The sequence below is a fragment of the Paludisphaera sp. genome (assembly GCF_037189885.1).
Lineage (GTDB): Bacteria > Planctomycetota > Planctomycetia > Isosphaerales > Isosphaeraceae > Paludisphaera.
The window spans coordinates 55,254-170,596 of record NZ_JBBCIR010000010.1 but is presented as its reverse complement, the minus strand read 5'-3'; the positions used below and the strand labels follow the sequence as shown (position 1 = coordinate 170,596).

The 115,343-nt window shown below is 70.2% G+C and carries 77 protein-coding genes, 2 tRNA genes and 1 pseudogene (2 of these 80 cut by a window edge); 29 read left to right on the top strand and 51 right to left on the bottom strand.

The features are described from left to right. Positions 1 to 262 carry the 5' portion of a ribonuclease HI gene (rnhA, locus tag WG209_RS04785; protein ID WP_337173867.1) on the bottom strand. Its footprint begins 227 nt before the window's first position, so 262 of the gene's 489 nt are visible here — the first part of the coding sequence; the start codon lies at positions 260 to 262; the stop codon falls past the left edge of the window. Between the two features lie 118 nt (positions 263 to 380). Further along, positions 381 to 989: a transcriptional repressor LexA gene (gene lexA, locus WG209_RS04780; RefSeq protein ID WP_337173866.1), complete on the bottom strand. Its 609-nt coding sequence runs from the start codon at positions 987 to 989 to the stop codon at positions 381 to 383. A 292-nt stretch (positions 990 to 1,281) separates the two neighbouring features. Between lexA and WG209_RS04775 the strand changes: the two genes are divergently transcribed. After that, positions 1,282 to 2,067 (top strand): PIG-L family deacetylase, encoded by a 786-nt coding sequence (locus WG209_RS04775; protein WP_337173865.1) that lies wholly within the window; start codon positions 1,282 to 1,284, stop codon positions 2,065 to 2,067. Positions 2,068 to 2,077: 10 nt separating this feature from the next. On the opposite strand, the gene accD is transcribed toward WG209_RS04775, so the two are convergent. Both accD and WG209_RS04765 read right to left on the bottom strand, forming a co-directional pair. After that, a complete protein-coding gene (gene accD, locus WG209_RS04770) occupies positions 2,078 to 2,923 on the bottom strand; it encodes an acetyl-CoA carboxylase, carboxyltransferase subunit beta (protein WP_337173864.1) in 846 nt (281 codons plus the stop codon). A 97-nt stretch (positions 2,924 to 3,020) separates the two neighbouring features. Beyond that, positions 3,021 to 3,644 carry a histidine phosphatase family protein gene (locus WG209_RS04765; RefSeq protein ID WP_337173863.1) on the bottom strand — a complete coding sequence of 208 codons (624 nt, stop codon included), beginning with the start codon at positions 3,642 to 3,644 and terminating at the stop codon, positions 3,021 to 3,023. 266 nt (positions 3,645 to 3,910) lie between these two features. Here WG209_RS04765 and WG209_RS04760 point away from each other — a divergent pair, with 266 nt between their 5' ends. Continuing rightward, positions 3,911 to 5,686, top strand: a complete 1,776-nt coding sequence (locus tag WG209_RS04760) for a DUF885 domain-containing protein (protein WP_337173862.1) — start codon at positions 3,911 to 3,913, stop codon at positions 5,684 to 5,686. A 209-nt stretch (positions 5,687 to 5,895) separates the two neighbouring features. Here the strand turns inward: WG209_RS04760 and WG209_RS04755 are convergent, their stop codons facing one another. From WG209_RS04755 to WG209_RS04740, 4 genes are all read right to left on the bottom strand, one after another. Beyond that, the gene (locus WG209_RS04755; RefSeq protein WP_337173861.1) at positions 5,896 to 7,071 is read right to left on the bottom strand and encodes a hypothetical protein; all 1,176 of its coding nucleotides are present in this window, start codon (positions 7,069 to 7,071) and stop codon (positions 5,896 to 5,898) included. A 250-nt stretch (positions 7,072 to 7,321) separates the two neighbouring features. After that, positions 7,322 to 7,687, bottom strand: a complete 366-nt coding sequence (locus WG209_RS04750; RefSeq protein ID WP_337173860.1) for an FHA domain-containing protein — start codon at positions 7,685 to 7,687, stop codon at positions 7,322 to 7,324. Then, positions 7,684 to 8,286 (bottom strand): FHA domain-containing protein, encoded by a 603-nt coding sequence (locus WG209_RS04745; RefSeq protein ID WP_337173859.1) that lies wholly within the window; start codon positions 8,284 to 8,286, stop codon positions 7,684 to 7,686. The genes WG209_RS04750 and WG209_RS04745 overlap by 4 nt, the downstream gene beginning before the upstream one ends. A 424-nt stretch (positions 8,287 to 8,710) precedes the next feature. Then, positions 8,711 to 9,715, bottom strand: a complete 1,005-nt coding sequence (locus WG209_RS04740) for an NAD-dependent epimerase/dehydratase family protein (protein WP_337173858.1) — start codon at positions 9,713 to 9,715, stop codon at positions 8,711 to 8,713. A gap of 91 nt (positions 9,716 to 9,806) precedes the next feature. Here WG209_RS04740 and WG209_RS04735 point away from each other — a divergent pair, with 91 nt between their 5' ends. Continuing rightward, positions 9,807 to 11,111: a hypothetical protein gene (locus WG209_RS04735; protein WP_337173857.1), complete on the top strand. Its 1,305-nt coding sequence runs from the start codon at positions 9,807 to 9,809 to the stop codon at positions 11,109 to 11,111. 54 nt (positions 11,112 to 11,165) lie between these two features. Here the strand turns inward: WG209_RS04735 and WG209_RS04730 are convergent, their stop codons facing one another. The 3 genes from WG209_RS04730 to WG209_RS04720 form a co-directional block, all read right to left on the bottom strand. Continuing rightward, positions 11,166 to 12,998, bottom strand: coding sequence for a DUF1570 domain-containing protein (locus WG209_RS04730; protein WP_337173856.1), 1,833 nt, complete (start codon positions 12,996 to 12,998; stop codon positions 11,166 to 11,168). A 143-nt stretch (positions 12,999 to 13,141) separates the two neighbouring features. Beyond that, positions 13,142 to 14,566 (bottom strand): DUF1501 domain-containing protein, encoded by a 1,425-nt coding sequence (locus WG209_RS04725; RefSeq protein WP_337173925.1) that lies wholly within the window; start codon positions 14,564 to 14,566, stop codon positions 13,142 to 13,144. 47 nt (positions 14,567 to 14,613) lie between these two features. Further along, positions 14,614 to 17,742, bottom strand: a complete 3,129-nt coding sequence (locus tag WG209_RS04720) for a DUF1553 domain-containing protein (RefSeq protein ID WP_337173855.1) — start codon at positions 17,740 to 17,742, stop codon at positions 14,614 to 14,616. 57 nt (positions 17,743 to 17,799) lie between these two features. On the opposite strand from WG209_RS04720, the gene WG209_RS04715 reads away from it, so the two are divergent. Together WG209_RS04715 and WG209_RS04710 are read left to right on the top strand one after the other, a co-directional pair. Then, positions 17,800 to 18,336 carry a gamma carbonic anhydrase family protein gene (locus tag WG209_RS04715; RefSeq protein WP_337173854.1) on the top strand — a complete coding sequence of 179 codons (537 nt, stop codon included), beginning with the start codon at positions 17,800 to 17,802 and terminating at the stop codon, positions 18,334 to 18,336. Positions 18,337 to 18,665: 329 nt separating this feature from the next. Further along, entirely contained in the window at positions 18,666 to 19,673 is a 1,008-nt protein-coding gene (locus tag WG209_RS04710; protein ID WP_337173853.1) for an aromatic alcohol reductase, read from the top strand. A 355-nt stretch (positions 19,674 to 20,028) separates the two neighbouring features. On the opposite strand, the gene WG209_RS04705 is transcribed toward WG209_RS04710, so the two are convergent. The 8 genes from WG209_RS04705 to WG209_RS04670 all read right to left on the bottom strand — a co-directional run bounded on the left by WG209_RS04705 (position 20,029) and on the right by WG209_RS04670 (position 31,110). Beyond that, positions 20,029 to 20,700, bottom strand: a complete 672-nt coding sequence (locus WG209_RS04705; protein ID WP_337173852.1) for a 4Fe-4S binding protein — start codon at positions 20,698 to 20,700, stop codon at positions 20,029 to 20,031. 31 nt (positions 20,701 to 20,731) lie between these two features. Then, positions 20,732 to 23,287, bottom strand: a complete 2,556-nt coding sequence (nuoB, locus tag WG209_RS04700; RefSeq protein WP_337173851.1) for an NADH-quinone oxidoreductase subunit NuoB — start codon at positions 23,285 to 23,287, stop codon at positions 20,732 to 20,734. Positions 23,288 to 23,393: 106 nt separating this feature from the next. Then, positions 23,394 to 23,466 (bottom strand) — tRNA-Ala (locus WG209_RS04695). A gap of 83 nt (positions 23,467 to 23,549) precedes the next feature. Then, positions 23,550 to 24,686: an SGNH/GDSL hydrolase family protein gene (locus tag WG209_RS04690; protein ID WP_337173850.1), complete on the bottom strand. Its 1,137-nt coding sequence runs from the start codon at positions 24,684 to 24,686 to the stop codon at positions 23,550 to 23,552. A gap of 25 nt (positions 24,687 to 24,711) precedes the next feature. Further along, entirely contained in the window at positions 24,712 to 25,794 is a 1,083-nt protein-coding gene (locus WG209_RS04685) for a Gfo/Idh/MocA family oxidoreductase (RefSeq protein ID WP_337173849.1), read from the bottom strand. Continuing rightward, positions 25,791 to 26,675 carry a homocysteine S-methyltransferase family protein gene (locus tag WG209_RS04680; protein WP_337173848.1) on the bottom strand — a complete coding sequence of 295 codons (885 nt, stop codon included), beginning with the start codon at positions 26,673 to 26,675 and terminating at the stop codon, positions 25,791 to 25,793. The genes WG209_RS04685 and WG209_RS04680 overlap by 4 nt, the downstream gene beginning before the upstream one ends. Further along, positions 26,672 to 27,055, bottom strand: coding sequence for a hypothetical protein (locus tag WG209_RS04675; RefSeq protein ID WP_337173847.1), 384 nt, complete (start codon positions 27,053 to 27,055; stop codon positions 26,672 to 26,674). The genes WG209_RS04680 and WG209_RS04675 overlap by 4 nt, the downstream gene beginning before the upstream one ends. After that, positions 27,052 to 31,110: a PVC-type heme-binding CxxCH protein gene (locus WG209_RS04670; RefSeq protein WP_337173846.1), complete on the bottom strand. Its 4,059-nt coding sequence runs from the start codon at positions 31,108 to 31,110 to the stop codon at positions 27,052 to 27,054. Before WG209_RS04670 ends, WG209_RS04675 begins: the two co-directional genes overlap by 4 nt. A 226-nt stretch (positions 31,111 to 31,336) precedes the next feature. Between WG209_RS04670 and WG209_RS04665 the strand changes: the two genes are divergently transcribed. After that, the gene (locus WG209_RS04665; RefSeq protein ID WP_337173845.1) at positions 31,337 to 32,134 is read left to right on the top strand and encodes a hypothetical protein; all 798 of its coding nucleotides are present in this window, start codon (positions 31,337 to 31,339) and stop codon (positions 32,132 to 32,134) included. Positions 32,135 to 32,155: 21 nt separating this feature from the next. Here WG209_RS04665 and WG209_RS04660 read toward each other — a convergent pair whose 3' ends face one another. Beyond that, positions 32,156 to 32,902, bottom strand: a complete 747-nt coding sequence (locus WG209_RS04660; protein WP_337173844.1) for an amino acid ABC transporter ATP-binding protein — start codon at positions 32,900 to 32,902, stop codon at positions 32,156 to 32,158. Beyond that, on the bottom strand, positions 32,899 to 34,467 hold the full coding sequence (locus WG209_RS04655; RefSeq protein WP_337173843.1) for an ABC transporter permease subunit: 1,569 nt from the start codon (positions 34,465 to 34,467) through the stop codon (positions 32,899 to 32,901). Before WG209_RS04655 ends, WG209_RS04660 begins: the two co-directional genes overlap by 4 nt. 442 nt (positions 34,468 to 34,909) lie before the next feature. Between WG209_RS04655 and WG209_RS04650 the strand changes: the two genes are divergently transcribed. Together WG209_RS04650 and WG209_RS04645 are read left to right on the top strand one after the other, a co-directional pair. Beyond that, complete coding sequence (locus WG209_RS04650) at positions 34,910 to 35,110, top strand: hypothetical protein (RefSeq protein WP_337173842.1); 201 nt, start codon at positions 34,910 to 34,912, stop codon at positions 35,108 to 35,110. Positions 35,111 to 35,182: 72 nt separating this feature from the next. Then, on the top strand, positions 35,183 to 36,247 hold the full coding sequence (locus WG209_RS04645) for a DUF1559 domain-containing protein (RefSeq protein WP_337173841.1): 1,065 nt from the start codon (positions 35,183 to 35,185) through the stop codon (positions 36,245 to 36,247). Here WG209_RS04645 and WG209_RS04640 read toward each other — a convergent pair. Continuing rightward, complete coding sequence (locus WG209_RS04640; RefSeq protein ID WP_337173840.1) at positions 36,241 to 37,488, bottom strand: glycosyltransferase; 1,248 nt, start codon at positions 37,486 to 37,488, stop codon at positions 36,241 to 36,243. The genes WG209_RS04645 and WG209_RS04640 overlap by 7 nt on opposite strands. 600 nt (positions 37,489 to 38,088) lie before the next feature. On the opposite strand from WG209_RS04640, the gene WG209_RS04635 reads away from it, so the two are divergent. Both WG209_RS04635 and WG209_RS04630 read left to right on the top strand, forming a co-directional pair. Beyond that, positions 38,089 to 38,853, top strand: coding sequence for a protein-L-isoaspartate(D-aspartate) O-methyltransferase (locus tag WG209_RS04635; protein WP_337173839.1), 765 nt, complete (start codon positions 38,089 to 38,091; stop codon positions 38,851 to 38,853). Between the two features lie 22 nt (positions 38,854 to 38,875). Then, positions 38,876 to 41,782: a hypothetical protein gene (locus WG209_RS04630; RefSeq protein WP_337173838.1), complete on the top strand. Its 2,907-nt coding sequence runs from the start codon at positions 38,876 to 38,878 to the stop codon at positions 41,780 to 41,782. Between the two features lie 142 nt (positions 41,783 to 41,924). Here WG209_RS04630 and WG209_RS04625 read toward each other — a convergent pair whose 3' ends face one another. The 14 genes from WG209_RS04625 to WG209_RS04560 all read right to left on the bottom strand — a co-directional run bounded on the left by WG209_RS04625 (position 41,925) and on the right by WG209_RS04560 (position 66,842). Beyond that, positions 41,925 to 42,338, bottom strand: a complete 414-nt coding sequence (locus WG209_RS04625; RefSeq protein WP_337173837.1) for an HU family DNA-binding protein — start codon at positions 42,336 to 42,338, stop codon at positions 41,925 to 41,927. Positions 42,339 to 42,574: 236 nt separating this feature from the next. Further along, positions 42,575 to 42,784, bottom strand: a complete 210-nt coding sequence (locus WG209_RS04620) for a hypothetical protein (RefSeq protein ID WP_337173836.1) — start codon at positions 42,782 to 42,784, stop codon at positions 42,575 to 42,577. 866 nt (positions 42,785 to 43,650) lie between these two features. Beyond that, positions 43,651 to 43,724 (bottom strand) — tRNA-Ile (locus tag WG209_RS04615). A gap of 204 nt (positions 43,725 to 43,928) precedes the next feature. Further along, positions 43,929 to 45,179, bottom strand: coding sequence for a DUF1559 domain-containing protein (locus WG209_RS04610; protein ID WP_337173835.1), 1,251 nt, complete (start codon positions 45,177 to 45,179; stop codon positions 43,929 to 43,931). A gap of 116 nt (positions 45,180 to 45,295) precedes the next feature. Beyond that, positions 45,296 to 51,373: a hypothetical protein gene (locus WG209_RS04605; protein ID WP_337173834.1), complete on the bottom strand. Its 6,078-nt coding sequence runs from the start codon at positions 51,371 to 51,373 to the stop codon at positions 45,296 to 45,298. Between the two features lie 143 nt (positions 51,374 to 51,516). After that, positions 51,517 to 53,868: a prepilin-type N-terminal cleavage/methylation domain-containing protein gene (locus WG209_RS04600; protein ID WP_337173833.1), complete on the bottom strand. Its 2,352-nt coding sequence runs from the start codon at positions 53,866 to 53,868 to the stop codon at positions 51,517 to 51,519. Positions 53,869 to 54,241: 373 nt separating this feature from the next. Beyond that, positions 54,242 to 55,669: a hypothetical protein gene (locus WG209_RS04595; protein ID WP_337173832.1), complete on the bottom strand. Its 1,428-nt coding sequence runs from the start codon at positions 55,667 to 55,669 to the stop codon at positions 54,242 to 54,244. Further along, on the bottom strand, positions 55,666 to 57,162 hold the full coding sequence (locus WG209_RS04590) for a prepilin-type N-terminal cleavage/methylation domain-containing protein (protein WP_337173831.1): 1,497 nt from the start codon (positions 57,160 to 57,162) through the stop codon (positions 55,666 to 55,668). Before WG209_RS04590 ends, WG209_RS04595 begins: the two co-directional genes overlap by 4 nt. Positions 57,163 to 57,166: 4 nt before the next feature. Next, positions 57,167 to 58,822 (bottom strand): prepilin-type N-terminal cleavage/methylation domain-containing protein, encoded by a 1,656-nt coding sequence (locus tag WG209_RS04585; protein ID WP_337173830.1) that lies wholly within the window; start codon positions 58,820 to 58,822, stop codon positions 57,167 to 57,169. An 88-nt stretch (positions 58,823 to 58,910) separates the two neighbouring features. Continuing rightward, on the bottom strand, positions 58,911 to 60,101 hold the full coding sequence (locus tag WG209_RS04580; RefSeq protein WP_337173829.1) for a hypothetical protein: 1,191 nt from the start codon (positions 60,099 to 60,101) through the stop codon (positions 58,911 to 58,913). Between the two features lie 161 nt (positions 60,102 to 60,262). Then, positions 60,263 to 61,507, bottom strand: coding sequence for a type II secretion system F family protein (locus tag WG209_RS04575; protein WP_337173828.1), 1,245 nt, complete (start codon positions 61,505 to 61,507; stop codon positions 60,263 to 60,265). Positions 61,508 to 61,613: 106 nt separating this feature from the next. After that, positions 61,614 to 63,329 (bottom strand): ATPase, T2SS/T4P/T4SS family, encoded by a 1,716-nt coding sequence (locus WG209_RS04570; protein ID WP_337173827.1) that lies wholly within the window; start codon positions 63,327 to 63,329, stop codon positions 61,614 to 61,616. Positions 63,330 to 63,666: 337 nt separating this feature from the next. Beyond that, positions 63,667 to 64,776 carry a PilT/PilU family type 4a pilus ATPase gene (locus WG209_RS04565; protein ID WP_337173826.1) on the bottom strand — a complete coding sequence of 370 codons (1,110 nt, stop codon included), beginning with the start codon at positions 64,774 to 64,776 and terminating at the stop codon, positions 63,667 to 63,669. A 302-nt stretch (positions 64,777 to 65,078) separates the two neighbouring features. Beyond that, a complete protein-coding gene (locus tag WG209_RS04560; protein WP_337173825.1) occupies positions 65,079 to 66,842 on the bottom strand; it encodes a GspE/PulE family protein in 1,764 nt (587 codons plus the stop codon). Positions 66,843 to 67,288: 446 nt separating this feature from the next. On the opposite strand from WG209_RS04560, the gene WG209_RS04555 reads away from it, so the two are divergent. The 3 genes from WG209_RS04555 (at position 67,289) to WG209_RS04545 (ending at position 72,528) form a co-directional block, all read left to right on the top strand. Then, entirely contained in the window at positions 67,289 to 68,530 is a 1,242-nt protein-coding gene (locus WG209_RS04555) for a PQQ-dependent sugar dehydrogenase (RefSeq protein WP_337173824.1), read from the top strand. 39 nt (positions 68,531 to 68,569) lie between these two features. After that, positions 68,570 to 70,129: an altronate dehydratase family protein gene (locus tag WG209_RS04550; protein WP_337173823.1), complete on the top strand. Its 1,560-nt coding sequence runs from the start codon at positions 68,570 to 68,572 to the stop codon at positions 70,127 to 70,129. Between the two features lie 287 nt (positions 70,130 to 70,416). Continuing rightward, entirely contained in the window at positions 70,417 to 72,528 is a 2,112-nt protein-coding gene (locus tag WG209_RS04545; RefSeq protein ID WP_337173822.1) for a glycosyltransferase family 39 protein, read from the top strand. 13 nt (positions 72,529 to 72,541) lie between these two features. On the opposite strand, the gene WG209_RS04540 is transcribed toward WG209_RS04545, so the two are convergent. Further along, positions 72,542 to 75,046: a carboxypeptidase-like regulatory domain-containing protein gene (locus tag WG209_RS04540; protein ID WP_337173821.1), complete on the bottom strand. Its 2,505-nt coding sequence runs from the start codon at positions 75,044 to 75,046 to the stop codon at positions 72,542 to 72,544. Positions 75,047 to 75,258: 212 nt separating this feature from the next. On the opposite strand from WG209_RS04540, the gene WG209_RS04535 reads away from it, so the two are divergent. Beyond that, a complete protein-coding gene (locus WG209_RS04535; protein WP_337173820.1) occupies positions 75,259 to 76,236 on the top strand; it encodes a DUF72 domain-containing protein in 978 nt (325 codons plus the stop codon). 30 nt (positions 76,237 to 76,266) lie between these two features. On the opposite strand, the gene WG209_RS04530 is transcribed toward WG209_RS04535, so the two are convergent. Further along, positions 76,267 to 76,908, bottom strand: coding sequence for a hypothetical protein (locus WG209_RS04530; RefSeq protein ID WP_337173819.1), 642 nt, complete (start codon positions 76,906 to 76,908; stop codon positions 76,267 to 76,269). A gap of 335 nt (positions 76,909 to 77,243) precedes the next feature. After that, positions 77,244 to 77,510 carry a hypothetical protein gene (locus WG209_RS04525; protein ID WP_337173818.1) on the bottom strand — a complete coding sequence of 89 codons (267 nt, stop codon included), beginning with the start codon at positions 77,508 to 77,510 and terminating at the stop codon, positions 77,244 to 77,246. Between the two features lie 954 nt (positions 77,511 to 78,464). On the opposite strand from WG209_RS04525, the gene WG209_RS04520 reads away from it, so the two are divergent. From WG209_RS04520 to WG209_RS04500, 5 genes are all read left to right on the top strand, one after another. After that, complete coding sequence (locus tag WG209_RS04520) at positions 78,465 to 80,507, top strand: YgiQ family radical SAM protein (protein ID WP_337173817.1); 2,043 nt, start codon at positions 78,465 to 78,467, stop codon at positions 80,505 to 80,507. A 59-nt stretch (positions 80,508 to 80,566) separates the two neighbouring features. Then, entirely contained in the window at positions 80,567 to 80,746 is a 180-nt protein-coding gene (locus WG209_RS04515) for a hypothetical protein (RefSeq protein ID WP_337173816.1), read from the top strand. 35 nt (positions 80,747 to 80,781) lie between these two features. After that, positions 80,782 to 81,345 (top strand): hypothetical protein, encoded by a 564-nt coding sequence (locus WG209_RS04510; protein ID WP_337173815.1) that lies wholly within the window; start codon positions 80,782 to 80,784, stop codon positions 81,343 to 81,345. A gap of 90 nt (positions 81,346 to 81,435) precedes the next feature. Then, the gene (locus tag WG209_RS04505) at positions 81,436 to 82,194 is read left to right on the top strand and encodes a hypothetical protein (protein WP_337173814.1); all 759 of its coding nucleotides are present in this window, start codon (positions 81,436 to 81,438) and stop codon (positions 82,192 to 82,194) included. 57 nt (positions 82,195 to 82,251) lie between these two features. Next, positions 82,252 to 83,697, top strand: a complete 1,446-nt coding sequence (locus WG209_RS04500; RefSeq protein ID WP_337173813.1) for an RsmB/NOP family class I SAM-dependent RNA methyltransferase — start codon at positions 82,252 to 82,254, stop codon at positions 83,695 to 83,697. A gap of 1,519 nt (positions 83,698 to 85,216) precedes the next feature. Here the strand turns inward: WG209_RS04500 and WG209_RS04495 are convergent. From WG209_RS04495 to WG209_RS04485, 3 genes are all read right to left on the bottom strand, one after another. Next, positions 85,217 to 88,291: a bifunctional DNA primase/polymerase gene (locus WG209_RS04495; protein WP_337173812.1), complete on the bottom strand. Its 3,075-nt coding sequence runs from the start codon at positions 88,289 to 88,291 to the stop codon at positions 85,217 to 85,219. A gap of 94 nt (positions 88,292 to 88,385) precedes the next feature. Further along, complete coding sequence (locus WG209_RS04490) at positions 88,386 to 88,751, bottom strand: hypothetical protein (RefSeq protein ID WP_337173811.1); 366 nt, start codon at positions 88,749 to 88,751, stop codon at positions 88,386 to 88,388. Positions 88,752 to 89,305: 554 nt separating this feature from the next. Further along, the gene (locus WG209_RS04485; RefSeq protein WP_337173810.1) at positions 89,306 to 90,436 is read right to left on the bottom strand and encodes a tyrosine-type recombinase/integrase; all 1,131 of its coding nucleotides are present in this window, start codon (positions 90,434 to 90,436) and stop codon (positions 89,306 to 89,308) included. Between the two features lie 478 nt (positions 90,437 to 90,914). Between WG209_RS04485 and WG209_RS04480 the strand changes: the two genes are divergently transcribed. Further along, a complete protein-coding gene (locus WG209_RS04480; protein WP_337173809.1) occupies positions 90,915 to 91,295 on the top strand; it encodes a hypothetical protein in 381 nt (126 codons plus the stop codon). A gap of 35 nt (positions 91,296 to 91,330) precedes the next feature. Here the strand turns inward: WG209_RS04480 and WG209_RS04475 are convergent, their stop codons facing one another. From WG209_RS04475 to pabB, 3 genes are read right to left on the bottom strand one after another with little or no spacing between them, the layout of a single operon-like run. After that, positions 91,331 to 92,449 carry a Nif3-like dinuclear metal center hexameric protein gene (locus WG209_RS04475; protein WP_337173808.1) on the bottom strand — a complete coding sequence of 373 codons (1,119 nt, stop codon included), beginning with the start codon at positions 92,447 to 92,449 and terminating at the stop codon, positions 91,331 to 91,333. Continuing rightward, the gene (locus WG209_RS04470) at positions 92,446 to 93,264 is read right to left on the bottom strand and encodes an aminotransferase class IV (protein WP_337173807.1); all 819 of its coding nucleotides are present in this window, start codon (positions 93,262 to 93,264) and stop codon (positions 92,446 to 92,448) included. The genes WG209_RS04475 and WG209_RS04470 overlap by 4 nt, the downstream gene beginning before the upstream one ends. Beyond that, positions 93,261 to 94,682, bottom strand: coding sequence for an aminodeoxychorismate synthase component I (gene pabB, locus WG209_RS04465; RefSeq protein WP_337173806.1), 1,422 nt, complete (start codon positions 94,680 to 94,682; stop codon positions 93,261 to 93,263). Before pabB ends, WG209_RS04470 begins: the two co-directional genes overlap by 4 nt. A 112-nt stretch (positions 94,683 to 94,794) precedes the next feature. Here pabB and WG209_RS04460 point away from each other — a divergent pair, with 112 nt between their 5' ends. The 3 genes from WG209_RS04460 to WG209_RS04450 all read left to right on the top strand — a co-directional run bounded on the left by WG209_RS04460 (position 94,795) and on the right by WG209_RS04450 (position 99,367). Further along, on the top strand, positions 94,795 to 95,580 hold the full coding sequence (locus WG209_RS04460; RefSeq protein WP_337173805.1) for a TIM barrel protein: 786 nt from the start codon (positions 94,795 to 94,797) through the stop codon (positions 95,578 to 95,580). Between the two features lie 87 nt (positions 95,581 to 95,667). Next, positions 95,668 to 96,405, top strand: coding sequence for a DUF480 domain-containing protein (locus tag WG209_RS04455; protein WP_337173804.1), 738 nt, complete (start codon positions 95,668 to 95,670; stop codon positions 96,403 to 96,405). 4 nt (positions 96,406 to 96,409) lie between these two features. Continuing rightward, entirely contained in the window at positions 96,410 to 99,367 is a 2,958-nt protein-coding gene (locus WG209_RS04450) for a glycosyl hydrolase family 38 (RefSeq protein ID WP_337173803.1), read from the top strand. A 58-nt stretch (positions 99,368 to 99,425) separates the two neighbouring features. Here WG209_RS04450 and WG209_RS04445 read toward each other — a convergent pair whose 3' ends face one another. Continuing rightward, entirely contained in the window at positions 99,426 to 99,992 is a 567-nt protein-coding gene (locus WG209_RS04445; RefSeq protein ID WP_337173802.1) for a hypothetical protein, read from the bottom strand. Positions 99,993 to 100,110: 118 nt separating this feature from the next. On the opposite strand from WG209_RS04445, the gene WG209_RS04440 reads away from it, so the two are divergent. The 3 genes from WG209_RS04440 to WG209_RS04430 all read left to right on the top strand — a co-directional run bounded on the left by WG209_RS04440 (position 100,111) and on the right by WG209_RS04430 (position 102,929). Further along, positions 100,111 to 100,902, top strand: coding sequence for a ThuA domain-containing protein (locus WG209_RS04440; RefSeq protein WP_337173801.1), 792 nt, complete (start codon positions 100,111 to 100,113; stop codon positions 100,900 to 100,902). A 124-nt stretch (positions 100,903 to 101,026) separates the two neighbouring features. Next, entirely contained in the window at positions 101,027 to 101,689 is a 663-nt protein-coding gene (locus WG209_RS04435; RefSeq protein WP_337173800.1) for a hypothetical protein, read from the top strand. Positions 101,690 to 101,945: 256 nt separating this feature from the next. Next, positions 101,946 to 102,929, top strand: a complete 984-nt coding sequence (locus tag WG209_RS04430) for an aldo/keto reductase (RefSeq protein WP_337173799.1) — start codon at positions 101,946 to 101,948, stop codon at positions 102,927 to 102,929. Between the two features lie 714 nt (positions 102,930 to 103,643). On the opposite strand, the pseudogene WG209_RS04425 reads toward WG209_RS04430, so the two are convergent. Both WG209_RS04425 and WG209_RS04420 read right to left on the bottom strand, forming a co-directional pair. Further along, positions 103,644 to 104,261: pseudogene (locus tag WG209_RS04425) on the bottom strand (FMN-binding negative transcriptional regulator). Between the two features lie 65 nt (positions 104,262 to 104,326). Then, positions 104,327 to 110,533, bottom strand: coding sequence for an MG2 domain-containing protein (locus WG209_RS04420; RefSeq protein WP_337173798.1), 6,207 nt, complete (start codon positions 110,531 to 110,533; stop codon positions 104,327 to 104,329). Between the two features lie 281 nt (positions 110,534 to 110,814). On the opposite strand from WG209_RS04420, the gene WG209_RS04415 reads away from it, so the two are divergent. After that, the gene (locus tag WG209_RS04415; RefSeq protein WP_337173797.1) at positions 110,815 to 111,339 is read left to right on the top strand and encodes an RNA polymerase sigma factor; all 525 of its coding nucleotides are present in this window, start codon (positions 110,815 to 110,817) and stop codon (positions 111,337 to 111,339) included. Beyond that, positions 111,329 to 111,955, top strand: coding sequence for a hypothetical protein (locus tag WG209_RS04410; RefSeq protein ID WP_337173796.1), 627 nt, complete (start codon positions 111,329 to 111,331; stop codon positions 111,953 to 111,955). The genes WG209_RS04415 and WG209_RS04410 overlap by 11 nt, the downstream gene beginning before the upstream one ends. Positions 111,956 to 112,001: 46 nt before the next feature. On the opposite strand, the gene WG209_RS04405 is transcribed toward WG209_RS04410, so the two are convergent. Further along, positions 112,002 to 112,565 carry a DUF488 domain-containing protein gene (locus tag WG209_RS04405; RefSeq protein WP_337173795.1) on the bottom strand — a complete coding sequence of 188 codons (564 nt, stop codon included), beginning with the start codon at positions 112,563 to 112,565 and terminating at the stop codon, positions 112,002 to 112,004. A gap of 345 nt (positions 112,566 to 112,910) precedes the next feature. Between WG209_RS04405 and WG209_RS04400 the strand changes: the two genes are divergently transcribed. After that, positions 112,911 to 114,014 carry an alpha/beta fold hydrolase gene (locus tag WG209_RS04400; protein ID WP_337173794.1) on the top strand — a complete coding sequence of 368 codons (1,104 nt, stop codon included), beginning with the start codon at positions 112,911 to 112,913 and terminating at the stop codon, positions 114,012 to 114,014. Between the two features lie 64 nt (positions 114,015 to 114,078). Here the strand turns inward: WG209_RS04400 and WG209_RS04395 are convergent, their stop codons facing one another. Further along, positions 114,079 to 114,552 carry a hypothetical protein gene (locus WG209_RS04395; RefSeq protein ID WP_337173793.1) on the bottom strand — a complete coding sequence of 158 codons (474 nt, stop codon included), beginning with the start codon at positions 114,550 to 114,552 and terminating at the stop codon, positions 114,079 to 114,081. A 29-nt stretch (positions 114,553 to 114,581) separates the two neighbouring features. Beyond that, a protein-coding gene (locus tag WG209_RS04390; RefSeq protein ID WP_337173792.1) for a DUF1559 domain-containing protein crosses the window boundary here: on the bottom strand, positions 114,582 to 115,343 show its 3' portion. It continues 312 nt past the right edge of the window; 762 of the gene's 1,074 nt are visible here — the last part of the coding sequence; its start codon lies beyond the right edge, outside the window; its stop codon occupies positions 114,582 to 114,584.

The following is a 115,343-nucleotide window of genomic DNA, read 5'->3' as shown; positions in this document are numbered from 1 at the left end:
TGATGCCCTTGGCGACGTACTGGCTGTCGGTGACGATCTCGACGGTGCACCGTCGCTTCAGCGAGGCGAGGCCCTCGATGGGGCCGGTCAGCTCCATCCGGTTGTTGGTGGTGTCCCACTCCGCTCCCGACTCGCTGCGCTCCTGGCCGCTGGCCGGGTGGCGGAGGATGTAGGCCCAGCCGCCGGGGCCCGGGTTGCCGGAGCAGGCGCCGTCGGTGAAGAGCATGACGAGGTCGGCCGGGGCCGAGGCGTCCGGTTCCATGTTCGTGATTCGATCCTTCGGTGGCGGTCGCGACTCGACGAAGCCGGCGCGGGGGAAGTCCACCGGCCGGGCCTCGATGATCGGGATGGGGCCGGACTCCGTCAAGCCCGCGCGCCGCTCAGTACTTCCGGACGACGCCGACGAGGACGCCCAGGATGTCGACCTTGTCGCGGAAGATCGGCTTCATCGTCTTGTTGGCGGGCTCCAGGCGGACGCGGCCCCGGTCGCGATAGATCCGCTTGAGGGTCGCCTCGCCGTCGTCGTCGCGCACGGCGACGATCTGGCCGTCGCGGGCCTGGTCCTGCTGCTTGATGACGACGTAGTCGCCGTCGGCGATGTGCTCCTCGATCATCGACTCACCGGCGACGCGGAGGGCGAACTTGCCGCCGTCCTCGACCCAGTCGGAGAACGTCAGCTCCTCGTCCTGCTCGATCGCCTCGATCGGCTGGCCGGCGGCGATCCGCCCCACCAGCTTCAGGCTCGCGGCCGCCGGCGCCGTCGCCGGGTCGTCCAGGAGCTGGATCGCGCGCGACATGTTCGGCTCGCGGTGGATCAGGCCCTTCTTCTGGAGCGCCTTGAGGTGGCACATCACCCCGTTGGGGCTCTTGATCTCGAAGTGCTGCCCGATCTCCCGCACCGTCGGCCCGTAGCCTCGTCCCTGAATCTTGCTCCGGATGAAGCTGTAAATCTCGCGCTGCCGCGAGGTCAGCGAGTCGAGGTCGGCCATGGGATGCTCCAGTCGTCTCGGGTTGGGGTCGGATCGATGGTCGCGGCGCGCGTCGCGCGCGGTCGATCGGCCGCGCGGCACACGGACGATCAGTATGGTGGCTGTTTGTGGCTAATGTACAGTGGTCGTCTAGCGCACGCCAGAACATTTTTCCGTTTCGACCCCGCCCCGCCCCGGACGGCCCGCCGATTCGACCCACAAGTCTCGCATGGCACTTGACTTAGATAACGTCGCGGGGCTATCGTGGGGCGGACGTTCCCGCACGCCGCCGACGGATTCGGAGCCATGACCGATGCAAGCGCCAAAGCGCGTCCTCGCCATCCACGCCCACCCCGACGACGTCGAGTTCCAGTGCGCCGGGACGCTCGCCCTGCTGCGCGCGGCGGGCCATCACGTCACGATCGCGACGATGACCCCGGGCGACTGCGGCAGCGCCGAGCACGACAGCGAGGCGATCGCGGCCATCCGCCGCGGCGAGGCGAAGGCGGCGGCCGACCTGATCGGCGCCGAGTACCTGTGCCTGGAGTTCCGCGACCTGGCGATCTTCAACGACGACGAGTCCCGCCGCCGCGTCACCGAGGCCCTCCGCCGCGTCCGCCCGGACGTGGTCCTGACGGCCCCGCCGGTCGACTACCTCTGCGACCACGAGATGACGAGCCTGCTGGTCCGCGACGCCTGCTTCGCGGCCGGCTGCCCGAACTACGCCACCCGCCAGTGGGAGCCGGCGAAGGCGCTCGACTACATCCCCCACCTGTATTACGTCGACGCCCTGGAGGGGAACGACCGCGACGGCCGGCCGCTGCCGGTGGCCTTTCATGTCGACGTGACGGACGTCTTCGAGACGAAGAAGGCGATGCTCGCCCGCCACGCCAGCCAGCGGGAATGGCTGCTCCGCCAGCACGGCATCGACGAGTACCTGGAGAGCCAGGCCCGCTGGGGGGAGATCCGCGGCAAGGAGATCGGCGTGGCGAAGGCGGAAGGCTTCCGCCAGTACCTCGGCCACCCCTACCCGCACGACAACCTGCTGCTCGAGCTGGTCGGCCAGGACGGGAAGGGGAAGCGGGCGTCGACGCCCTGAGCCGGAGGGCTCAGGGCGTGGTGTAGTCGATCAGCTGGGCGATGAGGCTCTTGAGGTCGCGGCGGTGGGCGATGCGGTCCACGAAGCCGTGCTGGAGGTGGAACTCGCTGGTCTGGAACCCCTCGGGGAGCTGGACGCGGACGGTCTGCTCGATGACGCGGGGGCCGGCGAAGCCGATCAGGGCCTTGGGCTCGGCGATGATGATGTCGCCGAGCGAGGCGAAGCTGGCGGCGACGCCCCCCATCGTCGGGTGGGTCAGCACGCTGATGAACAGGCCGCCGGCGGAGCGGTAGCGCTTCAGCGCGGTGGAGACCTTGGCCATCTGCATCAGGGAGAAGATCCCCTCGTGCATCCGGGCGCCGCCGCCGGAGCCCGAGACGATCACCAGCGGCAGCTTTTGCCGGGTGGCCTCCTCCACGGCCCGGGTGAGCTTCTCGCCGACGACCGAGCCCATGCTCCCCATGATGAATCCGCTGTCGGTGATGCCGAAGACGATGCGGCGGCCCTTGATGAAGCCCTGGCCCACCAGCGCGGCCTCGTTCAGCCCGGTGCGCTTCTGCTCGGCCTTCACGCGGTCGGGATAGGGGCGGCGGTCGTCGAAGCCCAGGGGATCGGCGGGGCGGAGGTCGGCGAACCAGTCCTCGAAGGTGTCGGTGTCCAGGAGCTGTCGGATGCGCTCCTGGGCCGTCAGCGGCATGTGGTGGTTGCACTCGGGGCAGACGCTGAGGTTCTGCTCGACCTGCTTGCGGAAGAGGGTCGCCCCGCAGCCGTCGCAGCGCATCCACACCCCCTCGGGGACGCGCTTCGCTTCGAAATGCCCGTGCCAGGCGTGCAAGGGTCCTCCTTTGGCGGCCATGGGCGGTCGTACTCCTTTGGGCGAGCGAGGATGGGCGCGGGGGCGGGGGCGCGAGCAAGCCGGCGAGGTTCCAGGGTTTCCGCCCGGGGCGATCTTGTCAAGGGGAGCCGTTGCGATGGCCGTTGCCGTTGCCGTTCCCGTTGAGCAGCTCGGCCTGGACGTCGATCTGCTCGTAGCCGCAGCAGGGGAGGAATTCGTCGAGTTGGAGCCGGGGCAGGCGCTTGAGGTATCCGGCGATGAGCCGGCCGATGGGCTCGCCGGCGATCAGGCCGAAGGCCTCGCCGTGGTGGCGGCGGATGAGGGGCCGGAACGCGGCGCGGATGCGATCCATGGCCTCCTCGATGGTCTCGCCCTGGGGGGGCCTGATGGTCCGGGGGTCGTCGATCCACTGGCGGAAGAGCCGGGCGTTGCGGCGGCGGATCTCCTCGACCTGGAGCCCCTGCCAGAGGCCCTGGTCGAGGTTGCGGAACTCGTCGATCCGCTTGGGGCGCAGGCCCAGGGCCTTGCCGACGACCTCGGCGGTGCGGACGACGCTCTCCCCCGGCCCGCAGTAGAGGGCCGACAGGGGCGACTGCCGCTCTCGCGCGACGAGGCGGCCCGCCAGGAGGTCGACGTCGACCTCGCCCTGGTCGCTCAGGGGGATGTCCAGGACGCCCTGGACCCGGTTCTGCTCGTCGTAGAGCGTCGTGCCGGGGCGAATGAGTAGGACCTGCGATGACATCGACGCGGCCATCGTTTCTCGTCTGGACCAGCGGGGCGGCGCGGACTTAGGCCCGGCGGCGAAGGGCCAGCCGGGCCGAGGGCGCTCGGGTCGGAATCTCAACCTGCGACCGAAGTCGGGGCCGGCGTGCCGCGGGCCCTCCCCTTGGTTGACGGGTGAACCCCGCCCGTCGTATCGTCTGGTTCTACCATCCCGCCCCTTGTTTGACAAGATTCCCGCCCGGGGCCCCCGCCCTCCCCGCCCCGAGCCGCCCGGAGGACCGCCCGATGGACCATCGACCGCTGGCCAGGGCCGCCGCCCTCGCCGCCTGCCTCGCCGCCGCCGCGCCGGCCCTCGGCGACGAGCCCGCCGAGGACGCCCGCCTGGCCGCGACGTTCGACGCCTACCTCAAGGAATGGTTCCGTCGCGAGCCGACCACGGCCACGACCCTGGGCGACCACTCCCACGACGATCGCCTGGACGACCTCTCCCCCGAGGCCCGGCGGTCCAACCTCGACTTCCAGAAGGGGACGCTCGACCGGCTCGCCCGCGAGTTCGACCCGGCCAGGCTGACCCCCGCCGGCCGGGTGGATCTGGACATATTCCGGCGCAACCTGGAGGCGTCGATCTGGCTCCGCGAGAACTTCGACCCCTTCCGCGACGACCCGCGCGTCTACGGCGACTACGTCACCAACTCCGTCTACCTCCTGCTGACGCAATCGACGCTGCCGATGGAGGTCAACCGCCGCAACGCCCTGAAGCGCGTCCAGGAGGCTCCCCGCATCCTGGAGACGGCGCGGCGGACGATCGGCCGGTCCCCGCGCGTGAAGGTGGAGACCGCCATCCGGCAGGCCGAGGGGGCCGTCTCCTTCTACAAGCGGGAGCTGTTCGCGCTGCTGGGCGACGAGCCGGGCCAGGGCGAGTTCGCCGAGCCCGCCGCCAGGCTGGCCGCGGAGCTGGAGTCGTACGTCGAGTTCCTCAAGGCCGACGTCCTCCCGGACGCCACCGACGACTGGCGGATCGGCCGCGAGAAGTTCGCCACGAAGCTCGACTTCGAGCTGGACGCCGGCCTGACGGCCGACGAGGTGCTGGCCGAGGCCGCGGCCGAGGCGACGCGGGTCGAGGCCGAGATGGCCGCCTTCGCGCGTCACCTCTGGGCCGGCTACTTCCCCGGCGAGGTCGTCCCCCCCGACGACGAGGCGGGCCGTCGCGAGATGACGCGCCGGGTGCTGGAGAAGATCGGCGAGGACCACGGCACGGCCGAGACGCTGGTCGACGACGCCCGCGCGACCGTCGCCCGGATCAAGGATTTCATCCGCGACCGCAAGATCCTGGCCCTCCCCGAGCCCGACCAGTGCCGGATCATCGAGATGCCGGAGTTCATGCGGGGGAATTCGGTGGCCTACCTGAACCCCGCGCCGCCGCTGGACGTCCGCGGCGGCAGCGAGTACGCCATCAGCCCGCCGCCGTCGGACTGGTCCCCCGAGCGCGCCGAGAGCTTCCTCCGCGAGTACAACCGGGCGATGCTCCAGATCCTCACGATCCACGAGGCCTACCCCGGCCACTACGTCCAGCTCGAGTACGGCAACCGCTCCCCCAGCCTGATCCGCAAGGTGCTGTGGTCGGGCACCTTCGCCGAGGGCTGGGCCGTCTACACCGAGCGGATGATGCTCGACCAGGGCTTCGGCGACGGCGACCCGGCGCTGCGGCTCCAGCAGCTCAAGTTCTACCTGCGGGCCGTCGTCAACGCGATCCTGGACTTCAAGATGCACTGCGACGGCATGACCGACGACGAGGCCCGCGAGCTGCTCGTCGGCCGCGCCTTCCAGACCGACGGCGAGGCGACCGGGAAGATCATCCGGGCCAAGCAGTCGTCGTGTCAGCTCTCCACCTACTTCGTCGGCCGGACGGCCTTCTCCCGCCTGCGCGTGGCGGTCCAGCGCGAGATGGGCGAGTCCTTCGACCTGGCCCGCTTTCACGAGGCCGTGCTGGGCGAGGGGACGATCCCGGTGAAGCACCTGCCGAAGCTGGTCCGGGCGAAGCTGGGCCTCGGGGACGACTGATCGCCGCGAGGAGGACGCGGCGAGGACGGATCTCCTGCCTTCGTTCGCGGCAAGGGCCGGCCGAGGGCCGAAAGCGTCAGCTTGTCTCGCGGGCCGGGCCGAGACCCGGCCCGCGGGGAGCATCGGGCGAGCCCATCAAACAGCAAGGCCCCGCCGCGAGGGGATCGCGGCGGGGCCTTTTTGGATTCCGTCGGCTCGGGCCGTCCGTCTCAGCGCTGAGGCGGAGGCGGGGGGGGCGTCGCGTCCGGGAAGGGAGCCTGCCCGCCGCGGGGGGCGCCCTGCGCGGGGGGCTGGCCGCTGGTGCCCCGGAGCTGCTCGTCGCTCATGGCGGAGAAGAAGTCGTGGGGCTGGGCCCTGTAGGTCGGCGGGTTCTCCGGGAGCTTCAGCTCGGAGAGGAGCTTGTCGCGGGCGCCGTCCATCGTGGGGTAGAGCTCGGCGTAGGCGTTGCGCTGCTCGGGGGTGGTGGCGGGGCCGAAGCGCAGGTTGAAGGTGCGCATGAAGCCCAGGAGGTTGCCGAGGTCGGTCTTCTCGACGTTCCGCAGCTCGTTGAGGACCTCCTCGATCTTGGGCTCCTCCAGCATCCGGGTCAGGGCGAGGATGGTGCGGGCGAAGTTGAGGGCGTCGCGGTCCTCGCGCTGGTTCGTCAGGGGGGTCTCGGTCAGCTTGTCGTTGATGCGATGCGCGACGCCGCGGAGCTGTTCGAGGGTCTCGCTCGCGATCTGGCCGTCCTGCAACTCCTTGCGGGCCTGGGCGACGAGCTTGTCGAAGTCCTTGCGCTCGGGCTCAAGCCTGGGGTCGCGGAGGCGGGCGGGCCACTTGGAGGCGTCGCGGAGGCCCTCAAGGCTGAGGGTGATGGCCGCGACGGCGTTGCGGAAGGGGATCTGGCGGACCGTCGCGGCGTCGATCGGGGCGTCGACGGTCCGCAGGGTCGAGGGGGGGATTCGCGGGTCGGAGAGCTGGTCGAGGATCGCGTTGAGGGCGTCTCCCTGCTCGATGTCCCGCGGCGAGGGGTTGTTGTGGATGCGTTCCAGGTTGGCGTTGTACGCGTCGCGGTTGCGGGCGAGGTTGGCGTCGCGCCGGCCGTAGTACTGGCGCGTCGCCTCCTTCTGGGCCTCGTAGACGTACTGGTTCCACCGCATGACGGTGTCGGTGTTGATCGAGTTGGCGACGGCGGTCTTCTCGTTGTAGACGCCGGCGCCCATGGCGAACATCCCGAGCCCCTGGGCGAGGCTCCCCTGGGGGGTGGAGCCGGCGCCCCAGCCGCCCCAGCCGTAGCCGCCGTAGCCGCCGTACCGGCCGTATCCCCACTGGGCGTGGCACTGGGCCGCCGGGAAGCTCAGCGCGGCCGCCAGCCCCAGGGCGGCCAGGATCGTTCGTTTCCGCATGGTCGTGTCCCTCGGGTGTGGTCGTTCCCAATTCCCGCGTCCCCGCCCTCGCGGCGCGAGCGCGGGAGGCGTCGTCCGAATCGGCCAGGTGCCGGGAGCGCCGTCGGCGCCGAGGAAAGCGGCCGCGGGTCGACGTCCCGATCGGGTCTCGTTCATGAACTATAGCACCGGGCGGGGACCGAAATCCACAACGCCCCGCCTCGCGTCGGGCGTGGAACGCGCGGGAAGCGCCGCGCGGAGGCGTGCCGGCTCAGATGTCGTCCAGGGGGACCAGGTCGACCTCGGGCGCGTCCTCGGACGGCCGCGGCTCGGGGCGGGCCCCGGCGGCCTCGTCGCGCTCGACGCGGAAGATGAGCGGGCCGATGGCGACCTCGTCGCCGCGGAAGAGCTGGGTCTCGACGATCTCGCGGCCGTTCACCCGGACGCCGTTGCGGCTCCCGAGGTCGCGCACGATCAGGCGGTCGTAGGCCAGGGCGAAGCAGCAGTGCCGGCGGGAGATCTTCGGGGAGTCCAGCTGGAGGTCGCACTCCGGGTGCCGGCCGACGAGGTAGACCGGGCGTTGCAAGAGGACGACGGGCCCGCTCCCCCGCGCCAGGGGCGTCAGCCGCAGCGTCATCCCGTCACCTCGTCCGGGTCCGGTTCCGGGCGCGGCTCCGGTCGAGACGCGTTGGAGAACTCCACGGGCGTCGGCGGGGGCGCGTCGTCGGGCTCGTCGCCGTCCACTCGGACGATCACCTCGATCTTGCAGCGATGGGCGACCGACGAGGGGAGGGCCTTCCGCACCGCCGCGGCCAGGTCGCTATCCCCCGCCAGGCAATGGGTCTCGACCCCGTCGAGGAGCGCCACGCCCGGGGGCCGATCGGGGCCCGACGCGCGGCCGATCGCCAGGGCCGACGCCGATGACAGGGGATCGGCCAGGGTCCGGTCGTGGCCCAGCCCGGCGTCGAGGCGATAACGCAAGTGCGCGATGGACAGCTCGTCGCCGAGCCGGAGCCGGCCGATCTCCACCCGCTCGCCGTTGATCCGGATGCCGTTGGTGCTCCCCAGATCCCGGACCAGCAGCTCGCCGCCGTCGGGGGTCATGCAGCAGTGGTGCCGCGAGACGCGAAGCGAGTCGAGCCGCACGTCGCACGCGGGATGGCGTCCCACCACGACCATGGCGCGATCGAGATTGATGTCCTGACCTTCGTCGAGGGCCACGAGGCGGGCATTCATGAGACTTGATCCTCGGACGAGGCCGCCGACGGACCGGTCATGCTCCGCCGCGGTAGGACAGGGTGGCGACTATAATCGAATTCGATCGTACCGGTCTACGGCAAAGCGGTCGGCCGTGCCCCATTCGCAACGTCCGCGGGCCCGCCGGGCCAACCTCCGCGACGCGAGGCCTCCTCGGTGGGAACCGTCGAGAACACGCGAAGGCGACGAAAAACCCGCGAACTTTCGGCGAATCAGGCCCGCCTTATCCGTCCATCCCCCCCATCCCGCGTCGCGGCCGAGCATTGCCGACCCCTCCGCGACGTGTCGCGGGCCGTGCCGCAAGTCGACACGCGCCGCACGCATGGAGTTTACGGGAAACAATCAAGAACTTAACGGCGAAATATCGGGATGGGCGAAAATCTTCGGATTACACGAAGCTTCGTCACCGGGCGGCCGGTCCTGTCGCGCCGCTCGCCCGCAGCCAGTCCACGGCGTCAGCGAGCGACTCCCGGACGGGCCGGGGTTCCAGGTCGAGTTCCCGGAGGCTGCGGCTGGCGTCGAAGTGCATGAGCCGGCGGGCGAGCTTCAGCCCGGTGACGGTCGCCTGGGGGGATCGTCCCGAGACGCGGTCGGCCCACAGTTCGCTGGCATGAGCAAACGCCAGGCCAATGGCGTAGGGGACGCGCCATCGCGGGGCCGGCCGTCCCGTCAGCTCGGAGAGGATGCCGAACAGCTCCAGGAGGGTGAGGTTGGCCCCCCCCAGCAGGTAACGCCTCCCGGGGCGGCCGACCTCCAGGACGCGCGCCAGCCCGAGGGCCACGTCGCGGACGTCGATGAGGTTGAGGGTGCAGTCGAGGACGGCCGGCAGGGCGCCGCGGGTGAAGTCGCGGATCAGCCGGGTCGGGGGGGAGCCGCCGCGGTCGCCGGGGCCCACCGGCATCGTCGGGTTGGCGACCACGATCGGCTTGCCCTCGGCGGCGAGCTTCATGGCGTGGTTCTCGGCCCGGAGCTTCGACAGGCAATAGGGGCCCACGGCGTCGGATTCCTCGATCCGCACGTCCTCGTCGATCGGGCCGGCGGCGCCGGACTTCGTCAGGATGCTCTCGGTGCTGGTGTGGAGGATCCGCTCGGCGCCGGCGGCGAGCGCGGCGTCGAGGACGTGGACGGTCCCGCGATGGTTGACGGCTTCGAACTCTCCGCGGTCGGGTGCCCAGAGGTTGGGGTTCGCGGCCAGGTGGTAGACGAACCGGCTGCCGCGGAGGGCCTCGTCCAGCCCCTCTCGGCGTCGGACGTCGGCGAAGACGATCTCGACGCCGCTCGGCAGGTGGGAGACGTCGGCCCCCGGCCGCTCGACGACGCGGACGGCCTCGCCGCGCGCGGCCAGCAGCTCGACCAGGTGGCCGCCGATGAACCCCGCGCCCCCGGTGACGGTCGTCAGTCCGCTCATCGCTCCCCCGTTTCGCCCCGGTGGACCCGCCTGTACCATAACGCGCCAGCCACGTCGACGAGACCGACGCCCCCCGAGGGAGGACGCCTTGATGCCCATCGCCCGCGCACGCCTCCGGACCGCCGGCCTGACGGCGCTCGTCGTCGGCCTGGCCGCCCTGCCCGCCGCGACCGCGCGGGCCGAGATTCTAGCAGGGGCCGCCGTCCGGATCATCACGCCCGATCCGCTCCTGCCCGTTTCCGGCGGGATGGGCCCCACCCGACCCGCCACCGAGAAGCGCGGCGAGCTGACGGCGCGGGCCCTGGTGCTCCGCAAGGGAGACGTCACGGTCGGCGTCGTGGCGCTGGACCTGCTCGGCTTCCCCGCCGTCCTGGCCGAGCGCGTCCGGGCGCTCGTCCCGCGCATCCCCTCGGACAACATCCAGATCGGCTCCACGCACACCCACAGCGCCCCGGACTGCTACGCCCTGCCCGACGGCAAGGGGGGCCATTCCGGCGACCTCGCATACATGGACATGGTCTGCCGCCGCGCGGCGGAGGCGCTGAACGAGGCGATCGACCGCCTGGAGCCGGCCCGGATCCGGACGGCGGTGGGCGAGGCGAGGGGCAAGATCGCCTACAACTACTACGCGCCCGACCTGTACGACCGCCGCATGGGGGTGATCCAGGCCACGCGCGGCGACGGGACGGCGATCGCGACCCTGGTCAACTACGCGATCCATCCCGAGGTGCTTGGGAACCAACTCGGCATCGTCAGCCCGGACCTGGTCGGCCCGCTGTGCGAGGAGCTGGAGGCGAAGGCCGGCGGCGTCGCGCTCTTCATGAACGGCGCGCAAGGGGGGATGGTCACGGCCGACAACCGACTGCTGGACCGGCCTTCCGACCCGGCCCGAGCCTCCTGGGAGGACGCCCGGACCTGGGAGGAGTGCGATCGCATCGGCCGGCTGATGGCCTCCGAGGCCCTCCGGATCGCGGCCGACGCCCCCGCCCAGGACGACCCCGCGCTCACCTGCCGCGCGAGGGTCGTCAAGCTGCCGGTCGAGTCCGACCTGATGTGGGCCGTCGTGGTCCACTCGCCGCTGAAGTACCCCCACGGCGACGACCGGACGGTCTCGACCCGGATCAACCTGGTCGAGCTGGGCGACGCCCGCGTCCTGACGATCCCCGGGGAAGCCTTGCCGAACATCGGCTTCTACCTCAAGCGGAAGATGGGGGACGGCCCCGCCTTCCTGTTCGGCCTGACGAACGACGCCTTCGGCTACATCCTGACCCGCGTCGACTTCCAGAGCTTCCCGCGCTACGACTACGTCTCCCGGACGTCGCTCGGCGAGGAGACGGGGGAGATCCTGATCACGGAGTCGCTGAAGCTGATCGAGGAGGCCGGGCGGGAGCGATGAGGGCCCCCGCCCAGCGACGGGGAGCGATCCCTCCCGGGGAGGCGCCGCCGGCGTTCAGTTCGACTGCATCCACCCCTGGACGGCGAGCTGGGCGCGGGCGCGGCTGGGGAAAGGGGTGGCCTGCCAGGACGGGACGCCGACGGCGGGGTTGGACATCTCGTCGATCCACTGGCGGATCAGCTGCGGGGACTGGCTGACCATCGCCGCGCGGCGGACCATGCCGTTGGCGAGCGGCTGTTCGAACTGGACCGCGTAATAGGGCATCGGGTCGTACCCCTTGCGCTTGGTCAGCCGGTTGAGGTAGGCGTGGACCGTCCTGTCGAGCTTGCCGAGGTCGTCGCCGAACGTGGCGCGGAAGGTCCGGACGTGGTCGTCGGGCGAGCGGGGCTCCAGCGGCGGGGCGTCGGCCATGACGCGGAGGAAGCGGGTGAAGTCGTCGCTCCGCTCCATGGCGAGGTAGTGCGTGATCGCCCAGGCCAGGGCGTACTCGGTGGGGGTCAGCTCCGTCCGGCGGATCATGGCCTCCACCAGCGGCTGGCCCGGCTCGCGGAACAGGGACCGCGTCTGGGCGTCCTGGCCGCGCATCGAGAGCGACACCGGGTCCTCGATCTCCCGCAGCGTCGCCATGTGCAGGTTGTTGATCTGCCCCAGGCCGTCCCAGGCCGGCTGGCCCTTGCGCGAGGCCGGCGCGGAGCAATATTCGGCCAGGCCCTCGACCAGCCAGAGGGGCCACTCCGCCAGGCGGGGCTGGACGCCGATGTTCTGGAGGATCTGGTGCGTCCCCTCGTGGGCGGTCATCTGGGGCCTGAGGAGGGCGTCGACCTCGGGCCCGCCGCGGCGGCCCGACGGCTGCTCATACAGGAAGATGCGGTTGGAGTAGATCTCGTAATAGGCCTGCACGTCCGGCGCGACGGGCCGATGGTTCCGGAAGTCCTCCTCGGACTTGAAGATCACCGCGACGAGCGGGAACTCGGCCTCGTGGACGGTCACGTCGTGCTTGCGGAAGGCGGCGAGCAGGCGGCCGTGGAGGTCCTCCAGCAGTACCCCGTTGGTCCGGGCGAACGAGTCGTCCTCCCCCTGGTGGAGGATCAGGTAGTGGTCCGTCCGATGGACGTTGAAGCCCTCGAACGGGCCGCGGGCCAGGTCCTCGGCCACCTCGTCGGCCGTGGCGGCGCGGAACGGCTCGTCGGTCGGCACGAGCATCGACGGCAGGCCGAGGCGGCCGTCGGGGAGCATCAGCACGGCCTTGCCCTCGTGGCAGCCGTGGAGCCTGGCGACGACCTGGCGGCCGGAATCGTCGCGGATCAGGAACCGACGCTCGGCCTCGATCGGCGACGAGGCGGCGAACTCGCGGGCCGACGGCGCGCCGAAGTCGGGCGGGACCAGCACCGGCGGCGTCGGGCCCGGCGCGACGACGGGGGCGTCCGCGATCTCATCGCCCCGCGCCGGGGTCGCGAGCCCTTGCCGGACGGCCGACACGACCCGCATGGCCCGACGCGCCGGCTCCAGCGCCTTCAGCGCGAGTTCGCGCGCCGAGGCCAGGTCGCGAGTCGCCTCTACGGGCGCGACGTGGAGGGCCGTCGGCTGCAGGCGGATCTCGCCCGCCCAGGGGGGGGAGGCCGTCGCGACGGTGGACCACGCCACGGCGCACCAGGCGGCCAGCGGGGCCGCCGCCATCAGCAGCAGCGTCAGCTCCGCGAGCCCGGCCGCCCCGAGCATCGCCCGGCGACGGGGCTCGCCGCGAGGGGCCGCGTCCGGGCCCCGATCGGGCCGGGGCACGCTCACCGCCGCGCCGCAGGCGGGGCACTCGCGCCGACGCTCGACATCCGGTCGGCGGATGCGGATGGCCTTGCCGCAGCCGCCGCAGCTCGTCACCACGGGTTCCATGGCCGTCGTCTCGCGGGTCATGGGGGCGGATACGAAGGAATTCAGCGAAAGGTGAAAGTCAAGTCTAGCAAGCCCCGCCGGGGCCCGCCAGGGCTGGGCCGGGTTTCCGGGATTCGCGCCCGCCCCGCCGAGGCGAGGGGCCGTCACGCCAGGATCGGCTTGACCACCCTGCCGTGGACGTCGGTGAGGCGGAAGTCTCGGCCCTGGAACCTGTAGGTCAGGCGCTCGTGGTCGATCCCCAGCAGGTGGAGCATCGTGGCGTTCAGGTCGTGCACGTCGACCGGGTCGCGGACGATGTTGTAGCTGAAATCGTCGGTCTCGCCGTGGACGACGCCCGGCTTGATCCCGCCGCCGGCCAGCCAGACGGTGAAGCAGCGGGGGTGGTGGTCGCGGCCGTAATCGGTCGCGGTCAGCGCCCCCTGGCTGTACACGGTGCGGCCGAACTCGCCCCCCCAGACGATCAGGGTGTCGTCCAGCAGCCCACGCTGCTTCAGGTCGATGAGCAGCGCGGCCGACGCCTGGTCGGTGTCTCGGCACTGGGCGCGGATCTGGTTGGGGAGGTCGCCGTGCTGGTCCCAGCCCATGTGGTAGAGCTGGATGAACCGAACCCCGCGCTCGGCCAGGCGACGGGCCAGCAGGCAGTTCGCCGCATAACTGCCGGGCCGGGCGACGTCGGGGCCGTAGAGGTCCAGGATGGACTTAGGCTCGCCGCCGAGGTCGGTCAGCTCCGGGACCGAGGATTGCATCCGGAAGGCCAGCTCGTACTGGGCGATCCGGGTGAGGATCTCCGGGTCGCCGACTTCCTGGTGCCGCATCTCGTTCAGCTCGCCGAGGTCGTCGAGCTGGCGGCGGCGGATCTCGGGCGAGCAGCCGGAGGGGTTGGCGAGGTACAGCACGGGCTCCTTGCCGCCGCGGAGCTTCACCCCCTGATACCGCGTGGGGAGGAAGCCGCTCCCCCAGAGGCGGTCGTACAGGGGCTGGTCGGTCCGGCCGCGCGAGAGCAGGACCACGAACGACGGCAGGTCGCGGTTCATGCTCCCCAGGCCGTAGGCCACCCACGACCCCATGCTCGGCCGCCCGGCGAGCTGCGAGCCGGTCTGCACGAAGGTCACGGCGGGGTCGTGGTTGATCGCCTCGGTCTGCATCGATCGGATGATGCAAATATCGTCCACCACCTTCGCGGTGTGGGGGAGCAGCTCGCTGATCCAGGCCCCGCTCTCGCCGTGCTGGGCGAACTTGAAGATCGACGGCGCGACCGGGAACGACGACTGGCCCGACGTCATCGTCGTGATCCGCTGGCCCATGCGGATCGAGTCGGGCAGCTCGATCCCCCGCCGCTCCTGGATGGCCGGCTTGTAGTCGAGCAGGTCGAGCTGCGACGGCGCGCCCGACTGGAACAGGTAGATGACCCGCTTCGCCTTGGGGGCGAAGTGGGGGAGCCCCGGCGGGAGCCCGTCGGCGTCCGGGCCGGCCTCCGGGCCCGCGAGGGCGGCGGGGCCCATCAGCGATCCCAGGGCCATCGACCCGAGCCCCAGGCCGGAACGCCGCAGGAAGAGGCGGCGGTTCATGTCTTGCGCGATCGCGAGCTGTTCCACGTCTCGGCCTCCGGCCCGGATCATTCCAGGGTGATCGTCTCGTCCAGGTTGAGGATGACGCCGGCGGTCGCGGCGTGGGCGGCCAGCTCGGCCGGGTCGACCCCCTCGGGCGCGGGGGATTCGCCCTGCCGGATCAAGGCGCCGGCGGCGTCCGGGTCGGCCCGGAACGCCTCGAGATAGCTCGCCAGCCCGGCGACCAGCACGCGGCGCTCGTCCGAGTTCGGCTCGCGCCCCGTGGCCAGCCGGAACGCGAACGCCACGCGGCCCTCGGGGGCGGGGCCCCCCTCGGCGATCATCCGCGCCGCCAGGTTCCGCGCGGCCTCGACGTAGGCCACGTCATTCAGGAGTTCGAGCGCCTGGAGCGGGGTGTTCGTCCGGGCCCGCTTGACCTGGCAGATCTCGCGGCTGGGGGCGTCGAAGGTCGCCATCACGGGATGCGGCACCGTCCGCTTGCGGTAGACGTAGAGGCTGCGTCGGTACAGCTTCTCCCCCTTGTCCTGGACGTAGGGCCCCTCCCCCGCCCCGCCCGCCAGCTCCTCCCACAGCCCCTCGGGCTGGTAGGGCTTCACGGAGGGGCCGCCGGCATGGGGCGAGAGCAGGCCGGCGATCGCCAGCGCGTTGTCGCGGACGGCCTCGGCGCCCAGGCGGAAGCGAGGCCCGCGCGCCAGCAGGCGGTTCTCCGGGTCGCGTGCGACCAGGTCGGCCGTGACCCGCGACGACTGGCGGTACGTCGCGCTCAGGACGATCCGCCGGTGCAGCCCCTTGAGGTCCCAGCCGTCGCGGACGAACTCCGTCGCGAGCCAGTCGAGCAGATCCGGGTGCGAGGGCGGCTCCCCTTGCACTCCGAAGTTCTCGGCCGTCTTCACCAGGCCCTCGCCGAAGTGGTGCTCCCAGACGCGGTTGACCGTCACGCGGGCCGTCAGCGGGTTCTCCGGCGCGACGAGCCAGCGGGCCAGCGCCAGCCGATCCGGCTCGGCCCCGGAGGGCAGCGGCGGCAGGCAATCCGGGACGCCCGCCGTCAGCGAGACCGACTCGTCCGGCAGGTCGTACTGCCCGCGCTTCAGGGGGTGGAGCGGGCGTTTCGTCGGCGCGTCTTCCATGATCATGACGGTCGGGATGGCCGGCTCGAAGTCGGCCTTCTCCTTCTTCAGGGCCTCCAGCCGCGCGACGAGCGGGGGCGACGCGCCGTCGATCCGATCGCGGAAGTGGCCGGCGAGGGCGACCCTGGCGACGGCGGTCCGCTCGGCCTCGGGCGTCCTGGCGACCGCCAGCATCGCCCGATCGCGCAGGGCGGCGACCTCCTCGGGAGCAAAGGCGCGGGGGGCGATCCGGACTTCGGCCAGCTCGCCGCGGAGGGCCAGGCCGGTCGAGCGGCTGCCGATCCGCAGCGGCTGGTCGGTGGCCGTGGTGCTCCGCAGGGTGTCGGCCTCGACGTCGACCTCGGCCGGCTTGCCGTCGACGTACAGCCCCACGCCGGCCGCCTTGCCCGAGCCGTCGTAGGTGACGGCGACGTGCGCCCAGGGGTTGCGAGGGAGGGGGGCCTTCGTCTTGACCTTGATCGCGTCGGCGGGCCAGGCGTGGATGAGATGGAGGGTGAGCTTCCCCCCCTCGGTGATGGTGACGTCGTAGCCGCGGATGCCGTTGGCGTCGTCCATCTTGCTGACGCACGCCCCGTCGTCGAGCGGCCGGACCCACAGGGCGACGGTGAAGGGCCGGTCGCGGTCCAGGTCGGGGCCGGCGTCGACCGCGACGAACGACCCGGGCTTGCCGTCGAGCGCCAGCGCCCGGCCGACGGGGCCGTCGACCCACGTCGGCTCGCCCTCGCCGCGATACGAGGCGCCGGCGGGGATGGTCCCGGCCAGGTCGACGCGATGCGTCCAGTCGGCGGGCTCGGGCGGGAGGTCTCGCGACCGGGCCTCGGCTTCCCACTCCGCCTGTCGGGCTTCGAGGCCGGCCTCGGCGTCCTGGACTTCCCTCGCGGCGGCGGCGATGGCGGCGTCGAGGGCCTCCATCCGCTCGCGCTGATCGTCCGTGGGGACGGCGATCAGCGGCGGGACGTTGCCGCGGGTCTCGGTGTAGACGCCCTTCTCGTTGACGTCGTTGAAGAAGCCGAGGAACTGGTAGAACTCGTCCTGGGAGACCGGGTCGTACTTGTGGTCGTGGCAGCGGGCGCATCCCATCGTCAGGCCGAGGAAGGCGGTGGCGGTGGTCTCGACGCGGTCGACGGCGTTCTCGATCCGGTATTCCTCGTCGATCGAGCCGGCCTCGGTGACGGTGCGGTTGTTGCGATTGAAGCCGGTGGCGATCTTCTGGGAGAGGGTGGCGTCGGGGAGGAGGTCGCCGGCGACCTGCTCGACGGTGAACTGGTCGAAGGGCATGTTGCGATTGAAGGCCGCGACGACCCAGTCGCGCCAGGGCCACATGGTCCGGGCGAAGTCGTTCTGATAGCCGTTGGTGTCGGCGTAGCGGGCGACGTCGAGCCATCCGGTGGCCATCGCCTCGCCGTATCGCGGGGAGGCGAGCAGGCGGTCGACGAGCCGCTCGTAGGCCTCCGGGGCCTGGTCGGCGAGGAAGGCGTCGATCTCGGCGACCGTGGGGGGGAGGCCGGTGAGGGCCAGGGTGACGCGACGGATCAGGGTCGTCCTGTCGGCCTCAAGCGCGGGCTCCAGGCCCTCGCGTTCCAGGCGGGCGAGGACGAAGCGGTCGATCGGGCCGCGGGCGCGATCGGCGAGGCGGACGGCCGGCGGCTCGGGGCGCTTCGGCGTTTCGAAGGCCCAGTGCTTGCCCCAGGGCGCGCCCTCGTCGACCCACCGCGCGAGAGTGGCGACCTGCTCGGGCGTGAGCGCCTTGCCGAACTTGGTCGGCGGCATCCTGTCGTCGGCATCGTCGGTGACGAGCCGGCGGATCAGCTCGCTCTCCTCGGCGTTGCCGGGCACGACGATCGGGTCTTCCTCGCGAAGCGTGCTCTCGCGGGCGTCGAGCCGGAGGTCGGCCTTGCGCGCCGCGGCGTCGGGGCCGTGGCAGACGAGGCAGTTTTCGGAGAGGATGGGGAGGACGTCGCGACTGAAGTCGACGGGGGGCTCGGCCCCGAGGGCGGGCGCGGCCAGGGCCGCGACCATCCCGAGCGCGACGAGGCATCGATACGGCATGCGGTCACGCTCCTCGGCGGGGTCTCGCTCCACTCAACATTCGAGGCCAGTGCGATTATGCCCGATTCATCGTCTGTAAAACAGCCTCGACTCGACCCCACCGTCTTCGTGGCGACCGGCGCGATCGTGCTTGGGGACGTGACGATCGGCGCGGATTCGAGCGTCTGGTATCAGGCCGTCATCCGCGGCGACACCGAGGCGATCCGCATAGGCTCGGCGACGAACATCCAGGATTTGACGATGATCCACGCCGACCCGGGCATCCCCTGCACCATCGGCGACCGGGTTACCGTCGGCCACCGGGCCATCCTCCACGGCTGCGCGGTCGAGGACGGCTGCCTCATCGGGATGGGCGCCATCCTCCTGAACGGCGCGAGGGTCGGCGCCGGCTCGGTGGTCGGCGCCGGGGCGCTGTTGCTGGAAGGGATGGAAGTGCCGCCCGGCTCCCTGGCCGTCGGCGCCCCCGCGCGGGTCGTCCGGCTCGTCGGCGAATCGGCCCGCGAGGGCCTCGAACGCTCCTGGCGACACTATTGCGACCTGGCCCGTCGCCACCGCGCCGGCGACTTCCCGCCCGCCGCGACCGCCCCGATCTAGCCCCTCGTCCGTTGGCTTCGTTCGCGCGCCGGGCGCGGCTCTCGGACGCCCGAAACATCCAATCAGAGAATGACTTGCGACACAATCTCATTGGGTTCGTTCGTCGTTTTCGAAGTGGTTTCTTGAGACCCCTCGCCGACCTCCACCCGTTTCTCGCGCGGCTCGCCGTGATCGTTGGCCTGAACAGGTCGCGTCTCGCGGCCCCTATTCGATCCTCGGGATCGAACTCCGCGGTCCTCGACGGCGTCCAATCGCCAACCAGGGCGAAGGCCACGGGCAGGCCGGCGGTCGGTCGGTGGTAGGCAGCGGCGGACGGGCATTTTGCCGCGTTGCTCTCGGATCCCCCGGTTGCCCACGCCCGATACACTTTCGGCGCATGGCGATCCTCGATTTCCATTCCGCCGGAGGCTGACTTCATGCCGGATAGCACGACGATCCTCGTCCTGGGCGCCGGCGAACTCGGCATGGCCGTTCTACGCAGTTTGGCCGGTCGCGCGAAACACTCTCCCGGGACGACCGTTAGCGTCCTTCTTCGCCCGTCGTCGATCGATTCGGCCGACCCTCACAAGAGGCGGGACATCGACGAACTCCGCTCCCTCGGGATCGGTCTCCTGCCGGCCGATCTCGCCATCGCCTCGACCGCCGACCTGTCCGCGCTCTTCGAACGCTTTCACACGGTCGTCGGCTGCACCGGCTTCGTCACCGGGGGTGGCTTCCAACTCAAGGTCGCCCGCGCGGTACTCGACGCGGGCGTGAGGCGATACGTCCCCTGGCAATTCGGCGTGGATTACGACGTCATCGGGAGGGGCAGCGCCCAGGAGCTGTTCGACGAGCAATTGGAGGTTCGCGACCTCCTTCGATCTCAGGATCGGACGGGATGGATCATCATCTCGACGGGCATGTTCACGAGCTTCCTGTTCGAGCCGTCGTTCGGCGTGGTTGACCTCGCGCTAGACACGGTTCACGCCCTGGGCGGCTGGGACAATGCCGTCACCGTCACGACGCCCGAGGACATCGGCGCCCTGACGGCGGAGATCCTCTTCGAGGAGCCGCCGATCATCAACCAGGTCATCTACACGGCTGGAGACGTGATCACCTATGGACGCCTGGCCGAGGTCGTGGAATTGGTCTTGGGGCGGAAGGTGCCGCGGAAGCCATGGAGCGTGTCCGAGTTGAGGGAGGAGCTGGCGAAGGACCCCGGCAATCCCATCAAGAAGTATCGGGTCGTCTTCGCGGAGGGACGAGGGGTCTCGTGGGACATGAGCAAAACGTTCAACGCGCGGCGGGGGATCGAGGTCGTGGATGTGGAACGGTGGGCGCGCGGGAATCTGAAATAGGTGATTTCATACCGTATTCGGGGCACAAAGCTATCTTTGGGGCGCGGCGGACGGGTATGACGATCGGAGTGGGCACTCCGGCGTCCATGGCTCGTGTCTCCAGCGGTGAGGCTCGTGTTCAACCTCATTGGGCAAGGCACAACCCCTATGCTTCAGAAGAAAAAGGCTTATCGCCGGCCGCGGACGAGGTGGAGATCGGCGAGCATGAGCGAGAGATGGGGACGACGCCGCGTCTTCTGAACCGAATCCGGGATGTCAAGGAGCGCAAGCATCGGTCATCCGTATGCTCCGCCCCTCGACTCGCGAGATTTCAGGTTTCCGGATTTTTATCCCGGATCGACGACGCCATCTCGCCTCACGCCCCGGTCCTGGCGCCGAGGGCCTTGCGGAGGCGCTGGTCCTTCTTCCTGGCGACCTTGGCGCGTTCGGTCGTCTCCTCGGGGCTGGCCCAGGCCTCGGGGTGGGTTTGCGCGTAGTAGGCGCTGGAGACCAGGAGGTCGCGCTGATCGAAGACGTGGGTCTGGTGCCGCTCGGCGTTGGCCAGCTCGAAGTTGTGGTCCATCTTGATGGCGTCGAACGGGCAATACTCGGCGCACAGGCCGCAGTTCATGCAGACGTCCATGTCGATGAAGAACTCCTCGGAGAGCGGGACCACGGTCCCCTTCGGGCTCTTCGCCTGGACCATCCAGATGCATTGCGGCGGGCAGACCTTCGCGCAGATGTTGCAGGAGGTGCAGCGGACGTTGCCGTCCTCGTCGTCGTAGATGAGCACCGGCAGCATGCGGAACCGCTCGTAGACCGGGAGCCGCTCGTCGGGGTACTCGACCGTGAACAGGCCGTCGGTCCGCTCGTCCTGGACGACGACGCGCTCCTGGCCGGGGGCGGGGCCGCGGAAGAGGTCGACGGGCAGCGGGCCGCCGCCGCGACGGCGCAGGGCGAGGCCGTCGCGGACGTCGCGCGCGAACGTGAGCAGGAACCGCCTGAGCGTGATCCAGTGGCCCCGGAACACGCCTCGCCCGATGGACATGACTGACACCCTTCCTTCGCGTCCGCCGACCTCAGCGATCGACCTCGCCCAGCACGATGTCGAGGCTCCCCAGGATGCCGACCACGTCGGCGATGGTCCCCCCCAGGCACATCTCCTCGAGCGCCGTCAGGTTGATGAAGCTGGGGCTCCGGACGTGGTAGCGGTAGGCCGTCGCCGAGCCGTCCGACACCAGGTAATAGCCCAGCTCCCCCTTGGGGTTCTCCACCCTCCCGTACGCCTCGCCGGCCGGGACCTTGATCTGATACGTCTTCTTGCCCGCCAGGATCGGGCCCTCGGGGATCTCTCGGACGGCCTGCTTGAGGATCCGGACGCTCTCGCGCATCTCCTGGAGCCGGACCCAGTAGCGATCATACACGTCCCCCGCCGCGCCCGTCGGGATCTCGAAGGCGAAGCGGTCGTAGATGCCGTAGGGGGCGGCGACGCGGAGGTCATACGCCACGCCCGAGGCCCGCAGCACGGGGCCGCCGGTCGAATAATTGATCGCGTCCGCGGCCGAAAGCACGCCGACCCCCTTGGTCCGGTCGAGCATGATCTCGTTGCCGGAGAGGTAGGCGTCCAGCTCGTCGATCTTGCGATCGAGCCGCGTCTCCACGATCGCCCGGCAGCGGTCGAGCCAGCCCGGCGGCAGGTCGGCCGCGACCCCGCCGAATCGGAAGTAGTTGCACATCATCCGGCTGCCCGACGCCCACTCGAACAGGTCGAGGATCAGCTCTCGCTCCTCGATCGCGTAGAGCGCCGGGGTGAAGAACGCCCCCAGGTCGTTGAGCAGGAAGCCGATCGACCACATGTGGCTGGCGACCCGCGTCAGCTCCGCCATGATCACGCGGATGTACTCGGCGCGCTCGGGGGGCCTCGCCTCGTCCCCCATCAGTTGCTCGACGGCCAGGGCGTAGCCGAAGTTGTTCCCCATGCTCGTCAGGTAGTCGAGACGGTCGGTGAACGGCATGTTCATCAGGAACGTGTTGCGCTCGCCGATCTTCTCGTGGTTGCGATGCAGGTACCCCATCACGGGCTTCAGGCCGACGACGGTCTCGCCGTCGACCCGGACGTTCATCCGGAATACGCCGTGGGTGCTGGGGTGCTGCGGGCCCATGCTGACCATGAACTGGTCGGAGTCGATCGCCTCGACCTGGACCCCCTCCGGGATCGCGTCGGCCCCCTTGGGGTCGTCCATGCCGGAGAGGTCGGCCCAGTTGTGGAACGCCTTCGGGATCTTGAGGTTCGTCCCGTGGGGGTTCAGCTCCTCGGACCGGAAGTGGAGCCCCCGCCCCTCCACGATGCGGCTGGGGAAGACCTTGGCGGGCACCTCGTAGTAAGGCTCCAGGTAGTCCTTGCGGAGCGGGTGGTAGGCGAAACCGTCCCACATCAGGATGCGAGTGAGTCCCGGGTGCCCGTCGAAGCGGACCCCCATCATGTCGAAGACCTCGCGCTCCTGGAGGTCGGCGCCGCGATAGACGTGGTAGAGCGACGGCACGACGCCCCGCCCCTCGGCCTCGTCGGTCCGCGCGCGCAGGAGGATCATCGAGCCCGGCCGCGTGGTGCTTTCGAGGTGGTAGTTCACCTCGATGCAGTCGGAGTAATGGACGCTCTGGAGGCTGGCGAGGTAGTCGAAGCGGATCTCGTCGCGGTCGCGGAGGTAGAGCGCCGCGGCGACGAGCCGGTCGGTCGGGATCAAGAGCCCGGCGTGGACGATCTCGGCCGTCCCGGCGCCGAGCGCGGCGTCGAGTCGGCCGGCCAGCGCGGCGAGGCCCTCGTCGCCGAGCCAGACGGCGCTGGGGCGGGCGACGGCCCGCCTCGGCCTCCGCGCGGGCTTCTTACCGGGCTCGACGGCGGACGGCGCGTCGTCGCCGGGCCGTGGGGCGGGGATCAGCGCGGGCTTCTCCAGCGATTCCTCGCGCCTCTCGACCAGGCCGGCGGCGGTGCGCTCCGCGGCCAGCTCGACGGTGCGGAGGTCGACGAGGTCGGGCCCGAGCGCCGGCACGGGGACGTCACGCTCCACATCGTCGCGGTACCAGGGGGCGACGGCCAGGGACTCGCCGTCGATCTTCTTCTGGAGGGCGATGATGCCGTTGATGAGGGCCTGGGGGGTGGGCGGGCATCCGGGGACGTAGATGTCGACGGGGAGGAACTTATCGATCCCCGAGACGACGTTGTACCCCTCCTTGAACGGCCCGCCGCCCGAGGCGCACGCCCCCATGGCCATGACGTACTTCGGCTCCGGCATCTGGTCGTAGAGCCGGACGATCTGGGGGATCATCGTCTTGGTGACGGTCCCGGAGACGATCATCAGGTCGGCCTGGCGGGGGGAGCCGCGGAAGACCTCGGCGCCGAATCGGGCGAGGTCGAACCGGCTGGAGGCCGTGCAGATCATCTCGATGGCGCAGCAGGCCAGGCCGAAGCCCAGCGGCCAGATGCTGGACCGCCGCCCCCAGTTGTAGACGACGTCCACCATCCCCAGCAGCTTGTCCCAGGACGTGACCAGGACGCATCGCTCCAGCTCGCGCTGGAGTTCGGGGTCGATGGGCGTGATCCACTCGGGCCGGATGATCGGCGGGGTGCTGCTCATGGCGGGCCTGCTGGGGGACGGCGGGCGAGTCGCCCTCGCGACGCCGCGACCGGCCGCCGCCTCGGTGGCGATCGCGCGGGCGTCGACTCGACGCCCGCGCGAGAAGTGGAGACGACCGGGATCGAACCGGCAACCCCCTGCTTGCAAAGCAGGTGCTCTCCCAATTGAGCTACGTCCCCGGGGCGGCGCCTGGGCCGACGCCGAGAGACCATTGTAGCGTCGGCCGGGCCATTTGGAAGCGGTACGATGCCGCCGGCCGGGATCAGCGGGGGGGCGACAGGGCCGCGGCGATCGTCTGGGCGTAGACTCGGTGGCCGAAGTCGTTGGGGTGATTGACGCCGTTGCCCGTCAGCTCGCGGTCGCGCTTGAGCGCCAGGAACCGCGACCAGATCGACGTCAGGTCGGCCAGCGCCACGCCGGGGGCCCGCAGCCCGGCCAGGGCGTCGCGGTAGGCGGGGAACAGCTCCTGCCGGAGCGCGACCCAGTCGGGATTGCCGATCATCGTGGCGACCAGGATGAATTCCGCGTCGGGCCGTCCCTCGCGGACGCCGGACATGACCCGCGCGATGTTGTCGCGGTACTCGGCGGCCGGGCGGCCGGCGGAGTCGTTCATGCCGAACGCCACGATCACAATGTCGGGCTCGGCCTCGACGACCTTGTCGATCATCGTCAGCGCCCAGGCCGTGTCCATGCCGCCGACCGACAGGTTCGCGAGCCGGACGTCCGACCCGAACCGCTCCCGGAGATGGAGGCGCAAAAGGTCGTGGTAGGCCGGCTGGAACGGGGCGCCGTCGGCCCAGCCCGAGGCGTTGCAGCCGGTCGAGATGCTGTCCCCCAGCACGACGATCGACAGCGGCTCCCCCTTCTCCAGCTTCGCCACCGATCGCGGGAGGGCGGCGGGGTCGAAGGGAGGCCGCGGCCCGTCCCAGGCGTCGGCGTCGTGCTCATAGGTTACGATCGTCTGGAGCGCGTGGTATTCGAGCTTCCCCCCGAACATGATCTCGTCGCCGCCGTCGCGATGGGTGAGCCGGTACGGCTGGCTCCCCGGGGGCCGCCGCAGGTCCTCGGGCCGGGACGCGACGATCCGCGAGCCGGCGGGGAGCGTGATCTCGCGCGAGCCGGGGGCCCAGGCGTAGTCGCGACCCTCCTCGTACGTCACGTCGCCGGCGGCGTTCCGCACCGCCAGGATCTTGCGGATCGGCATCAGGACGGAGGCCGTCGCCGTGTCCTGGCCGCCGTCCTTCACGAAGAGGACCGATTCCCCTTCCATCACCTCCCCTTCCCAGAACGGGCGCATCGCCTCGGGGCGATAGGTCCAGGCGGGCTCGGCGGCCTGGGCGGGCCCGGCGAGCATGAGGGCGAGGAGCGCCGGCGCGACGGTTCGGATCGATCGGGGCATGGGCATGGTCTCGGGGTTGACTCGGTCAGTCGAGCGGCATGTCGGAGGCGCGGAGGACGGCGGCCTGGACGGCGAAGTCGTGCCCGACGGCGAAGTCCGGGGCCTTCTCGCCTCGGATCACGCGGGCCATGTCGGCGGCGTCGTCGACGTAGCGGGTGTATCGGGGCATGGCCAGGTCTTGATACCCCTGGCGGTATGGCCCTCGGGGGCCCGCGAAGGCGACGCGGACGGCCGGCGAGTCCAGCGGCTGGATGTGGAAGGTCCCCTCCGTGCCGCAGACGGTCAGGTGCCGACGGGCGAAGCCCTCGACCTCCAGCGCCGTCGCGCGGACGGTCGCGGTCGCGCGGGGGTATTCGAGCACGGCCAGCATGTTGTCGAACAGGCCGTCGTCGGCCGGGGACGAACGGCGAGGATAAGGCGTCACCCGTTCCGGGGCGCCGAGCAGGCCGACGATCAGGTCGATGACGTGGCAGCCCAGCTCGAACATCATCCCGCCGCGGAAGTCGGCGAGCCTGGCGCGGTCGGCCGGCGCGACGACCTTGCTCATCACGGCGTGGACCTCGAAGACCTCGCCCAGCCAGCCCTTCGCCATCACCTCCCGCAAGAGCGCGACGGCCGGGTTGTAGCGGAACATGTAGCCCATCTGGACCCAGAGTCCCTGGCGGGCGGCGGCCTCCAGGATCCGGGAGTACTGGGGCAGCGACGCGCCGGCGGGCTTGTCCAGATGGACGTGCAGGCCGCGATTCACGCACTCCTCGGCGGCGTCGAGGAGATCGCGGACGCGGGTCTCCACCAGCACGGCGCGGAGGCCCGGCGTGGCGAGGAGTTCCTCGCGGGTCATCCAGGGGAGGCCGCGGAACGCCTCGTGGTCGGCGAACCGGGCGCGGAGGATCGGGTCGGGCTCGACGACGCCGACGACCTCGTAATCGTCGGAGCGGCGATAGACGTCCAGCTTGGTCGCGTGGCCGTGGCCGACGCCGATCTGGCCGACCTTGATCCGCGGCCGGTTCCCGGCCTCTCCCGCCCCGGCGCGGGGGGCGAGCGCGGTGGCCGGCGCGAGGCCGGACCATCGCAGGAACGAGCGGCGGTCGAGCGGCGGATTCGTCATGGGACCTCCTGGTCGGCGGCCCGCTTGAGGGCGCGGACGAATTCCGGGGACGCGCCGCAGCAGCCGCCGACGAAGGCCGCGCCGGCCTCGATGAACGCGGGGAGGAAGGCGGCGAATCCCGCGGGCGTCGTCGGGTAGACGGCGCGGCCGCCGGCGATGGTCGGCAGTCCGGCGTTGGGCTTGATCCAGACGCCGCGACCGTCGGCGGCGCGCAACCGGCGGCAGATCTCGACGAACTCGGCGGGCCCCGCGCCGCAGTTGGCGCCGACGGCGTCGACGCCCTCCTCCGCCATCGCGCGCGCGACATCCTCGGGCGTGGAGCCGTCGGGCGTCAGCGGCCGGCCCGTCGCCGTGTCGAAGTAGAACGACGCGACGACGGGGAGGCCCGCGGCCAGGGCCGCGCGGGCGGCCAGGCGGGCCTCGCCGACGTGGCAGAAGGTCTCCAGGGCGATCGCGTCGACGCCCCCCTCGGCGAGCGCGCGGGCCTGCGTAGAGAAGGCCTCGGAGGCGCGCGACGCGGCCTCGGTCGAGCCGGCGGCCAGCTCGCGGCCGAGCCCCGTCGGGCCGACGGAGCCGAAGACCCGGACGCCCCGCGACGAGACGGCCAGGCGGGAGAGCCGGGCCCCCTCCTGATTGATGCCCTGGGCCCGGTCGGCGAGGCCGAACCGGGCCAGCGCGATCGGGCTGGCCTGGAAGGTGTTGGTGAGGATGATCCCGGCCCCGGCCTCGACGTAGGAGCGGGCCACGGCCAGGACGTCGTCCGGGCGCGACAGGTTCCAGGCGTCGGCCGGCTCGCCGAGGGCCAGGCCGCGTCGCTGGAGTTCCGTCGCCCAGCCGCCGTCCAGGATCGTGGTCGGCCGGCGGTCGCGGAGGCGGGTCATGGCGCGAGGTACGCGATAACCGCCGCGGTCGCCGCGATCAGGGCCGAATTCGCGATGATCCGCCACGACGTCCGACGGTCGAGGGCCCGCGCCTCTTCCTCCTCGACCCGCTCGGTCCGCCCGGCCTTGGCGTCGAAGCCGGCGACCCCGCCGAGGCCGTAGTTGACGCAGAAGTTGCGCCGCGCCTGGAGGAACCCGAGCGCCGCCATGAGCGCGGGGCCGCCGACCCAGAGGCGGAGCGGCCGGGGCGAGCCCGCCCAGACGAAGTAGCCCCACAGGGCCACCGCGCCGACGAGCCCCGCCCAGCCGACCAGCCATCGCAGCCGGACCTCGGCGCGGCCGATGTTGCACGCGCCGGGGATGTATCCGGGGGTCGTCATGGCGCGTCCTTCGCTTCGAGCTTCGGGTCGAGTTCCAGCTTCAGGTCCTTGAAGCGGACCTCGGTCGCACCGCCGGAATGGAGCTGGAGCCCGAAGATGCCCCGGCGCGAGATTTGGGGGTCGTCCAGGACGACGGCCGGCTTGCCGTTGATGAAGGTCCGGATCGAGGGGCCGACGGCGACGATCTCGTAGTCGTTCCATTCCCCCTCGCGGACGTGCTTTTCGGCCGACTCCTCCCAGAGCAGGCCGCGGCCGCTCTCCTCGTACAGCTTGCCCCACCAGTCGGGGCCGATGTCGGCCTGGGGGCCCTTCATCTCGCCGTCGGGGAGGGCCTCGCTGCGGAACTGGACGCCGCTGTTCCCCTGGTTGCCGACGAGCTTCACCTTGAGGGTCAGGCGGAAGTCCGACGCGCTCAGGTCGCTCTTGAGGAACGAGTTGTGGTCCAGGCCCGCCGTCTTGCCGACGATCTCGCCGTCTTCCACCGTCCACAGCCCCGGCTCGGCCGACCAGCCGGTCAGGTCCTTGCCGTTGAAGAAGCCGGCGACGTTCTCCGGCGTCGCCAGCATCGGCGTCTGCGCCGGGCTGGCGAGGTAGGCGACCAGCGAGCGGACCTCGAAATCGGACAGCGGCGCCAGCAGGTCGTCGGGCATCATCGACAGGTCGCTCGGCCGGCGCTCGTCGATGTCGTCCTGGGGGATCACCAGCAGCTCGTTGGCCGTCTGCAACGTGACGGCGTCCTTGTCCTCCGCCTTGACGAGCCCGGTGAGGACGCGGCCGTCGACCGTCGCGAAGACGTGCGCGAGGTAGTCGTTGCCGATCAGGGCCGAGGGGTCCACCACGTTCGACAGGAAGTATTCGCGGTCGGCGCGGTTGGAGCCGGTGAGGTCCGGGCCGATGTCCGAGCCGGCGCCGAAGAGCGTGTGGCACTGCTGGCAGGTGCGGGCGAAGACGGCGCGGCCCAGCTCCAGGTCGGGCTTGGCCGCGTAGCCGGCGGTCAGGATCTTGCGATACTTGTCGATGAGCGCGGCCTTGTCGGCGGTGGTCTCCCGCGCGGCGCCCCAGACCTTACCGATCAGGGCGTCGACCTCGGCGTCCTTGTGGTTGCGGAGCTGGCGGACGAGGTCGGCCGACAGCTCGTTGGCCGCGACCCGGCCGGCCTCGACGGCCGCCAGCAGCGCCCTCGACGACGCCGCCCGCGCGGCCAGCGTGTTGAGGGCGTCGCGACGATCCTCGGCCCCGAGCGTCGGGTACAGCTCCAGGACGGCTGGCGCGGTCTCGGGGTCGTCATAGGCGGCGAGCGCCCGCAGGGCCTGGGCGCGCAGGGCCGGCTCGGCGAGCAGGCCGCGGAGGACCGGCGCGAGGCCGGCGTCGCGGGCCTTCAAGAGCGAGGCGAGGGCGTCCGCCCGCGCGGCCAGGGGCAGGTCGCCCTGGGCCAGCACCTTGCGGAGGAACTCCAGGGCCAGCGGGTCTCCGAAGGTCGCGGCGAGTTGGGTCGCCTGCCCGCCGATATCCCAGTCGCCGCCGTCGCGGAGCTTCTTGTAGGCGGCCGGCCAGTTCGCGGGCATCTCCGCGGTCCGACGGCCCTGGAGCGACTGGTTGGCGGCCCGGAGGATCGTCAGGCGGGCCTCGTTCGATTCGGCCCGGTCGAGCGCCGCGACGATCATCCCGAACGCCTCGGGCGTCCCCAGGGCGGCGACGCGGCGGACGGTGTTCGCCAGGATGCCGGGGAGCTTCGCCGACGCGGCCAGCCCCAGCGTCCATTCCGGCGAATCGGCCGCGACGGGCTCCAGCGCGTACCAGACCATCAGGGGGATGTTGTGATCGTCCGCGTCCTCGGCGTGGCCGATCAGGGCTTCCAGGATCGGCTTGCGGGCCGCCACCGGCAGCCGCTGGCAGGCCGAGGCCAACGCCAGCCGGACCACGGGCGAGGGGTCCGACGCCGCCAGTTTCGCGAAGACGTCCAGGATCGCCGGCGAAGGCGGGCCGACCTCGCAGGCCAGCTGGACGGCCCACGCGCGAGCGGGGACGTCGGCCGAGGCCAGCGCCTTGAGGGTCACGGCCTCGTCCAGCCCGCCGACGGCGTGCAGCGCCCACAGGGCGTTGAGCCGGGGCTTGGCCTCGGGCGCGTCGAACGCCTTCGACGCCAGCGCGGCGACCAGCTTCGCCCTGGCGTCGCCGTCCATGTCGGCCGCGCGTTCCTGGAGGATCCGCCGGGCGTGGCGGACCTGCCAGTCGTTGGGGTGGTCGAGAAGCGCGACGAGGTCGTCGACGGTCGCCTTCGGGTCGATGGCCCGCCCGGGGCCGAGTTCGGGGCCGTGGCTGACGACGAAGATCCGGCCGTTGGTGCGGTCGTGGGCGGCGGGGTCGGTCAGGTGGCATTCGTTCTCGTCGTACCAGTCGATCATGTACATCTGGCCGTCGGGGCCGGTCTTCAGGCTGATGAGCTGCGACCAGGCGTCGTTGGCCTTGAGGAAGTCGGGGGCGTGCCGGCCGACGAACCCCGAGCCTTGCGGGATCAGCAGGTCGCGGTTCAGCCGGGCGCCGTGGATGTTGTTCATCAGGAGCGAGCCGACGTATTCCCCGGGCCAGGCGTCCCCCTGGTAGATCAGGGCGCCGGCGTGCGCGTGACCGCCGCCGGCGAGGTCGGACCGGCGGTTTCCGCCGTGAGGGTTGCCCCCCAGGTAGTGGCGGTGGTCGGCGATGGTCGGGATGAGGTCGTAGGTATAGGGATTGAAGTCGCTCCCCGCCTGACGCTCGTACCGGCCCCCCTGGATCACGTGATAGAGGTGCGGGATGACGCAGGCGGTGAGGAAGGCGCGGCCGTCGGCGTCGAAGTCGACGCCCCACGGGTTGCTGGTGCCGTGGGCGAAGACCTCGAAGACGTGCCGCGTGGGGTGATACCGCCAGATGGCGCCGTTGAGGGGGGCGCGCTCGGCGTCGGGGGTGCCGGGCTTGCCGACGCGCGAGTGGGTGAAGACGCCGTGGCAGCCGTAGAGCCAGCCGTCGGGGCCCCAGTTGAACGAGTTGAGCGTCTCGTGGGTGTCCTGGTAGCCCCAGCCGTCCAGCAGGACGACGGGGGGGCCGTCGGGCACGTCGTCGCCGTCCTTGTCGGGGATGAACAGCAACTCGGGCGCGGCGCCGACCCAGACGCCGCCGAAGCCGACCTCGATGCCGCTGGCGAGGTTCAGCCCCTCGCGGAACACCTTGCGGCCGTCGAACTTGCCGTCGCCGTCGGCGTCCTCGAAGATCAGGATGCGGTCCTTGCCCTGGCCGTCGGGCTGGCGGATGGGGTAGGTGTAGGACTCGACCACCCAGAGCCGGCCGCGGTCGTCGATGGCGAAGGCGATCGGCTGGACGACGTCGGGCTCGCCGGCGTAGAGCGTGACCTTGAAGCCCGGCGGGGCCTCCATGGCCCTCGCCGCCTCCTCGGGCGAGAGCCCGGCGTGCGTGTAGGCGTCGGCCGCGGGGAGGCTCTCCCGCGAATCGCCGGGGGGCCTGGAATCCCAGAGGGTGAAGCCGTCGAAATTGATATGCCCCCAGCCGCCGGAATCGTCGTCGACGAGCCGGAGGAAGACGTCCCGCCCGACGTGGGCGCCGAGGTCAACGACCACCGGCCTCATGTCCTCCCCGCCGTCGCCCGCGGCGCGATGGATCACGGCCGAGTCGTCGGCCGCGACGATCTCCAGGCGAGTCGTCTCGCCGGAGCCGCCGCCGATCAGGAACCGGGCGAACGGCTTCGTCAGCTTGAACGGGGCCGAGGTGAGCGTCCCGCGCGGGGCGTCGCCCTCGCGCTCGTAGGTGCCGATCCAGTACCGACCCTCGTGGCCGCTCTTCATGTCGGCGCGACGCGCGGCCACCGCGTCCCCCTCGACGGGCTGGCCCCGGAAGGCGTCTCCCTGCGCGGTCCAGTCGCGGAGGTCGCCGGTTTCGAAGTCCAGGTTCAGCGCCCGGCCCGTCGAGTCGGTCGGGCGATGCCCTTCCTCCGCGCGAGCCCCGCCGACGGCGAGGGCCAGGCCCATGGCGACAAGGAGGACGGGGCTGCGGTGCGGACGCATGGGGATCGACCTCGATTCGACGGTGAATCTGGGCGCGGGCGCCGGGCCCGGGAAGAGGATGTTCCCCTCCAGGATGGACGAGCGAGCCGGGCGACGCAAGACCTCCGCCGCGCGGCATTCGCCTTGGCGAAATCCGGGGTCGGGACTACACTCCCCGGCGATCGGATCCGGCGGGCCGCGAGGCCGGAGGCGCGCGGCGTCCATGCACCTAAGGAAGGGTCGAGACATGATCACGGCGACGAGAATCACCCGCGCCCTGGGCGTCATCGGGGTGGTGGGCCTGCTGGCCCACGCGACCACGTCGCTGGCGACGTCGGGCGCGGCCTACCAGGATCCCGGCCCGGCCCCGGCCCCGGCCGCCTCGGCCGTCGACGACGCCCCGCTCCCCGGCGCCCCCGAGCCGGTGAAGGATCTCCCGCCGCCGCCGGACGAGCCGGCCCTCGACCTGGCCGCCCCGCCGGCCGGCGAGATCCTGGAGCCGGAACCCCTCGGGGCGATCAAGCCCGAGGCGGCCCCGGTCGCCTCGCCGGCGCCGCTCCCGGACGACGAGATGGACCCCCTGCCCCCCGCGCGGGAGTTGAAGCCCAGGCCGTCGGCCGCCATCCCCCCCGCCCCGAGGGATCCGGTCGGCGACGAGTTCGACCGGCCCGCCGCCCGGCCCGAGCCCCGCGCCGCCGAGCCCGACTTCGACCCGGCCGACGACCCCGACGCCGACGCCCGCTCGTTCGTGGAGCGCAACCGTCGCGAGGCCCAGGAGCAGCTCAAGGGACTCCGCGAGGAAGCCGCCAGGCTCAAGGGCCGCCTCGCCCGCGTCGAGGCCGGCATCCGCCGGTGGGAAGCCCTGGCCGACGCGCTCGAGCGCAGCGCCCAGGACAAGACCGCCGCGGCCACGGGCGACGGCTCCCGCGCGTTCCGCTCGCGCGGCAACGTCGTCCAGTACGGCGTCCCGGTCGGCGGCGGCGTCATCATCCAGTCGCAGCCCGTCACCCGCTCCGACTTCGTCCCGGTCCCCGGCCCCCGGTGAGGCCGGCCCCCCCGCGACTGCTCAGGCGACCCGGGACTCCGCCAGGAGGCTCCGGGTCGCGTCGTGCGCGGGGGCGCCGAAGATCTGGTCGGGCGGGCCCGATTCCACGACCAGCCCGTCGCCGAAGACGTGGATCATCGTGGCGGCCTTCCGGGCGAATCCCATCGCGTGCGTGACGACGAGCATCGTCTGGCCGTCGCGAGCCAGGTCGGCCATCACGGCGAGGACCTCGGCGGTCGTCTTCGGGTCCAGGGCGCTGGTGGGCTCGTCGAACAGCATGACCTCGGGGCCCATCGCCAGCGCCCGGGCGATGGCCACCCGCTGCTGCTGGCCGCCGGACAGCTCGCGCGGCCGGGCGTCCAGCCGATGGAGCATCCCGACGCGATCCAGGAGCCCCCGGGCGCGCTCGACCGCCTCGTCCCGCTTCATGCCCAGGACGTGGACCGGGGCCTCGATCACGTTCTCCAGCACCGTCCGGTGCGCGAACAGGTTGAAGCTCTGGAAGACCATGCCCGTCCTCAGGCAGGCCCGCCGCGCGGCCTTCGCGTGCTCCCGGGGCGACTGGCGGGCGTCCAGCACGTCCGGACCGATCGTAACCCGGCCCTCCTGGAACCGCTCCAGGCCGTTCAGGCAGCGCAGGAAGGTGCTCTTGCCCCCCCCCGACGGCCCGATGAGGCAGGCGACCTCCCCGCGAGAGACGCTCAGGTCGATCCCGCGCAGGATCTCGACCGTCCCGAACCGCTTCACGACCCCCCGCGCCTCGATCATGCGAGCCCCCCTTTCGTCCCCTCGGCGCCCAGGCGCCGCTCGGCCCATCGCGCGAACCACGACAGCGGCAGGCTCATCGCCAGGTAGATCGCCGCGGTGGCCGTCGCGAACTCCACCACGGCCCTGGTGCCGTTGGCGAGGATCGAATACTCCTTGGTCAGCTCGACCAGCGTGATGACCGAGCAGACCGACGTATCCTTGAAGAGCGCAATGAAGTCGTTGGAGACCGGCGGGATCACGATCCGAGCCGCCTGCGGGACGACCACCCGCCGCAGCGCCTGCCCGCGCGACATCCCCAGCGCCAGCGCCGCCTCCATCTGCCCCCGGGGGACGGCCTGGAGCCCGGCGCGGTAGATCTCGGCCTCGTACGCGGAATAGTTGATCGCCAGGCCGGCGATCCCCGCGACCCACGGGTCGAGCTTCAGCACGAAGAACAGGACGTAGAGCTGGAGCATCAGCGGCGTCCCGCGGATCAGTTCCACGTAGGCCGCCAGCGCCAGGCGAAGCGGGGCGGGTCCGTACATCCGGCCGATCGCCACCATCAGGCCGATCGCCATCGCAAGCGGCATCGAGCCGAACGAGAGGCCCAGCGTCACCAGCGCCGCGGCGCGGAGCCGGTCGCCGTAATGCGGGACCAGGCCCCAGCCGCGGGCGGCCCGTCGCGTCGTCGGGACCTCGATCGGGCCCTGGAAGTCCGTCGCCAGGCCGGCTTGCAGGTCGTTCCAGACGCCGTGCTTCTCCAGGATCCGCCGCAGCTCTCCCGACGCCGCCAGCCGGCCGATCGCGGCGTCGAGGGCGTCGCGAAGGGCGTGGTCGGATCGGCGCGCGTAGATGACGTAATACCCGCGCGAGACCGGCGGGCCGACCGCCCGGAGCCCGGGGAACGCTCCGGCGTAGTGGGCCGCGGCCGGGCCGTCCTGGAGCGTGAAATCGCACTGGCCGTTCTGGACGGCGAGCATGGCGTCGGTCGCGCCGTCGAACCGGACCACGCGGACCGCGCCGGCGTCCGAGTCATGTGCGAAGTCGTCGGCGGCCGAGGCCGTCAGGACCGCCACCGTCCAGGGCGAGCCGTCGGGCTTCGGCCGCCCCAGGTCGTCCCAGGAGCCGGCCGGCGTCCCCTTCGGACCCATCAACTGGAGTTGATAGATGTAGTACGGGCGGGTCGCGAGGTAGTCCTCGGCCCGCTCGGGGGTCCACTCGTAGCCGTTGACGACGACGTCGACCCGGCCCGAATCGAGCACGCCCAGCAGCCGGTCCCAGGGCCCCTGCGAGAACTCGGCGCGGACGCCCTCGCCCAGCGCGCGGGCGAGCCGGTCCATGATGTCGACCTCGAACCCGGCGACGGACCGGGGGGAGTCGGGGTCGGGGAAGGCGTAGGGGGCCCCCCCCTCCATGTCGCTCCCGTAGCGGAGCGTCCCGCGGGCGCGGACCTCGTCGAGGGCGTCGGCCCGCGCGGTCGCCGCGAGCGCGAGCAGCAGCAGGGCCCCGACCAGGCCCGCCCGCCCCCTCCGGCCGGCAACCTCGTGACTTGCGTCGGATTCCGACGCCGCGGGGTCCTCTCCCATCAACGGTGGCCTTCCCGGGCTTCGCCCTCGCGTCGCGTCTCGCCGCCGCCCCGGCCCTCGCCGCGCGGATCGCCTTATTCTCGCACGCCGGGACGCGGTTGAAAACTCCCGTCGTCGCCCCAACCCCGCCCCCCGAGCCGTCCTCGGGGCCATCTCCGAAAAAATTAGGAGAAAGGGCGTCCGCTTGTTGCGACCTCATGCGTAGAGGCATACACTCCCTGACGGAGGGGCGGCGCGGCCGGGCATCCCGGCCGTTTGACCGCCCCGCGCTCGTGGTCGCCCGGCCTCGATTCCGGGGCGATCATCGGCCCTCCCGGATGGGAGCCGGCGGCCTTCGGCCTATTCGAGCGGAGATGGGATGGACGAGAAGCCGTCGCGATCGACGGCCCCGGGGGCGTCGCGCGCCGAACGGCCGCGCGTCGCCAAGCTTGGAGGAGTTTTGATGAAGCGAAGGCGTTTCTTGCGGGCCGCGGCCTGTCTGGCGGCCGGGACGACCCTGGGTGTCGCGGGCTGCTCATCGGACTCGGCCCAGGCGACCCTGACGGGGCAAGAGGCGGATAACAAGCAGGTGCTCGACTCGGCCGCCGCCAACGACAAGGCCGCCGCGGCCGGCAACCCGCGCAGGAAGTCCCGCGGGCGCTGAGGCCCCGCGATCCTCTTATACGACCCTCACGGGCCGCCGGCCCTTCCTCTTCTAGTGAGAGCCATCGAAATCATGAGAAACGGCAATCCCCGTCGCGGGTTCACCCTGATCGAGCTGCTGGTGGTCATCGCGATCATCGCCGTGCTGATCGCGCTGCTGCTGCCGGCCGTGCAGGCGGCCCGCGAGGCCGCCCGACGCGCCCAGTGCGTCAACAACCTGAAGCAGATGGCCCTGGCCGCGGCCAACTACCAGTCGACGCACCAGAGCTACCCGCTGAGCAACGCCACCGACACCTATCCCGGCTGCGGTGCCCCCACGGCGCGGAGCGGCTGGGGGAACTGGAGCGGCCAGGCGATGATGCTCAGCTTCCTGGAGCAGACCGCCGTCTACAACGCCTGCAACTTCTCGCTCAACGCCGCCCCGGCCGACTGCTTCGGCGTCGCCTGGTTCGCGAACTCGACGGCCCGCGACACCGTCATCACCGCCTTCCTCTGCCCGTCCGACGGCTCGACCACCGGCACCTCCGGCGGCCGGCGGCTGAATAACTACTACGGGTCCTACGGCGTGACGACGGACATCTGGAACCCGCAGAGCACCGGGATCTTCGCGCACAACGCCTCGTATGACGTCGGAGCCGTGACCGACGGCACCTCGAATACCATCATGTGGAGCGAGGGCCTCACCGGGAGCATCACGCCGCTGGGCAGGCGGACCTCGGTCGGCGCGCCGGGCGCCGTCGCCCTCCTGGATCCCCGGGCCGTCGTCAACGGCGGTCTGGCCCTGAACCCGACCGTCCAGAGCGGCCTGGCCGCCTGCAACGCGGCGCTCGTCGCCGGCACCGCGGTGGCCGATTCCCGGGGCCAGTTCTGGGCCATCGGCTCGCCCGGCTACACCTACTTCAACACCGTCGTCACGCCCAACTCGAACCAGAGCAAGTGGTCGACCTGCCGGACCGACAACAACAACGGCGCGGACTTCGCCAGCTTCATCAACGCCAACAGCAACCACTCCGGGGGCGTCAACGTCTCCTTCGCCGACGGCAGCGTCCGGTTCATCAAGGACGCGATCGCCCCGGACGTCTGGTGGGCCCTCGGCACGCGCGCCGGCGGCGAGACGATCTCCAGCGACGCCTACTGATCCCGGGTCGAGCCCGCCGACGGACTCCCGGCCCTCGTCGTCCCCTTCGGGTCGGCGGGGGCCGTTTCGCTCGCCCCTCGGCCGCGGCTCGGGGCGTCGGCGGGCGTCAGGCGGGTCAGCCGGCCGACGTAAAAGCGGTGCCCGCGCCACTGGACGTGGGTCTTGAGGAAGGCGTCGAACCAGACCGGCAGCAGGACCACGTCCTTGATCGGGCTGTAGAGGAGCGTCCGGAGCGAGGGGAACGTCCCTCGCAGCCGCTTGGTATGCAAGGCGTCGCGCAGCATCCCCAGGCCGATCAGGCCGATCAACCCGCCCCAGGCCACGCCCGAATCCCCGGAGGCCCCCCAGACCAGGCCGATGACGGCCAGGTTCGCCAGCGGCTCGGCCGCGAAGGCCGGCAACGCCAGGCGGCGCCGGATCTTGAACCAGCGCGAGTGGCGGTTGAGGAACCAGACGAACCCGCGACGGCGGTTGACGTTCTGGATGACGTGATGGCTCAGGCGGATCGAGTAGCCGGCCTTTCGCACCCGGACGCCGATGATCTGGTCCTCGGCCAGCAGGTTGCGGACCGCCGCGAACCCGCCGATCGCCTCCAGCACGGACGCCCGCATCATCATCGACTTGCCCACCACGCAGGTCACCCCCAGCATCGACGCCAGCGCCATGCCGCCGGCGATGTAGCCGTTGATGTGGAGGTTCTCCATCGCCGCGGCGGGCCCTTCCTCCCCCGCGCCGGCGAATAGGTTCGTCACCAGGCCGACGCTGGGGTCGGCCAGGTAGCAGGCGGTCTCGCGCAGGTATGACGGCCGGACGCGCACGTTGGAGTCGCTGATGAGCAGCACGTCGTGCCGCCGATAGGGCTCCATCGCCGCCAGGCTCTCGACCTTCGGGTTGAGCCCGAACGGCGGGCAGCCGACGACGAGCCGGGCGTCGGCCTCGGGATGGCCCGCGATCAGCCTGCGAGCCACGACGGCCGCCGGGTCGTCGGGATCGGCGACGCAGAAGATGAGCTGATAGGTCGGATAGTCCAGCGCGAAGAAGCTGGCGAGGTTCCCCTCCAGGTCCTCGTCCAGGCCCTTGAGCGGCTTCAGGATCGTGACCGGCGGGGCGTGATCGGGGAGGCCGCGACGCCGCCGCAAGATCCAGAAAAGGCAGGCCGTGGACGCAAGGGTGGCCGTCACGGCCACCAGCGCCGCGAGCCCGAGCATCAGGTCGACCGCCTGCGAAGGCGAGACTACCATCCCGCGCCCTCCTCCTGAATGGACGTCCCGGGCGACATCATCGTCGAACTTCGATCATACACCCGACGCCCGTTTCCTCCAATCCCGCCCGCATCCGCCCGCCGGAGGCTGCGGCCGCGGTTGGCTTCGTTCGCGCGCCACCGCCCGGCGACAAACGCATTCAAGTGATTATTCATCAACGACTTGAAGCCGAGACAATTTGGCTTCGTTCGTCGTCTTCGAACACGTTTCGCCGAGTGTCGGCGTCCACCCCACGGCCGGGCGGATGGGGCTCCGACCGACGCGGCCGGGCCGGCGTCCGTCGGCGCGTGGGAGGCCGTGGCCTCGCGCGCGCCGCGTCGCGCGTCTCGTGGCCGCCTCGAAACCGAATCCAACTTGTCAAGGAGCGGGGGCATCCAACTCCCCCATGATCCGCGGCGGAGGTCGCGGATTTCAGGTTTCCGGGATTTTCATCGGGAACGCCGACGGGCCGGAAGGCCGTGCGACGCGAACGCCCCGCCATCGCGTCGACCCGGGCCGGCGCGGGCCGGCATGGGCGGCGCGTGGTAGACTAGGGGCCCAGCGTCGACGGCATCGTTTCAAGGAAGGGAGGCGTTCCAAGTGAGGCCAAGTCTCGCGCTCGCCGCGTCGGTCGTCATGCACGCGATCCTCGGGGCCCTGGCGTCGTCCGGGGCCCAGGAGGCCGCGAAGCCCGCCAACGAAGACCCGACGGCCCGCCCCAGGGCCCGGATGGTCCAGCGCCACCTGGTGGAGCGCGGGATCAAGGATCCCCGCGTGCTGGACGCGTTCCGCACCGTCCCCCGACACAAGTTCCTCGCCCCCGGCACCGATCGCCAGGCCTACGACGACGAGTCCATCCCGATCGGCGAGGGCCAGACGATCACCCCGCCGTATGACGTCGCCTTCATGACCGAGGTCCTCGACCCGAAGCCCGACGACGTGGTGTACGAGGTGGGGACCGGCTCGGGATACCAGTCGGCGATCCTGTCGCGGCTGGTCAAGGAGGTCTACTCCGTCGAGATCCACCGGCCGCTCGGCGAGCGCGCCGCGAAGGTCCACCAGGAGCTGGGCTACACCAACATCCACACCCGCGTCGGCGACGGGTACGAAGGCTGGCCCGAGGCCGCGCCCTTCGACGCGATCATCGTCACCTGCGCCCCCCAGCGCATCCCCGCGCCGCTGGTCGATCAGCTCAAGGAGGGGGGCCGGATGGTCATCCCCCTGGGCGACCGCTTCACGCAGAGCGTCTGGCTCGTCACCAAGAAGGACGGCAAGCTGGAGCGGAAGGAGCTGAAGCCGACGCTGTTCGTCCCCATGACCGGCAAGGCCCTGCGCGAGACCGCCGAGCCCAAGCCCGATCGATGACCGACGCGACGGAGACCCCTTCGTGACCAAGCCCTCCCCCCTCCTCCCGCTCTTCTTGACCCTGGCGCTGGCGACGGGACTTGCGATCCCCGACCGGGCCAACGCCCAATCCCCGGCCCCCTCCCCGGCCCCGGCCCCCGAGATCGTCCGCACGCCGCCGCCGGCCCGCGACGACCTGGAGGAGGACGCCAACGGCGACGGCGTCCCCGACGGCTGGTACAACGCCCGCGACGTCTCGATCGAGGCGACGGGCGGGGCGTCCGGGCCGAAGTTCATCCGCTTCGCGTGCGACCGCCGGGGCCGCCCCGCGCGGCTGAGCCGGGCGTTCGGCGTCGACGGCCGCTCCGTGGAGGCGGTCGTCGTCGGCATGTGGGTACGGCTGAAGGACGTCGAGCATGGCGAGCGCTCGGGCGAGGAGCCGGGCTTCCTCATCGACTTCCTCGGCGACGGCCTGCGGCAGCTCTCGCGCGGCACGATGGGCCCCTGGACGCGCTCCGTCGGCGACCGCTGGACTCGCGTCGCCCGTCGGATCGCCGTCCCGCCGGGGACGCGCGACGCCATCATGTCCGTCGGCCTGATGGGCGCGGCCGGGACGCTCGACGTCGACGGCTTCACCTTCGACCTGATCCCCCGCCGGGCGGCCGAGTCGACGAACCTCGTCGTCAACGGCGACTTCGAGCTGGGCGACCCCGCGCCGGCCTACTGGATCGTCAACAACGACGCGGCCCGAGTGTTCCCCGGGCGCGCGTCCGACGCCTGCGTGGAGCTGTCGCGCCCCGGCGCGAAGGTCCTCACCGGGCTGGCCCTCCCCGTCGGGCCGTTCGACTCGCTGGAGATCTCGCTGCACGTCCGGGCCCAGGGCCTCCGAGGATCGGGGGGGGGCGGCGCGGGCGTCTTCTTCCTGGACGAGACGGGCGAGCCGCTGCCGGGGCGGGCCGGCGGCGCCCAGGCGTTCCGATGGGCCGGCACCTTCGACTGGTCTCCCCGGGTCGCGACGGTCCCGGTCCCGCGCGGGGCGGCCCGCGCCGTGGTGCAGTTCGAGAAGACCGAGGGGGGGGGCTCGCTGCGGATCGACGACGTCCGCGTGACCGTCTCGCCCGACGCGGCGGCCGGCGCCTGGAGCCCGTTCCAGTTCGGCGACGACGTCATCGGCTGGAGCGCCTACAAGCCCGCCGAGGCGATCGCCGCGGGCTCGGCGCTGGACTTCTCGTTCCTCAACCCCGGCCCGGCCGGCTCGAAGGGGCCGGTGGTCGTCAAGGACGGACGGCTGAACTTCCGCGACGGCGGGCGCGCCCGCTTCTTCGGCGTCCAGCTCCTCCCGCCGGCGGCGTTCCAGGAGCGGGAGAAGGCCGACGCCCTGGCCGATCGCCTGGCGCGATCGGGCGTCAACCTCGTCCGCCTGGGCGACCTCGACACGCCCCTCGGCCCCAACCGGAGCCTCATCGACGACGTCAGCGACGACACCCAGGAGTTCGACCCCGTCGCCCTGGAACGGCTCGACCACCTGGTCGCGGCGCTCCAGAAGCGCGGGATCTACGTCGCGGTCGAGCTGCTGGGCGCCCGGCGGTTCCGGACGGACGACGGCGTGGAGGCGGCGGGCCTGCTCGCCCCCGGCGGCGGCCCCGCGGCGGTGGTCGACCCGACGATCGGGAAGCTGAACGTCGAGACGTCGCTGGCCCTCCTGGGCCGGACGAACCCCCTGACCGGCAAGGCCCTGCGCGACGACCCGGCGCTGGCGTGGGTGACCCTCGCGGGGGAGGTCTCCCTGTTCGACCTGATCGACCGCCCCGACGGCCTCCCCGCGCCGTATGACGCGGAGCTTCGCAAGCGCGGCGAGACCGCCCGGGGGCTCTTCGGGCGTCGGCTCTGGCAGTCGATCGAGTCGGCGCACTACTCCGAATGGGCCAACCGGCTGCGCGAGACCGGCCTGAAGGCGCCGATCGCCGGCGTCTCGCACTGGCGGCGGGAGCCGGAGTTCGTCGCGTCGCTGATCGCCCCGGGGCTCGACCTGGTCGACGATCGCCTCTACTGGGCGCCGCCGGGCTTCGTCACGCCGGAGTACCGCTCGCAGCTCTGGAGCCGCGACGGCGGGCTCGCGGCGGGGGCGGCGCGGAAGCAGGCGGAGGGGCGGCCCTACGTCGTGGGCCAGTGGTGCCCGCAGACCATGGGCGCCTGGGCGTTCCCCCACGAGGCGGCCGACCAGATGCTCGCCGCCGCGACCGCCCGCCACGAGGACTGGGACGCCCTGGTGCGCCGGGGGGTCTTCGTCTATCCCAAGGTCTGGGGCGACGGCCCGGTCGGCACCGCCGGCGCGGAGGACATCTTCCAGATCCCGGGGGTCGCCAACGGCACGCCGCAGGTCTTCGCCCTCTGGCCGCACGTCGCCTCGATGCTGCTGAGGGGCCGCGACGAGCCGGCGCGTCCCGCCGCGGCCGCCCCCCGCAACGCCCCCAGGCGGCGGACGCCCACGCCGGGCTGGGATCCGTCGCGCGGGCTGGTGGTGGTCGACACCCCTCACACGCAGGGCATCGCCGGGTGGACGGCCGACGCGGACGTCTCGTTCGGGACGCTCGACGTCGCCTCGGACGCCCCGTTCGCGACGGTCGTCGTCTCGTCGGTCGGCCCCGAGCCGATCGCCGAGGCGAAGCGGCTGCTCGTCACGGCGATCGCCCGCGTCGAGCCGACCGGCTATCGCTGGGTCGACTCCTGGCAACGCGAGACGGCCGACCCGGGCCGCCCCCCCCTGCTCCTGGAGCCCGTCGCCGCCCGCGTCGAGTGGCGGCGGAAGGGGACGATCCAGGCCTACGCGCTGGACGAGTCCGGGGCCAGGGTCGGCGCCGCGACGATCGAGACACTCCCCGAGGGGGGCGCCGCGCTGGTGCTCGATGGGCGCTCCCCGGCGATCCACTGGGAACTCGTCGCGGAGTGACGACGGCCGAGGCTTGATGGACAAGGGCGGGAAGCGAGACGACCGCGTCGACGGGCCTCTTGAGGGGCCCGGACGCGGTCGTCTCATTTGTCACGCCCGTCGGTCGGACGCCGATCGTCGGCCCGGCTCGGGTCCGGTCAGATCAGATCAGCTCCTTGAGGGCCTTCAGCGGCAGGATCTTGATCACCTTGCGGGCCGGCTTGGCCTTGATCATGATCGGCTCCTTGGTGGCCGGGTTGAAGCCCGGGCGCTCCTTGGTGGCCGGCCGGTGGACGACCTTGATCCGCAGCAGGCCGGGGATCGTGAAGACGCCCGGCCCCTTCTTGCCGATCTCGCCCTCGATCATGCCGGACATGGCTTCGAAGACCGCGGCCACGTCCTTCTTGCCGAGGCCGGTCTGCTCGGCGAGCTTCGCGAAGATCTCGCTCTTGGTGGCGGGCTTGGCGGCCGGCTTCGCCGCGGCCTTGGCGGCGGGCTTGGCGGCGGACTTGGCGGCCTTGGCGGCGGGGGCGGCCTTCGTGGCCTCCGCGGCCTTGGGGGCGGCTTTCTTGGCCATGGGTGAGCACCCTCTTCCAGTTGATCGACGAACCTCTGCGAGCCGGTCGGATCCTCCCTCCCCAGTGAAGAGCGGCCTACGTGGCTCCTGCGCATCGTTTTCGACGATTATGCCGCGGTGCTCCACTGAAAATCAGCCCGCCCCCTCGAAAATCCAGGGAAATCGCGTAATTTTCGCCCCGACCCCCGTGATTCGCCCCTCCAGGGGCCTTCCGGGCCGTCGAGACGCCCCGCCGATCACAGCGCGAGCCCGCGCCGGATCGGCTCGAAATCCATCAGGAAACGGCCCGTCGCGGACGTCATGTCCACCAGGAATCCCTGCCGGGCGTAGGCCTCCGCGGCGCGGGAGGCCTGCGCGAAATCGGCGAAGACCTGCCTCATCGACTGGGTGCCGTCGCTGATGCGCAGGACCACCGTGGGGCTCTGAGACCGCGATTCGCTCGTCATGTTCCCCTTCCTCGCCCCGCGACCCGACCGTCCGACCGTCCGCGCGGCGTGTCGCGCCGCGCAGCCCGGACGCCGGGACCATCGACCATGGGGCGATTGTCCGACGACTACGACTTCCGGAGCCCGCTCCGGGGCTATCCACAATAGCCCCCGCTCCCCCGGATGTGTCGCGCGATTTCGGCTTAAGTTCGACGCGACGCTTTCCGTCAACATCGACGACCCGAGCGTGCGTGGAAGCCGCCCTCCATATAAGCAATCATCACGCCAAAGCTCGATCGACCGCGAATATTGGCCACGGCGCGCCCGCCACGGCGGGCGACGGTCGGGCACGCCGGCTCACCGCCGTGAATCCAGTCGAAATACCCGGCCGCGACCGACGCGGCGGTGCCAGCGGTCAGGCGATCGCGAACCGTCCCCGCCTCCGTCACCCGACGGCCCCGTCTCGGCCTCGCGCGTCCCGCTCCTCCGGCGGGCCGAGGGCCCCAGGCTTCACCGGCGTGGGCCCCACGGCGGCGACAGCGGCCCGCCAGGCGTCGCCCCGGAGTCACGCGGCTCCCCCGCCCCTCTCGCGGAGCGAGGGAAGCCCGAGGCGCGGGCCGACTCGGACGCCGGCGCGTCTCGCGTCCGCCTCCGAGGGGATGACAGGCCGTCAGGCTGGCCGGCGCGGGGACGCGCGATTCACGCTCGCCGGGCATGGGTGGAGACGACATCGATCGCGTCGGTCCCGAAGACCGATGGGACCCGCCCGGCCCTTTCCCAACAGGAGAGGGGTCGAATCGGAGTCGCCTCGGCCCGTGTTTGCACCCCCGCGAGTCGGGGGCGATGGCGTGGCCCGGGGAGATCGGGCCAGGGGAGAAAGGAGTGAATGGGCGCACCAGGATTCGAACCTGGGACCTTACCCTTATCAGGGGTACGCTCTAGCCAACTGAGCTATGCGCCCGTGTCGTCGTGTGTTGCGTCGACAGGAAGTAGTTTACCCGAAGGCGGCCGCGAGTCAACCACCCACCGCCCGAAACCTGGAGGACTCGGACTTGTCCGGCGATCCGGGGACGAAAAAGCCCTCCCGAGGGCCGTGGGGCTCGTCGGGAGGGCCGGGGGACCCGTCGTCTCGCTCAGATCCGGGGGCGATCGGACACGCCGCCGATCACTGGATGAACGCGTCCTGGCTGACCGGCTGCTGCTTGAACGGGATGGGGAGCTTGGAGCCGGCCGGGGTGATGATCTTGGCGTAGACCGTGCCGTCGAGCGTGTTGCTGATGAACCGCACGGAGCCGTCGCAGAAGGCGAAGTTGGATCCGTTGGCGTGGCCGCTGGTCACGAAGGGGAAGGTCCCCTTGATCGTCAGCGTCTGGCCGTAGCCCATGTTCTCGAACGTGCCCAGCTTGTTGGCGTTCTGCCAGGCTTCCTGGTCGGAGGTGTTGAGGTACGAGGCCATCGGGAAGCTGCCGACGCAGTCGGCGCTGGTCGGGCCGCAGATGTTGTCCGAGCCGATGAACATCGAGAAGTTCGGCCAGGGGGCCGCCCAGTTGGACTCCACCTGCGCCGAGTAGGGGACGCCGCTGGAGTAGCCGACCAGGGTGTTCTCGCCCAGCAGGATCGTCGAGCCCGAGCCGTCCACGATCGAGGCGGCCGTGGTCTTGATGCCGCCCCAGGCCGGGCTGCGGCCGTTCTGCGCGGCCGGGATCGTCGGGTCGACGATCTTGTCGTAGACCGAGTTCAGGAACATGACGCCGAGCTTCTGGTTGATCCCCTGGGCCAGCGCCCCGGCGGAATCCCATACCATGACCGCGCCGGTGCCGCCGGCGGTGGCGTCGGTCTGGTAGGCCGTCCAGGAGAGCGGGTTGGCCGCGAACCGGGCGAAGCCGCCGTTGGCGACGTAGCTCAGGTTCCCCTCGTTCGGCGTGAAGTTGGTGTCGTCCGGGCATCGCAGGATGGCGATCCCCGACTTCGACAGCACGCCGTTGGGGGTCGTGGAGACGTCCGCCGTGGCGGTCGACAGGTAGTGCGTGCTGTTGGTCCAGTTGTTGGCCAGGCCGGCCTCGTCGAGGTCCTGGAGGATGTCGACGACCCAGCTCCGGCCGGCGCGGACCGCGGCGGTCGCCGGCACGCCGGTCGCCCCGGCGCCCAGGGCCGTCGTCAGGATCGAGGAGGCGGCGTCGGTCGCGGCCGGGTTTTCGAAGAACGTGCCGGCGGCGGGGTACGCCCCCTTGCGGATCTGGTACCCGTTGAGGGCCAGGGCGATGTTCTTCATGTTGTTCTGGCACTGGACCCGGCGGGCGGCGGCGCGGGCCGACTGGATGGCCGGCAGCAGCAGCCCGACCAGGACGCCGATGATGCTGATGACCACCAGCAGCTCGATCAGCGTGAAGCCTTGGCGGCGGCGACGGGACTTCATGAGGCGGTCCTTTCGTAGACGGGAGGGAGCGAGACTACTGGAATCGTATCGCGGTATCGTCCCCATGGACAATACGTTCGCCCGGGGCGGCCGTGACAGGGCCGCCCCGCGCCGGCTCACTGGATCGTCCGACGGTACACCACGGCGGGCCGGAACGCGCCCACGGCGTCGGGGTCGAACCCCGTGAGCTTGAGCCGGTCCACCACGAAGAAGCTGCGATGCCTGGCGTTCTGGCCGGTCGACGCCCCGATCTCCGGGCCCAGGACGTCGAACGCCGCGCTCGGGTAGGGCGAGCCTATCATGGAGATGTCCCCCTCCCGCTTGACCTCGAAGAAGCCGATGGTGATCCACACCGCGAACTGGTGCGTGCGCACCGTCGTGAGGTTGAGGATCCGCTGCATCTGCTCGCCCCGGAAGTAGGGATGCTGCGTCATGCTGGTGCCGCCCAAGCCGAGCTTGGCGTCCACGCCGAAGAGGTTCGTGGCCCCCTCGCCGAAGCCCCGACCCGGCAGGCCGCCGATCGTGGGGTTCTGCCCGGCCGCCCCGTTGACGGGATGGATCCGGTTGACGAATTCGTTGCCGAACAGGCCCGCGTTGCTGGCCGAGACCCCCGCCCGGGCGTCGGCCGGCTGGAACAGCCGCCGCGTCGGGATCGGCGGGGGGAAGACGGTGGCGGTGTTGCTGCTCCCCGCCCCGGGGTTGTTCCCCCCCCAGACCGTCCGCTCGTAGCCGTGGAACACCCGCTGGTTGCGGACGCCGGGGTCGTCGGCCACCGGGTTGGCGTTGACCGGGATCGCGACGTTGAGCGGCGGGTCGGTGTAGAGCGACGGCGGCAGGGTCGCCGGTCGCATCGGGCTGAATCCGACGTCGGGGTACGACGGCGACCGGAACGGCCGTTCCGCCGGGAGCCCGAAGTACGGCTGCGTCCGGCCGGCCGCCTCGATCGTCTGGTTCTGCGCCGTGGCCCCGTCGCCGAAGCCGAACAGGAAGCCCGAGCCGCCGTGCCGCGCCCAGAGGAACTGGGCGAAGGCGCCCTTCATGTTCTGGAAGCCGCCGTTGATGTACCCGATGTTGTCGACCGGCTGGACGTAGGTCGGCGAGCCGTCCGCGGCCGTCGCCGCGACCACCATCGGGATCGGCGCGTAGCCGGCCACGAGGGGGGGCGGGTTCCCGAGCGGGAGCCAGCGGCCCCCCTCGAAGCGCGTGGCCGCGGGCGGGGTCGGGACCTGGTTGATATCCAGCAGCTCCTGGTTGTAGGCCTGGTCCTGCTTGCCCAGCAGGCCGAAGAAGACCTCCTCGTCGATGATGAGGTTGAGGTTCAGGAGCCCCGGCCGGGCGTCCTGGCGGGCCCAGTCGAAGTTGGTGCCGTTCTGCACCATCCCGATCGCGCCGGTTGACTGGCTGGGGACCTCCAGGAACTCGAACATCTTGAACCAGCCGTCGGCCGCGTAGCCGCCGACGGTCCCCGCCGTGGTGGTCGCGTTGTACAGGATGTCGTCGGTGGGCAGCGGCGGGGCGGAGGCGACGGGCGGGTTCGCCCCGGTGTAGAAGAATTTGTCGACCAGGTAGGGGTGCGAGTGGGGCTCGACCGGGGCGGTCGCGCCGCGGAAGAGGAACGGCTTGGCGGAGTAGGCGTTCGCGACCTCGGCGCCGGGATCGACCGGCAGGGCGTTGATGGTCGCGGAGCTGGTGATCAGCGAGCCGGCCGCCGCCGCCCGCAGGCCGGGCGCGTTCTCGGCCGTCGGCGCGAACTCGGCGAACTGCTTGGTGAACAGGCCGGGGCCGCAGGCGGGGACCAGGGTCAGTTCATAGGGGCTGGTGAAGTCGCGGTCGTGGAACGGGAACCAGTCCCAGAACTCGCCGGCGGCCCCGTCGTTGACCTGACCGAGCGTGTTATAGATGCGCTCCCGGGTCAGTTCGCCGGTCGCGCTGCCGGAGTCGTCGCGCTGGGTGGTGTCCCTCCCGTAGAAGACCCGGATGTCGCCGAGCTGGCTGATGGGCGCGGCGATCTGCTCGGTGAAGCCGTAGCGGGGGTCGATCGAGCCGGCGGCCCCGGGCGTCCAGGGGACGGCCTGGCCGCCGCGGTACGGCTGCATGCGCTGGTAGGAGTAGACCCGGAACGATTCCGCCGCCCTGGTCACGTTGTCGACCCGCAGGGGGTCGCCCGACGGGCTGGGCGTGGCGGTCGTCAGGCCCGAGCCCCCGACGTCGACGTAGGGGAACCGCATGCTGTCGACCACGACCATCGGGTTGTCCGCGGAGACCGGCCTCATGGGGTTGGCCGGGCGCCGCAGGTGGACCCAGTAGTAAGCCCCCGCGTCGGGGGCCCGCGGGATCGGGACGGGCGTGAAGGTCGCGACCGGGGTGCCGTCGAGGTTCCTGGGGCGGGCGCCGACGGGGATGTCCAGGCCGGGCGGGATCGCCGCCGTGTTGAACGGGTCGTACGTACGCTTCAGCGAGTAGAGCGTCCCGCTGGGCGTGCCGCCCGAGAAGGCGGGCAGGCTCGACCAGGAGGGGGCGGGAGCGGCGGCGCCCGCCGGGTGCTCGTGATCGCCCACGAGTCCCGCGGTGTCCGGGTGCTCGAACGCGAAGACCGCCGCCGGCATCGGGTCGCCGGTGCCGCGGGGCAGCGCCCGCAGCAGCGCGCCTTCGCCGACGGGGGCGGCGGCGCCGGCCCCCTCCTTCGTCGAGAGGGCGTCGACGCCCAGCGGCGTCACGCCGTGGACCGTGGCGCCCTGCTGGAGCTGGCCGGTGAACGGGTCGGGGCGGCTGTCGACCCCGTCGGACGTGAAGACGAGGTCCCAGCACGCGCCGGCGTAGTGGGCGGCGACGCCCGCCGCCGGGTTGTAGCCGCTCAGGTTGACGACCGAGGCGTTGTTATCCCGCCCGGGGCTCCCGTCCGGCTCGCTCAGCGTGTTGACCAGCTCGATGAAGAACCGGCCGGTCGGGAGGCCGGCGCCGGCGGTGGTCCCGTTCTTCCGGGTGTAGGAGAACGCCAGGACCTCGTTGATGGCGACCGGGTTGTACTCCATCCCGTAGTGCCGCAGGCGCCCCACGCCCGCGATGGGGTTCCCGGAGCTGTCCAGGTTGCTGAACCGGAGCTGGGGCTGGGCGTTGGCGTCGGCGTTGACCGGGACGAAGTAGACGTCAGGGTTGTCCCAGATCGTCATCGTGCAGTCGGTGTCGCGGAAGTCGATCACGTTGACGAGGTACTGGCCGAGCTGCGCCAGCTCCTCGGGCGTGTCGACCGCCCGCGGCGGCAGCACGGTCTTCATGAGCTGGTAGGCGTCGGAGATCCACTTCTGGCGGATCGGCTCGCGCGGGTCGATCGAGACCGGCAGCGGCATGTTCAGGTTGATCTTGCGCCCGCGCTGGGCCAGCCCCGGCGTGTAGGTGGTCGCGCCCATGCCGGCGTTGGCCGTCGGGGCGAACCGGCTGTTGCCGGCGTAGTCGACGTTCGTCACGGGGTGGGTGAAGGCCCCGAAGGCGTTCAGCGGGTTGTCGTTGGCCCAGGCGAACAGGTTGCTCTCCCAGGTGTCGATCGAGTAGAGCCGCCGCCGGCGCAACTCATCCTCGCCGTTCGCGAAGCTGATGGGGGCGAGTTGCGACAGCCGGCTGCTCAGCGAGGCGCCGTCGACGTCGTGGCTCCGGTACAGCCACTCCAGGTCGGCGTAGCCGTAGATGGCGTCGACCTGCGGGTTGGGCTCGTACAGGTTGACCTCGTCGGCCTCGTTGAGGCCGTCCGATCGGCTCCGGATCGTGACGGGCACGTCGGTGCCGCCGGATTCCGGGGGGGCGTTGAACGCGAGGTTCCGCCCGGTGTTGATGTTGCCGTCGTAGGTCGGGAGGAACCTGGGCCGTCCGGGTGCCCAGGTCGTCGGGTCCGCGACCGTGGTGTCCTCGTACGCCAGGATCCCGCCGGAGCGCTGGGGCGTGCCGCGGGTGTTGGGGACGAGGTGCGACTCGAAGCCGTGCAGGATGTTGTTGTTGTGGGCCGTCCCGGCGGCCACCCTGGCCTGGGTGACCCGCTCGTTGGGGTAGGCGTTCCCCGCGACGAACGGCGCGTAGGTGACCTGGCCGGTGGCCGGGTCGATCTGGCCCGGCAGGCCGGGGGGTCGGAAGTAGCCGCGGTATTCCACGCGGCCCCACGGGTCGGCGCCGCGCTCGGACGAGCCCCGCCCGTTGAACCGCGCGACCCGGCCGGAGCCGTTGACGTCGATCGGCGTGACGAAGCGGCGGATGCGCTCGATCGCGAAGGCCAGCGAGCCGGAGAAGTCGTAGTAGTCCTCGTCGCCGATCTCCCCCAGCCGCGCGCCGGAGACCGCGTCGGGGACCGGGTACATGTCGAACGAGTTGTAGTTGTCGTCGGCCGAGTCGAGGGGCCGGGAGACGCCGGCCAGCGCGAGGTCGGTGTAGCTGATCGAATATCCCGGCCGGACCTCGTTCGCGTACACGAATTCGGTGCCGGAGGGGTTGGTGGAGTTCAGCGACGCGAAGGCGTTCCCGGCCACGTAGGCGCCCCCCGCCACGGAGTCGGGCTCGCCCCAGCGGCCGGGCACCGCCGGATTCGCGCGGCGGACGTACCCACTGGGCGGGGCGGCCGACGCCGCGGAGCCGTCCTCGGCGACGTCGAACGCGTCCACCTTGCCGTTGGGCAGGTAGTACCTCCGCTGGACCGAACCGGACATGCCCATCCCCACCCAGTTCAGGTCGCCGTTGACCAGGCCGGTCATGTCGGGGTTGTATGGGTCGGCGTGCGGCCGGGTCCCCGCCAGGATGTTGCGGAGTTGCGTCAGCCGGACGTCGACGCCGGCGTTGTCGACCTGGGTGTAGGTCAGGGCGGCGTCGTAGAAGTTCTGGAGCCCGTAGCTCGGGTCGATCTCGCTGACGGAGTTCCCCAGGTGGGCGGCGTGGCCCGACTGGGGGTCGTCGCCGGTGACGCCGCCCCGGGCGGCCATGTTGCCGGAGGTGTTCAGGGGCATGCGGCCGTTGAGGCCGATGACCATGAACGCGAAGAGCGGCTTGTACAGGTTCCCCTTGGCGTTGCGCCGGGCGGGGTAGCCCAGGTCGACCCACACCGAGTCGGCGATGCCGTCGCCGTCGTTGTCGACGTCGTAGTCGATCCGGCCGGTCGCCTCGTCGGGGACCAGGTCGGGGAACGTCTGGGGGTCGTTGTCGTCGGCGCGCCGGGGCCGGAGGATCCGCGAGAGCTTCTTGCGGAGCGCGTCGGCGTCGAGGCCCAGGTCGACCGTGTTGCTCCAGTCGTTGACGTCGTTGATCGCGTTGGGGTCGGTGTTGAGCGGGTCGTACCGCACCGCGGCGGGGCGGTGGAACGACGGGATGATCACCTGGCCGTCGGCCGACTGCATCGCCAGGAACCAGTTCTCCAGGTCGACCGCGTCGTAGTCCTCGTCCATCCCGCGACCCGCGGGGCTGTAGGTATTGAAGCGGAAGTTCCCGTACTTGGCCTGGTCGGCCTGGCCCGGCCCGTTGAAGGCGTGGAGCCAGCGGCCGTCGAGCGTGAACCGGAAGCTGTCCTGGAAGGCGGTGCCGGCGGTCGCGAACTCCTGGATCTTGAAGGCCGGCGTGACCGTGACGAGCCCCCCGGGGTAGGTCGGGTTGACGATCCTGGCGTTGACCTCCTCGGGCCGCATGACGACCGTCAGGACGCGATTGCCCCCCCCGCCCGGGACGAACCCGGAATCACCGACCACCTCCAGCGACTGCGAGATGACGCGCTGGCCGGCCGTGAACGGCCCCTGGAACGCGATCTTGATCGTCCAGCGGTTGAAGTTGAACCCGTAGAACAGCGGGTCGCCGGCCGGGATGTTCGTCTCCAGGTCGTACAGCGGCACCCCGGCCGCGGCGACCGCGGCCGACGTGACGTAGAAGTAGGGGTCGCCCCCCGGCGCCATCTGGGCCCCGTCGGAGCGATATTCGACGAAGCCGTTCAGGGTCCCGTCGTTGCCGTACATGTCGCGGGCCAGGCTGTGGCCGCGGATGGCCGAGCGGACGTCGTTGGTGTCGCTGATGAGCTGCGACAGCGCGAAGTCCATCAGCTCCTCGGGCTGCGGCGCGATCTTCGACTGCGCGAAGCCACGCGCCGCGACCCGCGACTGCCCGGTGAACGTGGCGAAGGTCACGCCGATCACCGCCATCAGCCCGAGCACGCCCAGGACCAGGATGAGGATCACCCCCCTCCTCGCCCCGCCACGCCCCCGATGCGCCCCGGTCTTCATCGTCGCCTCCCCTTGCACTCGCGCCCGCCGGCGTCGTCGACGCTCGCCCGCCCTATTCGACGCCGCCGCGCGGCCCCGGGTTCCGATGGAATTCGTGGTCAGAGCCTGTCCGAGAAGTCATGCCGGATCGTCAGCGACTTGATCCGCTGGTCGGTCGGGTCGGTCACCCGGATCTGGATCTGGATCCCCCGCAGCGGCGCCGCGTACGGCGCGGGGTACGACGGGTAGATCGGCGGCGAGAACGGCGGCCCGTAGGGGAACCCGCCGCCCGGCATCGTCACGCCGGCCACGGTCGTCGGCAGCACCCCCGTCGCCGGGGCCTTGGTGTACGTGGTCGACCAGGTCTCCCAGACCCGCCGCATCCGGACCGTGTCGATCGAATCGTCGCCGACGTTGCCGTCGTAGGCGCTGAAGTCGCCGACCCGGGAGAGGTACGGCTCCACGGGGATGAAGGCCTGAGCCCCGAACTGGGCGTCGAACCGGAAGTCATCACGCAGCGGCGGCATCCGGCCCTCGTGGGCGAAAGTCTGCTCCAGCACGCTGAACGCCTGGCCGTTGACCAGGGCGTAGGCGTTCGGGCCCGGGGCGCCGCCGTTGAAGGCGTTGCGGGTGCCCGTCAGGAACGGCGCGGGGAAGTTCCCCATGCCGAGGTAGTCGTTCACGCCGGGGGAGACCCCCGCCGTCACCCGCGGGTCGTCGCCCCAGCCAAGGTCCGCGTAGTCCGCCAGCGCCGGCTCGAACGCCTTCACGTCGAAGCTCCGCACGTTCGTCAGCAGCAGGTCGTCCTCCCAGCTCTGGGAGGCCCAGAGGGCGTTGGCGGCGCTGCCGCCGAAGAACGTCGTGTTCGACCCGAACCCGTCGGAGAACAGCTGCCCCCGGCGGGCCGTGCGCCAGCCGCTCGCCGCGGTCATCGGCGGCAGGAGCTGCTCCCCGAGCAGCAGCCCCCCCCCCGCCGCGTTGACGAGGAATCCCTGGGAGACCTCGATCGGGGTGAGCGGGTGCAGGCCGAAGGGGTGGCTGAAGCCGTTGGGCCGGTTCACCTGCCAGGTCGGATCCTGCCACTCCGGCGCGAGGGTCTCGCGCCAGGTCGGGTAGCCCCAGTAGGTCTGGAGGTTGTTCGACCTGGCCGCCGCGCCCGTGTTGAAGGGGGCCGGCTGGTTGTCCCCCAGGTCCAGGGGGTTGTGGTTCAGGAAGTTGACGTAGTCGGCGGTGTCGGTGTTGAACGCGTGCAGCGCGGTCGCGTCGTTCGCGGTCCCGTCGTTGGAGAACGGCGCGGCGCCGTGGAGCCAGCCGATGTTCGTCGCGTTGCCGAGTTCCTGCGCCTGGGAGAACGCCCCTCGATAGATGAACGGGAAGCCCAGGCTCTGGAGCCTGGTGCTCAGGGAGGAGTTGCCCACGATCGCCGTCTGGTCGCTCACGTTCCAGAGCCGGTTGGTCAGCACGCCGCCGGCGACCGAGTCGGCGACCACGCGGTAGTACAGCGACGGGTAGAAGTCGGGCGCGTTGTCGGCGTTGACGTCGTCGGGGATGCCGTCGGGGACGCCGACCGTGCCGCCGCGATTCACGAAGTCGTCGGCGAACCGCGGCGAGAACGCCCGGTTGTGGCGGTCGGTCAGGTCGCCCAGCGTGTTCAGGACGATGGACTGGTAGGCGTTGGTCCCCGTCGCCCCCGTCGTCCCCCGCGGCGCCGGCCGCGCGGAGAGGTCGTTGACCCCCTGCCAGCTCGTCTGGGCCCCCCCCAGGGCGCCGGGCGCGAAGACGTCGTTGATCGGGGGGTCCCCTGGCGCGCCGGGGAACCAGCCGACGTTGTCGACCGTGTCGACGATCCTCGACTGCAACTCGGGCGCGATCAGCAGCACCCGACGGTAGAGGTTGCCGTTGCGGAGGAAGTAGATGATCTCGGCGAACTCGCTCGTCACCGTGATCGGCTGGGTCGCGAAATACTCCGCGCGCTGGGTCGCGTCCATGCCGGCGGGGTTGGTGGAGGCGTCGTACGCCCCGAAGTTCATCGGGACCGACATGACGCCCCCCGCCCCGTCGGGCACCAGGATGTTGGGCGGCTTCGCCCACATGCGGCCGGTGAAGGGGCGGCCGGCGGGGGCCCTGGCGGTGAAGCGGATGGAGTCGTCGCAGTCCTCGCCGTCGTTGTCGGCGTAGTCGTTCTCGGCGTACTCGAAGTAGCCCAGGTTGTGGCGAGGGTCGAGCGGCGGGGTGAACCGCGCGGTGGCGCCGCCGAGGTCCCCGCGGATCGTCGAGTCGACCCGGCGGAGGTCGTCGTCCAGGCGCTGATACGCCTGCGCCGCCGACATGGAGCCGGTCGCCGCCTGGAAGATCTGGACGACCAGCGCCATCATCAGGAGGAGCACCGCCAGCGTGACCAGCATCTCCACGAGCGTCACGCCCGCGCGGCGGCGTCGGGGGTTGGCGTTGTTGCGGCGTTCGTGCTTCACGACTGGGGCCCCTGCTCTGTTCGGGATGTCCCGCCCGGGGCCGGGCCCGGGGCGGAATGACGATCGCGGCGCTCCCGATCACGGGATTCGGACATCGATGGAATCAAGGCCTGTTCGCGGCGGATCATGCGAGCGACATAACGTCCTTCCCCCCTGGTGGGGGAAGGTGGCCCGAAGGGCCGGATGAGGGGGGGACGAGCGGGACGACCATTGGAGATCACGGCTGCTCCCCACGGCCGTCGGCCCGACCCCAGGTTTCGAAGTCCGAAGCTCGGCGGGCAAGCTCCCCCTCATCTGACTCCTTCGGAGTCTGTCTTCCCCCTCCAGGGGGGAAGACCGTCATTGATCCCCCAGGCTCCTCGTAAATGATCTCTCAGTGCACGACGACGGTGCGCGGGACGACGTTGACGACGTGGGGCGCGATCAGCGCCGCGTTGACGACGTGGGGGAGGCCGTCGGCCGTGACGAGCGGCGTCCGCGCCCGCAACGTCGAGTTCACCTGCACCACCATGCTCCGGTAATTCGCCCCGAGCTGCGGGTCGTCGACCGCCGGCGAGACCTTCACGACCTGGTACCAGAACGCCCGCTGCGCCGGCAGGTTGTCCCACTTGCCGCCGTTGAGCGGGTTCGGGATCCCGACGAACCGGCCCGAGTCGTCCAGGGGGTTCAGCGGGGTGCCGTTCGTGTTCAACGCCCGCAACTGGTTGCGCTCGTAGGTGACGTCGCAGATCCACGTCCCGACCTTCACGATCGGGTCGGGCTGCGTGGCGAGCCAGCGCAGCAGGACGGTGCGGTCGGAGGCGGCGGCGTAGCCCACGCCCAGCCCGGGGATCTCGGCGACCTTCCGGCCGTGGCCGAAGACCCCCTCCACCACGATCTCGTCGGCCGGCCGACTCGTCGTCGCGTCAAGCTCGAACGGCCGGTTCTCGCAGATCACCAGGTCGCCGTCGAACGTCGCCGCGTTGCTCGCGCTGTTGAGCCGGCCGGTGAAGAACCACGAGTACCGCCAGTCGTTGACCATCGAGAAGTCGCCGGAGATCGTCCGGTCCGGCAGGATCGTGCTGAGGTTCATCGGGTTGTTCGGCTCGTTCCAGACCACGTCCTCCGGCGACACGAAGATCCGCGGGATCGCCGCCGACGACGGCATCACGAACAAAGGCCGGGCCACGCCGTCGGCCCCGGTGAACGTCCCGTTCGACCGGCTGTTGAAGTTCGTGAGCCGCTGGAGCCCGTGGGCGCTCGGCGCGGCGCCGTCGGGGTCGTTCCGGATCAGCCCGATCCCCGAGCCGAAGCGGGCCTCGTCCGCGTCGCCCGCGTGGATCCCCGTCTGGTATCGCCAGAGCGGGTCGTAGCAGAACGGCAGCCCCGCGCTCCCCCGGACGTGGAAGAGTCCGTTCGTGGCGTCCAGGCCCACCAGATCCGCCTGCGTGTTCCCGGAGTAGACGTCGCCGCCGTAGGTCGGGGCGTCCTGGATCAGCGGATCGAACAGGCCGTTGAGCGTGAACGGGGTGACCGAGCAGGCGTACCAGTAGCCGAACCCCGCCGGCCCGTTCATCAGGTTCGCCAGCGTGAACGACTGCGTGTTGATCAGGCTCCGCGCCGCCATGTCGGACGCGGCCGACTCGTAGAGCAGCGCCGACCGCGTCTGCCGCTGCGCCTCGCGCAGCCGCAGCAGGCCGATCGGGAACAGCGTGGCCACCGAGATCAGCCCCACGCCCATGATCATGATCCCGATCAGGATCTCCGTGAGCGTGAGCCCGGCGCGGGGGGCTCGGCCGCGTGCGAGGCCGGGGCGGATCATGGGGCGTCTCCCTGCTCCCCGAGCTGCGGGGCGTGGTACGGCTGGCTTGGGTTGCGGACGCTGAAGATCGGCCGATCGGTCGTGATCATGTTCCCCGTCCGGGTCGAGAGCGTCAGCAGGCGCATCTCCCCCTTCAAGTACGGCAGCGTCGCGTTGCTGTTAACCAGGTCGTCGTAGGCGTTCGGCCCCTCCGGATCCCCCTCGCGATTCATGCCCAGCGGCATCGGCAGGTAGAAGGGGTAGCCGCTCACCAGGGGATTCACCGCCGTCACGACGCCGCTGGCGTTGCGGGTAACATTGATCTCCGCCAGGTCGCTCCGCTCCGCCACCCAGATGTGATGGAAGCTCCGGTTCATGCCGACCGAGGTGGGGCTCGAATACCGCGTCGTCGGGATTACGCGACCGCCCGGGTCCAGCAGGATGTCGACGGCCCCCGAGAGCGGATCGACCGGCAGCCGCGAGCGCTCGGGCTGGGGCAGGGCCCAACCCGTCAGGTCCACCACCACGCTGTCCGGCAGGATCGTCTCTCGCGCCCCCGGCGAGGGGACCGGCTGGCGGACGATCTGGTACGGGACGCCGCCGTAGTGAGGATGGCCCAGGACATTGCCGAACGTGACGTCGTTCACCATCGCGGACAGGAACCCCGGCGGCCACATCTCGGTCTCCGACCACTCGGCGAGGTCGTCGACGATCCCGTTCAGGTCGTTGTCGATCCCGTCGCGGCCGTTGTCGATGTAGCCGTCGTTGTCGTCGTCCAGCCCGTTCACGACGAACAGGATCTCGGGCTCGAAGTACGTGGACGTGCTCCCGGGCTCGAGGAGTTGGAGCGCCGGGTTCGACGGGTTCACGTTCACGAACTTCTCGGGATTGTCGACGTCCATCGGCCCGACGATCGTGAAGAACGGCCCCGTCTGGTTGATTTGGATCTTGTCGCCGACCCGGACGTTCCAGTACCACGAGGTCGGGTTGTCCATCATGTAGACGCCGGAGGCCGGGTCCAGCCTGTATTTGCCCTGGCAGAGGAGCCGGACCCGGTGGGATACGTAGAGCGGCCCGCTGTTGATGACGCCCGGGACGATCTCCGGGAAGTTGGCGAAGCCCGACTGCCACTGCGCGGACATCGGCACGCAGACCGAGCCCTCCGAGTACCCCGGCGGCTGCTCGATCGGGATGAATCGGTTGGAGGCCAGGGTGCGGTACGGGTCGATCAGCCCGGTCGCGGGGTTGACGCCGCTGTAGGTCGGGTCGGGGAGGAAGCGGATGCCGTGGGGGGAGTTGCTGCGCAGGGCGGTGTCGCGGGCGGCGACCAGGCCCCCCTGGATGATCCGGGCCGTCTCGCTCACCTGGCGGTGGCTGATGGCCGGGATGACGACCGGCAGCGTCACCGCCGCGACGATGCTGACGATCACCAGGACCACCAGCAGCTCGACGAGCGTGAAGCCCGCGCGGCCGCGGCGGCGAGGTCGAGGCGAGTGGGTCGTTCGTCGGTCCATGGGCTCAGCCTCCCGACCCGGCGCCGCTGGCGACGTTGTGGTTCGTGATGTCGTCCTGCCCCGCGTCCAGGAGCTGGAACGTGTTCGAGGACGCCGACGGGGCCGTGTCGATCAGCCAGTCCGCGAGCATCATCTCGCTGGGCCAGAACTGGACGGCCTGGTTCTCCACGTTCATGACGTTGTCGAGCGTGGCGGCGGCCGACGGGAAGACCCCGACCCCCGGCTGCTGGTCCGGCCCGCCGGAGAGGATGAGCGGCTTGGTGAAGAACGCCCGCCGATAGCGGAGGGCGGGGGTGCCCCCCCGGTCCCAGTACGGGCTCGGGGCGGAGGCGTTATGCAACATCGGCTCGGTGAGGCGGTAGAAGTAGCGCTCGAAGGCCTCGACCCCGCCGCTCGACCCGGTCGTCGTTGACCCCCCCGTCTTGCTGTTCGCCGGGTTGCCCAGGGTGGGGGGAAACGAATTCTGCGACCCCAGCCACCAGGCGGGGGACATCAGGGTCTGGCCCGGGTCGAGCGGATCTTGCTCGCGGGCCTGGTAGACCGAGGCGTAGGGGGCCACGAAGCTCGTCGGCATGCCGGTGGCCGGGTCGGTCCCGACGTTCTGCCCGCGCTGGGCGTCGGAGTGGTAGAGGGTCGGCCAGCGGAAGAACTGGAGCGGCTTGCCCCAGGCGTCGACGAACTCGGGGAGGCCGTCGCCGTCCGTGTCCTGGACCTCGCGGTCGCTGAAGTCGTCGGGGCTGAAGACGGAGCCCAGGAGCCCCTGCCCCTCGACCAGCAGCGCGTACAGCATCTCCGACCGGGCCGTCTCGTGCGTGTGGTTGGCCAGCCGCGCCAGGACGTCGGCCTGGTTGCTCGCGTCGACCCCCTCGTCCCACTCGTCGATCAGGCCGTCGCCGTCGTTGTCGACCATGTCGTAGCCTTGCGGGTGGTAGCCGAGGTTCTTGTAGACCCCCGCCGCCACCGAGTACGACGCGCCGTAGATCCCCCTCCCCGCCGTGCCGAGCTGGGGGTTGGAGGAGTGGAAGATGTTGTTGGAGTCGATGAACCCGTCGCCGAAGCCGGTCACGCCGTGGCCCGTCCGCGGGCCCACCACCATGTGGCCGAGCGGCAGGATGTACCTGGCGTGGTCTCCGAGGGACGAGTCGACCGGGTCGCCGGGGAACGGCCGGCCGGCGAAGTTGAGGGGGTAGTCCGCCGTGCCGACGGTCGCCCCCGTGGCGAGCACGAAGACGTCGGGCATCTCGCTCTTGAGATAGTCGGCCAGGGCGAACGCCTGGGCGCGGCCGGTCGTCCGGACGGCCGTGTTCGGGTCGCCGGAGGGCGTGAGGATGGCCGGGGGGCTCATGCGGGGGCCGGAGTCGGCCTCGGTCCCGACGCCCGGGAAGTAGATCCCCGCCAGGTAGCCGTGGGCGAAGTTGGGCTCGGGGCGGAGCTGCATGAGCGCGTCGAGCCGGTCGTTGAGGCCCCCCTCCAGCTTGAGGATGAGGGCCTGGGTGGCGCGGACCTCCGCGTGGCGGACGCCGTCGCGGGCGGCGATCAGGATGAGCGCGATGATGATCCCGATGATCGTCATGACGATCAGCAGCTCGACGAGCGTGAACCCGCGGCGGGCCGCCGGGCCGCGGGGGTCGGGCCGAGATTTCGTGGCTTGGTTCATCATCCTCGCATCCCTCATCGGCCGTCGCGGCGGGCCCGGGACGTCCCCGGGCCCCGTCACGGGGCGCCCGCCGCCCCGGTCGACCGGGCGATCAATCGAGCGTCCCGCCGTGGAAGTTCGTCAGGTTGTCGCGCTCGCGCTGGCGGATGTTGGCGGAGGCCGCCGGGGTCGTCGCGGCGGCGTCGAACGGCAGGGCGTCGGCCCCGGTGTTCGCCTTGAACGTCCCGCCGGGCCCGTACAGCCCGTCGCTCCCCGAGGAGATCAGCTGGTACGTCTGCGGGTTGACGTAGGCGACGCTCAGCCGCGTCAGCTCCGCCGCCGTCGCCGCCCAGGTCGGGCCGGTGGTGTAGGGGTTCGGCGCCGGCGAGTTCGCCATCCCGTTCGCGCCGCTGACCGGGAACCGCACCTTGAATCGGTTCAGGATCGTCGCCCCCATCTCGTCGACCTCGGCGAAGTTGACGTCGTTGGGGTCGTAGGCGTTGTTGCCGTAGGCGCTGAAGTAGGCGATGAAGTTGATCTGCCCCCCCCCCAGGGTGTTCCCCAGGGAGTCCATGTAGCCGGGGAACTCGCCGGGGGCGGCCGACAGCAGCCGGTTGGCGGCGAACTCGAACGTCGGCGCCTCGCGGTTCTGGCTGAAGAAGGTCGAGCTCGTCGCGACCGCCGGCAGGACCGCCGGGGTGAACGGGTTCGACGGGTTCTTGGCGAAGCCCGTCATCGAGTACCCCTCGTCGGTCTGCTGCGGCAGCCCCCCCAGGAAGAACACCAGGCACTGGTGCCCCTGCAGGAGGATCGGCCGCGACGGCTCGTAGGCGCCCGAAGTCGGGTTGAGGCCGCCGAACTGGCCGTCGCCGTTGAAGTCGTACCACTGGTTGAGGTTGGTCCACACCGCCCCCGACGTGCTGAACGTCGCCTTGGGGAAGAACTTCCTCATGTGCTGGAGCGACCGCTGGGCGAGCTGGCCCGCGGTCAGGTCGGTCTGGCCCGCGACGCCGGGCATGACGGTGGTGTCGCCCGTGCGGAACCACCCGTCCTCCCACAGGAGGACCCGGCTCGGCGGATACTCGCCGTGCTTCGCCTTGAACGCGGCCAGGGCGTTGGCGAGCTGCGTGAGGTTGGCCTGGGCGGCGGTGTTCCTGGCGGTCCGGACGGCCCCGTTGATCGCCGGCAGGAGCAGGGCGATCAGCAGCGTCATCACGACGATGACCACCAGCAGCTCCACCTGGGTGAAGCCGGCGCGGGGGGGGCCGGGGGGGACGATCGGGCGCGGCCGCGGGCGGGTCATGGGTCGGGGCCTCCGGGACGGGTCGGGGCGGGACGGCGACGTCCCGGGGTCTGCTCACGTATCGATGTACGACGGTTCTCGGGATTTTCAAGCGTCGGCGCGGGCCGCCCGGCCGGCGCCGGGGCCCGGGGTCTCCCCCCGGCCCCGCGCGGGCGCCGGGCTCAGCCCGACAGCTTGGTGATCAGCGTGATCAGCGGCAGGAACAGCGCGATGACGATGAAGCCGACGATGCCGCCCAGGACGACGATCATGATCGGCTCCAGCAGGCTCACCAGCGACTCGACCGCCACCTCGACCTCCTCGTCGTAGTTGTCGGCGATCTTGTTCAGCATCGTGTCCAGGTCGCCCGTCTCCTCGCCGACGTCGATCATGTTGACGACGATGTCGTCCACGATCCGCGCCTCGCGCAGCGGCTGGGCGATCGTCTCGCCCTCGCGGATGCTGTCGTAGATCCGCGTGAACGCCCGCTCGAAGACCGCGTTGCCGGCCGTCTCGCGGACGATCGACAGCGCCTCCAGGATCGGCACGCCCGACTGCACCAGCGTCCCCAGCGTCCGCATCGTCCGGGCCACCGTCGACTTCTCGGCGATCGTCCCCATGACCGGGATCATCAGCAGGATCCGGTCGCAGACGTAGGCCCCCGTCTGGTTGCGGTACAGGAGCTTGATGAACAGCCAGAAGAAGATCGGCGCCAGGAACACGATGTAGAAGTACTTGATCAGGAAGTGGCTGGAGGCGATCAGCACCTTCGTCATCTGCGGCAGCGGCACGCCGAAGTCGTTGAAGATCGCCTCGAACTTCGGGATGATGAAGTAGAGGATGAACCCCACGATCACGCACGCCACGAAGATGACGACGATCGGGTAGACCATCGCCCCCTTGATCTTCCGCTTCAGCGACTGCGCCTTCTCCTTGAAGTCCGCCAGCCGCTGGAGGATCGCCTCCAGCGCGCCGCCGGCCTCCCCCGCCTTGATCATGTTGCAGTAGAGCCGGTCGAACGCCTTGGGGTGCTTGGCGAAGGCCTCGGAGAGCGTCTGGCCGCTCTCGATGTCCTCCACCACGTCCCCCAGCGAGTTCTTCAGCACCCCCGGCTTGCACTGCCCCTCCAGGATCTTCAGGCTCCGCAAAATCGGCAGGCCGGCGTCCTGCAGCGTGGAGAGCTGGCGGGTGAACGTGCAGAGCTGCTTGGTGGAGATCCGGCCGATCGTGAACGACTTCTTCTTGCGGCGGCCCCCCTTCTTGGCCGTCGCCGCCTTGCGCGTCTTCTTGGCCTTCTCGGAGATCTTGGTGACGAAGAAGCCCTTCTGGCGGATGATCTGCTGGGCTTCCTCCTGCGTCGCGGCGTCGATGGCGTCCTTCACCTCGCGCCCGGTGTGGTCCATCGCTTCGTACTGATATGTCGGCATCGGCGTCCTCCCGCCTCGGTCGCGGCGTCGTGGTCGGGTCCGTTCGGTCGTATGCTGGGACGTTCGGGCGAAGGCTCGCGGCCCGGGCCGGGCCGGCCGGGCCGGCTCAGACCTCGGTCATCGTCTCGCGCAGGATCTCCTCGATGCTGGTGCGGCCCTCGTGGATCGCCTCCAGGCCCACCTCGCGCAGGGTCTTCATCCCGTGCTTGCGGCACGCCTCGCGGAACTCGTCGAGCGAGACCTCCGCGACGATCATCTCGCGCAGGATGTCGTTCATGACGATCAGCTCGTAGATCCCCTGGCGGCCCTTGTAGCCGGTGTTGTTGCAGCGGTCGCAGCCCTTGCCGTAGAACCACTTCTGCCCGGCGGCCTGCTCCTGCGTCAGCCCCAGCTCCATGATGACCTCGGGCGGGGGCGTGAACTCGGTCTTGCAGACCTGGCAGAGCCGGCGCACCAGCCGCTGGGCCAGAACCGCCTCGACGGTCGCCGTGATGAGGAACGTCGGCAGGCCCATGTCGCGCAGGCGCGTGACGGCCGAGGGGGCGTCGTTGGTGTGCAGCGTCGTGAAGACGACGTGCCCGGTGAGCGACGCCTGGATCGAGATCTCCGCCGTCTCCAGGTCGCGCGTCTCCCCCACCAGGATCTTGTCCGGGTCCTGCCGCAGGATCGACCGCAGGCAGGCGGCGAACGTCACCCCGATCTCCGGGTTGATCGGCACCTGCACCAGCCCCTCGATCTCGTACTCGACCGGCTCCTCGGTCGTGATGATCTTGTCCTCGATCCGGTTCAGCTCGTTGAGCGTCGCGTACAGGGTCGTCGTCTTGCCCGACGACGTCGGCCCGGTCACTAGGATGATCCCGTTGGGCTTCTTGATCACCTCCATCCACCGCGACAGCGTGTCGCCCGGCATCCCCAGCTTCTTCAGGTCGAGCTGCACCACCGAGCGGTCGAGGATCCGCAGCACCACGCTCTCGCCGAACATCGTCGGCAGGGTGGAGACGCGGATGTCGACGCTGTTCCCCCCCAGCGCCAGCTGGATCTTGCCGTCCTGCGGCAGCCGACGCTCGGCGATGTCCAGGTTCGACATGACCTTGATGCGGCTGGCGATCGCCGGCGCCAGGTGCCGCGGCGGCGGCACCAGCTCGTACAGGATCCCGTCGACCCTGTACCGCATCTTGTACTCCTCCTCGAACGGCTCGAAGTGGATGTCCGACGCCTTGTCCTTGATCGCCAGCAGCAGCACCATGTTCAGGAGCTTGCGCACCGGCGCCGCGTCCGCCATCTCCTCGATCGCCTCCAGGTCGATCGTGTTCTCGTTCCGCCCGGCCATCTTCTGCAGGCCCTTGTCCTGCTCGATCTGCTTGACGACGTCCGAGATCGACTCCTGGTGCCCGGCGTAGATCCGCTCGATCGCCGCGGTCACGTCGGCCTCGCTGGCGATCACCCCCTTGACCGGCACCCCCAGGAACAGCCCCAGGTCGGTCAGCGTCGAGGGGTTCTGCGGCTCGGCCATCGCCACCGTGACGCTCTTGTCCTTCTTCGCCTGCGAGATCGGCACGACCTTGAACGTCGTCGCCATGCTCTCGTTGACGATCTCGGTCATCTCGGCCGGGATCGTGGTGTCGGCCAGCTTCACCACCTTCATCCCGAGCTGCTCGCCCAGCGCCTTGAGGACGTGCTCCTCCTTCGCCAGGCCGAGCCGGGTCGCCACCTTCCCCAGCAGCTCGCCGGCGCCCCGCTTCTGCTCCTCCAGGGCGCGCATCAGCCCTTCCTCGTCGAGGTAGCCCATGTCGACCATGATGGTGCCGAGCCGTCGCGCCATTCCTCGCCCCCGATCGCTCGCCGCACGCGCGGGACGCCCCGGGGAAGGCCCTCGGCCCCCCGACGACGCCTCGTCGTCGATCCGTGTTCGTCGTGTGGTCGCTTGAACTTGAAGAAGAAGATGCGTCCGCCGCGCGGGCGGCCGCCCGCGCCGATCGTCCCGCCCGGGGGGGCCGCCGCGGGCGTCGGCCTGGGAGGCCGACCGAACCCTCGCGCCCGCCCCGGACGCCCCAACTCGCCGGCCCGGAAGGCCCCGGGCCCGGCCCAACTCGATCCCGCTCAACCGGAAGCGGCCATCCCCGATACGCCCCGCGCCCCGGCGCGTGACGGCCGCGGGCTCACTCGTCGTCCTCCCCCTCTTCCTCCTCGTCGAAGATCCCCTTCTTCGCGTTCTCGATCCGGTCCCGCAGGTCGTTGACCTTGCGCGCCTTGTAGAGGACCTCCTGCTCCTCGACCAGCCCCTGCTTCCAGAGGTTGAAGAGGCTGTCGTCCAGCAGGATCATGCCGTGCTTGCGCCCCGTCTGGATCGACGAGTCGATCCGGTAGGTCTTGTTCTCGCGGATCAGGTTCGAGATGGCCGGCGTCACCACCAGCATCTCGTAGGCGGCCACGAGGCCCTTCGGCTTCCGCGGCAGGAGCGCCTGGGCCAGGACGCCGATGATCGCCACCGAGAGCTGCGTGCGGATCTGGTCCTGCTGCTCCTTGGGGAACACGTCGATGATCCGGTTGACCGTCCCCTCGGCCGAGTTCGTGTGCAGCGTGCCGAAGACGATGTGGCCGGTCTCGGCCGCCGTGATCGCCGCCTGGATCGTCGCCAGGTCGCGCATCTCGCCCACCAGGATGATGTCCGGGTCCATCCGCAGGGCGCGGCGGATGGCCTCCGGGAAGTCCGGGACGTCGATCCCGATCTCTCGCTGGTTGACGAGCGACTTCTTGTGCTTGTGGAAGTACTCGATCGGGTCTTCGATGGTGATGATGTGACGGTCCATGTTGTCGTTGATCCAGTTGATCATCGACGCCAGGCTCGTCGTCTTGCCCGACCCCGTCGGGCCCGTCACCAGGATCAACCCCCGAGGCCGCTGGATCAGCTCCTCCATCACCGCGGGGAGGCCGAGCTGCTCGAACGTGAGGAACTCGTTCGGGATCCGCCGCAGGACGAGCCCGATGTTGCCGCGCTGCTTGAAGATGGCGACGCGGAACCGGGCCATCTCGCCGAAGGCGAACCCGAAGTCCGTCCCCCCCACCTCCTGCAATTCCTGCTGGCAGCGCTCGGGCGTGATGCTCTTCATCAGCGCCATGGTGTCCGGCGGCTCCAGGACCTTCGTCGCCAGCGGCCGCATGTGGCCGTGCAGCCGGAGCATCGGCTGGCTGCCGACCGTCAGGTGCAGGTCGCTGGCACGCTGGGTGCAGACGGTCTGGAGGAGCTTGTCGATGAGGATCGTGCCCATGCCGTCCCTAACCTCCCCTGGGGTTCAATCAACACCTATCGGTCGTCGGCTCGGATCGCCTGGGTCTTGACTTCGTCCCGTGGACCAGGTGTCCATCGAATTCCCTAGGTCGGTGATGGAGTTAGGTGGATGACACCTAATCCTCTCGGCCTAGCTCATTATTTCGACCTGACGGGCCGGGATCAAGCGCGCAAAGACTTGGAAAGTCTACCGCTACACGGCGAACGGGCCTCCAGGCGGCCCGTCGTCGGGGGTCGCCGGCCCCCTCGCGGGGCCGGCCTCCCGGGGTTGATCGGCCGGATTCACGCCGGAGTAGACGGTTTCTGCGGGGTCGCCGCCGCGGCGGGGGCGGGAGTGGCGGCGAGGTCGTGCTGGGTGATCCGCAAGACCTCGTCCAGCGTCGTGATCCCCTTGATGGCCTTGATCACGCCGTCCTCGAAGAGCGTGCGCATCCCCTGCTTCCTGGCGACCTTGCGGATCGCCAGCGTGGATTCGCCCTTGAACGCCATCTCGCGCACGGTGTTCGTCATGAGCATCAGCTCGTAGATGCCCAGGCGGCCGCGATACCCCTTCTTGTTGCAGTTCGAGCAGCCCTTGCCCTTCACGAAGTTGGCCTTCTTCGCCAGTTCAGGCCGCAGGCCCAGGCCCGCCAGGATGTGGGCCGGGGGCTCCACCCGGACCTTGCACTTGGGGCACACCTTGCGCACCAGGCGCTGCGCCAGGATCGCGAGGACCGAGCTGGCGACCAGGAACGGCTGGAGACCGATATCGACCAGACGTGTAATGGCGCTGGGCGCATCGTTCGTGTGCAGAGTACTGAAAACCAGGTGTCCCGTCAGCGAAGCCTGGATCGCGGTCTCCGCGGTCTCCAAATCGCGGATTTCGCCCACGAGGAGGATGTTCGGGTTCTGCCGCAGCATGGCCCGGATGATCCGCGCGAACGTCATCCCGATCTTCGCCTTCACCTCACATTGGTTCACGCCGGGGAGGTAGTACTCGACCGGGTCCTCGGCCGTGATGATCTTCACGTCGGGGCGGTTCAGCTCATTAAGCGCGGCGTAGAGGGTGGTGGTCTTGCCGGACCCCGTCGGCCCGGTGACGAGGAGGATGCCGTTCGGCCGCCGGATGAGCTGCTTGAACTTGGCGTAGTCTTCCTCGGAGAAGCCGAGGTCCTGGAGGCTGACCTTGATGTTGTCGCGGTCCAGGATGCGCATGACCACCGACTGGCCGTGGGTGGTCGGCAGGATGCTGACGCGAAGGTCGATGTCCTTCCCGGCGACGAGGATCTTGATCCGGCCGTCCTGGGGCCGCCGCTTCTCGGCGATGTCCATCTGCCCCATGATCTTGAGTCGGCTGACCATGGCGCCGAGGAGGCGTCGGGGGGCGGAGTCGCGTTCCATGAGGACGCCGTCGATCCGATATCGGATCCGGACGCGCTCGGCGAACGGCTCGATGTGGATGTCGGACGCCCGGTTGCGGACGGCCTCCTCGATGATGAGGTGGACCAGGCGGATGACCGGCGCGTCCCCTTCCTCCAGGGTGTTGGTCCGGGAGGTCTTGCCTCCCGCCCCCTCCTCGTCCATGTAGTCCATCTGCGTGTCGGTGAACTCCGTCAACATGGAGTCGACCGACTCGGTCTCGCCGGCGGCGGCGCCGTAATACTTGTTGATGGCCTCGATGATGGACTCGCGCGGGGCGAGGGCCACCTCGATCTCTCGATTGAGCACGAACCGCAGCTTCTCGATGGTCTCGAAGCCCATGGGGTCGTGCATGATGACCTTGATGGACCCGTTCCCCTCGGACATCGGCATGACGATGTTCTCGCGGGCGAGGGACTCGGGAACCTTCTGGATCACGGAGGTCGGGATCTCGACCTCCCGAAGCTCGACGTAGGCGAGGCCGTGCTGCTCGGCCTTCGCCTTGGCGACGTCGGTGGCGTCGGCGTAGCCGAGCTTCACGAGCGCGTCGTCGACGTCGCCGCCGGAGCGCTCGGCCTCCTTTAATTGATCGGGTCCGATCACGCCGCGACGGATCAGGATCTCGGTCCAATCCCGGCTCTTGGCCATGACGAGATTGCTCCCAGTTGGGGTTGCCAGGAAGGCCCTGTGCGATGCGCGGAAACGGCCGCGGCCCCACGGACGGACCCCCTCGGCGCGGGCCGAACGGCCGGCGTAAGATCGGGGCGGCGGGGCCGCGATACTATGGCGTAACGTCCGGTACGTCCGCAAGGGGCACGGCGTGACATGCCGGGCCGCTCCGACCGGCGTGCCCGAGGACGGACGATGGGATGATGAGAATCGAAGTCGCCGAATCCAACGTACCAGACCGATTTTGGGGCATCAAGCAAATCCTAGGGAATTCGCCGTCCCCGGTACCGATCGTGCAGGCGCCCGCCGGGGGCGACCGCTTGACTTGCGGGCCCCGCCCCATAACTCTAGTTGACGGACGGCGACGACGCGGCCGCGCCGGGCGCCGGGGTCGATGAGCCGAATCGAAAGCCGGAGGACGCGCCTTGCATCGTCGCACGCCCATCACGAGCACGCCCACCCTGGTCGCCGCGGCGCTCGCCGCCTGCCTCGCCGTGGGGACGGCCGCCGCCCAGCCCGCGGAACTCCCGAAGGTCGACACCCAGGTCGCCTACCCGAACCTCAAGTTCGATCGCCCCGTGGCCCTGGACTATCCTCGCGAGGATCCCGGCCGCTACTACGTCGCGGAGCAGCACCAGGCGAAGATCTGGTCGTTCCCCGCCAGCCCGCGCGACACGTCCGAGAAGGTACTCTTCCTGGAACTCCCCCACCCGATCAATCGGGGGAACGAGGAAGGGCTGCTGGGCCTGGCGTTCCACCCCAACTATAAAGAAAATGGCGAGTTCTTCGTCTACTACTCGTCCAAGGAAGACGTCCGTCGCTCGGTCGTCTCGCGGTTCAAGGTCTCCGGGGACGACCCGCTGAAGGCCGACCCCGAGAGCGAACAGCGCGTCTGGGTCTCGGACGAGGACCGGTGGGAGAACCACAACGGCGGGACGATCCGCTTCGGCCCCGACGGCTTCCTCTATATTACGCTCGGCGACGGCGGCGCCGCCGACGACCCGCTCAGCACCGGCCAGGACCCCAAGGACTGGTTCGGCTCGATCCTGCGCATCGACGTCGACAAGCCGGCCGACGGCAAGGCCTACGGCATCCCGGCGGACAACCCGGCCGCGCGCTCCGAAGCCCACAAGCACTGGGCGCCGGAGGTCTACGCGATCGGCCTGCGGAACGTCTGGAAGTTCAGCTTCGACCGCGAGACCGGCGACCTCTGGGCCGGGGACGTCGGCCAGAATCTCTGGGAGTACGTCCACAAGATCGACAACGGCGGCAATTACGGCTGGAGCATCCGCGAGGGCTTCCACCCGTTCCAGCCCCAGCGTCGCCAGCGCCCCGACCCGGCCGGGCCGATCATCCCGCCCTACGCCGAGTACCCCCACAAGCCGACGGCCGACCGCCCCGACGCCGGCCTGAGCATCACCGGCGGCTGCCTCTATCGCGGCTCGGCCATCCCCGAGCTTCAAGGGTGGTACGTCTACGGCGACTACGACTCGGGCCGCATCTGGGGCCTGAAGCCCGAGGGGGGCAAGGCGGCGGCGTCGGGGGAGATCCTCAAGCTCGACCCCGCCAGGAAGCTCAACATCACGTCGTTCGACGAGACGCCCGACGGGGAGCTGCTGATCCTGGCCTTCGACGGCCGGATCCACCAGCTCGTCCCCGCGAAGTGACCGCCGGACGCCCGGCCGCGCCGTGACGAGGGAGATGCGATGACGACCGCGTCGCGAACCAGCCGGGCGGTCCTCCTGCGCGAGGACGACGACGTCGCCGTGGCCCCCGCGCCGATCCCGGCCGGGGCCCGGATCGAGGTCGCCGGCGCGGCCGTCGAAGCCCTCGCGCCGATCCCCCTCGGCCACAAGCTGGCCGTCCGGGACGTTGCCGCCGGCGCGCCGGTGCGGAAGTACGGCCAGGTGATCGGCTTCGCCTCGGCGCCGATCCCGGCCGGCTCGCACGTCCACGTCCACAACCTCCGCGCCGACCTGTTCGAGCGCGACTACGCCTTCGCCTCCGAGCCGGCCCCGCGCCGCGAGCCCGAGCCCCCCCGGACGTTCCGCGGCTACCTCCGCCCCGACGGCCGGGTCGGCACGCGGAACTACATCGCGGTTGTCAGCACGGTGAATTGCTCGGCCAGCACGTCGCGATTCATCTCCGAGCGGTTCCGGGGCCGCGACTTCCGCCGGAGCCACCCCAACGTCGACGGCGTCTTCGCCATCACCCACAAGGGGGGCTGCGGGCTGCCGTTCGAGGGGAAGGACCACCAGATTTTGGAACGGGTGCTGGCGGGGTTCGTCAACCATCCCAACGTCGCCGCGTACATCCTCGTCGGCCTGGGATGCGAAGGCGCCTACGCTCAACATCTGATCGAATCCCAGCACCTGCGCCTGAGATCGAAGTCCGAGCCCGCCGCGCCCCCCCTGCCCCGGGTCTTCACGATTCAGGAGGAGGGGGGCATCGGCCGGACGGTGGAGGCGGCCGTGGCGGCGGTCGAGTCGCTGTTGCCGTCGGCCGACGCCTGGCGACGGACGGAGCAGCCGGCTTCGAAGCTGTGCCTCGCCCTGGAGTGCGGCGGCTCGGACGGCAACTCGGGCGTGACGGCCAACCCGGCGCTCGGCGTGGCGGCCGACCTGGTGATCGCCCAGGGGGGATCGGCCGCGCTGGGGGAGACCACGGAGATCTACGGGGCCGAGCACCTGCTGACGCGCCGGGCGGTCTCCGAGGCGGTCGGCCGGAAGCTGGTCGATCGCATCAAATGGTGGGAATGGTACACCGGCGTCTTCGGCGCCGAGATCAATAACAACCCCTCCCCCGGCAACAAGGCGGGGGGGCTCTCGACGATCTACGAGAAGTCGCTGGGGGCGCTGGCGAAGGCGGGGACCTCGCCGCTGGCGGACGTCGTCGACTTCGCCGAGCCGGTCCGCGCGCCGGGGCTGACGTTCATGGACACGCCGGGATATGATCCCGTCTGCACGACGGGGCTGGTGGCCGGCGGGGCGAACGTCCTGGTCTTCACCACCGGCCGCGGCAGCGTCCTGGGCCTGAAGCCCACTCCGTGCATCAAGCTGGCGACCAACACGCCGATGTTCGAGAGGATGAAGGACGACATGGACATGGACGCCGGGACGATCCTCGACGGCGAGCCCGTCGAAGCCGTCGGCCGCCGCCTCTTCGACCTCATCCTGGACGTCGCCGGCGGCGCGCCGACCCGCAGCGAGGGTGCCGGCCTCGGCGAGGAGGAATTCGCCCCCTGGACCATCGGGCCGGTGCTATGACGGCCGTTCCATGAGCCCATGAAACGGTCTTCCCCCTTGGAGGGGGAAGACAGACTCCGAAGGAGTCAGATGAGGGGGAGCTTGCCCACAAGGTTTCGGATTTCGCGACCTGGGACGAGGCCGCTGGCCGGGGAAGGTCCCTTCAAGTTCCACTAGCCGTCCTGCTCGTCCCCCCCTCATCCGGCCCTGCGGGCCACCTTCCCCCTCCAGGGGGGAAGGCCGTTATGAATGATCGTCCTTCCGATTCATCCGACGCGGGCGTACCTCTGGCATCGACCCTCAATCACATGACACCCCACGTCTCCCGCCCCCCGACCCCCTCCCCCACCAATCCCCCGTCGCTCGGCCTGCTCGGGCGGAGCGGTTGGCCGCTGATCCTGCTGGCGGTCGCCCAGGCGGCCTGGCTGGTCTGGTTCCTGATGGAGCCGCTGCCGAACGTCCCGCCGACCCCCGGGGGTCGCGTCAATCGGGGGCTCCTGGCGCTCAGCGCGATCCCGGGGCTCGTGCCGGGGATCACGCTCCAGGATTCGCTGCTCGGCAAGGCGCTCGGGGAGTTGAGCGGGTTCCAGAACCTGCCGCAACGCCTGCCGATCGTCGCGACCGCCGCGCTCATCGCCCTGGCCGCCATGGGGATCGGCGACTGGCTCCTGCGCAAGGCCCGGATGGAATCCAATTGCGGCGTCGCGGCCCGGCTGGCGGCCGACTACCTCCTGGGGACGGTCGTCCTCGGTCTGGCGACGTTGATCGTGGGGCGGATCGGATTGCCGAACCCCTGGGTCGTCCGCGCGGCGCTGCTCGCGACGGCCGCGGCGGGGGTTTACGCGGCGAAGCCCTGGCGATGGCCGCGCGGCCGGCTCGACGGCAACGCCGCGATCGCGCTGGCGATCGTCGCGCCATTCGCGGTGCTGATGCTGCTGGGGTCGATGCTGCCGGCGATCGATTTCGACGTGCTGGAGTACCACATCCAGGCGCCGAAGGAGTATCACCAGGCGCGCCAGATCATGTTCCTGCCGCACAACGTCTACACCAACATGCCCTTCGGGGTGGAGATGCTCCACCTGCTGGGGATGGAGGTGATGGCCGACTGGTGGTGGGGGGCGCTGGCGGGGCAGTTGCTCGTGGCGCTGTTCGGCCTGGCGGCGGGGGTGCTGATCGCCTCGACCGCCGCGAGGCTCGGTAGCTGGAAGGCCGGCTGCGTGGCGGCCGTCGTCTACCTGACGACCCCGTGGGTCTACCGGCTGGGGGTGATCGCCTACGTGGAGGGCCCGCTCTGCGGCTTCCAGGCGGCGCTCCTGTGGGCCTACGTCCGGGGGAGGACCGAGCCCGACCACGCCCCGGCGCGGCTTTGGGCGCTGATCGGCTTCCTCGCCGGCGGGGCGACGGCCTGCAAGTACACGGCGATCCTGCCGTCGGTCCTGCCGTTCGGCGTGCTGAGCCTCGTCGAGTGCTGGCGAGGCCGGTCCTTGCGGCCGACGCTCGCCTACGTCCTCGGCTGGGCGGTCGTGATGACGCCGTGGCTGGCGAAGAACGTCATCGACACCGGCAACCCGGTCTACCCGCTGGCCTACGGGATCTTCGGCGGTCGCGACTGGACCCCGGAGCGCGAGATCCAGTGGGCCAACGCGCACGGCCCGCGGCCGATCACGGCGTATTTCTTCCGCTATCACCTGATCGAGGTGCTGGGGAGGTCGGACTGGCAATCGCCACTGTACGCGGCGTTCGCGCCGTTGGCGTTCCTGAACCCCAGGACGCGCCGCGCGGCGGGGTGGCTGGGCGTCTACCTGGCGTGGATGTTCCTGTCGTGGTGGGTCCTGACTCACCGGCTCGACCGCTTCTGGCTGCCGATGCTGCCGGCGTTCGCCGTGATGGCGGGGCTGGGGGCCGACTGGTCGCGGTCGCTCGCCTGGCGGGCGATCCGGGCGGGCGTGCTGGCGGTCGGGGTGGGGACGAACCTGGTCTATTCGTCCACCGCGCTGGCGGGCCTCAACGAGTGGACGGGGGACCTGGAATTCCTCCGATCCGACATGCCCCGACGCCTCAACGCGCCGCTCGCGACGATCGACGTTAACCTGCCGGCCGACGCCAGGATCCTCCTGGTGGGCCAGGCGGCGGTGTTCCACCTGCGGCACCCGGTCCTCTACAACACCGTCTTCAACCCGGAGATCATCGAGACCCTGGCCGCCGGCCGGTCGCCCGAGGAGTTCCACGAGGCCCTTCGCGAACGCGGGATCACCCACGTCTACGTCGACTGGAAGGAGATCGGCCGCCATCGCGACCCGGCCGGCTACGGCTTCACCGACTTCGTCACCCCGGAACGTTTCGCCGCCTGGACCGCCGCCGGCGTCCTCTCCGGGCCGACCGCCATCGCGATGGAGCAGGATCTCTACGAAGTCCGCTAGCGCCGCCGCCCGGCTACGGCTCCGGGACGGGTCGCGGCCGGGGGTCGGTGTCGCGGAGGTCGATGACGCGGATGACGACCGGCTCTCCCGCGCCGGCGCGGACGATCGGTGATCGGGGGGAGACCCATCGCAGTCCGAGGCGGTCGTCCAGGCGGATCGGGCCTTCGGGGAGGGTGGTCAGGCGGAAGCGGCCGTCGGCGTCGGTGCGGGCCTCGGCGACGTCTCCCATCGCGTCCGGGGTGTCGACGGCCTCGGCGTGGAGGGTCAGGTCGGGGATCGGCCAGCCGGTCACGGCCTCCACGACCCGGCCTTCCAGGACGCTCCCGCGCTCGGCCCGGAGTTCCAGCGGGGGGCCGCCGGGCTCCAGGGGGGCGACGATGGGCCGGTAATCGTCCGCGAACGTGGCGACGAGGGAATAGTTCGCCTCCCCTTCCGCCAGGTCGTCGATCGTGGCGCGGCCGTCGGCGTCGGTCTCGCCGGCGGGCCATCGCCGCCACTCGGCGCCGCGGTCCCGCAAGGCGACCTCCAGCCGGGCCCCGGCGATCGGCCGGCCCTCCGGGTCGACCACGCGCGCGGAGGCGGAGGCGCGCGGAGGCAGCAGGAACTCGACCTCGCGATGGGGGTCGAGGGAGGAGAGCCGGATTTCCTCCCCCGGCGAGGCGTACCGCCCGCGCCCCGCGACGAGCCGCGTGGCGACGTTCAGGGGGAAGGCCGGGATCAGGAAGCGGCCCTCGGCGTCGGTCGTCGCCTCCTCGGCCGTCTCGACGGGGTAATCCGGCGGGGCGTCGTCGCGGAGCCGGAGGGCGTCGCGGACCCACTCGGGGTCCAGCGGGGCGACGACCCTGATCCCGGCGCCGGCCGGCGAGCCGTCGGCCTCCAGCACCCGGCCGCCGATCGACCCGGCGGAGTACACCCGGACGATCGCCGAGTGATCGCCGTCCGGCGAGCCGCCGGTGATCCGCGCCGGGCCGGTCCAGAACCCGGGGATGGCGGTCGACTCGTATCGGAACGACTCGTTCGAGAGGCACGGGAGCGCCGCCATCCCGCCGACGATCTTTACGGTCCGCGTCACGCCCAAGTGGCTCAGCTCGGGGGGCGGATTCATCAGGCGGAGCGTCATGGTCCCCTGGAACGGCGCGAGCGTCTCGTCCGCCTGGAAGCGGAAACGGATCGTCCGCTCCGCCGGCGCGACGGCCGCGGTGTCGATCCGGATCGGCTCCTCGTCCGGCGGCCAGGGGATCCGGATGGCGCGGCCCTCCATGAGCAGCGCGGCGTCGACCGTCTCCCAGACGGGGAACTCGAAGCGCCCGTCCGGGCCGACCTCGACGCTCCGGTCGAATTGGATCCGGCGCCAGGGGTCGCCGCCGCCGTATCCCGGCGTGGTGAAGCCTGTGAGGACGGAGTAATTGACCCTCAACCGGGGGGGTGGCGTCGAGGTCGCGGCGCGGCGCGGCATGTCCCCCCGCGCCATCCGACGCGAGCGCAGGATCACCTCCACCTCGCCGTCGGCCCGGCGCGCCCCCTGGGCGAAGCCGAGCGACCCGTCGGGGCCCTCGGCCCGGATCAGGTACTCCGACTCGTCGTGGAGCGCCGGCAGCGTGAACCTCCCGTCGGGGCCCGATCGCGCCAGGACGACGCGGTCGCGGGGGTGCACGGCCGCCATGTTCAGCCGCCCGTCCCGCTCGCCCGCGACGAGCAGGACGGCGTTCGCGACGGGACGCCCCCGCTCGTCCTCGACGAACCCCGCCAGCGGCCCTCGCTCCAGGGGGATCGTGATCGACCCGCCGGGGACGACCTCCGCCGGCACCGCCTCGTCGGGGAAGAGGAACCCGTGGACGTTGGGCTCGAACTCGTGGTCGGCCTCCGCGAGGTTCGCGAAGTAGGCGCGGCCCTCATCGTCGGTGCGCGCGGGGTTCGGCAGCTTGACCGGCCGGCCGTCGACGATCAGCCTCGCGGCCACCTCGGCGCCGAGGATCGGCGAGCCCTGGTCGTCGACGACGCGGACCTCGAACGGGACTCCCGGCTCCAGGACGACCTCCACCGGATCGTCCTCCGGCGGCCACCCCTTCGGGTATGGGCCCACGACCTTCGGCGCGTGGCCGTCGGCCGCGATCATGAGGAAGACCGGATCGGGCGTGATGGTGGTTTCGAACTCGGGCTCCGTCTTGAGGCTCGCCGTGTACCCCTCGCCGCCGGCGTTCCCCCGGCCGAATCGGTCGCGTTTCCGCTTGGGGATCACGGCCAGCGTGAAGCCGTCGCGGAGCGGCCGGCCGTCGGCGGCCCGCGCGATCCCCCGGAGGATGGCGGTCGGGACCGGTTGGGGGGCGGGCGTCCGATGGACCGGGATGAACGGACGGATCTCGTACGACGGCTCTCCCGACCAGGCCCGCCGAGCCGCGTCCATCACCCCGACCGTCCGCTCGGGCCAGTACACCACGGCCCCGGCGACGCCCAACAGCAACAACGGCGGGGCGACGATCGCCCCCCAGAGCACCCGAGCCCCCGTGGAACCGGCCATCGCGCCACGCTCCCCGACCCCGCGGCCGTCTCGATCCCTCGCGCCTCGACCCGCCCTCCAGGATCGCGCTTCGCCGCCCCCACCGCAAGCCCCGGCCCGCCCATCCCGGGCGCCGAGTCGAAATCGCCGGGCCTCCCTATATACTGATCGTGTCGCGGCGCCGGAATCTCCCCCGACCGCGGCGACCTCGACCACCCCCGGGCCCGCGACCCATGAGCCAACTCCCCCTGTTCGACGAGCCGAACGACGCGACCCCGGTCGCCGCCTCCCTCGCGCCGAAGCTCCGCGCCCTGGCCGATCGCGGCGCGTTCTTCGGCACGTCGTCGTGGAAGTACGAGGGGTGGCTCGGGTCGATCTACGACCCCGCGCTGTACCAGACGCGCGGGAAGCTCTCGATCAAGAAGTTCGAGTCCGACTGCCTGGGCGAGTACGCGCGGGTCTTCCCGATCGTCGGCGGCGATTTCAGCTTCTACCAGTTCCCCTCGGCCGAGTACTGGAAGGCCCTGTTCGACACCTCGCCCGACACGCTCCGGTTCGGCCTGAAGGTCCCGGAGGAGGTCACGGTCCCGCGCTGGCCGAGGCACGCCCGCTACGGCGCCCGCGCCGGCCAGGAGAACGCGGGGTTTTTGGACCCGAAGCTGTTCAAGGACCTGTTCGCCCGCCCCCTGTGGCGGCATCGGCACCGCGTCGCCGTCCTGATGTTCGAGTTCGGCACGATGGCGAAGTCGACGATGTCGGGGGTCGACGAGTTCCGCGCGCGGCTCGGCGACTTCCTCGACGCCCTCCCCCCCGGCTTCCGCTACGGCGTGGAGATCCGCAACCCCGAGTACCTGGGCGAGCCCTACTTCGACACCCTCCGCGCCCGCAACACGGCCCACGTCTTCAACGCCTGGACCCGCATGCCCGAGCTGATCGAGCAGATCGAGTTGCCCGGCGTCCACACGGCCGACTTCACGGTCGTCCGCGCCCTCCTGCGTCGCGGCCAGCCCTACGAGGACGCCGTGAAGGCGTTCAGCCCCTACCGCGAGGTCCAGAAGCCCGCCCCCTCCGTCCGCCTGGCCCTGCGCATCCTGGCCGAACGCTCCTGGCAGGAAGCCCAGCCCTCCTTCACGTTCATCAACAACCGCCTGGAAGGCAACGCCCCCGGCACCATCGAGGCCGTCGCCGACTCCCTCCTCGAAGACGCCTGAAGGCGCGGCCCCCCGCAACGGGCGATCCGGTCAGGGCTCCTCGCGGGTGGTGTATTCCGCGATGTAATCCGGATCCCTCACGACCCGGCCGGTCGAGCGGAGTCGGTAGCGAGCCGGCGGCGCCCTCTCGATTACCGCGGGGTCGCCGGGGACTTCCAGCGTGCGCGCGTCGCGATCGATCGCGACGAGGATCCCCCCCACGTCGACCACCATGATCGTGCCGACATGCTGCTCCTGCCGCTTGAGGCGGCCTTCCCGGTCCAGGACGTTCAGGCCCAGCAGGAGCGTGCGACCGATGTACTCATCCCCGAACAGCGAAATGGCCCTTCGGATCCGATCCTCGTCCCATCGGTAGGTGAAGTCCCATTCCGTCGGGACGCGGGACTGGAGCAAGGGCGCGTGGTTCGGGCGCGCGTCCCAGTACCGAGGGTCGGCGTCCTGGGTGAACATCCAGGACGTCAGCAGTCTCGGCCCGTCGACAACGGCCCCCGAGCACGCGAGGCGGTAGGTCCCGCCGGGGGCGGGGCGAAGGGAGCCGCGATCGGTCGGCAGAGAGCGAAGGTCGCCGCCGTCGAAGGGGCGGATCCGGGTGACGCGGTCGGTCACCTCCTCGATCTCGCCGTGAAACTGTTCCTGGCGAGCCGGCTCGCCATCGGATTGGAAGTACGTCATTCCGACGAGGACGTCCATCCCCACGAAATCACTCGGACGCATGCGGTGGCGGGTCGACCCCGCGTGACTGGTCCCGCCCGTCGCCACCACGGCCGGTCGCGAAATGCGCCGGCCCGCGATTCGAGGCGAGGGCGGAGGATAGGAAGGGCGAAACAAGGCCCGGCCCATGTTCGCGGGGCACCAAGTCCGCGTCAAGTCGGAACCTACCATTCCGAGGCGCGCGACCATCACGCGGCGGTCGCCACGGCTGTTCGCGACCGGCCGCTCGAGTCGGAATGGCGAGACGGAGAGGACCAGGACGCCGACACATCCCAGCAAGGCCGCTAGCGATACGGTCACGACTTCCAGCGGCTGACCTCGATGATCGCCCAGCCCGTCTCGTTTCGCCGCAAGAGGATGTATCTGCCGCTCCCGGCGCGGGGTCCGGCCTGGAATCCGGTCTGCACGAGCAGGTGGCCGTCGTGACCGGCCTCGATACGGAGCACCCGCGCCTCGCCGACGTCGGGAGAGGCGGCCACGGCCGCGAGCGCGGCGGCGAGGTCTTCCACCGAGACCCCGTCGATCGGGTACCGCCATCTTCCCGTGAAGTCTCCGATCCCCATCCTCGCCCCCATCCCGAGGCCCCTGCCCCGGACTTTCGTCCCATCGCCGACCGGGCCCCCGATCCATCGCGCGGATTCCCCCGATGGGCCGCCACCGGGGTCTGGAGCCGAAGCACCGGCCCGGCCCTCGGCTCAATTTTGGCGCCACCAGTCGCCCCGGATGCCGATGCCCTCGTCCACCACGCAACATCGTCATAGCGCGCCCAGCCAGGCCGACTCCCGATCATATCCGAAAGGTGCTTGAATTTTTCTTCCTATGTCATCATGGGCACTTGGGTCGATCCCGGCCGTGATTTTCGGGGCCCTTCCCTCGCAAACCCGACTTTGTGCGCCACTGTGTGCATAAGGGGGGACCGCGCATGCCGTTGACGACGCCACGGGAGTACTCGCGAGGACAGGCCATGGAGACGGCGTCGGACCTGGGCCGGCGTGGGTCGCTCCGCGCGCGTGGCATGCACCCCTCCCATCCCGTCGGGCGAGGATGGACCGAAGGATTGGACGGGAGCCGTCGGGGCATGGGCATGGCGACGGGCCCCGATCGGTGCAGCCCGCGCGGTCTCCAGGTGGGAGGGGGACGGGATCGAGTCGGATGGGATCGTCGAACGCGAAGGCCCATGGCTCCCGCGGCCGTTGCCCCATGCGCGTCCCGGCGGCCTGTGCCCGCCGCCAGAGCGGACGCCGCCACGCGACCTCTCATAGGCTTCCCGTTGTCCCCGCGGAGCCTCGCGAAACCACATCGATTTCGACGAACGAAGCCAACGCATTTCCGACGCAATTCACCATGCCACGGCATCTTGCGCGAAAACCACCGCCGCGCCGCGATGACGAACGAAGCCAACTCCCGACGCGCATTCGGATGTTCGAGCGATTGACCGCCGTGGCATAATGACAGGAACCCCCGAGGCCCAGATCCCGTCGACCGACCGCCCTTCCCATCGAGGCTTGAACGACCCCATGACGCCCGTGGCGAACACCCCACCGCCGTGCTCCTCGCGGAACGAGGCCCCGACGCAACTGCCGGAGCTTCCGCTGGTCCAGATCGCCCGGCCCCACCTGCCGGCGACCCGGGCGGAGATGCTCGCGCGCGGCTGGGAGGCCGTCGACGTGGTGTTCGTCACCGGCGACGCCTACGTCGACCACCCCGCGTTCGCCATGGGCATCCTCGGGCGCGTGCTGGAGGCCGCCGGGTTCCGCGTCGCCATCCTCAGCCAGCCCGATTGGAAGAGCGCCGACGCCTGGCGACAGTTCGGCCGCCCTCGCCTGTTCTTCGGCGTCTCCGCCGGGAACATGGACAGCATGATCAACCGCTACACGGCCAACAAGAAGGTCCGCAACGACGACGCCTACAGCCCCGGAGGCCGCATCAACCTCCGCCCCGACCGCGCCACCATCCCCTACTGCCAGCGCGCCCGCGAGGCCTTCCCCGGCGTGCCGGTCGTCGCGGGGGGCGTCGAGGCGTCGCTCCGCCGGCTCGCCCATTACGACTACTGGAGCGACACCGTCAAGCGCTCCATCCTCATGGACTCCAAGGCCGACCTCGTCGTCTTCGGCATGGGCGAGCAGCAGATCGTCGAGATCGCCCGCCGCCTCCAGGCCGGCGAGACGGTCAAGGACCTCCGCGACATGCGCGGGGTCGCCTATGCCATGGGCGCCAGCGAGACCCCGCCGGCCGACGCCCTCCGCCTCCCCTCCCATGAGGAAGTGAAAACCGACAAGCTCAAGTTCGTCGAGGCCACCCGGCGAATCCACCAGGAGACGAACCCCTTCAACGCCAAGCGGCTGGTGCAGTACCACGACCGCCAGGCCATCGTCTGCAACCCGCCCCCCCTGCCGATCAGCCAGGAGGACATGGACCGCGCCTACGGCCTGCCGTACACCCGCCGCCCCCACCCCATGTACAAGGGGGAGCGGATCCCGGCCTTCGAGGTCGTGAAGGACTCGGTGACGATCATGCGCGGCTGCTTCGGCGGCTGCACCTTCTGCTCGATCACCGCCCACCAGGGCCGCATCATCCAGTCGCGCTCCCAGGAATCGGTCCTGACCGAGCTGCGCCTGATGGGCAAGGACCCGAAGTTCTCCGGCGTCGTCTCCGACATCGGCGGCCCCACCGCGAACATGTACCAGATGCGCTGCACGCGCCCCGAGGTGGAGGCGAAGTGCAAGCGACTGTCCTGCGTCCACCCCACCATCTGCAAGCTGCTGGGGACCGACCACGGCCCGCTGATCGAGCTGATGAAGGAGAGCCGCGAGGTCCCCGGCATCAAGAAGGTGCACGTCGCGTCCGGCATCCGGATGGACCTCGCCCAGCAGTCCCCCGAGTACCTTGAGGAGTTGGCGCGGCACCACGTCGGCGGCCACCTGAAGGTCGCGCCCGAGCACACCGATCCCGTCGTCCTGAAGCGGATGAAGAAGCCGACCCAGGAGAACTACGAGGGCTTCGCCGAGGCGTTCGAAAAGGCCAGCCGCCGCGCCGGCAAGCAGCAGTTCCTCGTCCCCTACTTCATCGCCTCGCACCCCGGCAGCGACCTGAACGCGATGATCGACCTGGCCCTCTTCCTGAAGCGCAACGGCTATCGCCCGGACCAGGTGCAGGACTTCATCCCCGCCCCGTTCGACATCGCCACCTGCATGTATTACACCGGCATCGACCCCTTCACCGGCGAGGAGGTCTACGTCGCCCAGCACCTCCGCGACCGCAAGCTCCAGCGAGCCCTGATGCAGTACTTCAAGCCGGAGAACTACTTCGAGGTCCGCAAGGCCCTCCTCCAGGCCGGCCGCGGCGACCTGATCGGTTCGGGCTGCGACGCCCTGATCCCCGCGCAGGCCCCCAAGGCCGCCCTCCAGGCGCGCCAGGCCGAGGCCCGGCGCTCCCTCGGCGAAGGCCGCTACGTCCACCAGGTCGACGGCGAGCCGAAGCCCGCGACCGCCGCCGCCCCGGGCAAGCCCGCCGGCTACCGCCCGCATCGCCGCACGGCCCAGAAGCGCCGGCCACGCTGACTCCGAGAGCCATCCCAATTACCGAACGCGAGCGGCTGCAGTGCCACGAGAGCGGCCAGATGCTTGGGTTCCTTCGCGACGAGGCCAGCCCCCGGAAGCTACGCCTGCTGGCCTGCGCCCTCGTCCGGGCCGTCCGGCCCCCCGGCTGTGAACGGACCATCTGGGATCTCTTGCCGGGTTGCCGATGGTTCTTCTCGTGGACCCTGTTCCCCTCGCCGATCTCCCCGCCTCCGATCTGAGCTGGCACGAACACAATCGCCACGGGTGTCTGTACATGTCGTGCCACCAGGTCGTCGAGGCGATGGAGGATCTCGCCGACGGCCGCGTGAGCCTCGCCAGACGGAATGCGGCCAGACATTTCGGCGACTACATCGCGTGGGCTGCCGAGGCCGACACTTTCGATCCCGCCACCCGCCCCCCAGATGCGGAATTGCACTACTCGCTCTGGGGAGTCGTGGGCGCGACGACCAACGACGATGATGAATTGCTTCGGCAGATAGAATACAGCCAGGAACCGTTCGGCCCGCAGGAGTTCGCCCCGAGCGGGTATAAGCGAAGAAGGAGCATCTCCGAACACCAGGATCAGATCTGTCGGACCATCCGCGAGATCATCAATCCCTTCCGCTCCCGGTCGCCTGAAGTGGCCGAGCTTCATGGAGATTACCGGTTGTGGGCCCGTTGCATCTACGAGAGTAGGGAAGTCCGCTTCATGGGCCGGATGGCCGACCTCCTTGCTGAGACGATCACCGACGACCAGGAATTGCTGACCCATCTCCGGTCGGGCGGGCCGCACTTCCGCGGCTGCTGGGCGATCGATGAGCTGCTCGGCCTCGCTTGAACGCCCATCGCGACTTCCGAGCGGCAAGGGCTCCGGGTACACTCGATTCAACCGGGGACGCCCGGTGACCTCACGAAGGGCCTCCCTCCCATGCCGCTCCTTGACCACTTCAACCCGCCGTTGAATCGCACGCACCCCTGGCGCGGTTTCCACGGGGCCTGGGCGGCGGCGATGGCCCGGCTGCTCAATCAGGGCGTCTTGCCCCCGGAGTACTATGCCATCCCCCTCGTGAACCATGACGGGCCCATCGTGATCGACGTGGCGACGCTGAAGACATCGGAGGCGCGTGAACCCGGTCATGACGCGCCCGGGCCGGGAGGGTGGTCGGCGCCGGCCCCCGCCGTCGCGGTCGCGGTCGACCTGGCGGACGCCGACGGCGTCGAGGTCCAGGTGTTCGCCGACGACGGCGACCCGCGTCTCGTCGCCGCGATCGAGCTGATCAGCCCCAGGAACAAGGACCGGCCGGCCTCTCGTAGGGCCTTTGCGGTCAAGTGCGTCGGCTACCTCCAACAGGGGGGCGGCGTCGTGGTCGTGGACGCCGTCACCACGCGACGGGCCGACCTGAACGGCTCCATCCTGTCCCTCCTCGGGGTCCACGCCGACGACCTCGGCTTACCGTCGGCGGACCTCTCGGCCGTCTCCTACCGGGCCGTCGGGAGCGAGGACGAAGGTCGGCGGCTCCACCTCTGGCCGATGCCACTCGAGCTGGGGCGGCCCCTGCCGACGGTCCCCCTGTGGATCGCCCCCGATTTCTCCGTCCCCCTCGACCTGGACGCCAGCTACCGGATGTCGTGCGAGGACCTTCGCATTCCCCTCGCCCCCGCGCGGCCGGCCGTCGAGCCGGTCTAACGTCAAACCTTTTATCCGAAACGCCCCCTCCGCCCCTCCTCCGAGACAGCCCCGAACATGGCCCGCAGCAATCCCCGAAATTCCCGTCGCGGCCCCTCGTCGCGCCGCCCGAAGCCCGGCCCGCACCCGCCGAAGCCGCCCCGGCCCGCCGGCTCGCCGCTCGTCCAGCGCACGCCGCGCGGCAAGACCATGCCGGCGATGGCGTCGCTGATCGCCACGATCGCGCCGAAGGTCCTCCGCGACGTGCTCGACCGCGGCAAGCGGCTGGAATCGGCGATCGTCGACGCCCAGGGGGAGGAGGCGAAGAAGCGCTCGACCCGGGGCGACCGCCGGCTGATCAACCAGTCGCTGGCGTCGCTAGTCCGCTGGTGGGGCTGGATCGAGCCGCTGCGGCTGGTCCACGTCGAGGAGCAGTTGCTCCTGGCCTGGCTGCTGGACTCCACCCAGCTCTCGGCCATCCCCCGCATCTGGGCGAGCAAGGCGGCGAAGGACTACGCCCGCCTCTCCTGCGGCGGCGACGCCCCGACCTGGGCCGCCCGCGCCGAGACGCTCAAGCGGTTCGCCGCCGACCGCGCCGTGGCCGCCGACCCCTGGATGAACTTCCCCGCCTGGATCCGCGACGAACTCCCGATGCCGCCGGGCGACGAGTCGCCCAAGATGCGCCGGCTCCTGTTCCTCCACGCCGTCCAGCAGCCCCCCAGCCTCTGGGTCGTGGTGCGCGGCGAGGACCCCAAGCCCGTCTGGGACGAGCTGCGCGAGGCCGGCCATCGCCCATGGGTCCAACGTCGGATCGACGTCGCCGCGCGCCTGGAGAGCGACGTCGACCTCCGTCCGTTCGAGTCGTTCACCCGCGGCGCCCTCATCGTCGAAGACCTCGCCTCGCGAGCCGTCACGAAGGTCTGCGACCCCGACCCGGGCGAGCGCTGGTGGGACCTGGGCGAAGGGTCGAGCCTGCACGCGTTGGGCCTGGCCGACGAGATGCGCGGCAAGGGGACCGTGATCTCCACCTTCGAGCACGAGCCGGCCCGCCGCGCCGCCGCCCTCAAGATCCGGAGCAGCCCGTTCCGGAACGTGTCGGCGAAGGCGTGGGACGGCCGGCACGCCCCCGGCAAGCCCGGGACGTTCGACGGCGTCCTCGTCGCGCCGCCGAACTCGGGCGTCGGCTCGTGGCGCCGCCACCCGGAGGTCCGCTGGATCGTCAAGGCGGACCAGCTCGCCGAGTTCGCCGATCGCCAGCGCCGGTCGCTGGAGCTGGCCGCGACGGCCGTCCGCCCCGGCGGGACGATCGTCTACACCGTCGCCACGGCGACGCTCCGCGAGACCCAGGGGGTCGTCAACGCCTTCCTGAACGACCATCGCGACTTCCGCCTCGACCCCTTCCCCCACCCCCTGGAGGAAGACGACACCCCGGGCATGGTCCACCTGTGGCCCCAGATCCACGACTGCGAGGCCCGTTTCATCGCCCGGCTGATCCGGACCGCGAAGCCCGCCGAGTCTTCGTGACTCGTGGGCTGGACGAACGCCCCTGCGGAACGTACCCTGGGTATGTCTTTGACAATCAGCGACCGGGTAGCTCAGTTGGTAGAGCAACGGACTTCAAGCGCGGCCTCGGCCGCGAAATAGGAGCCTCGCGCGGGAAGAAGTGGAACCGCGACGAGTGGACGCCGCTATTTGCTGGGACGCCCTGAGAGCCCCCCGCACCACAACGCGGCCGGCGACGGCGAACGTGACGGTTCGAAAAGCGGGGGGATTGGGCCATCAGCAGGCAAGGCCTCCGGGGGATCCCCGGGGCCAGCCCCAGAGACTATACGCGGCGCGCCTGCGACGGCGAAGAGATAGTCCAGACCTTCAACCCGCCCCTCCCCCGAGGGGCGGCGGTCGGCGAGAGCCGATGAGGTAGGTTAATCCGTTGGTCCTGGGTTCGAGCCCCAGCCCGGTCACTTTCAACCCCAGCCCCAGCCTAGACTTACGACGAGCTTGTGCATGAGCCAACTTTGATGTTTACCGGTTTCGACGCTGAATCCGGCACGAAATCGGCCTCGAAACCGGTATGGGAATCCGGTAAACGGGCCGTCCCCAGCCTAGACGACGATCCCATTTTTGTAAACGGCCGTGGCGGCGAAACACCTCCCGCATGGGCTCAATCATGCGGGCGTCTGGACGACGGCTTCCGTCCTCACGGTTCAGGGCGTACCCCTCCCCCTGAAGCGAAAAGGTTATATTATCACCTTTTCCGTGATCGCCCGTCCATCATGTTAGAGTTTGGAAAACTGGACGAATTGTTTCGTCGTCGGGGCGACGGTCGCCGGATCCCGGTCGGGGAAGGATGCGAGGGCCTTGGGGGGGGGCGGCTGAATTTGCCCTAATTCGGGGCGGTAAAGAATGACACGCCGGGATGACCTTCCTGGCTTGGAGCCGGATTCGGCCACGACTCCCCCCCTGGTTCCCCAGGTTTTGCACCACGCTCGCATTTAGCACACGAGCCGCCGCTTTGGGTCTCGGCGACCGATCCGGCGAAAGGCCCCCCTTCCAAAAAAATGCCCTGAAAGTTTGCGTAAAAGCATGCTCGTGTGTGAGTCGCTTTTCGCCACGACGGTCGACCCGGCCGGATGCCCCCTTCCGTGGTGACTCCGACCATGGTAATGGCGTGATCAATTCGGTCACACCTCTGGTGTGGCGATTTCGACCACATCTCTGGCTTAAGGCTACCCGTTGAACGGGGGGCCTTGGGCGGGGGCGTCCCCCTTTTGGCTTTTGGCTTTCGGCGGTCGCCCATGCGACGAAAGGCGAAGGCCCAAGGCGAAAAGCCCAAAGGCCCGGCACGTCGGTGCCGGTGGGGTGTCCTATCCTAAAGCCTCAAGCGTAGCCGCTTGGCTCTGGGCGTAAGCCTAGAGAATGCCGCCGCCGGCCCTAAGCCTAGTCTAAGGCGAAGGGTCGGAAGCAATTCCACGCTTGATGATATGAGATATTGATGATGCCTAGAAGTAGGCACTGGCCATTGTACCATAACCCTCGGCTAAAGTCAAGAGCCTTCCGCCGGAATCTTCAAGTTTTCTTCCTCCGCCTCCGCATCCGCCAGCATCGAGCGGAAGGCGTCGTCCCATTCTTGATCGCTGATATCTTGACGCTTAAGCTCCTTGACCCTCGCTTGCTCTTTGGCGACGGCGTTCACGTATCGCTCAAGCCACAAGATATCGCCTTCAACGTCGGGCGGGAGCGGATCGCTTGAGCGACGGTCGGGGCGTGTCCTCATCGCCTGAAGATAAAGCCTCTTGGCCAGGCCATCGAGGTAGGCGTGATCGCTCAGCCTTGCGAGGTCGTCACGATCGAGGCGATGGGCCTGGGCCTTGACCTTCCCGGCCAAAGCCTCCCGCCACTCACGTTGGGCTTCCAGGTGTCGGGCTCTGGCTTCCGGGCTCACGGCTTCATCCTCGATTGAGTACGGCTCTTGATTGGACACCCCAAGCAAGGCGGGGGCTGGGGTTGGAGCCCCTTGGCTTTGGCCTTCGGATTCCGAATCATCGCAACTGCCAGCTGCCAAAACTGCCAAAAGGTCTTTACCATGCCTTTTGGCTTCCGAATCATCGCAACTGCCAGCTGCCATAACTGCCAAAAGGTCTTTACCATGACCTTTGGCTTCCGAATCATCGCAACTGCCAGCTGCCATAACCGCCAAAAGGTCTTTACCATGACTTTTGGCTTCCGAATCATCGCAACTGCCAGCTGCCAAAACCGCCAAAAGGTCTGCGGGCTGGGGCTTTTGGCTTTTGGCGGCTGGCGGATGGGGAGTTTCCTCCCCATCGTCATCGCCCCAGGTGAACGTGAACGGCGACTCGGCATCGGTGTCGGGATCGTCGCCCGGCCCGGGATGCCACGTTTCCGAAGGTCGTCCGCCGGTCGTGGAATTCCTCGGATGGGCCAGCCGTCGGGATCGGAGCGATGCCATCGCTTCATCGAAATGCGGGAGCCACTTCCGAGACTGGCGACGACGCAACTCCCGGCGGCTGATGCCGGGTTCCTTGACGATCGTGTCGAGCAAGCGAATGTCAAGAGACTGCCCTTGCCCGCCTGGGGTGTCCACGCCTCCGAATAGGCGACGGGCCGAATCCTCGCAATAACGCCAAACGGCCAGGGCCGCCCTCAAGTGCCTCTCGCCGATGATCTGGGTTCCATCCATTAGGGCGTAGATCAGCGATAGGCGAAGGGTCTGTGCGTGGCCTCTCGAAACGGCCATGCCCCAGGCTCCCGGCCTCTCTTCCGTGAGTTCGTCGTACACTTCACGCCAAAGGGCCTTCGCCCCGTCGTCACGCCAGCAAGCGCCGATCTCACGGGCCTTGACGATCGCCTCCCGCAAGGGTTCGACGAATTCGTCCAGCACGTCATGCCGTCCGCCTTCCGGGAGCGACTTGCTCCGGCGGACCATCGTCCAAAGGATCCGGTTGCTGAAACCGTTGCACGTCTCGACGCTGTCCTTAAGGAGTTTCGCCAACTCTTCCGGGGTGGCGTGGACGCTCAGGGAGACGTGCGGGTCGGTCGCCCGGATGCGGCTCTTGCCCCTGGTGAGAACGTCAAGCGTCTGCCCGTCCCATGCCGATCGAAGCAAGGGGCTCAGGGTGTTCCCTTCCCTCCGCATGGCGGTGATCGTCCGGGCGAATTCGGTTTCGACGCAGAGTAGGCTCTTGGGCTCCGGCTCTTCGCCTTCATCCTTGATCTTGTCCACCAACCCTTCGCCGCTCGACAAGCCCCAGGCGACGTCTTCTTTCGCCCACTCGGCCCATGCCGCCCTCATGAGCCGCATCACGATCTTCGCCGCACGCCCCTTGCCGCTCGCCGTCCCTCCGATGAGTGCGGAAAAGAGATTGGCGGCATGCTCGGCGTCGCTCATGCGAAAACTTGGGCTCTTGCCGACGGCGTTGCCGAACGCCGTGAGCAAGGTCAAGAGGATGCCCGCCGGATCGGCCTCGGTCTCCGGTTCCACGGCCTTCACGATCTGCCCGGCCAGGCCGATGAAGGCGTCATCGTCCAGTCTAGGCCAATCGTCGTCGTCGTCGGTTTCTTCACTCTCCGGAGATTCCGGCTCTTGGCTGGACACCCCAAGATGGTCGGGGGCGGGGCCTGAATCCCCCGCTCCCGGCTCTGGATCGGAACCCAAGCCCCCCGCTTCCGGCTCCGATCCCATGGCCCCGCCGCGCGGGGCCTGGGGCTCCTCTCCATGAGAAGGGGATTCCGCTCCCGCCTTGGCGGATTCCTTATTCGCCAGCCCTCGCACGGTTTTGAGAACGTCTTTCTCGGGAATGGGCGGAGTGCAGCGGCATGCCCATTCCGTCGCCATCGCCTCGATCGTCTTGAGACTGTCGCCACGATTGAGATGGATCCCGATGAGGCGACACAATTCGTCATGCCTAGAGGGCTTTTCGCCGGACGACGTTCCAGGGTGGGAAGGAAAATCGCACGCCCGATCCTCTCCCCAAACGAACGCCGTCGCTCCCTTGGGATCGGCCTGGGGCTTGGCGGTCGGATCGTCGTGAAAGCCCTTGCTCTCACGAATCTTGTCGAGCAACCAGTCGGGGCATGGGGCGATCGGCTCGGTCAAAGCCACAATCCATTGGTATCCGCCCTTGTCCGTGACGCTGGGCTCGACGACGATCAACCCGCCGTGCCCCCTCAAGTCGACGCCCGGCCCTACTTTGTTCGCCGCATTCTTGACTCTCACGCCCGCTGGAAGAGTCAGAAGATAGTGATAACCCCCGCTCCCCGTCTTGCTTTGGGGTGTCCGGCCGACGGCCCCGAATTCGGCTTGCCATTCGGCCCAAGTCCGATCGCCCGAATTCTTCGGATCTACGTCCACCGCCACGACGCCCTCTTGCGGGGCGATGCCCAGATTGGACAAGGGGGCTTCGGCGAACCATCGGCGAATGACGCTTTCATCTTGCGTGGCGTCCTTATAGCCGTGGGGCGTGTTCGGATGCTTGCCGATCGAGCCGCAATCCATCTTGCCACAAGTACAAATTCCGTTGATCGCCCCGTGTAGGCGGATGGGGGAAAATCCTAGTTTTGCATATTCCAAAGCCTTATTGATTTTGGCCTCGATCGGCACTATAATACTCATGTCAATCCTTTGTGAATAAAATCAATTGATACTGTCATGATTCGGGGGCCGGGGAAGCAACACTTCTCCGGCCCCTTTTTCGTCAACTCATCGGGGCGACCGTCTCCACCCGGGTTCCGCCCTTGGGCGTTGCGGCGACGATGATCGTGTACGGCCTCCCGATGCATGCCTCGATGTTGATGCTATCCCCGGGCTTCGGAGGGGCGCCGAGCAACGCCACGAGCATCCGCCCAAGTCCATTGTTGGGGCCGGGTTTGGTCTTAGTGACGATCCGGATCGGCGTCTTGCCCTTGTGTTCTCCCGCCGTGATCTCGAATAGAAACTTCACCCCTTCACCCCAGCCCTTTTCTTCATTGGCCGGCTCCCCCACGGTTCCCGTGAACACGCCCGGGTAGGCACCCGCCGGCACTCCGCCTTGCCCCTCGGTCCAGATTCCAAAGTCAAACATGCTTCAATCCTTTGTGTAAAACGATCATCCTTGCGACTCCCCGATTCCGACGACCACGTTGTCGTCTTCCTCGGTCGGTCGTCTCACTTCCCGATCTCGCACGACCGGATGTAAGCCTCTAGACTTTCGAGGCTTACCCTCAGCGATCGGCGAAATTTGTAGCCGATTAGGCGCCCTTCGGCGATCAATCGGCGTATCGATTGCGGGGACAGCGCCAAGCGTTCGCCCGCCTCCTCAATGGTCACGCAAACGTTCATCCTTCACCTCCAATGTATAATAGTCGTGACTCTAGATATTTCGTGATGCCTCCAGTGAGTTTCTGGGCTTTTTTTATTCCCCGTCCGCAACGGCCATTTTGCCTATTTCCGGCTTCAATGCAACAGGCCAGGAAAAGAGCGTCCGCTCTTCGCCTGGCCTACTTTCTGGCCCAAGATAATGTGTAATACTATACTCCACTCTCTAGGTAGTGGAGTTTTAAGGTAGAGTTGACAATGTCAACTTGATGCCATCAACTTGATGCCTTGGGGTAGAGTTGATGTAATCAAGTCTATCCTTCACACCCTGCCTCTCGCCCGATCGAGGGTCGCTTGGGCGTCGGCCAGGGCTCGATGGCGGAAATGTCCGTACACTTGCTCGATCATCTTCACGGACGTCCCCGCCATGCGTGCAACGATGAGTGCGTCATGCCCCGCCATCAACATTTCCGATATCCACAAGTGCATCAGCGAATAGATCGTGATGTGTTCACGCACTCCCGCCTTGCTCCTCAGCCGGGCGAACATGTCCCCGAGCAAGCATGACGTGAAGGCGTTCCCCGCCCGGTTCGGGAAGATGAGGGCGCCCGGCTCCCGCCCCCGGCATCGGGCCTCCACGATCGAGCATGCCTCATCGTTCAAGAGGATCGACCTAGGGCGATACTCCCGAAGCGTGCTCGAACGCTTATGTTTCGTGAGCACCAGCGATCGGGCCTTGGCCTGGTAGTCGCCGGCTCTCGCCTCGATGAGTTCGTGGGTTCTCGCCCCGGTGTGGTAGTAGACTTTGAGCATCGCCCCGAATTCGGGCTTGGCGTGGGCGATCAACGCTCGCACCTCCTCAGCCGTGGGAAGGTCGCTTTCGAGCAAGGCTTTCGGCGGGATCCGAAGCCCCTCGATCCCGTCGAACGGCTTGAAGCCCTTGGGCAAGAGCCGGAGCCGAATCCCCCGGTTCACGCAAGCCTTGATCGTCGTCGCATGCTTCTGGACGTACATCCGGGCATGGCCTTGGGCCAACAGCGTCTCCCGGAAGGCTTCCAGGTCATCGCCCCGGATCGAGGCGACGGGCCTTTCGCCGTGGGCTTCGTTCCATCGCCCGAGATGTCGTCTCGCCTCTCGATGAAGGGCTCCGGATCGGTTGGCCTCGATCCATGAGAGATAGGCGTCGGTCAACGCCTCCCACGTCGGGCCTTGGGGCTCTTGGCTGGACACCCCAACAGAGGCAGGGGCGGGGGATGGAGCCCCTTGGCTCTCGGCTTTCGGCGTGGGCTCTGGGTCGTGGGCTGAAAGGGCCATATCCGGCCCTTTGTCGTCGTCGGCGAGTGCCTTCCACAACCGGCTCATCGCCTCCGCCTTGGACGTGTCGACGATCTTCCCGAAGTATCTCGGCTTGCCCCCGGCCTCCGAATACCAGTGCCCGTTCTTACGCCCCACCCCAGGCCGTCTAGGCATCGCAAAGCCCCCATCTTGGGGCTCAGCACAAGTCGAATCCGGTAAATCGAATCCGGTAAGGCGATCGTCGATGCGTTAAGTCATTGCGGCGTAAGGCGGTCGGCGAGAGCCGATGAGGTAGGTTAATCCGTTGGTCCTGGGTTCGAGCCCCAGCCCGGTCATTTAAGAACTTGTCAACAGCCTTGAACTTGCGGAAAGCCATGCGATTCCCCGGTTGGATTTTCAGCCGGGTTCAACGCTCAACCCGGCACCTCATATCTGTTACGTGACAGCCGGACTACTGGCCAGGCGTTCGGATAGCGGCTTGACCTTGTCCTGACCCAGATTTCGGCGCGAGGCGACTGCCCGATCATACTCCCGTTCGGGGCAGGCTCGGTGAGGGTCGGCGATAGGCCGATTCGACCGTGGGCTGTCGTATCGGGGTAGCCTGAGTTCTGGCCAGACGGCGGGGGCACGACCCGTGGTCCAGCAGCGCGACGAGGGACCGGACAACACCTTGTTCTTCCTTGCAATGGCCTGGGGCCTGCTGCTCTCGTTCCGCGTCTTCAGCCTGCCCCTGCTCCTCGCCGGCGCGTTCCTCGCTCGCCGGCTGGGTCGCCAGAACGGTTGGACGATCGCCATCCGTGGCGCCTTCCTCCTCTCGCTGCTCAGTCCCGTCGATGTCCCCGGCCTGGGCTGCTACCGCGGTGGGGGGGCACACCATTCGGGTCCGCGCCTGGTCCGGTGCGTCGTCGGCCTCCCGACGCATACATCGCTGATCGCCCGCCATGGGGAATACTACTCGCTCGGCTGCTCCGGCTACACTGTGAATAATCCGCGTTGGATCCTGGTCCCGCGCTGACAGCCATCCCTCTGTGGCCCGGCGGAAGCTCCTGATCAGGCGCGGCCCGCGTGATCGACCGCGACCAGCGGGTCGGACTCGTCCTGGCTGGGCCAGACGATGATGTCGGGGAAGGCGAGGGCGATGCGCTCGGCCAGGTCCTCGACGCCGGGGCGCTCGGTGGCGTGGTGGCCGGCGACGATCAGGCCGACGCCCGTCGCGCGAGCTTCCAGGGCGCGGTGGAAGCGGGCCTCGCCGGTCAGCAACGCCTGGGCGCCCATGCGGGCGGCGTCGCCGAGGAAGTCGTCCCCCGCGCCGCAGGAAACGGCCACGCGCTCCACCGGCGCGTCGAGATCCCCGGCCACCTGCACCGTCACGCCGAGCACGCCCGACGCCGCGCGGGCGAACTCGCCCAGCGATCGCGGGCTCTCCAGCCGGCCGACGCGTCCCGCGCCCAGCTCGGACGGCGGCGACTCGACCGGGTAGACGTCGATCGCCGGCTCCTCGTACGAGTGCGCCCCTCGGACCGCCGCCAGCACCCCCGCGAGCTTGCCGCCGGGACAGACCACCTCGAGCCGAAGCTCCGCCACGGATTCGCGCCGGCCCTTCTCGCCGACGGTCGGGCTGGTCGAGTCGCCGCCGCGGAACGTCCCTTGCCCCGGGATGGCGAATGAGCATTCGTCATAGTCGCCGATCCGTCCCGCGCCGGCGGCGAAGGCCGCGGCGAGCACGGCGTCGCGGTCGGACTCGGGCGTGAAGACCACCACCTTGAAGGCGGCCGGCGCGGCGGCCGGGCGGATCGGGACGGCGTCGAGGATTCCCAGGCGGCGGCAGAGGCCGGCGTTGATGCCGTCGGCCGCGCTATCGAACGCGGTGTGCGGGCTGGCGATCGCCACCCCCGCGCGGGCCAGTCGCCAGAGGAACCCCGTCCCCGGCAGGTCGGCGCGGATCCGCTTGGTCTCGCGGAAGAGGATCGGGTGATGGCTGACGATCAGCCCGGCGCCCTCGCGGATCGCCTCGTCGGCCGTCTCGGGCGTGACGGTCAGGCAGGTCATCACCCGCTCGACCTCCGCGCCGGGATCGCCCCAGAGCAGGCCCACGTTGTCCCACTTCTCGGCCAGCCGCGACGGGGCGAAGCCCTCCAGCCAGCCGGCCACCTCGGCGACGGTCCTCATGCTCCCCCCCCTTCCAGCCATCGTCGCACGTCGTCCCAGATCCGCCCCGTCGTCGCCCCAGGCGCGGGGAACTCCGCCCCCCCCCAGCGGCCGACGGGGACCACCCCGCGCACCGCGTTGGTGAGGAAGATTTCCCCCGGTTGCAGCCGGCGGTCGAGCAGCCCCAACGGCGATTCCTCCACGGCGATCCCCAGCCCCCGCGCCCGCTCAATCACCAGCGAACGCATCACGCCCGGCAGGATACGGCCGTCGGCCGGCGGCGTCACGAGCGCGCCGCGGACCACGAAGAAGACGTTCGTCCGCGTCCCCTCCATCACGCAGCCCTTGGGGTCGATGAGGATCGCCTCGTCGCAGCCCTCGGCCCGGGCCTTCTCGCCCAGGAGCCGATACGGCCAGTAGTTCAGCGTCTTGTGGGCGACGAGCGGATCGAGACGCGCCGGCCCGGTCGTCCCCAGACGCGCGCCCCCCTCATATCTCATGGGCGGCAACGGGGCCGACCGCATCCAGAGCGTCGCGCCGCCCGAGGCCGACGCGCCCCCGGTCAGCGTGATCCGGAGCATCGCGTCCCCCTCGCGGCCGTCGGCCGCCAGCAGCGCGGCCACGTCGTCGGCCGTCGGCAGCGCGACGCCATCGATCGGCAGGCCGAGCGCGCGGGCGGACCGGGTCAGCCGGTCCAGGTGCCTCGGCAAGAGCGTGGGCCGGCCGTCCCAGAGGCGGAGGGTCTCGAACAGCCCGAGGCCGTGTTCGAACGCCCGGTCGTGGACGCCGATCGTCAGGGCGTCGTCGGGCACGATCTCGCCGCCGGTCCAGATCACGACGCGCCCTCCCCGGCCAAAACTCGACGCATGCCGAGCCCCTTGTGCAGCGTCTCCTCGTGCTCGGCCTCGGCCGACGAGTCGGCCACGATGCCCCCGCCGACCTGGTAGCGGACGCGGTCGCCTTCCACCAGCACCGTCCGGATGGCGATGTTGAAGCCGCTGGCCCCGCCCCGGCTCAGGTAGCCGATCGCCCCGGTGTAGAGGCTCCTCCGCGTGGGCTCCAGTTCGTCGATGATCTCCATCGCGCGGATCTTCGGCGCGCCGGTGATCGAGCCGCCCGGGAACGCGGCGCGGATCACGTCGACCGGCCCGACGCCCTTCCGCAGCCTCCCTTCCACCGTGGCCACCAGGTGATGCACCTGGGCGTAGCTCTCCAGCGTCAAGGGCTCCGTCACCGCGACCGACCCGTAGCGGCAGACCCGGCCGAGGTCGTTGCGCTCCAGGTCGACGATCATGGTCAGCTCGGCCCGATCCTTGGGCGAGGAGGTCAGCTCGGCGGCGAGCGCGGCGTCGGCCTCGGGGGAGTCGCCGCGGGGTCGCGTCCCCTTGATGGGCCGGGTGACGATCCGGTCGCCGCGCGTCTGGTAGAACCATTCCGGGCTGGCCGAGACGACCGCCAGGTCGCGCCAGCGCAGGAACGCCGAGAAGGGGGCGGGGCTCTCGCGACGGAGGCGCAGGTGGAGGTCCAGCGCGTCGACCTTGCCGCGGGCCTCGAACCGCTGCGAGAGGTTGACCTGGAAGACGTCGCCGGCGTGGACGTACTCGATCGCCCGTCGCGCCGCGGCCAGGTACTCGTCGCGGGTGAAGTTCGAAACGGCCTGGCCGAGCGTGGAGCGTACGACGTGCCGGGGCGAGGCGACCGCGTCGCGCAGGGCCCGCCGCCAGAACCGCGCGCGCCGGTCGACGGCCTCGCGCCCCTCTCCGGTCAGGTCCCACGCGAGGATGGCCGTCGCGCCGCGCTCGTGGTCGATCGCGACGGCGGTGTCGTACAGCGCCATGCGGATGTCCGGCAGGCGCGAGTCGCGCGGGGCCTTGCGCGGCAGGCGTTCCAGCAGCGGGGCGAGGTCGTAGCCGAGGAAGCCGATCAGCCCCCCCTGGAACGGGCAGGCGTCCGGGTCGGGCTCGTCGGCGGGATCGGCCAGCCGATGCTCGCGCGTCAGGGACTCTAGCCGGGCGAGCGGGTCGTCGCCTTGCTCGGAGGTCCCCGAGTCGGCGCGGATCGACCAGCGCGGGCCGACGGCCTCGAAGACAAGCCGGGGGTACGCCGCCAGGATGCTCCAGCGCCCGGCGGGGCCGAAACCGGGGCCGCTCTCCAGGATCGCCGGCTCCGGCCAGCCGGCGACGGCCGCGACGAGCCGGTCGGCCGGCTGGTCGAGCGGGATCCGCGCGGATGTCGGGTCGGGCGGCTGTCCCACTTGCGATTGACCTCACCAAACCGGCCTTCGTCTCGTAATCTGGGTGGGCGAGTGTAGGGGATTCGATGATCGTCCGAAAGCCCACCCGCATCAACCCGAGCCCCCTTGAGCCATGATACGAAACCCCCTCGGCCTCCGGCTCGACCCGAGCCGGCCGATCCGCGAACAGATCCAGCAGGCCGCCCGCCTCGGCGCCAGGGGCGTGGTCCTGGAGGCGTCCGGCGACCTGGCCCCGCACCGCCTGGGCGAGACCGGCCGACGCGACCTGAGGCACCAGCTCCGGTCGGTCGAGGTCGCCCTCGTCGCGATGGCCCTCCCGACCCGCCGCGCGTTCGACACGACCGACCAGCTCGACGACCGCGTCCGCCGGGCCGACGCCGTCTTCGCGCTGGCGTTCGAGCTGGGGACGCGCCTGGTGCTGGCGAACGTCGGCCCCGTCCCGGCCGAGGACGACGCCCCCCGCCGCGAGACATTCCTCGGCGCGTTGGGCAGCCTCGCCAACCGGGCCGACCATCGCGGCGTCCGGCTGGCGATCGAGACCGGCAACGAGCCCCCCGCGACGCTCCTGGCGTTCCTCGACGGCCTGGCCCACCCCGGGCTGGCGGCGAGCATCGACCCGCCAAACCTCCTCCGCGCCGGGGTCGACCCGGTGGCCGCCGCGACCGAGCTGCGCGCCTGGGTCGCGCACGCCTACGCGGGGGATCCGATCGGCGGCACGTTCGTCGCCCGCAATCCCCGGGGCGTCGGCTTCCCGCCGGGCGCCCTCGACTGGGAGGAGTACGTCGGGGCGCTGGAGGAGATCGCCTACCACGGCTTCCTCACCGTCTGGCCCGAGCCGCCCGCCGACCCCGCGCGGCAGTTCCAGGCCGTCGCCGACCGCGTCGCGCGGATCTCCTGAGTCTGGCCCGACGCCCCCCGCCCCGCTACGATGGGCCTCGCGGGGGCGAGCCTGGCCCCGCCGAACACGACCGGGAAGAGAGCGACCATGACCGAGAACGCACCGACGGCCGCCTGGGTCCCGCTGCCCCCTCGCGAGCGCCGGGTGGTGGGCGTGCTGGCCGAGAAGGCCAAGACCACCCCCGAGTACTACCCGCTGACCATCGCCGCGACCGTCACCGGCTGCAACCAGAAGTCCAACCGCGACCCCGTCGTCGACTACGACGCCGACGACGTGGAGGACACGCTCCACTCCCTGCGCAAGAAGGGGGCCACGGTGATGGTCGAGGGGGGCGGTCGCGTCCCCCGCTGGAAGCACACGCTCTACGAGTGGCTGAAGGTCAGCAAGGTGGAGCTGGCCATCGTGACCGAGCTGCTCCTGCGCGGCCCCCAGACCGAGGGGGATCTTCGCGCCCGCGCCAGCCGCATGGAGCCCCTGCCCGACCTCGCCACGCTCCAGGCCCAACTGGAAGCCCTGGCGAGCCGGGACCTGGTGGTCTACCTCTCCCCCCCGGGGCAGCGGCGAGGGGTAGTGGTAACCCACAACCTCTACCCCCCCGAGGAGCTTGAGAAGGTCCGCCAGGCGTTCGCCGACGCCGCCCCGCTCGACGACGAGCCCGCGCCCCGCGCCGTGACGCGACGGGCGGAATCGGCCGCCGCGGCCTCCGCCCCGCCGGCCTGGCGCGAGGAGGTCTCCGCCCTCCGCGCCGAGGTCCAGGAGCTGCGCGGCAAGGTCGACGCCCTGGCCGACGACCTGCGCGAACTCCGGACCTCCCTCGGAGCCTGACCGAATGAGCACGACCGAAGCCGACCCGGATCAGCCCTCGCCCGAGATCCTCCAGCCCTACGCCGAGCCCCCCGCGGCGGAGCCCGCCGCCGAGCCGCCCCCCCCGCCCCCGCGGCCCGGCCGCGCGCTCGTCGCCCTGATCCCCGACGCCGGCCGCGAGCCCTCGCCGGGGACGACCGACGCCCAGGCCCAGGCCGTCTGGTGCGCCGTCACCGCGCTCTGGCATCCCTCGCTGCTGACCGGCGCCGCCGCCCTCCCCCGGATCGAGTCGATCGCCGCCCCCACGCCCCCCGAGGCCCACGAGGTCCGGCTGGTCGTCGGCGGGATGCGCGACCGGCTCCCTTCCGGGTACGCCACCCAGGCCGAGGACGCCGGCGCGGTGCTGCTGGAATCCGGCCCCGACCGCGACGCCACCGTCCGCGAGATCCGCGAGCGCCTGGGCGTCCACGAGCCCGAGACCCCGCCGGGCGCCGACGACTTCCTCGCCCTCGGCATGGCGCGCTGGATGGTCCGCGACCTCACCTCGTCGATGGGCCGCGCCGAGGCGCTGAAGGAAGACGCCCTGGCCCGCGAGGCCCTCGCCGCGGCCGACGCCTGGGCCAAGGGGGACGCCGTGGCCGTCGCCAGCCGGCTCAAGTCGGCGTTCGAGATCCTGACCCAGGCCCGCGAGGCCGTCTACTCGGTCGACGCCTACCTCGTCGACCTCTGCCTGCTCGACCCCGCGCTGCCGGCCGGGGGGATCGCCGCCATGCTGGCGACCCCCGTCCCGTTCACGTTCCTCGCCCAGGCGAGGGCGATCGAGGCGCAGGCGAAGCTCGACCCCGAAGCGATGCCCCGGCTCGGCCAGGCGATCACCGACGGCTGGGTCGACGTCGTCGGCGGGACGTACGACGAGGCCGAGGATCCGCTCCTCCCGATCGAGTCGACCCTCTGGCAGTTCCGCCGGGGGGGCGAGGTCTACCGCGAGCACCTGGAAGAGCGCAACGTCGAGACCTACGCGCGCCGCCGCTTCGGCCTCTGGCCGCAGGTCCCCATGCTCGCCAGGCGCTCGGGCTACCGCTTCGCCCTCCACCTGGGGCTCGACGCCGGCCGGTTCCCGATCCGTCGCGAGCCCAAGCGGATCTGGGAGAGCCCCGAGGGGTCCAGCGTGGAGACGATGTTCCGCCTCCCGATGGCCGCCGACCGCCCCTCGCAGGGGCCGATGTTCCCCTGGAAGCTGGCCGCGACCATGCGGACCGACACGGTCGCCACGCTGCCGCTGGTGCACTGGCCGTCGCCCGTCGCGTCCTGGTACGTCGACCTCCGGCGCGTCTCCACCCACTCCCCCGTCTTCGGCCGCTGGGCCACCGTCAACGACTACTTCCAGCTCACCGACCGCCCCTACGAGACCTTCCGGCCCGAGCCCGACGAATACGTCTCCCCTTATCTCTCGCAGGCCGCCGCGAGCCGCGACGAGGCGCCGATCTCCCGCTTCCCCGACCATCACCGCCTGCGGGCGCGGCTGGAATCGGCCCGATGGCTCCGCTCGATGGCGAAGGGCGTGGCGCTGTCGAAGCCTGAAGCGGCGCTCGACGCGGAGGCCGACCAGGCCGAACGCGTCGCGATCGAGGAGGCGGAGGCCGCCATCGAGACCCGCCGGCACGACGAGGCGGCCTCCCTGGTGGACGCCCTGGAGTCCGGCTGGGCCGCCGAGCTGGCCGCCGCGATCTCCGGCGAGTCGACGGACGGCGTCCGCCCCGGCTACCTGGTGTTCAACCCGATCGCCGTGCCGCGCAAGGTCGCCGTCGTCCTACCAGACGCCTCGGCCGACCTGCGGCCGGAAGGCGCGCTCGTCGCCGCCCAGCTCACCGACGAGGGGGTCGTCGCGGTCATCGACCTGCCGGCCTTCGGCTTCGCCTGGATCCCCCGCGAGACCGCCGTCGACCTCCCGCCGGCCGAGTCCGGGGGCGTCTCCGCGACCGGCCGGGTCATCAAGAACGAGATGATCGAGGTCGAGTTCGACGACGCCACCGGCGGCATTCGCGGCATCATGGCGGTCGGCGAATCGACCGCCCGCCTCGCCCAGCAGACGGTCATGACCGGCCTGAAGGGCCCCCAGGGCGAGGCCGATTCCTCCAGGATGAGGCGCGAGCGGTTCGAGGTCGAGTTCGCCGGCCCGGCGCTGGCGCAGGCGGTCTCCACGTCGGCCCTCGTCGATTACGCCGGGACGGTCCTCGCGCGGGTCGAGCTGCGCTGCCGGCTCTGGGTCGGCCGCCCGATCGCCGAGCTGGAGCTGACCGTCCGCGACCTGGATCCGACGTGGGCCGACTGGGCCGCGCGATCCGACCCCTGGTCGCACCGCCTGGCGTTCCGCTGGGCCTGGCCCGACGCCACCTCGATGCTACGCCGGCTGGCGTTCCTCTCGCCCGAATCGACGCAGGCCGAGAGGCCCGAGACCCCCGACGCGATCGACGTCTCCACCCGTCGCCAGCGCGCCGCCATGCTGTTCGGCGGCCTGCCGTACCACGCGAAGGCCGGCGCGCGGATGCTCGACACCGTGCTGATCGCCGGTTCCGAGGAGGGCCGGACGTTCCGCCTGGCCGTGACGCTCGACTCCGAGCATCCCCACCGCCAGGCGCATGACGTGGTCACCCCGGCGGTGGTCGTCCCGACCGAGGCCGGCCCGCCGCCGATGGGGAATCGCGGCTGGCTGACGCGGATCGACAGCCAGGCGGTCGCCGTGACTCACGTCGGCTTCCTGGCCGAGACCTACGACGGCCGGGGCTGGGGGCTCGACCTCCACCTGGTGGAGACGGCCGGCTATCACGCCCGCTGCCGCGTCCAGTTCTTCCGCAACCCGACCTGGGCCCGCCAGTACGACCTCCAGGGCGAGCCCATCGGCGACCTCTCCGTCGACGGCGACGCCGTCTGGCTCGACCTCATGGCCGGCGAGCTGTTCCGCGTGGTCGTCGCCTTCGGGTGACATGCAGCGACGACGAGCTTCCCCCCTCCCGCGCCGGGAGGGGGGACGAGGCCGCTCGTCACTTGGCGACTTCGAGCGACTTGACCATCGCGTCGAAGTCGTCGGCGAGGCCCTTCATGGTCTTGTCCGGGCCGACCATGCGGATGAAGTACCCGGCGTCGTCGGTCAGGAGGATGGCCCCCAGGAGGCGGGCGCCCGGGCGGTCGGGCTCGGCGGGGAGGCCGGGGAACCGCGAGGGGTGATAGTGGCCCGAGGTCTCGCAGCGGGTCGCCTCGCCCGACTTCGACGCGACCTTCCTGGTCTCCATCTTCGGGGCCTTGCCGTCCTCGTCCTTGAACATGTTCCGCCAGCGATTGATGTTGTCGTCGACGCCGCCGGCGCCGCCGGGGAAGACGAAGACGACCATCTCGGCCGGGTAATCGTCCCCCTCGGCCGGCTTCACCTTGAGCTGCGCGGCGCGCATCTGCGAGGTGGACCCGACCTTCTCCCACGTCGCGGGGACCTGGAGCTTCAGCCCGCGGGCCTCGATGGTCTGGGTCTCGGTCTTGGCCTCCTGGGCGTGCAGATCCGCGCCCAGCAGGGTCGCGATGGCGGCCAGGGGGGCGGCGAAACGAGCGGCTTTCATGTGTACGCCTCGGGTTCCTCGGGCCGGGGCGCCGTTGCGACGCCCCGGAGATGCGAATACGCTGGCCCTGGCCGTCGGTTCTCTCGATCGATCCCCGCCAGTCGCCAAGGAGCGCGCCATGACTCGACCCGCGATCGCCCGGTGCCTCGCCTTCCTGATCCTCGCCGGCCTGGGGACCACCCCGGCGTCGGCCCAGAGGAAGGCCCCGGACGGCGCCAAGGTCTTGCTCCTCTCCGGGGGCCAGCGGCAGCACCACGGCTATCGCGATCAGGCATTCTACCTGAGCAACGTCCTGGAGGACACCGGCCGCCACGAGGTCACCATCAGCGAGGACGCCGCCCTGCTGGAGACCCCCGCGCTGGCGAAGTACGACCTGATCGTCGCCATCGCCGACCGTCGCGACCCCGAGTTCAAGCTGACGCAATCCCAGCAGAAGGCCCTGTTCGACTACGTCCGCGGCGGCGGCGGCTACGTCTCCATCCACGGCGCCGACAACGCCGCGGCCGACTGGGATCCCGAGTTCCGCAAGATGCTCGGCGCGGTCTTCTCCCACTTCGGCCTGCCCGACGGCAAGGTCCGCAAGGGGGAGTTCACCGTCCGCGTCGTCGACCCGGACAGCCCCGTGACCGCCGGCCTCTCCGACTTTCCGGTCAAGGACGAGCTCTACTACCACCTCCAGATCGAGCCCGACGTGAAGCCGCTGGCCGTGGTCGACTTCGAGGGCGTCGAATGGCCGGTCGCCTGGACGCGGACTTACGGCGAGGGGCGGGTGTTCCACACCGTCTTCGGCCATCGCGACTTCGGCCCCGACAAGCCCGACCCGCTCCGCGACCCCAACTTCGGCAAGCTGGTCCTCCAGGGGATCGACTGGGTGGCGGAGGGGGCCCGGCGCGCCGGAGGGACCAACTGATCGTCGGATCGACGCGCCAACCTCGGAGGCCCTGCCCATAAGAGCCTGGCTCGAAAGCGTCGCGCGGGCCGCCGCGTCCAGCTCGCGGCTCGCGGTCGGGCTCGCCCTGACGGCGACGGCCCTCGTGGCGTGCGTCGCGTTGCTCGCCGCCTGGCACGGCCCGGCCTCGGCGGCGGCCGCGAAGCTCCGGCGAGTCATTCGTTATCACGAGCACATGGTCGCCGAGGCGAGGGTCGTCGCCGACAACCGGCTCGGCATGACCGGCATCGCCCTGGTAGGCGCGGCGGGTCATCTCGGGCGAGCCATGATGTACTGCTACCCGCCCCTTGCGTGGCTCTGCTCCACGGAGGGCCCCGCCATGCAGCCGCGGAAGGCCGGCGCGTCGCGGGACCAGGCGGGGGGAATCCCGACGACGCGGATGTCGGTCCATGAAGCCGGGTATTGCCTGCGGAGAGCGGCTGGCGAAGTCCGGTCTTCCCTGGAACAGTTCCGGTACGCGCTGGCGTATCGGCGAGATGGCATCTGGCACGATCAGCTCTCGCGATATTACCGGGCCGCCTCCGCGTTCCACGGCCGTCTCCTCGCGTCCAGGGCCGACCGGCTCCCGCGGTCGGCCCCGGAACTGGCCGTCCTCCGAGAGGGGCTGGATCGGACCCATCGGGCTCTGTTCGGTACCGGGGCCGATCTGGCGGCCGAGCCGCTCCGGAGTCTCATCCCGGGATGGGAGCCGATCTTCCCCGGCGGCGGCCTCCCGGAAGTGACCCGGCTGGAAGGGGATCGTTACTGACGTCCGGCCCGCGAAGCCATGGGCGGTTACGACGGGTGGCATGGACCGCCGAGCCCGCCAGGCGGAGGGCCCGACGGGGGAGCCGCGTCTGGCCGCGCCCCCATGCGGCGACCTCGCGGCTCGCCGCGGTCGGCCGGTCCTCCAGCGAATCGGGCGGGTCGCCGAAAAGAAGTGAATCGGCCCGCGTGTTGCGGCTAGACTGGCCGCCGACGCCCGCGTCGTCATCGTCCGATCACCCCTTACGGAGGAACGAGCCGTGGAAGCCATCGACCCGACGATCTCGCGGCGGGATTTCGTCCGCGCGGGCGCCCTGATGGGGGGCGCGGCGCTCGTCCCCCCCACCCCCGGCCGGGCCGACGACGCGCCCGCGCCCGTCGAGCAGGTGACCCTGGGCCGCACCGGCGCGAAGGTCTCGCGGCTGGGCATCGGCTGCGCCCACTTCGGCCGCGACCGCGTGACGGCCGACGACGTCGGCGAGACGATCCTCCGCGCGCTGGAGCTGGGGGTGAACTACCTCGACACCGCCCGGAGCTACGGCACCGCCGAGGAGAAGATGGGGCCGACGGTCAAGGAGGTCCGCGACAAGGTCTTCCTCGTCACCAAGGTCCACGACTCCACCTACGACGGGGCCTGGAAGTCGCTGCGCGAAAGCCTCAAGCACCTCCAGACCGACCACGTGGACCTCGTCCACTTGCACAATTTCGGCGACGCCGAGATGTGGGGTGACGACGCGACGGTCTTCGGCGACAAGGGGGCGATGGGCGCGCTCCGCGAGGCCAAGAAGCAGGGCCTCGTCCGCTTCATCGGCGCCAGCGGCCACCTGCACCCCACCCGGTTCCACCGCGTGATGGACTCCGGCGAGATCGACGTCCTGATGAACGCCGTCAACTTCATCGTCCGCCACACCTACGACTTCGAGCACAAGGTCTGGGCCCGCGCCCAGACGCTGAACCTCGGCCTGGTGGCGATGAAGGTCCTGGGAGGCGTGGGGCGGGGAGAGAAAGGCTTCAAGATGGACGACGAGCACTACGAGCGCGCCGTCCGCTACGCCATGTCGATCCCGGGCCTCGCCGTGGCCGTGATCGGCCTGGAGAACGTCGCCGAGCTGGAGAAGGCCGTCGCCGCCGTCTCCCGCGCGAAGCCGTTCACCCCCGAGGAGGAGCAGGAGGTCGCGCGCCTGGGCCTCCAGCTCGCGGCCAGTCCCGAATGGAAGGCCGCCTACGGCAACCCGCTGACCTGACCGGCCGCCGAACCCCTCCGCCGACCGGGCGCGCCTCGCGATATCGCGGGCGCGCCCGACGCGACGGCCTCTCCGGGCGGAGGAGCCCAAGAGAGTTGGCTTCGTTCGCGCGCTGCGCCTCCCCGCCATGCCGCACCTAATCCTTTACCCCGAATGATTTGCGGCGAAAACACGTTGGCTTCGTTCGTCGTCTTCGAAGCATTTTCTCGCTCGTCGCCTCGCCCATGGGTCGAGGCGACGGGGCTCGTTTCCCCCGCCAGGAGCAAGGCGGCTCGCTGGCCGCGGGCGCTCGCTCGGTGTCGGGCGATCGTCTCCGGCGGCCCTCGCCTCTCGCCGTTGAACTGCTTGCAAATTGTCAAGGAGCGCCGATACCGAACGCCTGCATGGTCCGCGGTCGGTCCCGCGAGATTTCAGGAAACCGGTAAAAATTCATCGGCCGCGAGGAGTCGACCCTGGACGCCCCCGACCTGGGCGACTGGCGCGCCGGGCCGCTCGATCAGTCTCCGGACACGACCCCCGCGGAATCTGAACCGTCAGGACTCGAACCCTTGGCCGACGCTCACGGAGCCGCGGTCGGACGCGGACCACTTCGTCGGCGCGATCCGCGAGTGGCACCGAGTCGGGCGATGATCGTCGACGTGGACCTCAAGCGCCCGATCTAGCCTCCCCCGGCCAGGGGGGCCGGTGAAGCTCACGCCGAAGGCGCGCCGAGGTTCAATCGCCCAGGGCCTCCGCCATCAGGCGAGCGATCGCGCGGGAGTCGTCGTCGCCTCCCGCCTCCAGCGCCCGGGTCACCTTGCGTCGACGCTCTTCCGGGTGGTTCTGGCTCAACTTCGCGGCGCCCTCCAGGCGGGCGATCTCGATCTCGAAGCCGACGATCGCCCCGAGCATCTTCTCGACTTCGGGGTCGTCCTCGTCGTAAACCCAGGGCCGCGGCCTGGGGGACTCGTAGGCCTCGACGACGCGGCGCAGGATGTCGCGGAGCCCGTCCCGGTCCTCGACGAGTCGCAGCGAGCCGTGGGCGTGCACCACGACGTAGTTCCAGGTCGGCACGGTCCCGGGGGTCTCGTACTAGGTCGGCGAGATGTAGGCGTGCGGGCCGCAGAAGACGGCCAGGGCCTCCCCCTCGACGTCCCTCCACTGCCGGTTGGCTCGGGCCATGTGGCCGAGGAGCCGGCCGTGGGGCCCGGCCTCGGCGTCGAGCACGAGCGGCAGGTGGGTCGCGGCCATGCCGCCGCCCCCGCGCGTCACGAGGGTCGCGAAGCCGTGCCGCCTCATGAACTCGCGGAGGGCCGCCGGTTCGTCCATCCGGAACGAGGCGGGGACGTACATATCACGACTCCCATCGATGTCGTCGCGACCGGCCCCGGCGCATCGCCGGGGCCGGCCGTCGCGGGTCAGTCGGTCACCTCCAGGCGGATCTCGTCGGAGTTCCCCTGGAGTTCGGGGGCGTACATCGCCGCCCCGCGAGCGGGGAGGGCGTGGAAGCGGCCCGGGATCTCGGCGCGGAGGCGGTAGGAGACGCCGTGCTTGCCGCGGGCCAGCCGCGTGACGAAGAACGACACGCGCTCGTCGCGGAACTCGACGTAGGCGCCCAGGTCGTTGCCATTGTAGCCGCTGCGGACCTCGACGGGCTCGAAGCCGGCGGCCTTGAGATCCTCGAAGACGAGGTACTCGTAATCGTTCTTGCTCTCGATCTCCAGCTCGACCTCGACCAGTTCGCCGCTCTTGAGCGACGCGCCGTCGGCCAGCGGCTCGCGGCGGTACTTCTCCACCCGCTGGCCGATCGCCTGGCCGCGCCCGCCGGGGACGTCCGCCGACTTGTCGTCGCGGATCAGGCGGTAAACCTTGCGGTCGACCTTCACCTCGAGCCCGGCGCGGCCGATGGGATCCTCGAGCGTGAAGTTGGTGAGGTAGGTATTGAAGTAGAGCGGGCCCGTCCCCTTCTTCGTGAAGGTGATCGAGTGCTCGCCCGAATCCAGCTCATCCCCCTCCAGGACCAGCGACGCGTCGAAGCTGAACAGGTTCTCCGGGGTGATGGTCACCTCCTTGCGGACCTTGCCGTCGACGGCGATCGCCAGCGACATGTTCGGCCGGTCCTCGCCGCTGGCCTTGAGGTAGTCGGACAGGGCCTCGATGTTGTAGGCGGTGTCGCGGGTGGAGCGCCAGTAGGCGCCGTTCTGCCGGTTGTTGAGGATGTACTTCGCCAGCCGGGAGGCCACCCGGCCCCTGGGGTCGGTCGCCGAGAGGAGCTTAAGGTAAAAGGCGTCGGTCTCGGTGTCCGACCCGTACCAGCACCACCAGTAGCCCTCGTTCGGCAGCTTGAGCCGGGCCGTCTGGTTCTCCTCGTCCTCGACGACGTACTGCGAGACGTTGCGCAGCACGCCGGCGAGCTTGTCCGCCTCGCCGAAACGGTGGAGGCCCAAACCGTACATGCACTTCGCCTGCACCGAGAGCCCCGGGCGGTCGCGCTCCAGGTACTCCAGCATGCCGGGGACGCGCGCGTCGGAGTCGGCCAGGATCATGAAGATCATGGCGTCGACCTCGTCGACCCGCGTCTTGTAGGGCTTGGTCTCGGTCTCGCCGTTCTTGAGCAGCCGCACCTGCTCGGCCTGATGGTTCGTCAGCCAGGCGAGGCCGCGCTCCAGCATCCCTTCCGGCAGGGCCAGGTCGTTGCGGCGGGCGATCTGGAGCCCGTGGACGATCAGCGCCGTGGTGTGCGGGTACGACTTCTCGCCGAAGCCCGAGAACCAGCCCCAGCCGCCGTCGGACAGCTGCATCTCGGCCAGGCGGTCGATCCCCGCGCGGGCCATCTTCGTCACCTCGTCCCTGTCGAAGACCGGGTTGCGATGCCCCGGCTTCCCCTCGGGGACCAGCGGCCGGTTCGGGCCGATTTGCTGGGCGTTGAGGTTCGTGTGCGCCGCGCGGATCGCCTCCAGGTCGACCCCCATGTCGATGAGGATCTTCTGGGTGATGACCGTCGGCAGGAAGCGATTGAGGGTCTGCTCGGTGCAGCCGTACGGGTAATCGGCCAGGTACGGCAGGGCGTCCACGAGCGCCCCGGCGAGGGTCGGCGAGTAGCGGATTTCGAGCCGCGTCTGCTCGGGCCGACGCTCCGCGGGAACCTTGATCGCGACGGTCGCCTCGGTCTCGTCGGGCCGGATCGCGCCGGCGATCGCCTCCAGCTTGAGCATGCCGTGGACGTAGGCCGGGAACGTCATCTGGGCGGCGTCGGAGTCGGTGTCGGCGACGGCCTTCATGCGGACGACGGCCTGGCCTTCATGGGCCACCTTCACGCGCCAGTCGACGCGGGCCTCGCCACCGGCGGCCAGCTCGATCGCCCTCGACGTCTCCTCCATCGGCTCCAGGACGCTCCCGTCCAGCTCCAGGGAGACCTGGACCGACTTCGCCTCCTTGAGCTTGCTGTGCACGACGGCCGAGAGGACGACCTCGTCCTTCTGCACGAAGAACCGGGGGGCCTGGAGCCGGACGAGGAGGTCCTTCGACGTGACGAACTCCCCTTCGGCCTGGCCGACGCGCGTGCCGGGGCCCATCGTCCACGACCGGACCTTCCAGGTCGTCAGGCTGTCGGGGACGGGGAATTCGACCTCGGCGGTCCCGTCGGGCCCGGCCTCGATCGCCGCGGCCCAGAAGGCGGTGTCGGCGAAGTTGGTCCGGACCACCGGCGCCGGGCCCTCGTCGGGTCCGACGCCTCCGGCGTTGTCGAAGGCCACCGCCATCTTGCGCTCGACTCCCCGGCCTTCCATCGGCGCGGCGGCGGCGGGCGCGCCCATCATCGCCATCGGGGCGGCGTCACGCGCCATGAAGGCCCCTTCCGCCATCATGCCGCCCATGCCCCCCATGCCACCGCCCATGCCTCCCATACCGGCCATCATGCCGCCGCGCCCCGGGGCCATGCCGCCGCCGAAGACGCCGAGGGGCTCCATGGGGGTCTCGCCCGGTTCGAGCAGGTTGAAGAAGTTCCGCGACAGGCTCGACTCGGTCGACGGGTGGTGGCCCCGCCTCCACTTCCAGAAGGCGTCGCGGATGTCCGGGACGTTCGAGCCGCCGGAGATGTACTCGACGGCCTTGTCGTACACCGTCAGCGCGGTCGAGCCGACGAACGGCTTGCCGTCGGGGCCGGTCAGCTTGAGGGAGAGCTTCGCCTTCTCGCCGGGCTTGTAGGTGGCTTGCGAGGGCTCCACCTTCACGTCGACGATCCGCGACTCCGGCGGCACCGCGACGTCGCGCGCCTGCTCGCGCAGCCTGCCGTCGGAGACCGTGATCGCCTCGACGAACAGGTTGGGCATGTCGGCCGCCGCGACGTCCACCTCCACCGTCGTCGACTTCCCCTTCACGCGGATCGTCCTGGGCGCGGGGTAGACGCCGTTCGACGGCCGCACGAACAGCAGGATGGTGGAGTCCGTCCGCTCGGTGTTGATCTGGAGGCGGACCTTGTCCCCCGGCCGATACTCCTTCCTGTCGGGGATCACTTCCAGGTCGCCGAACCGGAACGAGGCACCGTCGAAGCCCTGGCCGGCGACCGTCACGAGGTATCCCCCCTCGATCCGGTGCCCCTTGCCGTCGTCGACCACGGCCGAGATCCGGTACTGGCCGGGCTGGGCGGCCTTGATGGGCTGCTCGGCGCGGCCGTCGGCGTCGAGCTTCAGCGGCCAGCTCTCGACGGGGGTCTCGATCGGCTTGCCCTGGTCGTCGTAGGTGACCTTCAGGAGCTTCAGCGTCCCCTCGCCCGTCACCGGCTTGCGGTCGAGGGTCTGGGCGCGGATGTCGGCGTTGATGGTGTCGCCGGCCGTGTAGTGGCCGCGATCGACCCACGCATAGACGGCGAACGGCTTGCGCGCGACCAGCACGTCGCCGGAGCCGTCGATGGCCCGCCGCGACTGGTCGGTGACGGTGGCCTGGATCTCGTAGCGATGGTCGCGGTTGGGGTGGGCGGCCTTGGCGAAGGCGGTGTCGATCTCGACCTCCACCTTGCCGTCGGGGCCGATGGGGACCTCGGCGTCGGCGACAACCTCCGGCGGCCCCTCCGGGCGCGGCCACCACCAGGCGATCGGCGCCCGCATCCCCCACGACCGCCAGCCGGGGTACCACGATGCGTCGGACGCGAACCACCAGTAGCCGTTGCCGTACAGCCAGTCCCAGCGGCCGACCGGGAACCAGCGGTCGTCGGCGTATCGGCGCAGCACCTTGTACTTCACCGTCCCGTGGGCCACCGGGCCGCCGAAGTAGTAGTCGGCCCGGATGGTCGCCTTGACCTTCTCGCCGAGCGCCACGGGCTCGCTCGGGGCCTCGACCTTCACCTCGAACTCGGGCTTCTTGTACTCCTCGACGCGGAACGAGCCGCCCCCCCGGTTGACGAAATTGGGCCCCTCCGGCGTGCCGACCGCGAGGAAATACGAGCCCAGCGTCGCGTCCGTCGGCAGCTCGACCTCGCCGTCGACGCCGCCGAGGGCGTCGGCCGTGAAGGTCTTCTCCAGCAGCTTCTCGCCCTTGGGGTTGTTGATCTGGACCTGGACCTGGGCCCCGGCGTAGGGGGAGGCGTCGGGCCCGTCGTAGCGGGCGCGGGCGAGCCACGCCTTGAACTTCACGGCGTGGCCAGGGCGGTAGACCGGGCGGTCGGTGATGACGACGGCCGCGTCCTGCTGGAACACCTGGGGCGCCCGCTCCAGCGGCCAGAGCCCGGAGAACCCCAGGTAGGCGAGGCGGCCGTCGGGCGTGCTGGCGGTCGCCAGCCAGTTGTACCTCGGGCTGCGCGGGTCGGGCCTCTCGGCCGGGACGATCGCCTGGCCGTCGGCATTGGTCCTCGCCTGGCTCTCGACCACGTCCACGGCGAAGTTGTTCCCCTGCCCCACCTGGCGCTGCCGCCAGCCGAACAGGTCCAGCGTCGCCCCGGCGACGGGCGCCCCGGCGCGGGCGTCGGCCGCGAAGTAGAGGTGCTGCTTGTCCAGCGGCTTGCGGACCAGCACCGTGTCGTCGACCCAGACCACCACGCGGCCGACGTTCCCCCCCTCCATCATGGCCGTCAGCAGGTAGGCCCCGGCCTTCTGGAGCGGGGTCGTCACCGTGATCCGGCGCTCGAAGTGGTCGGCCGGCGGGTCGAGATCCAGCTCCCACTTCGCGACGGATTCGCCCATGTACTGACGCTGGTCGAGCGATACGAGTCGCGTGCCGACGTCGTTGACGTCGATCTTCCGCCAGTCCAGCTCCGCGGGCCTGGACCGGATGTAGTCCTTCACGTCCTTCAGCAGCTTGCCGACCAGGATCGCGCGGGCCTCGAACCGGACCTTGCGGCCGTTGCGGAACGTGAAGTCAACGCCCGCCCCCCGGCCGGCGGGGTGCGTGGCGGTCGGCTCGAACCGGCCCCACGGCTTCTCGATCTGCTCGACGCGCGCCTGGTAGTTCTTGTTCGGGTCGCCGAACTTCTCGGCCGCCTGCTTCCAGTAGCCGGCGGCGCGGACGAACTGGCGGCGGTTCTCCAACAGATCCGCCAGCGCCTCGGTCGCCTGCTGGGCCTGGCCGGTCTTCGGGTCGTCGACGACGGACTGGAATATCTCGATGGGGTTGAACTCGTCGGGGAGCGTGAACCGCTTGACCCCGGAGGCCAGCTTGGCGACGGTCTCCTCGTCCTTCAAGGTCTCCAGGCCGTAGATGCTGGTCTCGGGCTCGGGCCCGTCCTCCCCGTCACCGTCGTCCTCCTCCGGCATCGGCCAGAACCGGCCCTGCTGGAGCGTCTGCGTCCCGAACTGGCTCAGGAAGAACTGGCCGAGCGTCATGCGGACGGTGTTGAGCAGCCCGGCGTCGGCCTCGACGGCCTGGGCCAGCGCCCACCGCCAGCGCTCGCCGTCGTTGGCGGCCTTCTCGAACGACCCGGGGACCCGGTAATAGACGGGCGAGCCGTCGGCGTTCACCGGGGCGCCCGTCGATTCCCCCCCCCAGCCGCCCCGCCAACCGCGGAAGCCCTCCTCGTAATCGGGAAGCGCGTCGAGCGCCGTCAGGCTCTGGAACCGCCACTCCTGGCCCCCGACGCGCCCGAACGCCACCGCGCCGGCGAGCGTCTGGAAGAACCGGCCGGCGCGGGCGCGGTCAGGCCCGGCCTTGATGGCGTCCGCCACCCCCGCGAGGATCTGGAGCGCCCGGACGCGGTCGCGTTCGATCGTGTCGACGTACCGCCCCCCCTGGCGACGCTCCCGGCCGCGCGAGAACTCGCCCGCCACCACGAAGCCCTGGTGGGGGACCTGGTTCAGGTAGCACGAGGCGACGGCCACGGCCGTCCGCGCGTCGTCCTTCCGCCCGGCCAACGCCGATTCCAGGAACCCGTCCATCTCGTCGGGCCGTCCCAGGTTGGCGAGGCACTGCAGGCCCAGCGGCAGCGACGCCTCCACCTCCCCGGCATCGGTCGCCGGATCGACCACGAGCGCCCGGTAGGCCTCGTAGGCGTCCTTGAAGTTCCCGTCGTTGTAGAGGGCGTCGGCCTGGGCCTTGTTCCGGGGGGGTTCCTCGGCCGGGAAGGCGAACACGACCGCGCACGTCGCGACCAGCGACGCGGCGGCGAGGGCGAGGAGGGCGACCATGGACGTTCTCATTGTGGCCTCGCGCGAGACGTGGGGGGAGCCGCGGGCCCGGCGCTCCGCGCCGGTACCCGCCATCCTATCGTAGAACGGCGGTCGGCGGCATTTCTTAGTCGCCGACTTCGCCGAACCTCGTTGTGGCGGGCGCGGATCATGGAATACTTCGAGGCCGGGGGGCAAACCGCGACCACCCCCGGGACTTCATTGATGGCCTTCCGTCTCCGACGCGTGCCTTCGCCTCGTTCGTAAGGGACCGCCGCCCGGGGATACTAATCGACGCGGGAGGTGACACCGACTTGCCCGACCCCGACCCCGAGCCCCTGTTCTACCGCTGGCTCGCCGAGCATGGCGACGCCGTCCTGAAGGTCGCCCGCGCCTACACGATCACGGACGAGGATCGCCGGGACCTGGTCCAGGAAATCCTGCTCCAGCTCTGGCGTTCCATGCCGCGATTCGAGGGGCGGGCCGGCGAGTTGACCTGGGTCTACCGCGTGGCGCTGAACACCGCGCTCGGCTGGCGCCGAGGGGAGCGCCGCCGTCGGGCTCGCCAACGACCGTTCCTCGAATTCGAGGACCTCCCGCAAACCGGACCCGACGGCGTCCAGCGCGCGATCCGTCGCGAGGTCGTCGAACGTCTCCACGCCGCGATCCGCCGATTGCCGAAGGCCGACGCCGCGCTCGTGCTGCTCTACCTCGACGACCTGAGCTACCGACAGATCGCGGAAGTGCTGGGGATCTCCGAGGGCAACGTGGGCGTGAAGTTGAACCGCGCTCGGAAGGCCCTGGGCAAGTTGATGGAGGAGGAGTCGCATGGACCCTGACGAGCTGAAACGGGCCTGGCAAACCCAGGCGACCCCGGGATCGGCGAGGGTGGACGCCGGCCTGCTACGCGAGGAACTGCGGCGTCGCCGACGGGCCTTCGCCGCCTCGATCTTCTGGCGCGACGTCCGCGAGGTCGGCGTCTGCCTCCTGCTCATACCGATATGGATCTACCTGGGGCTCTCTCGTTCCCTGCATTGGACGTGGTACCTCATGGTGCCGGCCCTGCTGTGGATCGCCGCCTACCTGCAGGCGGACCGCAAGCGTCCCGCCTGCCCGCCGCCCGAACCGGACGAGCCGCTGCGCCGCCACGTCGAGGCCTCGCTGGAGCAGGTCGAGCGACAGATCCGGCTGCTTCGCGCCGTATTCTGGTGGTACATCTCGCCCATCATCCTGGCGAAGTCGGCCTTCGTGGGGCAGGAGGCATGGCGGGGCCGAGCGGGCGGCTGGTGGATGCTCGTGGCCGTCTCGGAGGTGATGGCCCTCGGGATCGTCGTCGCGTCCTTCGTCTACTGGCTGAACCACTACGCCATCCGCGCGGATCTCGAGCCGCGACGCCGAGAGCTCAAGGCCATGCTCGCGAGCCTTGAGGATGAAAAGCCCGGCGCCGGCGGATGATGGCCGAGAACCCCTCCGGCCCCACGCGGCTCGCCGCCGCGCGCCTTCACTCCTCCGCGAACATGCTTTCGAGCGGGAGCCGGTACGTGAGCGAGCCGTCGACGATCCGGGCCGGTTGCGTGTAGGGATGCTCCTTGACGGACCCCGGGCCGACGATATGCCGCGCGTCCCACGACCGCGATTTCAGGCAGTCGGCGATGAGCGACCGATGGCACCGCCACCAGACGGCCTCGGAGCACATGACGCACGCCCGGCGCGTGGCCGCGATCTCCTCAAGCCGACGGATGGCCTGGCGGAACGCGGGCGTCTCCATGTAATCCGCGTAGGCCCGGAACGAGGGGTGGCGCCAGGCCGTGTTCGGCGAATCCTCCCGGGGCTTGCGCCTGCCGCCAAGCTCGGGGAGGTGGACGTACTCGATCCCGGCGGCGGGGAGGCTCGCCTCCAGGTTCTCCTTCTTGTACTGGGGATGCATCCGCGACCCGGGGAACGCGCGGACGTCCACAAGCGTCTGGATGCCGCTCTCCGCGAGCAGGCCCAGGAACTCGTCCAGCGGTCGGGTGGAGTGGCCGATCGTCCAGACGGCCCTCGGCGTCGAAATTCCTTCATCCATGAGATGCCTCGACCCGCCGAGCGGAAGTATCCCCGTCTTCGCGTCAAACTCCCGCCATCTCGCGACGACGCGCCACGAGCTTACCCCGCAGCAATTGTCGTTCCTCGGCCCGATGGGCGCGCGGCCTGACGATCGGGCGAAAGCCGCTTGCGACCAGCAAGGGTCGGCTGCCGCGGCTGGCGGCGCGAGATCCGCCGACGGGACTCGGCGGCATGGGGGTGGGGGATGCCCGGTCGGCGACGGCGACTTCGACGGCACGCCGTCACACGCGGCCTCCGCGCATTATAATGGCCGGGCCGCTCGACTTCCCGGCGGCGTCTCCATCACCTCCGCCGAGCACCGACGATGCCCTTCCGCCCCCCGCCCCGTCGAGCCCCGCTGGCCCCCGCCCTTGTACTCGCGCTGACGGCGTCGGCGCTCGCCGGCCCGGCGTGGGGGGAGGCCCCCGCCTATCCCGACCATGCGGACCTCCTGGTCGTGCGCGACGCCGCGGGGGGCGAGCGCCCCGTCGAGGGCGCGGCCGACTGGGAGGCGCGACGCGGCCACATCCTGGAGCATCTCCAGGAGGTCATGGGGCCCCTGCCCGGCCCGGAACGGGTCGCGCCGTTGGACGTGAAGGTGATCTCGGAGACGCGCGAGGAGGGGTACATCCGGCGCAAGGTCGAGTATCAAACCGAGCCCGGCGACCGCGTCCCGGCGTGGCTGCTGATCCCCGACGGCCCCGCCGACGCCAGGCGACCGGCGATGCTCTGCCTGCACCAGACGATCGCGATCGGCAAGGACGAGCCCGCCGGCCTGGGTGGGAACAAGGATCTCCACTACGCGAAGGAACTGGCCCTCCGCGGCTACGTCGCCCTCGCGCCGGACTATCCCAACTTCGGCGAGTACAAGCGGGACCCCTACGCGATGGGCTACGCCAGCGCTTCGATGAAAGGGATCTGGAACCACAAGCGGGCCGTCGACCTGCTGGCCTCGCTCCCCGAGGTCGACCCGGAGAGGATCGGCGTCATCGGCCATTCTCTGGGGGGGCACAACGCGATCTTCGTCTCCCTGTTCGAGCCCCGCATCAAGGCCGTGGTCTCCTCGTGCGGCTTCAACGCCTTCCCTTACTATTACGAAGGCAACATCGAGGGGTGGTCGCACAGGGGATACATGCCCCGCCTCAAGGCCGTGTACAACCTGGATTTGAAGAAGGTCCCGTTCGACTTCCCGGAATTGATCGGCGCGCTGGCGCCCCGGCCGTTCTTCACGAATTCGCCGCTACATGACGAGAACTTCGAGGCCGAGGGCGTCCGCGTCTGCATCCGCGCCGCCCGGCCGATCTACGCCCTGCTCCGGGCCGAGGGGGAGCTCATCGCCGAGTACCCGGAGGCGGAACACGCCTTCATCCCGGAGGTCCGGGAGAAGGCGTATGGGTTCCTCGACGCCCGGCTGAAGGCGGGCCGCTGAGCGAATCGGCGGCCAAGTCGGACGCGAGCCGCGATGGGCTCCCGCAACGGCTCCCTCGGAGGGTTCAGTCGGTCAATTCGAAGTTGTGCGTCGCGCCCGACTCGGGGACGTCGACCTTGAGGCCGGAGGTCTCCGGGGAGAGGTACTTCTTGGGGACGAGCGGATCGCCGGTCCCCTGCATGTCCTCGTCCAGGACGACCTTGGCCCGCTTGCCCGTCGGCTTCGCCTTGTCTTCGCCGCGGGAGACGACGGAGACCTGGTAGGGGCCGGGGTAGGCGCCGTCGCCGATGTCGAACGTCCCCAGGCGGTAGTTGCCGGAGGGGTCGATCTCGGAGTCGGCGGCGCGGGTCCCACCCTTCTCGGGGGTGAAGTAGACGCGGCCCTTGGTCACGGGCTGGCCCTTGTAGGTGATGTTGCCCGTGACCGTCACCAGGCCGGGCTCGCCGCCGCAGCCGACGAGCCCCGGCGCGACGGCCAGCATCAGGCCCAGGGCGGCCGTGGTCGCGGCGGCCAGGGCCTTCCTCGACGCGAATCGCATGGATCGTCCCCTCGACCTAATCGGCCGGATCAGTAGGCGTCGGAGCTGACCACCTCGCCGCCGCGACGGCTCCCCAGCGCGTTGTAGGTCCGCTGGTCGACCGACTGCTTGACGAAGCGGACCGAGCCGTCGGCCATGCCGAAGTTGCAGCCGCCGGAATGGAAGCTGGAGAAGCCCCGGCCCGACCAGCTGTTGGCGTTGGCGTAGGTCGGGTCGCGCAGGCAGCGCTGGAGCGTGAAGTTCATCGGCAGGCAGGTGCCGTTCGTCGCGCCGGTGCTGGAATACCAGACGGCGCTGGCGGAGCGCACGACGGAGGCGACCTCGCCGAGGGCGAAGGTGTTGCTCAGGCCGTCGGTGATCGAGGAGATCGTGACGGCGGGGGAGACGCTGCGGTAGTCGAACAGCCCGCGATGGTTCATCCCCGAGCCGTAGGCGCCGGTCGGGGCGGTGCAGTCGGCGGCGGGGGTCTCGGTCGCGCCGCCCGAGGCGTTGCAGCCGCCGCACCCGTACCGGAGGGCCGCGCCGGCGGTGTCGTAGGGGTTGCTCGGGTTGTTGTTGTAGCCGTCGCCGAAGCTGCCGGTGTAGTTGGCCAGCATGCCGTTCTGGCGATTGGTCGCCGGGTTGTCGCGGGTGGCGTCGCCGCCGGCGCAGGCCACGCCGGGCGTGGTCCGGTCGTTGTACAGGCGGTTGGCGTTCGGGTCGGTCGGGCAGAAGAACGAGGCGATGACGATCCGCCTCACGGTGGACATGGAGAGGCAGTCGCAGCTGTCCATGAAATTGATGGCGTTGTA

Excerpts from the sequence above, each read along its gene's own strand:
- WG209_RS04550 (WP_337173823.1), top strand. The coding sequence starts at position 68,570 with ATGACGACCGCGTCGCGAACCAGCCGGGCGGTCCTCCTGCGCGAGGAC.
- WG209_RS04625 (WP_337173837.1), bottom strand. The coding sequence starts at position 42,338 with ATGGCCAAGAAAGCCGCCCCCAAGGCCGCGGAGGCCACGAAGGCCGCC.
- lexA (WP_337173866.1), bottom strand. The coding sequence starts at position 989 with ATGGCCGACCTCGACTCGCTGACCTCGCGGCAGCGCGAGATTTACAGC.
- WG209_RS04400 (WP_337173794.1), top strand. The coding sequence starts at position 112,911 with ATGCCCTTCCGCCCCCCGCCCCGTCGAGCCCCGCTGGCCCCCGCCCTT.
- nuoB (WP_337173851.1), bottom strand. The coding sequence starts at position 23,287 with ATGAGCAGCACCCCGCCGATCATCCGGCCCGAGTGGATCACGCCCATC.
- WG209_RS04620 (WP_337173836.1), bottom strand. The coding sequence starts at position 42,784 with ATGACGAGCGAATCGCGGTCTCAGAGCCCCACGGTGGTCCTGCGCATC.
- WG209_RS04475 (WP_337173808.1), bottom strand. The coding sequence starts at position 92,449 with ATGAGGACCGTCGCCGAGGTGGCCGGCTGGCTGGAGGGCTTCGCCCCG.
- WG209_RS04530 (WP_337173819.1), bottom strand. The coding sequence starts at position 76,908 with ATGACGTACTTCCAATCCGATGGCGAGCCGGCTCGCCAGGAACAGTTT.
- WG209_RS04405 (WP_337173795.1), bottom strand. The coding sequence starts at position 112,565 with ATGGATGAAGGAATTTCGACGCCGAGGGCCGTCTGGACGATCGGCCAC.
- WG209_RS04680 (WP_337173848.1), bottom strand. The coding sequence starts at position 26,675 with ATGACCCGCCTCCGCGACCGCCGGCCGACCACGATCCTGGACGGCGGC.
- WG209_RS04750 (WP_337173860.1), bottom strand. The coding sequence starts at position 7,687 with ATGACGCTGCGGCTGACGCCCCTGGCGCGGGGGAGCGGGCCCGTCGTC.
- WG209_RS04610 (WP_337173835.1), bottom strand. The coding sequence starts at position 45,179 with ATGAAGTCCCGTCGCCGCCGCCAAGGCTTCACGCTGATCGAGCTGCTG.
- WG209_RS04685 (WP_337173849.1), bottom strand. The coding sequence starts at position 25,794 with ATGACGAATCCGCCGCTCGACCGCCGCTCGTTCCTGCGATGGTCCGGC.
- WG209_RS04755 (WP_337173861.1), bottom strand. The coding sequence starts at position 7,071 with ATGCGGAAACGAACGATCCTGGCCGCCCTGGGGCTGGCGGCCGCGCTG.
- WG209_RS04670 (WP_337173846.1), bottom strand. The coding sequence starts at position 31,110 with ATGCGTCCGCACCGCAGCCCCGTCCTCCTTGTCGCCATGGGCCTGGCC.
- WG209_RS04665 (WP_337173845.1), top strand. The coding sequence starts at position 31,337 with ATGATCACGGCGACGAGAATCACCCGCGCCCTGGGCGTCATCGGGGTG.
- WG209_RS04735 (WP_337173857.1), top strand. The coding sequence starts at position 9,807 with ATGCCCATCGCCCGCGCACGCCTCCGGACCGCCGGCCTGACGGCGCTC.
- WG209_RS04650 (WP_337173842.1), top strand. The coding sequence starts at position 34,910 with ATGAAGCGAAGGCGTTTCTTGCGGGCCGCGGCCTGTCTGGCGGCCGGG.
- WG209_RS04660 (WP_337173844.1), bottom strand. The coding sequence starts at position 32,902 with ATGATCGAGGCGCGGGGGGTCGTGAAGCGGTTCGGGACGGTCGAGATC.
- WG209_RS04775 (WP_337173865.1), top strand. The coding sequence starts at position 1,282 with ATGCAAGCGCCAAAGCGCGTCCTCGCCATCCACGCCCACCCCGACGAC.
- WG209_RS04720 (WP_337173855.1), bottom strand. The coding sequence starts at position 17,742 with ATGCCGTATCGATGCCTCGTCGCGCTCGGGATGGTCGCGGCCCTGGCC.
- WG209_RS04705 (WP_337173852.1), bottom strand. The coding sequence starts at position 20,700 with ATGTCCATCGGGCGAGGCGTGTTCCGGGGCCACTGGATCACGCTCAGG.
- WG209_RS04455 (WP_337173804.1), top strand. The coding sequence starts at position 95,668 with ATGACCGAGAACGCACCGACGGCCGCCTGGGTCCCGCTGCCCCCTCGC.
- WG209_RS04570 (WP_337173827.1), bottom strand. The coding sequence starts at position 63,329 with ATGGCGCGACGGCTCGGCACCATCATGGTCGACATGGGCTACCTCGAC.
- WG209_RS04760 (WP_337173862.1), top strand. The coding sequence starts at position 3,911 with ATGGACCATCGACCGCTGGCCAGGGCCGCCGCCCTCGCCGCCTGCCTC.
- WG209_RS04560 (WP_337173825.1), bottom strand. The coding sequence starts at position 66,842 with ATGGCCAAGAGCCGGGATTGGACCGAGATCCTGATCCGTCGCGGCGTG.
- WG209_RS04420 (WP_337173798.1), bottom strand. The coding sequence starts at position 110,533 with ATGAGAACGTCCATGGTCGCCCTCCTCGCCCTCGCCGCCGCGTCGCTG.
- WG209_RS04640 (WP_337173840.1), bottom strand. The coding sequence starts at position 37,488 with ATGGTAGTCTCGCCTTCGCAGGCGGTCGACCTGATGCTCGGGCTCGCG.
- WG209_RS04445 (WP_337173802.1), bottom strand. The coding sequence starts at position 99,992 with ATGAAAGCCGCTCGTTTCGCCGCCCCCCTGGCCGCCATCGCGACCCTG.
- WG209_RS04765 (WP_337173863.1), bottom strand. The coding sequence starts at position 3,644 with ATGTCATCGCAGGTCCTACTCATTCGCCCCGGCACGACGCTCTACGAC.
- WG209_RS04525 (WP_337173818.1), bottom strand. The coding sequence starts at position 77,510 with ATGGGGATCGGAGACTTCACGGGAAGATGGCGGTACCCGATCGACGGG.
- WG209_RS04740 (WP_337173858.1), bottom strand. The coding sequence starts at position 9,715 with ATGAGCGGACTGACGACCGTCACCGGGGGCGCGGGGTTCATCGGCGGC.
- WG209_RS04410 (WP_337173796.1), top strand. The coding sequence starts at position 111,329 with ATGGACCCTGACGAGCTGAAACGGGCCTGGCAAACCCAGGCGACCCCG.
- WG209_RS04715 (WP_337173854.1), top strand. The coding sequence starts at position 17,800 with ATGCCCGATTCATCGTCTGTAAAACAGCCTCGACTCGACCCCACCGTC.
- WG209_RS04580 (WP_337173829.1), bottom strand. The coding sequence starts at position 60,101 with ATGACCCGCCCGCGGCCGCGCCCGATCGTCCCCCCCGGCCCCCCCCGC.
- WG209_RS04675 (WP_337173847.1), bottom strand. The coding sequence starts at position 27,055 with ATGACGACCCCCGGATACATCCCCGGCGCGTGCAACATCGGCCGCGCC.
- WG209_RS04535 (WP_337173820.1), top strand. The coding sequence starts at position 75,259 with ATGAGCCAACTCCCCCTGTTCGACGAGCCGAACGACGCGACCCCGGTC.
- WG209_RS04505 (WP_337173814.1), top strand. The coding sequence starts at position 81,436 with ATGCCGCTCCTTGACCACTTCAACCCGCCGTTGAATCGCACGCACCCC.
- WG209_RS04490 (WP_337173811.1), bottom strand. The coding sequence starts at position 88,751 with ATGTTTGACTTTGGAATCTGGACCGAGGGGCAAGGCGGAGTGCCGGCG.
- WG209_RS04515 (WP_337173816.1), top strand. The coding sequence starts at position 80,567 with ATGCTTGGGTTCCTTCGCGACGAGGCCAGCCCCCGGAAGCTACGCCTG.
- WG209_RS04565 (WP_337173826.1), bottom strand. The coding sequence starts at position 64,776 with ATGGGCACGATCCTCATCGACAAGCTCCTCCAGACCGTCTGCACCCAG.
- WG209_RS04520 (WP_337173817.1), top strand. The coding sequence starts at position 78,465 with ATGACGCCCGTGGCGAACACCCCACCGCCGTGCTCCTCGCGGAACGAG.
- WG209_RS04730 (WP_337173856.1), bottom strand. The coding sequence starts at position 12,998 with ATGGAACCCGTGGTGACGAGCTGCGGCGGCTGCGGCAAGGCCATCCGC.
- WG209_RS04590 (WP_337173831.1), bottom strand. The coding sequence starts at position 57,162 with ATGGACCGACGAACGACCCACTCGCCTCGACCTCGCCGCCGCGGCCGC.
- WG209_RS04510 (WP_337173815.1), top strand. The coding sequence starts at position 80,782 with ATGTCGTGCCACCAGGTCGTCGAGGCGATGGAGGATCTCGCCGACGGC.
- WG209_RS04545 (WP_337173822.1), top strand. The coding sequence starts at position 70,417 with ATGACACCCCACGTCTCCCGCCCCCCGACCCCCTCCCCCACCAATCCC.
- WG209_RS04440 (WP_337173801.1), top strand. The coding sequence starts at position 100,111 with ATGACTCGACCCGCGATCGCCCGGTGCCTCGCCTTCCTGATCCTCGCC.
- WG209_RS04460 (WP_337173805.1), top strand. The coding sequence starts at position 94,795 with ATGATACGAAACCCCCTCGGCCTCCGGCTCGACCCGAGCCGGCCGATC.
- WG209_RS04395 (WP_337173793.1), bottom strand. The coding sequence starts at position 114,552 with ATGCGATTCGCGTCGAGGAAGGCCCTGGCCGCCGCGACCACGGCCGCC.
- WG209_RS04655 (WP_337173843.1), bottom strand. The coding sequence starts at position 34,467 with ATGGGAGAGGACCCCGCGGCGTCGGAATCCGACGCAAGTCACGAGGTT.
- WG209_RS04595 (WP_337173832.1), bottom strand. The coding sequence starts at position 55,669 with ATGATCCGCCCCGGCCTCGCACGCGGCCGAGCCCCCCGCGCCGGGCTC.
- accD (WP_337173864.1), bottom strand. The coding sequence starts at position 2,923 with ATGGCCGCCAAAGGAGGACCCTTGCACGCCTGGCACGGGCATTTCGAA.
- WG209_RS04745 (WP_337173859.1), bottom strand. The coding sequence starts at position 8,286 with ATGAATGCCCGCCTCGTGGCCCTCGACGAAGGTCAGGACATCAATCTC.
- WG209_RS04585 (WP_337173830.1), bottom strand. The coding sequence starts at position 58,822 with ATGATGAACCAAGCCACGAAATCTCGGCCCGACCCCCGCGGCCCGGCG.
- WG209_RS04725 (WP_337173925.1), bottom strand. The coding sequence starts at position 14,566 with ATGAACCGCCGCCTCTTCCTGCGGCGTTCCGGCCTGGGGCTCGGGTCG.
- WG209_RS04540 (WP_337173821.1), bottom strand. The coding sequence starts at position 75,046 with ATGGCCGGTTCCACGGGGGCTCGGGTGCTCTGGGGGGCGATCGTCGCC.
- WG209_RS04450 (WP_337173803.1), top strand. The coding sequence starts at position 96,410 with ATGAGCACGACCGAAGCCGACCCGGATCAGCCCTCGCCCGAGATCCTC.
- WG209_RS04645 (WP_337173841.1), top strand. The coding sequence starts at position 35,183 with ATGAGAAACGGCAATCCCCGTCGCGGGTTCACCCTGATCGAGCTGCTG.
- WG209_RS04575 (WP_337173828.1), bottom strand. The coding sequence starts at position 61,507 with ATGCCGACATATCAGTACGAAGCGATGGACCACACCGGGCGCGAGGTG.
- WG209_RS04690 (WP_337173850.1), bottom strand. The coding sequence starts at position 24,686 with ATGCCCCGATCGATCCGAACCGTCGCGCCGGCGCTCCTCGCCCTCATG.
- WG209_RS04500 (WP_337173813.1), top strand. The coding sequence starts at position 82,252 with ATGGCCCGCAGCAATCCCCGAAATTCCCGTCGCGGCCCCTCGTCGCGC.